Annotated in this window: 75 protein-coding genes, 1 tRNA gene and 1 pseudogene (2 of these 77 running past the window's edge); 61 read left to right on the top strand and 16 right to left on the bottom strand. The window is 41.5% G+C overall.

Annotation, left to right across the window (positions count from 1 at the left end):
• From ACGHVY_RS06910 to ACGHVY_RS07025, 24 genes are all read left to right on the top strand, one after another.
• Positions 1-214: the end of an Mfa1 family fimbria major subunit gene (locus ACGHVY_RS06910; protein WP_390598017.1), read on the top strand. 1,496 nt of this gene lie to the left of the window's left edge; 214 of the gene's 1,710 nt are visible here — the last part of the coding sequence; the start codon falls outside the window, past its left edge; it ends in the stop codon at positions 212-214.
• Positions 215-294: 80 nt separating this feature from the next.
• On the top strand, positions 295-1,302 hold the full coding sequence (locus ACGHVY_RS06915; protein WP_390598019.1) for a FimB/Mfa2 family fimbrial subunit: 1,008 nt from the start codon (positions 295-297) through the stop codon (positions 1,300-1,302).
• A 12-nt stretch (positions 1,303-1,314) separates the two neighbouring features.
• Positions 1,315-3,285, top strand: a complete 1,971-nt coding sequence (locus ACGHVY_RS06920) for a hypothetical protein (RefSeq protein ID WP_390598020.1) — start codon at positions 1,315-1,317, stop codon at positions 3,283-3,285.
• A 107-nt stretch (positions 3,286-3,392) separates the two neighbouring features.
• Entirely contained in the window at positions 3,393-4,919 is a 1,527-nt protein-coding gene (locus tag ACGHVY_RS06925; protein WP_390598022.1) for a fimbrial protein, read from the top strand.
• Between the two features lie 39 nt (positions 4,920-4,958).
• Positions 4,959-5,282, top strand: coding sequence for a hypothetical protein (locus ACGHVY_RS06930; RefSeq protein ID WP_390598024.1), 324 nt, complete (start codon positions 4,959-4,961; stop codon positions 5,280-5,282).
• A 39-nt stretch (positions 5,283-5,321) separates the two neighbouring features.
• Positions 5,322-6,257, top strand: a complete 936-nt coding sequence (locus tag ACGHVY_RS06935; RefSeq protein ID WP_390598026.1) for a DUF5106 domain-containing protein — start codon at positions 5,322-5,324, stop codon at positions 6,255-6,257.
• Between the two features lie 603 nt (positions 6,258-6,860).
• Complete coding sequence (locus tag ACGHVY_RS06940; RefSeq protein WP_390598027.1) at positions 6,861-7,259, top strand: hypothetical protein; 399 nt, start codon at positions 6,861-6,863, stop codon at positions 7,257-7,259.
• A gap of 152 nt (positions 7,260-7,411) precedes the next feature.
• Positions 7,412-8,140 (top strand): DUF5131 family protein, encoded by a 729-nt coding sequence (locus ACGHVY_RS06945; RefSeq protein ID WP_390598028.1) that lies wholly within the window; start codon positions 7,412-7,414, stop codon positions 8,138-8,140.
• A 72-nt stretch (positions 8,141-8,212) separates the two neighbouring features.
• Positions 8,213-10,309: a glycoside hydrolase family 127 protein gene (locus ACGHVY_RS06950; RefSeq protein ID WP_390598030.1), complete on the top strand. Its 2,097-nt coding sequence runs from the start codon at positions 8,213-8,215 to the stop codon at positions 10,307-10,309.
• 4 nt (positions 10,310-10,313) lie between these two features.
• Complete coding sequence (locus ACGHVY_RS06955) at positions 10,314-12,185, top strand: right-handed parallel beta-helix repeat-containing protein (RefSeq protein ID WP_390598032.1); 1,872 nt, start codon at positions 10,314-10,316, stop codon at positions 12,183-12,185.
• A 42-nt stretch (positions 12,186-12,227) separates the two neighbouring features.
• Positions 12,228-14,432 carry an MGH1-like glycoside hydrolase domain-containing protein gene (locus ACGHVY_RS06960; RefSeq protein ID WP_390598033.1) on the top strand — a complete coding sequence of 735 codons (2,205 nt, stop codon included), beginning with the start codon at positions 12,228-12,230 and terminating at the stop codon, positions 14,430-14,432.
• 196 nt (positions 14,433-14,628) lie between these two features.
• Positions 14,629-15,249, top strand: coding sequence for an RNA polymerase sigma factor (locus ACGHVY_RS06965; protein ID WP_390598035.1), 621 nt, complete (start codon positions 14,629-14,631; stop codon positions 15,247-15,249).
• Between the two features lie 5 nt (positions 15,250-15,254).
• The gene (locus tag ACGHVY_RS06970; protein WP_390598037.1) at positions 15,255-16,247 is read left to right on the top strand and encodes a FecR family protein; all 993 of its coding nucleotides are present in this window, start codon (positions 15,255-15,257) and stop codon (positions 16,245-16,247) included.
• A gap of 27 nt (positions 16,248-16,274) precedes the next feature.
• On the top strand, positions 16,275-17,030 hold the full coding sequence (locus ACGHVY_RS06975) for a creatininase family protein (protein WP_390598039.1): 756 nt from the start codon (positions 16,275-16,277) through the stop codon (positions 17,028-17,030).
• 374 nt (positions 17,031-17,404) lie between these two features.
• Positions 17,405-20,653 carry a TonB-dependent receptor gene (locus ACGHVY_RS06980; RefSeq protein WP_390598041.1) on the top strand — a complete coding sequence of 1,083 codons (3,249 nt, stop codon included), beginning with the start codon at positions 17,405-17,407 and terminating at the stop codon, positions 20,651-20,653.
• Between the two features lie 20 nt (positions 20,654-20,673).
• Entirely contained in the window at positions 20,674-22,422 is a 1,749-nt protein-coding gene (locus tag ACGHVY_RS06985; protein ID WP_390598043.1) for a RagB/SusD family nutrient uptake outer membrane protein, read from the top strand.
• A 16-nt stretch (positions 22,423-22,438) separates the two neighbouring features.
• Positions 22,439-24,121, top strand: a complete 1,683-nt coding sequence (locus ACGHVY_RS06990) for a hypothetical protein (protein ID WP_390598044.1) — start codon at positions 22,439-22,441, stop codon at positions 24,119-24,121.
• Between the two features lie 13 nt (positions 24,122-24,134).
• A complete protein-coding gene (locus ACGHVY_RS06995) occupies positions 24,135-25,850 on the top strand; it encodes a hypothetical protein (RefSeq protein ID WP_390598045.1) in 1,716 nt (571 codons plus the stop codon).
• A gap of 3 nt (positions 25,851-25,853) precedes the next feature.
• The gene (locus ACGHVY_RS07000) at positions 25,854-27,425 is read left to right on the top strand and encodes a PQQ-binding-like beta-propeller repeat protein (protein ID WP_390598047.1); all 1,572 of its coding nucleotides are present in this window, start codon (positions 25,854-25,856) and stop codon (positions 27,423-27,425) included.
• 22 nt (positions 27,426-27,447) lie between these two features.
• The gene (locus ACGHVY_RS07005; RefSeq protein ID WP_390598048.1) at positions 27,448-29,001 is read left to right on the top strand and encodes a hypothetical protein; all 1,554 of its coding nucleotides are present in this window, start codon (positions 27,448-27,450) and stop codon (positions 28,999-29,001) included.
• A gap of 30 nt (positions 29,002-29,031) precedes the next feature.
• Entirely contained in the window at positions 29,032-29,949 is a 918-nt protein-coding gene (locus tag ACGHVY_RS07010; RefSeq protein WP_390598050.1) for a dihydrodipicolinate synthase family protein, read from the top strand.
• A gap of 111 nt (positions 29,950-30,060) precedes the next feature.
• Positions 30,061-30,507, top strand: a complete 447-nt coding sequence (locus tag ACGHVY_RS07015) for a YhcH/YjgK/YiaL family protein (protein WP_390598052.1) — start codon at positions 30,061-30,063, stop codon at positions 30,505-30,507.
• A 36-nt stretch (positions 30,508-30,543) separates the two neighbouring features.
• A complete protein-coding gene (locus tag ACGHVY_RS07020) occupies positions 30,544-31,779 on the top strand; it encodes an MFS transporter (protein ID WP_390598054.1) in 1,236 nt (411 codons plus the stop codon).
• Positions 31,780-32,472: 693 nt separating this feature from the next.
• Complete coding sequence (locus ACGHVY_RS07025) at positions 32,473-34,209, top strand: tetratricopeptide repeat protein (RefSeq protein WP_390598056.1); 1,737 nt, start codon at positions 32,473-32,475, stop codon at positions 34,207-34,209.
• Positions 34,210-34,247: 38 nt separating this feature from the next.
• Here ACGHVY_RS07025 and ACGHVY_RS07030 read toward each other — a convergent pair whose 3' ends face one another.
• On the bottom strand, positions 34,248-34,796 hold the full coding sequence (locus tag ACGHVY_RS07030) for a GNAT family N-acetyltransferase (protein ID WP_390598058.1): 549 nt from the start codon (positions 34,794-34,796) through the stop codon (positions 34,248-34,250).
• A gap of 324 nt (positions 34,797-35,120) precedes the next feature.
• Here ACGHVY_RS07030 and ACGHVY_RS07035 point away from each other — a divergent pair, with 324 nt between their 5' ends.
• On the top strand, positions 35,121-37,820 hold the full coding sequence (locus ACGHVY_RS07035) for a hypothetical protein (RefSeq protein ID WP_390598060.1): 2,700 nt from the start codon (positions 35,121-35,123) through the stop codon (positions 37,818-37,820).
• Positions 37,821-37,829: 9 nt separating this feature from the next.
• The gene (locus tag ACGHVY_RS07040; protein ID WP_390598061.1) at positions 37,830-42,029 is read left to right on the top strand and encodes a malectin domain-containing carbohydrate-binding protein; all 4,200 of its coding nucleotides are present in this window, start codon (positions 37,830-37,832) and stop codon (positions 42,027-42,029) included.
• A gap of 144 nt (positions 42,030-42,173) precedes the next feature.
• On the opposite strand, the gene ACGHVY_RS07045 is transcribed toward ACGHVY_RS07040, so the two are convergent.
• Positions 42,174-43,697, bottom strand: a complete 1,524-nt coding sequence (locus ACGHVY_RS07045; protein WP_390598063.1) for a redoxin domain-containing protein — start codon at positions 43,695-43,697, stop codon at positions 42,174-42,176.
• Between the two features lie 149 nt (positions 43,698-43,846).
• Between ACGHVY_RS07045 and ACGHVY_RS07050 the strand changes: the two genes are divergently transcribed.
• A complete protein-coding gene (locus tag ACGHVY_RS07050) occupies positions 43,847-47,137 on the top strand; it encodes a glycoside hydrolase family 2 TIM barrel-domain containing protein (protein WP_390598065.1) in 3,291 nt (1,096 codons plus the stop codon).
• Between the two features lie 27 nt (positions 47,138-47,164).
• On the top strand, positions 47,165-50,017 hold the full coding sequence (locus tag ACGHVY_RS07055; RefSeq protein WP_390598067.1) for a glycoside hydrolase family 2 protein: 2,853 nt from the start codon (positions 47,165-47,167) through the stop codon (positions 50,015-50,017).
• 143 nt (positions 50,018-50,160) lie between these two features.
• On the opposite strand, the gene ACGHVY_RS07060 is transcribed toward ACGHVY_RS07055, so the two are convergent.
• Positions 50,161-50,559 carry an ACT domain-containing protein gene (locus ACGHVY_RS07060; RefSeq protein ID WP_390598069.1) on the bottom strand — a complete coding sequence of 133 codons (399 nt, stop codon included), beginning with the start codon at positions 50,557-50,559 and terminating at the stop codon, positions 50,161-50,163.
• A gap of 113 nt (positions 50,560-50,672) precedes the next feature.
• Here ACGHVY_RS07060 and ACGHVY_RS07065 point away from each other — a divergent pair, with 113 nt between their 5' ends.
• The 7 genes from ACGHVY_RS07065 to ACGHVY_RS07095 all read left to right on the top strand — a co-directional run bounded on the left by ACGHVY_RS07065 (position 50,673) and on the right by ACGHVY_RS07095 (position 63,986).
• Positions 50,673-52,196, top strand: a complete 1,524-nt coding sequence (locus ACGHVY_RS07065; RefSeq protein ID WP_390599658.1) for a TlpA family protein disulfide reductase — start codon at positions 50,673-50,675, stop codon at positions 52,194-52,196.
• Between the two features lie 350 nt (positions 52,197-52,546).
• Positions 52,547-53,710, top strand: coding sequence for an IS4 family transposase (locus ACGHVY_RS07070; protein WP_002561845.1), 1,164 nt, complete (start codon positions 52,547-52,549; stop codon positions 53,708-53,710).
• A 354-nt stretch (positions 53,711-54,064) separates the two neighbouring features.
• A complete protein-coding gene (locus ACGHVY_RS07075) occupies positions 54,065-55,636 on the top strand; it encodes a C10 family peptidase (RefSeq protein WP_390598070.1) in 1,572 nt (523 codons plus the stop codon).
• Complete coding sequence (locus ACGHVY_RS07080; protein WP_390598072.1) at positions 55,633-56,229, top strand: hypothetical protein; 597 nt, start codon at positions 55,633-55,635, stop codon at positions 56,227-56,229. The genes ACGHVY_RS07075 and ACGHVY_RS07080 overlap by 4 nt, the downstream gene beginning before the upstream one ends.
• Positions 56,230-56,788: 559 nt before the next feature.
• Positions 56,789-60,076, top strand: a complete 3,288-nt coding sequence (locus ACGHVY_RS07085) for a glycosyl hydrolase (protein ID WP_390599659.1) — start codon at positions 56,789-56,791, stop codon at positions 60,074-60,076.
• 126 nt (positions 60,077-60,202) lie between these two features.
• Positions 60,203-61,636, top strand: a complete 1,434-nt coding sequence (locus ACGHVY_RS07090) for a sialate O-acetylesterase (RefSeq protein WP_390598073.1) — start codon at positions 60,203-60,205, stop codon at positions 61,634-61,636.
• Between the two features lie 7 nt (positions 61,637-61,643).
• Positions 61,644-63,986: a DUF5703 domain-containing protein gene (locus tag ACGHVY_RS07095; protein ID WP_390598075.1), complete on the top strand. Its 2,343-nt coding sequence runs from the start codon at positions 61,644-61,646 to the stop codon at positions 63,984-63,986.
• Here the strand turns inward: ACGHVY_RS07095 and ACGHVY_RS07100 are convergent.
• Entirely contained in the window at positions 63,983-65,146 is a 1,164-nt protein-coding gene (locus ACGHVY_RS07100; protein WP_002561845.1) for an IS4 family transposase, read from the bottom strand. The genes ACGHVY_RS07095 and ACGHVY_RS07100 overlap by 4 nt on opposite strands.
• Positions 65,147-65,332: 186 nt before the next feature.
• On the opposite strand from ACGHVY_RS07100, the gene ACGHVY_RS07105 reads away from it, so the two are divergent.
• The 9 genes from ACGHVY_RS07105 (at position 65,333) to ACGHVY_RS07145 (ending at position 80,614) form a co-directional block, all read left to right on the top strand.
• Positions 65,333-67,972: a glycoside hydrolase family 2 protein gene (locus ACGHVY_RS07105; RefSeq protein WP_390598076.1), complete on the top strand. Its 2,640-nt coding sequence runs from the start codon at positions 65,333-65,335 to the stop codon at positions 67,970-67,972.
• Positions 67,973-68,063: 91 nt separating this feature from the next.
• Positions 68,064-72,494 carry a two-component regulator propeller domain-containing protein gene (locus ACGHVY_RS07110; protein WP_390598078.1) on the top strand — a complete coding sequence of 1,477 codons (4,431 nt, stop codon included), beginning with the start codon at positions 68,064-68,066 and terminating at the stop codon, positions 72,492-72,494.
• A gap of 58 nt (positions 72,495-72,552) precedes the next feature.
• Positions 72,553-74,235, top strand: coding sequence for a polysaccharide lyase (locus tag ACGHVY_RS07115; protein WP_308743759.1), 1,683 nt, complete (start codon positions 72,553-72,555; stop codon positions 74,233-74,235).
• A gap of 30 nt (positions 74,236-74,265) precedes the next feature.
• On the top strand, positions 74,266-77,361 hold the full coding sequence (locus ACGHVY_RS07120) for a DUF6298 domain-containing protein (protein WP_390598080.1): 3,096 nt from the start codon (positions 74,266-74,268) through the stop codon (positions 77,359-77,361).
• Positions 77,362-77,537: 176 nt separating this feature from the next.
• Complete coding sequence (locus tag ACGHVY_RS07125; RefSeq protein ID WP_308743757.1) at positions 77,538-78,089, top strand: sigma-70 family RNA polymerase sigma factor; 552 nt, start codon at positions 77,538-77,540, stop codon at positions 78,087-78,089.
• An 84-nt stretch (positions 78,090-78,173) separates the two neighbouring features.
• On the top strand, positions 78,174-78,425 hold the full coding sequence (locus ACGHVY_RS07130; protein WP_308743756.1) for a hypothetical protein: 252 nt from the start codon (positions 78,174-78,176) through the stop codon (positions 78,423-78,425).
• A gap of 195 nt (positions 78,426-78,620) precedes the next feature.
• Positions 78,621-79,388 (top strand): threonine/serine exporter family protein, encoded by a 768-nt coding sequence (locus tag ACGHVY_RS07135; protein WP_308743755.1) that lies wholly within the window; start codon positions 78,621-78,623, stop codon positions 79,386-79,388.
• A gap of 1 nt (position 79,389) precedes the next feature.
• Positions 79,390-79,875: a threonine/serine exporter family protein gene (locus tag ACGHVY_RS07140; RefSeq protein WP_308743754.1), complete on the top strand. Its 486-nt coding sequence runs from the start codon at positions 79,390-79,392 to the stop codon at positions 79,873-79,875.
• A gap of 10 nt (positions 79,876-79,885) precedes the next feature.
• Positions 79,886-80,614, top strand: coding sequence for a DUF6064 family protein (locus ACGHVY_RS07145; protein ID WP_390598083.1), 729 nt, complete (start codon positions 79,886-79,888; stop codon positions 80,612-80,614).
• 97 nt (positions 80,615-80,711) lie between these two features.
• Here ACGHVY_RS07145 and ACGHVY_RS07150 read toward each other — a convergent pair whose 3' ends face one another.
• Together ACGHVY_RS07150 and ACGHVY_RS07155 are read right to left on the bottom strand one after the other, a co-directional pair.
• Positions 80,712-81,521 carry an SDR family oxidoreductase gene (locus tag ACGHVY_RS07150; RefSeq protein WP_308743752.1) on the bottom strand — a complete coding sequence of 270 codons (810 nt, stop codon included), beginning with the start codon at positions 81,519-81,521 and terminating at the stop codon, positions 80,712-80,714.
• 37 nt (positions 81,522-81,558) lie between these two features.
• Complete coding sequence (locus tag ACGHVY_RS07155; RefSeq protein ID WP_308743751.1) at positions 81,559-82,179, bottom strand: HAD family phosphatase; 621 nt, start codon at positions 82,177-82,179, stop codon at positions 81,559-81,561.
• Between the two features lie 257 nt (positions 82,180-82,436).
• Here ACGHVY_RS07155 and ACGHVY_RS07160 point away from each other — a divergent pair, with 257 nt between their 5' ends.
• The 3 genes from ACGHVY_RS07160 to ACGHVY_RS07170 all read left to right on the top strand — a co-directional run bounded on the left by ACGHVY_RS07160 (position 82,437) and on the right by ACGHVY_RS07170 (position 87,068).
• Positions 82,437-83,525: a tetratricopeptide repeat protein gene (locus ACGHVY_RS07160; protein WP_308743750.1), complete on the top strand. Its 1,089-nt coding sequence runs from the start codon at positions 82,437-82,439 to the stop codon at positions 83,523-83,525.
• A 141-nt stretch (positions 83,526-83,666) separates the two neighbouring features.
• On the top strand, positions 83,667-86,792 hold the full coding sequence (locus ACGHVY_RS07165) for a protein O-mannosyl-transferase family (protein WP_390598086.1): 3,126 nt from the start codon (positions 83,667-83,669) through the stop codon (positions 86,790-86,792).
• A gap of 27 nt (positions 86,793-86,819) precedes the next feature.
• On the top strand, positions 86,820-87,068 hold the full coding sequence (locus ACGHVY_RS07170) for a DUF3098 domain-containing protein (RefSeq protein WP_390598087.1): 249 nt from the start codon (positions 86,820-86,822) through the stop codon (positions 87,066-87,068).
• Here the strand turns inward: ACGHVY_RS07170 and ACGHVY_RS07175 are convergent, their stop codons facing one another.
• On the bottom strand, positions 87,069-88,244 hold the full coding sequence (locus tag ACGHVY_RS07175) for a sugar MFS transporter (RefSeq protein WP_390598089.1): 1,176 nt from the start codon (positions 88,242-88,244) through the stop codon (positions 87,069-87,071). It abuts the gene before it with no gap.
• A 290-nt stretch (positions 88,245-88,534) separates the two neighbouring features.
• Here ACGHVY_RS07175 and ACGHVY_RS07180 point away from each other — a divergent pair.
• The 9 genes and pseudogenes from ACGHVY_RS07180 to ACGHVY_RS07220 all read left to right on the top strand — a co-directional run bounded on the left by ACGHVY_RS07180 (position 88,535) and on the right by ACGHVY_RS07220 (position 97,793).
• Positions 88,535-89,347 (top strand): annotated as a pseudogene (locus ACGHVY_RS07180) (MBL fold metallo-hydrolase).
• Between the two features lie 120 nt (positions 89,348-89,467).
• Positions 89,468-90,202, top strand: a complete 735-nt coding sequence (locus ACGHVY_RS07185) for a hypothetical protein (protein WP_390598091.1) — start codon at positions 89,468-89,470, stop codon at positions 90,200-90,202.
• Positions 90,202-90,627 (top strand): hypothetical protein, encoded by a 426-nt coding sequence (locus tag ACGHVY_RS07190; protein ID WP_390598093.1) that lies wholly within the window; start codon positions 90,202-90,204, stop codon positions 90,625-90,627. The genes ACGHVY_RS07185 and ACGHVY_RS07190 overlap by 1 nt, the downstream gene beginning before the upstream one ends.
• 183 nt (positions 90,628-90,810) lie before the next feature.
• Positions 90,811-91,962 carry an aldo/keto reductase gene (locus ACGHVY_RS07195; RefSeq protein ID WP_390598094.1) on the top strand — a complete coding sequence of 384 codons (1,152 nt, stop codon included), beginning with the start codon at positions 90,811-90,813 and terminating at the stop codon, positions 91,960-91,962.
• 35 nt (positions 91,963-91,997) lie between these two features.
• On the top strand, positions 91,998-93,506 hold the full coding sequence (locus ACGHVY_RS07200) for a 4Fe-4S dicluster domain-containing protein (protein ID WP_390598096.1): 1,509 nt from the start codon (positions 91,998-92,000) through the stop codon (positions 93,504-93,506).
• A 22-nt stretch (positions 93,507-93,528) separates the two neighbouring features.
• Positions 93,529-94,932 carry an aldo/keto reductase gene (locus ACGHVY_RS07205; RefSeq protein WP_390598098.1) on the top strand — a complete coding sequence of 468 codons (1,404 nt, stop codon included), beginning with the start codon at positions 93,529-93,531 and terminating at the stop codon, positions 94,930-94,932.
• Entirely contained in the window at positions 94,932-95,366 is a 435-nt protein-coding gene (locus ACGHVY_RS07210) for a DUF1893 domain-containing protein (RefSeq protein ID WP_308743741.1), read from the top strand. The genes ACGHVY_RS07205 and ACGHVY_RS07210 overlap by 1 nt, the downstream gene beginning before the upstream one ends.
• Before the next feature lie 12 nt (positions 95,367-95,378).
• Entirely contained in the window at positions 95,379-97,268 is a 1,890-nt protein-coding gene (locus ACGHVY_RS07215; protein ID WP_390598100.1) for a TonB-dependent receptor, read from the top strand.
• A 12-nt stretch (positions 97,269-97,280) separates the two neighbouring features.
• Positions 97,281-97,793 carry an ECF transporter S component gene (locus tag ACGHVY_RS07220; RefSeq protein ID WP_308743739.1) on the top strand — a complete coding sequence of 171 codons (513 nt, stop codon included), beginning with the start codon at positions 97,281-97,283 and terminating at the stop codon, positions 97,791-97,793.
• Here ACGHVY_RS07220 and ACGHVY_RS07225 read toward each other — a convergent pair whose 3' ends face one another.
• From ACGHVY_RS07225 to ACGHVY_RS07245, 5 genes are all read right to left on the bottom strand, one after another.
• On the bottom strand, positions 97,794-101,792 hold the full coding sequence (locus ACGHVY_RS07225) for a two-component regulator propeller domain-containing protein (protein WP_390598102.1): 3,999 nt from the start codon (positions 101,790-101,792) through the stop codon (positions 97,794-97,796).
• Between the two features lie 225 nt (positions 101,793-102,017).
• Positions 102,018-103,199 carry an ABC transporter permease gene (locus ACGHVY_RS07230; protein ID WP_390598103.1) on the bottom strand — a complete coding sequence of 394 codons (1,182 nt, stop codon included), beginning with the start codon at positions 103,197-103,199 and terminating at the stop codon, positions 102,018-102,020.
• Positions 103,183-104,367: an ABC transporter permease gene (locus ACGHVY_RS07235; RefSeq protein WP_308743735.1), complete on the bottom strand. Its 1,185-nt coding sequence runs from the start codon at positions 104,365-104,367 to the stop codon at positions 103,183-103,185. The genes ACGHVY_RS07230 and ACGHVY_RS07235 overlap by 17 nt, the downstream gene beginning before the upstream one ends.
• A gap of 25 nt (positions 104,368-104,392) precedes the next feature.
• The gene (locus tag ACGHVY_RS07240; RefSeq protein ID WP_390598104.1) at positions 104,393-105,379 is read right to left on the bottom strand and encodes an HlyD family secretion protein; all 987 of its coding nucleotides are present in this window, start codon (positions 105,377-105,379) and stop codon (positions 104,393-104,395) included.
• Between the two features lie 6 nt (positions 105,380-105,385).
• Positions 105,386-106,798: a TolC family protein gene (locus ACGHVY_RS07245; RefSeq protein ID WP_390598106.1), complete on the bottom strand. Its 1,413-nt coding sequence runs from the start codon at positions 106,796-106,798 to the stop codon at positions 105,386-105,388.
• A gap of 154 nt (positions 106,799-106,952) precedes the next feature.
• Between ACGHVY_RS07245 and ACGHVY_RS07250 the strand changes: the two genes are divergently transcribed.
• From ACGHVY_RS07250 to ACGHVY_RS07265, 4 genes are all read left to right on the top strand, one after another.
• Positions 106,953-107,025 (top strand) — tRNA-Gly (locus ACGHVY_RS07250).
• A 129-nt stretch (positions 107,026-107,154) separates the two neighbouring features.
• Positions 107,155-108,648 (top strand): proline--tRNA ligase, encoded by a 1,494-nt coding sequence (proS, locus tag ACGHVY_RS07255; RefSeq protein ID WP_390598107.1) that lies wholly within the window; start codon positions 107,155-107,157, stop codon positions 108,646-108,648.
• A 177-nt stretch (positions 108,649-108,825) separates the two neighbouring features.
• Positions 108,826-109,503 (top strand): response regulator transcription factor, encoded by a 678-nt coding sequence (locus ACGHVY_RS07260; protein WP_390598108.1) that lies wholly within the window; start codon positions 108,826-108,828, stop codon positions 109,501-109,503.
• A gap of 16 nt (positions 109,504-109,519) precedes the next feature.
• Positions 109,520-110,824, top strand: a complete 1,305-nt coding sequence (locus ACGHVY_RS07265; protein WP_308746435.1) for a HAMP domain-containing sensor histidine kinase — start codon at positions 109,520-109,522, stop codon at positions 110,822-110,824.
• 72 nt (positions 110,825-110,896) lie between these two features.
• Here ACGHVY_RS07265 and ACGHVY_RS07270 read toward each other — a convergent pair whose 3' ends face one another.
• Genes ACGHVY_RS07270 through ACGHVY_RS07280 form a run of 3 tightly spaced genes read right to left on the bottom strand, consistent with a single transcriptional unit; the run spans position 110,897 to position 113,744 of the window.
• Positions 110,897-111,853 carry an ABC transporter permease gene (locus ACGHVY_RS07270; RefSeq protein ID WP_390598110.1) on the bottom strand — a complete coding sequence of 319 codons (957 nt, stop codon included), beginning with the start codon at positions 111,851-111,853 and terminating at the stop codon, positions 110,897-110,899.
• Entirely contained in the window at positions 111,846-112,589 is a 744-nt protein-coding gene (locus ACGHVY_RS07275) for an ABC transporter ATP-binding protein (RefSeq protein ID WP_308746433.1), read from the bottom strand. The genes ACGHVY_RS07270 and ACGHVY_RS07275 overlap by 8 nt, the downstream gene beginning before the upstream one ends.
• Before the next feature lie 3 nt (positions 112,590-112,592).
• The gene (locus ACGHVY_RS07280; RefSeq protein ID WP_390598112.1) at positions 112,593-113,744 is read right to left on the bottom strand and encodes an NEW3 domain-containing protein; all 1,152 of its coding nucleotides are present in this window, start codon (positions 113,742-113,744) and stop codon (positions 112,593-112,595) included.
• A 318-nt stretch (positions 113,745-114,062) separates the two neighbouring features.
• On the opposite strand from ACGHVY_RS07280, the gene ACGHVY_RS07285 reads away from it, so the two are divergent.
• Complete coding sequence (locus ACGHVY_RS07285) at positions 114,063-114,500, top strand: PepSY-like domain-containing protein (protein ID WP_390598114.1); 438 nt, start codon at positions 114,063-114,065, stop codon at positions 114,498-114,500.
• 96 nt (positions 114,501-114,596) lie between these two features.
• Here the strand turns inward: ACGHVY_RS07285 and ACGHVY_RS07290 are convergent, their stop codons facing one another.
• Positions 114,597-115,343 carry the 3' portion of a hypothetical protein gene (locus tag ACGHVY_RS07290; protein ID WP_390598116.1) on the bottom strand. 153 nt of this gene lie beyond the right edge of the window, so 747 of the gene's 900 nt are visible here — the last part of the coding sequence; the start codon falls outside the window, past its right edge — the gene reads right to left on this strand; its stop codon occupies positions 114,597-114,599.

The raw sequence follows: 115,343 nt of genomic DNA on the forward strand, positions 1-115,343 counted from the left end.
TAATACATATCCGGAAAATCATAATTTATACTATTCTGTTACCCGTAATAATCTGTATAAAGTAAATGTGAAATCAATTTCAGGTATTGGTTATCCGGATGAAGGAGATGTTACAGTAGATCCTGATACTCCAATCAGCCAGAAAACTTATATGCAAGCGCATATTTCTGTTGAAGAATGGAAAGTTGTGGATCAGGATGCTGATTTGAACTAATAATAGAATATATAAAAAGTTTTTCTTCGGGCATTACTACCCGGAGAAAAACTTCTCAAAATTATAAATTAAGAAATAATATGCATTTCAAATTTTCAATATTGTATCGGTATGCCGGAATAGTTATACTCGCATGGGTATTGTCAGGGCTTGTTGCGGGATGTGTAAAAGAGGATTTCTCTGATTGCCCTACAGGTTCTTACTCTGTTGCATTTGAGTATGTAAATCATACCGGTGCAGAACATTACAATCGTTTCTGTACTGATGTATATAGAGTTGATTTATATGTGTTCGATTCAGCCGGATATTTTGTGAAATGCATAACCAATAACGGAGCTCCTTTTGCAGAGGACTTTCGTATTGAACCGGAACTTTCCGAAGGTAGCTATACGCTGGTAGCCTGGGGAAATATATCTGATGAAGTAATAATAAGGCCTGTTTTTGTGAGTGGAAAAACAACCATTGAAGAAGGGGTACTTTTACTAAAGGCTATTGAAAATCAAAGCGTAAATAAAAAGCTGACTTCTATTTTTCACGCAATTAAAGAAGTAACAGTAAATGGTTCCACTGATAAAACAGATATTCTTTCATTTACAAAAAACGAAAACCAGTTGAATCTTACAGTCAAGTGGTTTGAAAAAAGCGGAATACCATGTATTCATCGTTGTGCAGAAGGGGTTCGTACCCGTGTGGTTGACCCAAAGGGAGCAACCTATAAATTTGACAATTCTGTAGTTGCTTCAAGCAACGAACTGACATATTATCCATATCAGAGCGCTAATAATGATACACGAAACCAACTAGCGGATGTTTTTTCTTTGATGCGCTTGGTAGAAGGAGAAAAACTGATATTACTGATAGAACGTTTGATGCCGGATGGCACCATAAAGGAACTCTACCGTACTGATTTAATCGAACTGATTCGGATGCATCCATATGTTTATACTCAATCAGAACTTGATCGGCAGGATGTTTATGAGATTGAAATATCGCTTATAGATGATTTAGATGGTGATACGGATACTTATATGCAAACAGCTATTATTATAGCAGGGTGGAAAATTATATTGCAGGATACAGGAATGTAATACTTTAAATATATGAGATTAAATTTGATTTATAAATACAGTTTTATTATAACATTGTTATATCTAATCACTGCTTGTACCAATGGGATAGAGGAATCTTCCGTTGGAAACAGTCAGGAAGAAGGTAAGGAAATTCCCGTTAATATTATGCCGAAGCTTGTTGTGGGGGATGAAAATGAGGTATCACAATTGCGGGTTATCATTTTTTCGACACGTACTTCCAATCCTTATGCTTCTAGAGTTTTGATCAGTAATCAACTGATAGATCTAAATGAAGATTATACTGCCATTACCTACATAGGATACAATGATATTTATGTGATAGGAAATGAACCGATAGATCTTTCAAATGTGAAAAGGCCAGAAGAACTGAAAAATATTCAGATGAATACGGAGGGCAGTTTGAATGCCTCGAAGTTTGTGTTCTTCAAGAAATTGCTTAATGTAAATGTACGAAATAAAAATGAAATATATCTGGAGGGTGAATCCACACCAGTCTCAGAACTGGAAATAAAGTTACAGCGTGTGATTGCAAAATTGAGCGTTAATTTTGATCTCAGCACGGAGATTTATGAGGAACAAACTCCTACAGGGACGTATGTAAACTTTGAGTCGATGGAGTTAATCCGTATACCGAAATATAGTTATTTGATTCCTGAAACATATAAGAAGGAAGAAGGTTTTCTGGATAATCGTGTATTCTTATTGAAGAATAGCAGTACGGATCAGAATCATTTTACATGGTCATCGGGTGAAATATATTTGCCGGAATATATACTGGAGAATGATGATTATAAGGTCGAATTACGTATTAAAGGGACTTCAAAAGGAACCACTCATATTTATACTTTACCGATTGGAGATGCGATGAATGCTGTAGATTCACATTCTACGGATTGGAATATTACTCGTAACAGGCATTATAGGCTGACTATCAAAGCTATCACCGGATACGGAGAGGAATCTCTTGAAGTTAAAACCAGTGTTGCGGGATGGTCGGAAATAAATGTTCCAATAGATATTACAGGAACCAGTTTCTTGGCTGTAAACAAACGAACTATTGAAGTAAAATCTTTACGCTTTTATACATATGTACGGTTTGCATGTAGCAATCCGATTGAGGTGGAACTTCCTATTGGAGTATCAATAGATAATCAACTTGCTTTCACAATAGAATATGATGATGCATCCAGGAGAAGTGGGCGTATCGGCTTCCGACGAGGAAACTGGAATACAGGTCAGAATATTACATATGTGACGACACTGAAATCGGGCTCCTCATCTGTTCAGATTAATTTGCAATTATTTAAATCGGAGATCGTTGATAGAGGAAGCGCGCAAGGTACTTGGGCAGCAGCAATGGGATATCCGGCAGAGGCAAATAATAAAAAAGTTGGTTATTATAATGATGAGTTATATAAAAAGGCTACTACAGAAACAGGGTGTAGGGCATATTATCCTCAGGGGGTCGATCCGGATGATCCGATAAGAGGAAAGGGATGTTGGAGATTAGCGACTATACGTGAGAATTGGTCATTTCAGATAAAAATGACATGGGCTATAGAGGAGTTTAGCGCAACGGATGGATATTATACTACTGCACCGAATACTCTTATGAATGTTGCGAAATCGCAAAAACGCTACTATAACTGTGCACTTGATGTTCGTCCACCTGAACTTTCTGATTTTATTGCTTCAAGTAAGGATGTGCCTAAGGTCAGCAAAGAAAATGCAGAGTCTATTTGTACGAAATTAGGCGCTGGGTGGAGATTGCCTACAGGGGAAGAAATGAATTATGTGTTCTTAAATGCAGGAACCAACGGACTTCCTAATAATTTCTTTTCGGATAGTTATTGGGGAAAGAATGCGGATAATACATTCATAGTGGCCACTATGAGTGATCCTGATGGTAGTGCTACAACAGATGAGTTGAGAAAACAGTCACATACAGTACGTTGTGTAAAGTCACGTTATTCTAACTAAAAAAGGAGTTTAAAATGATTGTAAAATGGAAATATATTCGATTGCTTCTACTATTGCTGCCTTTTTTTCTAGTGGCTTGTGATAGTGAGATGTCAGATTCTAAGAGTATGGGAAATGAACAGGAACAATTGGTATTGAGGCTAAATGTAAAACAGGAATCCGTGGTGCAAACGCGGGGAACCGCTATGCCTGCTGAAGATGAGAAAATAGAGAATCTGGATTTTCTGATATTCGATCATGATGGAAATATTGTTTATCATCTGCATCCTACATTGGAATGGACAGGAACTGAATATAAAACCACAGTGACCGTGTTTTCGGCTACAGGCGAACATACATTGTATCTGATTGCCAATTATCCGATGGAGGAAGGTACGATACATAACTTGCAAGGATTGGAAAGCATGATATGTACGACTCCGGATGCATCTATAAAACCGCCTTTTGTAATGGCTACCAAACGTATAATACTTTCATCTCTCAATGCGACAGCTATTCGTAATGCTATGAACAGTGATAGTAATAATGGATTCAGTTTAAAACGGAATGTAGCGAAGTTCGACGTAGAAGTGTCTGCGGCTAATTTTAGCCTGAAGTCAGTGGAATGGATGGAATGTCCTACGTCGGCAACAGTATTGGCAGGAGTGAATTATACTAGTCCATATACTAAATCTGTCAGCAATACTACACCCCTGACAAATCCTGTCTACCTATATCAGATTCCCAATATGGGTTCAGATGCTCATAAAGGATTTCATGTGGTTGTACATGGAGAATATACTTCAGTAGACGGAACAAAAAGGGAGGGATATTATAAACTTCGTTTGAGTACGATGGGTATTTCGGGCGAGAAGGTTCCGTTGACTTCAATTATAGGAAATAATTATTATAAACTGAATATTCAGAGCGTTTCTGGATTCGGCTCCAATTCGTTAGAGAATGCCGAGAAAAATGGATTTACTAATGATATGGAAGCATTAACTATGTTGGACTATAACGGTTCGCATAATTATCAAGAGAAGTATTTACGGAACGGCTATCAAATGGGCTTTGAGAATTCTCACTGGATCATATACAGTGAGAAAATAATGAATTCTTTTGTACTAGGATATTTTTACCGAAGTATCCGGGATAAATCTTTGGTCGGATATACAACATTTGATCCGGATTATCCCAATCTTCAGCGTGGAGTTATCACAGTTGAAGCTAATGGTAAGATAGTGGAAAAGTCCATAGTTTGCAATGATGCTCCTGATACTCCTGTGGAAATGAAATTACTTTTCACTGATTTAAATAACACACTGGAGAGCGAAGGGTACACATTTACGAATATTATACAGTATGGTGTCCTACAGAAAACATTGACTATTGAACGCTATCCTTCTATCGGGCAGTCATATACAGTACTCACAATGCCAAATACAAACTATGGAGAAGTAGTTGGTTCGGCCAGTTGGGTGGGGATTGCTGAACAGCGTCATGAAGGAGCTACTATTTATCAACAGTTGGATTCGGAGAATGAATATATTTTTATTCATATATTGAGCAACAGTACAGGGAAAGAGCGTGAGGGAACAGTACGTTTATTTGGTAAGAATGGTTATTATGAACTTCGAATACATCAGAAAGGATAATTTAAGTGATAAAAATTTAGTGACAGGAAGGAATAGAAAATGAATACGTTGGAAGTTATCAAGGAGCAGGAACTCAGTAATGAAGGAGTTATTTATTTGTATTGCCAGGGGAATTCATGGCAGGCTTTCGAGCGTTCTGCTTTTTATCTGTCTTTGCTCTATCCGGAGCTTGAAATTGTGAAGGAGGGCAGCCAAAATACTACAAGGATTTTTGTGTGTATTCCAGATGATTATTTAATAGAGATCTTTGACGTGAATCAGATTTTTGTTGGGAATGAATATATAGAAATGAAGGTTCCGGAAAGGATTTACGGCAGAAACGACGAGTATATTCAATGGTATAACAAGCTATTGGATACTTAAGTGATAAGAGGATGATAGATATGAGAAAAATAAAAGAGAATGAAAGTTTTGTGTCTTTTAAGATTGGTAATAAGTTTGAAATATACGGTTATATTGCTTTTAGTAGGTTCTTTCTATTCATGTAACTGTACTGGCGGTTCTAGTAATTTTAATGTCACTGCGGTTCAAAGAAAGGAAAATATGTCGATAGATCACTTTTGGGATGAGTATGATTTTACGGATACTGTTCGGTTGAGTAGTTCTGGGGTTACTGAGAAGATGTTGGTTGATTATCTTATTCGGTTATCGGAACTAACAGAGGAGAGGGCTTGTGAAAGTATCAGGGAATTGGTTATGAAAACTAAAGTTAATGGTATGGTTTATCATTGGTTTTTGCAACGATTGGAACATCATTTGTATGAGTCGGATTCACCATTGCGAAATGATAATTATTATATCTCGGTACTGGAAGAGGCATTAGCTTCCGAATATCTGAGCGGGATGATGCGTGTACGCCCATTGCATCAACTAAAAATGCTTCAAAAGAACCGGATAGGAGCTAAAGCGGCTAATATTACTTTTATTCTTCCAACCGGTGAGATTCGAAATTTGTGGGATGTTCCGGCTAAATATACCTTATTATTATTTTATAGTCCAGACTGTATGCATTGCCGGAAGTATATACAAGAATTGTTCGAATCTCCAGTAATAAATGCTTTGTTGCAACATCGTGAAGGAAGTTTGCCTCGGTTGGCACTTGTAGCAGTGTGTGCAGAAGGAGACATGGATGTGTGGAAAGAATATCAAGGACATTTTCCCTCTACATGGGTAAGTGGTTATGATGAGAAAAAAGAACTTATTGAAAAGGAAGTTTATTTTTTACGCTTTTTTCCTTCGATATATTTGTTGGGAGATGATAAGCAAGTTTTATTGAAAGAACCTTATTCTATGAGTAGAGTTACTAATTGTTTGTTAAACGAGTGTGATAATATATAATAGTAGATTAGTAAAATTGTTTTAGGTAAAAGGAAATGTTTTTTCATGTTTTTGGGATATTTATATGAGGAATATTAAAAAACAGTTGCTGTGAAGCAACTCATTTCCCCGAAGGTTCATACCCCTTCCATTGTCTGAAAGTGTTTAGATAAATGGTTCATGAACCTGTTTACTGCCTGTGAAGGTAGACTATTGTTTGTTTTGTTTGTGCATCTTTTTTCCTGTGGGAGAAAAGATGCACTTTTTTAGTACATTATTGAGTGATTTTTATCTATAATACACATAAATGTAGTATCTTTGTAAAAACAATAAAGATAATTGGGATAAATTGTAATTATATATATTCCAATATCAGTGACCGGTAAAACTGGGGTAGTTGTTCTGCTTTGATCTTCAGATATACGTGCCCCAATTATGCAAATAACACAAAAGTGAACATCTTTGAATGAATAGATTGGTATATATCGAAACATGGTATTTGAAATTTGTGCTAATAGTCATATTCGCAGACAGTTCTTGTTTTTTTAGACATGAATACAATTTGCCATATTCGCAATTATACGGACATTTGCAAAGTGGAACTTACAAACAGTATTAGGGATAATGATTTTATATAACAGTCGTTTGGCGAAATGTTTTCTCGGTAAGAAGAAACATTCTTTTATGATTTTTGGTTTTTGCTTTACTCGCTATAGGTATTTGGAGATTTGGGAAGAAATGGAAGCCCGAATTCATTTGAGACAATATACGGAATGTTTTTTCCTCACATTGTTACCAGCTTTGGGATTGTCATTATGGCTATCGTGGTGGTTTATGTTAATACCTTTGTGTACATATCATTTTCTTTATTGGTGGGAGCGGATGATAAGACATCATTCTATCTTTGACTGGGAAGCGTTGAAGCATTGTGGAGATACGCTTTATTTGAGAAAAAGAAAATCGTATAGCTGGATGAAGCAATATTGTAAGAAGAAATTGCCCGCATCAAGATGGGCTGATTAAAGATATGGTCTTAACTGACCGGCTGCCTGTGAAGGTCGCTCTATTGTTTGTTTTGTTTGTGTTTTGTGCACCTTTTTCTTTCATAGAAAAAAGGTGCACTCTTTTTTATGGATATATGACAGATAAGATATACATTTGAAGAAAAAAAGAAAATGGGTGAAAAAGCTTCGATGTGGAATCTTTGGCATGGCTGTCATAAATTGAGTGAGGGCTGCCATCATTGTTATGTATATCGTACGGATGGCAAATACGGGAAAGACAGTTCAGTAGTGGCAAAGACAGAAAAGTTCGACCTGCCTCTGCAACAGAAAAAGAACGGGACGTATAAAATACCTTCAGGCAATTTAGTATACACTTGCTTTACTTCCGATTTTCTGATTGAGGATGCCGACGAGTGGCGTGCCGAAGCATGGGAAATGATGCGGATACGCCAAGACCTTCGTTTTCTTTTCATCACAAAACGGATAGACAGGTTGCAACAATGTTTGCCCTCTGATTGGGGAGACGGTTATGATAATGTGACGATTTGCTGCACAATGGAGAATCAGGACAGGGTGGATTATCGCCTGCCTATTTATAAGGCAGCTCCAATTAAACATAAAATTATTATCTGTGAGCCGCTTCTCAGCCGGATTGATTTCAAAGGAGAACTGGGAGATTGGGTGGAACAGGTTGTTGCCGGGGGAGAGTCGGGAAAAGAAGCCCGGGTATGCGATTACGAGTGGGTATTGGATATCCGCCGACAGTGTGTAGATGCAAATATTAGTTTTTGGTTCAAGCAGACAGGCAGCTATTTGCTGAAAGGAGGGCATGAATATAAGGTTGCCCGTCAGTTCCAACATTCGCAGGCACGGAAAGCGGAAATAAATTATACTCCCTGAATTTGAGTACAAAATGTGGATAATCACGTCTTTTCTTAAAGATATTGTGTAAATTTTAAATTATCCATATTAATGAAACAGATAAAGCTGTTACTTCTTTTAGCTTCCGCCACCGTTACGGGAGCACTCGCGCAGAGCAATGGATTGACGGATATGAGTCAGAGCCGTTTTGCTAAAATGGCAAATGCTGGAATTGATGCAGTACAATGGACAAACGGTTTTTGGGGAGACCGTTTTAATGTGTTTAGCCGGACTTCTTTGCAAAGTATGTGGAACACTTGGAACACACCGGAAATATCCCACGGTTTCCGTAATTTTGAGATTGCATCCGGTGTGTGTAAGGGTGAACATTGGGGACCGCCGTTCCACGACGGAGATATGTATAAGTGGATGGAAGGAGTCGCTTCTGTCTATGCTGTCAATAAAGACCCGGAACTGGACAAGTTAATGGATAACTTTATTGCTTGTGTTGTAAAAGCTCAACGTACTGATGGTTATATACATACGCCTGTCATCATTGAGGAATTGAATAAAGGGATTGACTCTCATGCTTTGAACGATGAACACAAGCAGACTGTGATTGGTACGAAAGTAGGTGCGGAAAATGAAAAAGGTGCTTTTGCCAACCGCCTGAATTTTGAAACTTATAATCTGGGACATCTGATGATGGCAGGTATCATTCATCGTCGTGCCACCGGAAAAACAACTCTTTTCGATGCCGCTGTGAAGGCGACGGACTTCCTTTGCCACTTTTATGAAACGGCTTCTGCCGAATTGGCTCGCAATGCCATTTGCCCTTCTCATTATATGGGGGTAGTCGAAATGTACCGTGCTACCGGAAATCCCCGTTATCTGGAACTTTCTAAGAATCTGATTGATATTCGCGGTATGGTGGAAAATGGTACGGATGACAATCAGGACCGCATTCCTTTCCGTGACCAATACCGGGCAATGGGACATGCCGTACGCGCCAACTATCTGTATGCCGGAGTAGCGGATGTATATGCGGAGACAGGCGAACAACAGTTGATGAAGAATCTGACTAGTATTTGGAATGACATTGTTACCCGCAAAATGTATGTGACCGGAGCTTGCGGAGCGCTTTACGACGGTACATCGCCTGATGGTACTTGTTATGAGCCGGATAGTATCCAGAAAGTGCACCAGAGTTATGGGCGTCCTTATCAGTTGCCCAATAGCACCGCACACAATGAAACATGTGCCAATATCGGCAATATGCTGTTCAACTGGCGTATGCTGGAAGTGACAGGAGACGCGAAATATGCTGAACTGGTAGAGACTTGCCTTTATAATAGTGTATTGAGCGGGATTAGTCTCGATGGTAAGAAGTATTTCTATACGAATCCGTTGCGTATCAGTGCCGATTTGCCTTATACACTTCGCTGGCCGAAAGAACGGACGGAATATATCAGTTGTTTCTGTTGTCCGCCGAATACATTGCGTACACTTTGCCAGGCACAGAATTATGCATATACATTGAGCCCGGAAGGTATTTACTGCAACTTATATGGCGCAAATACATTAACAACGGACTGGAAGGATAAAGGCGAAATTGCTTTGGTACAGGAGACGGATTATCCTTGGGATGGTAACGTACGTGTGACGTTGAATAAAGTTCCCCGTAAGGCGGGTGCTTTTTCTCTTTTCCTTCGTATCCCGGAATGGTGTGAAAAGGCTGCATTAAAAGTGAATGGTCAGCCGGTGCAAATGGATGCAAAAGCGAATACATATGCGGAAGTCAATCGCGTATGGAAAAAAGGAGATGTAGTGGAACTCGCAATGGATATGCCTGTCCGTCTGTTTGAAGCCCATCCGTTGGCAGAAGAAATCCGTAATCAGGTAGTGGTGAAACGCGGACCGTTGGTTTACTGCCTGGAAAGTATGGATATTGCAAACGGAGAGAAGATTGATAACGTATTGATTCCTGCCGATATTAAATTGACACCTAAAAAAATAACGATAGAAGGCAGTCCGATAGTGGCTCTTGAAGGGACAGCGCGTTTGGCGTCTCCCGCTTCTTGGGAAGGAGTGCTTTATCGTCCGGTGGTTCAGGCTGAAAGAACAGTGAATATTCGTCTGATTCCTTATTATGCTTGGGGTAACAGAGGAAAGGGAGAAATGACGGTATGGATGCCATTAACAAGATAAGACTATGATTGGAAAGAGTTTGAAAATAGCTTGTTCATTACTTGCCATAAGTTCCACGCTTATGGCAGGTGATATATGGGTTTCTCCGAAAGGGAATGATTTCAATGACGGCACGAAGCAATCGCCGAAAGCAACTCTGACTTCGGCATTGCGGCAAGCACGGGAATGGCGTCGTACAGGCGACAACCGTATCCAAGATGGAATCACTATTTATATGGAAGGCGGAACATATGCATTGCATGAACCTGTCTTTATTCGACCGGAAGATAGCGGAACAAAGGAATCTCCCACGGTAATTCGCTCTGTCTCCGGTGAAGAAGCGATATTAAGCGGAGGCGTGCGTATCCGTAACTGGAAAAAACAAGGGAAACTTTGGGTAGCGGACGTGCCGACATTCAATGGACGTCCGTTGGATTTCCGGCAATTATGGATAGATGGGAAAAAGACTGTCCGTGCCCGTGATGTGGAAGATTTCGAGAAGATGAACCGTATTTGCAGTGTGGACGAGAAGAATGAGATTCTTTATGTTCCTGCGACTGCTGTTCGCAAACTGATAGATAACAAAGGAACTTTGAAAGCTGAATATGCGGAAATGGTGCTTCATCAGATGTGGTGTGTAGCAAATCTGCGTATCCGTTCCGTAGAGATTCAAGGCGATAGTGCGGCAGTACGCTTTCATCAGCCGGAAAGCCGGATTCAGTTTGAACATCCCTGGCCGCGTCCGATGGTGACGACGAATGGACATAACTCCGCTTTCTATCTGACAAATGCACGAGAGTTGCTGGATGTTCAAGGAGAATGGTACCATGATATCAATGCCCGTAAAGTTTATTATTATCCCAGAGAGGGAGAGAAAATGCAGGATGCCGATACGGAAGCTATCATCCCTGCTGTTGAAACATTGGTGCAAGTGGAAGGTACACTAGACCGTCCTGTCTCTAATATCCGTTTTGAGAAAATCACATTCTCGTACACTACTTGGATGCGTCCTTCAGAAAAGGGGCATGTGCCGCTTCAGGCAGGTATGTATCTGACAGACGGCTATCGGATAGAACCGAAGATGCAGCGGAGTTATCTGAATCATCCGTTGGATAATCAAGGATGGCTGGGACGTCCGGCAGCGGCTGTCCGTGTGGCGGCTGCCAATCAGATTGACTTTGAACGTTGCCGATTCGAACATTTAGGTTCTACCGGATTGGATTATGAAGAAGCAACACAGGGCGGTGTAGTCCGCGGTTGTATTTTCCGTGATATTGCGGGGAATGGTTTGCTAACTGGTAGCTTCTCTCCGGCAGCTCATGAAACGCATTTACCTTATGACCCTGCCGACCGCCGGGAAGTATGCACACATCTGCAAATCAACAATTGCTATTTTACGGAAGTGGGTAATGAGGACTGGGGATGCCTTGCCATTGCTGCGGGATATGTGAGTGATATTAATATCGGGCATAATGAAATCTGTGAGGTTCCTTATAGTGGAATCAGCCTTGGGTGGGGATGGACGCAAACTGTGAACTGTATGCGTAATAACAAAGTTCATGCAAATCTGATTCATCATTATGCGAAGCATATGTACGATGTGGCAGGTATTTACACCCTCGGCTCACAGCCGAAAAGTTACGTGACGGAGAACTGCGTACATAGCATTTACAAACCAAGTTATGTGCACGACCCGAATCACTGGTTTTATCTATATACGGATGAAGGTTCTTCTTTTATTACTGTACGTGATAACTGGACGGAAGGGGAGAAATTCCTTCAAAATGCCAATGGCCCCGGAAATGTATGGGAAAATAATGGTCCGAAGGTAGATACCGCCATCCGTGAACGTGCCGGATTGGAGGCAGAATATAGGGATTTGCAGAATGTCCGATAGTGATATTTCTTATAACACAGTTGGTTAGCAATAGAAAGAATAATGAAAAAGAAATACATGATATTACTTGGTGCCTTGTCTTTGGCAAGCAGCACCTTTGCACAGACCTGGATATGGTATCCAGGAGATTACGAAATCTGGTTAGGCAACCAGATGAATAACCGCCGTACGGAACGTGGCGCTTTTTTTCCGCCTTTTTGGAAAACGGATAGCCATTATGTAGTCGTAGAATTCAGCAAGCAACTGAATCTTGCCGAACCGGAAGAAATATTGATTGCCGCCGAAGGAAAGTACAACGTCAAGCTGGACGGAAAACTTCAGTTCGGTATGCCGGAAACGATGCTACTTCCGGCAGGAAAACATAACTTGAACATCAAAGTCTGGAATCAGGCTACGCCGCCCACTATTTACGTGAAAGGAAAGACTGTGAATTCTGATTCTTCTTGGCGTGTGACGTACGAAGACAAGGAATGGATTGACGAAAGCGGCAAGGCTAGTGATACGTCCGCTACCGTTTATATGGATGCCGGATGCTGGAACTTTGACGGAGCTACCCAACGCCCTTCCCAATTCAGCCTGATGCGTGAACCGCAGCAACCTGTCGCTCAAACAGAGCAATCCGAAGGAGGGATTCTTTATGATTTTGGAAAAGAAACATTCGGGTTCATCACACTAAAGAATCTTTCCGGAAAAGGAAAGATAGAGATTTACTACGGTGAAAGCCCTGAAGAAGCAAAAGATAAGGCGTATTGCGAAACATTGGACAAACTGCTATTGGAACCGGGGCAAGTGACCGACCTTGCTATTCGCAGCACTTCTCCTTTGAACAGTTCCGATAATGAATATACATTGGAGAACAGTAAGGCTTTCCGCTATGTCTATATTACACGCGAGCCGGGTGTAAAGATTGGAGAAGTATCCATGCAATATGAATATCTTCCCGAAGAATATCGTGGAAGTTTCAAATGTAATGATGAGGAAGTGAACCGTATTTGGGAAGTAGGTGCATACACTATGCATCTTACTACCCGCGAATTCTTTATTGACGGCATCAAACGCGACCGTTGGGTATGGAGTGGCGATGCTATCCAAAGTTACCTGATGAATTATTATCTTTTCTTTGATAATGAATCCGTAAAACGTACTATCTGGTTGCTTCGCGGCAAAGACCCTGTGACGAGCCATAGTAATACTATCATGGATTATACTTTCTACTGGTTTCTTAGTGTATATGATTATTATATGTATAGCGGCGACCGCCACTTCGTGAATCAACTATATCCACGTATGCAAACAATGATGGACTACGTGTTGGGACGTACCAATAAGAAAGGTATGGTAGAAGGAATGACTGGCGACTGGGTATTTGTGGACTGGGCAGACGGCTATCTGGATAAGAAAGGAGAACTCTCTTTCGAGCAAGTCTTATTCTGTAGAAGTTTGGAAACCATGGCATTATGTGCTGAATTGGTCGGAGATGCAACCGACAAGCAGAAATATGAGAAACTGGCCGCTGCTTTGAAAGCAAAACTGGAACCTACATTCTGGAATAATCAGAAACAAGCCTTTGTGCATAACTGTGTGAATGGACAGCAAAGTGACGCAGTAACCCGCTATGCGAATATGTTTTCCGTATTCTTCCAATATCTGGATACAGACAAGCAGCAAGCCATTAAACATTCTGTTCTTTTGAATGACAGCATCTTGAAAATAACAACCCCCTATATGCGTTTCTACGAACTGGAAGCCCTTTGCGCTCTCGGCGAACAAGATGCTGTAATGAAGGAAATGAAAGCCTACTGGGGTGGAATGTTGAAAGAAGGAGCCACTTCATTTTGGGAGAAATATAATCCGGAAGAAAGCGGCACGCAGCATCTTGCCATGTACGGACGTCCATATGGAAAGAGTTTGTGTCATGCCTGGGGAGCAAGCCCCATTTATCTGTTGGGTAAATACTATCTGGGAGTAAAACCTGTAAAAGAAGGCTATAAAGAATTTGCTATTGCTCCGGCATTAGGCGGATTGAAATGGATGGAAGGCACTGTTCCTACTCCGAATGGCAATATCCATGTCTATATGGATAACAAGACAATAAAAGTAAAAGCAACGGAGGGCAAGGGATATCTGACAATCAAGAGCCGTCGCCAACCGAAAGCTAATATAGGAACTGTAGAGCAAGTCTCAGCAGACACATGGCGTCTTTGGATTGATTCGCTGGAAGAAAGAACGGTTACTTATCGTTTGTAATCTATTTGTTAATAAGTTAGTGGATTTAGTCCTTGATTGATAGTTCCTTTTTGGGAGAGAGGAATTGTTAATCAGGGACTTTTTTCGTAAATACCTCTAAGTTTTCTAGGGAATTTGCTACATTTGTTCTTCATAAAGATAGAAGCAAGTAATATACTTTTAGTTCTTTTGGAAACAAGTAAACAAAATCCGGAGAATGAAAAACAAGATTGACCGATATACTGATACAGATGATGAAAAACTCTTCGCCTTGATTGAACAAGGTGACGAAGGAGCTTTCACCCAAGCTTATGAAAGGTATCATAAACTATTATATGTATTAGCCTATCGTTATTTAATGAGTTCTGATATGGCAGAAGATGTAGTGCAGCACGTCTTTACCCGTTTGTGGGAATTCCGTTCAGAGCTACGTGTGGGAATCAGCTTGAAGAACTACCTCTTTACCATGACAAAAAATCATGTCCTGAACTTGATTCGTAATGAAAACAACGCAATTACTAAGAACTATGAGATGGCACAAGCTGCTTCACCTTACGAAGATAATTTGATAGAAAATTTGGAGAAGAAAGAGCTGATGTCCAGTTTTTATAAAGCTGTGGATATGCTTCCTGCGCACAAACGGGATATTTGCTTGATGAAAGTCGAAGAAGAACTAACAAATCAGGAAATTGCGGAACGAATGAATTTATCCGTAAACACTATCAAGACGCATTATTCGGAAGCATTGAAACTTCTCCGTATCCACTTGAACAAGATGTTAATAATTGTTGCGTTCACCACACTAATGACCTTTTTGAGTGTCCATTTAATAAAGTGATAAAAATGAATATACCTACTGATAAACAAATAGAAGAAGTATTGGCAGGAATTGCCAGTCCGGAAGATGCAAAATATGTGGCAGAGTGGTTTGCTACGGAAGAGGGGAGTGATTACCTGGAAGCCGCTATGACACGGGATTCGGAACTGATAAAAAATGAGTTCGCAGACTTGTATGTGAACCATGATATTCCTTCAAAGAAAATGCAAGAGCAGATACGGAAGAACATTCGTATGAAGAAGTTGAAACGTATCTGTTTCCGGGTTGCAGCCGTATTGATACCTGTTGTCTTGATTGTCGGACTTTATATACAACTAAATTCAAAAGTCGACCTGTTCGGTACTTCCGAATACGAAGAAGTCGTTGTAGATAAAGGCGAACGCATACAAATAATGTTTCAGGACGGGACAAAAGTATATATCAATTCTGACTCGAAATTAAGATATCCCAAAAAGTTTGCTCTAAACACCCGGGAAGTTTTTCTTGAAGGAGAAGCCTATTTCGTGGTGGCCAAGAATAAGAACCGTCCTTTTATTGTCAACCTAAACGGGCCGGCAATTCACGTACTGGGAACTTCTTTCAATGTACAGGATTACCCGGAAAACAAGGATATTGTAGTATGTCTGGATGAAGGAAATATTAATCTGACTCTTCCTACGGAAAAGAAATACCCGGTGCAACCCGGCGAAAGGTTAGTATATGACAAAGAGAACAAACAGTGCACCATATCCCAAATGAACGATATGCAACGCTTGTCGATGTGGAAACAGAATGTGATAGTATTTAAAGATACTCCGCTGCCGGAAGTCATCAAAGTATTAAACCGCTGGTATGATGTAGACTTTAAAGTAGAAGATGAACAAGCTTTGAAGTATGTCTATACATTGACTTCAGATAATACATTATTAGAAAAAGTATTGATGGATTTAGAGAAAATCGCCCCGGTGAAGTTTGAGTATAATGAAGATAAAAAAGAAGTGATAGTAAAAATGAAATAATATAATCATCAGAAATAAAGAAGGCATATGAATAAAGAAGTTGATTTATCCATATCTTGTTATGGAAAAGTAAAAGACAGGAAATATGATATTGTGGCATTGCCGTGGGGAGCTACCGAACCTCATAATCTGCATTTGCCATATATGACGGATTGTATTCTTTCCCATGATGTAGCGGTTGACGCTGCATTGATAGCTAAACAGGAATATGGTGTGAGCTGCATGGTTATGCCGCCCATCGGCATGGGTTCGCAAAATCCGGGACAACGGGAATTACCATTCTGTATCCATACGCGTTATGAAACGCAGAAAGCCATATTGACGGATATTGTTTCTTCCCTTTATATTCAAGGCATCCGAAAATTGGTTATTATCAACGGGCATGGCGGCAATACTTTTAAAAGTATGATTCGTGATTTGTCGGTAGACTATCCTGATTTTCTGATAGCATCAAGCGAATGGTACACCGTATTGAAAGCAAAAGACTATTTTGAAAATCCGGGTGACCATGCGGATGAAGTCGAAACGTCGGTAATGATGCACTATCATCCCGAACTGGTCAATCTTGAAGAAGCAGGGAATGGAGAATATAAAACCTTTGCCATACAGTCTTTGAATGAAAAGGTGGCGTGGATTCCCAGAAACTGGGGAAAAGTATCCAAAGATACCGGTGTGGGCGACCCGCGTGGAGCTTCTGCGGAAAAAGGTAAGAAGTTTGCAGAAGCAATCGCAGAAAAATATGCAAAGCTCTTTGACGAATTGGTGAATCAGGAACTTTACTAGATTGCAAAAAATATAGTGACGCTATCCTTGCGTGATAGTGACGGTATCCGGTAAGTATGGCGTCACTATGTGGACAGGATACCGTCACTATCCCAAAAGACTGTTTCTAACGAACTGCCAAGAAACCGAATCTATTGATATAAGTCCTTCTGAAAATAAAATCCGGAAGGACTTTTCTTTTTATATCCCATTTTCCTACAAATAAAAAACTAAGCCATATTTTTCTGAAAGCTAGTATATTATCACACGGATATTTATTGAAAATAAAAAAACTTCAGAAAAAAATGCTTTTTCCCTCACCCGCTTCTTAATCTCGTGTGTCCACTAAATACAAAGAGATTAAGAACCTATTTATAACTTTAAACAAACTAAGTATGAAGAACAGAGTATTGCTTGTATTGTTATTGAGTTTTGCTGTAAGTCTTACAGCATCGGCTCAGAAAATAACAATGAATCTTCAACAAGTCAAGTTGGAGAAAGTATTTTCGCTCATTACCAAACAGACGGGGCTTACGGTAGCATATAGCCGTACGATTGTCAATCCCGAACGGATTGTCTCTTTCCAGGCAAAAGACAAAGACCTCTCTAAAGTATTAGATGATTTATTCGCGGGTACGAATGTGGCTTATGAAATCGGAGAGAAGAAAATATACCTGAAAGCAAAAGAAGCTCCCGTTACATCACAAGGAAACCAACAAACAAAGAAAATAACGGGAACTGTGACAGATACCAAAGGCGAACCCGTGATTGGCGCCAGTGTATTGGTGAAAGGAGCGGGGACGGGCACTGTGACAGATGTAGATGGCAACTTTACATTGGATGCTCCGACAGACGCTCTTCTGGCAGTCAGCTATATTGGTTATAAAACACAGGAAGTAAAGGTAGGAAGTAAGAATTCATATTCTATCCAATTGCAGGATGATACGGAAATACTGGATGAAGTAGTAGTAGTCGGTTACGGCGTGCAGAAGAAATCAAGTCTGACGGGTGCTGTCGCTTCTATCTCTTCTCAAGATATTAGCAAACAGGTATCTTCCAATGTTGCTTCAACCTTACAGGGACGTACGCCGGGTGTAGACATCGTGCAGCAAGCCGGTGTTGCCGGAGCAGATGTAAATATCGTGATTCGCGGTGCCGCTTCTTTTGGTGCTACCGAACCTCTGTATGTCATCGACGGAGCGTTCAGTAATGCCGGATTAAGCTCATTAAATCCCAATGATATTGAATCTATCGAAGTACTGAAAGACGGTGCGGCAGCCGCTATCTACGGTTCACGTGCAGCCAATGGTGTCGTTTTGATTACTACCAAGAAAGGAAAGTCCGGCAAGCCCGTTATCCAGATAGACGGCTCATTCGCTTTCCAAAAGACGACTAATATTCCGGAGTTTCTCAATGCGTCGGAATGGAGAGAATTTGCCAATATGGTAGCAGATAACAGTGGCTTGCCTCATGCGCCGGAGAATGACAATCCCACCAATCCGAACCTGAATACCGACTGGTCAAAAGAATGGATACAGTTTGCCCCGGTATGGAATCTGAATGCCAGTATCGCAGGTGGTGGAGACAACTCTACTTTCAGCACAAGCCTTGGTTATCTTGACCAAACTGGAATGACAATTTATTCGGATTATAAACGTTATAACTTTCGCCTGAATACCTCTTATAAAAAAGGGCGTTTCTCATTTTCCGAAACACTAGGACTGACCCATAAGGATAAAACTCCTACAACAGCTTTCAACATAGCCTTGCCGACATTGCCTATTTATGATGAACAAGGACGGTTTACCTCGGGTGGCCCTGATTATTACATCAACCCCGAAGATGGCAAAGCGCAGAATAAGATAGCCCCGTTACACTACACAGACCAGTTCAATAAAGTGACGGATTTAATCGGCTCTTTGAACGCTCAACTGGATATTTGGGGCGGATTAAAATACAAGTTATCGTTAAGCGGAAATTATAGCAATAAGCATAATTATACCCATACTCCCGAGTATTACACAAAGTGGAACTCGGATGGAACTCCCGATAAAGATTACGGCAACACACGCAACAGCGTATCGGAAACAAGGGGTGAGGAATTTACTTATACCATTGATAACTTGCTGACTTACAATAAAACATTCAACCGTCACTCAATAGACGCTTTATTAGGAACAAGCTGGATGAGAGAGTACTATCGCTACATGACCAACTCTACCATTAACGATTTGGGTGGAACGGATATTACCGGATTCCAAAATGAAGATGGCAAGATTTCGGCAGGCGACAGTAATGCGGCATTGCTCTCTTTCTTCGCCCGCGTGAACTACGATTATGACAATAAATATCTGTTGTCCCTGAGCATCCGTCGGGATGAATCTTCCAAGTTCCATAAAGACAATAGGGTAGGTTACTTCCCCTCTGTCTCCGCCGGATGGAATGTACATCAGGAAAAATGGTTCCAAAATCCTGTAATGAGTAAATTGAAGATTAGGGCTAGCTACGGTGAGTTGGGCGCAAACTTCCTCAACCCCTATAATTTCGACGCGATAGCCTATGGACCTATTCCCTACACAGTAGGCGGAGAACGCTATGTGACAGGACGTGCAGCCTATCTGAAATCGAAAGACCTGAAATGGGAAACGGCAAAAACCACAGACATTGGTATCGAACTGGGCTTCTTCAACAACGACCTGACTTTATCATTAGACTATTTCGTGAAAAAGAACGTAGATTTGTTGGCACAGATAGACTTGAACCTGTCTTCCGGGCAAATCTTTGAAATCAACAGTTCACGTGAAAAACCGTACGTCAATACCGCTTCCGTAAAAAACACAGGATGGGAGTTTATGATGAATTACAGGAAACAATTGACGAAAGACTTCCATATCGATGCAACATTCAATATCGCAACATTGAAGAATAAGGTATTATCACTGGGAGAAAACGTGCAGCCGATTACTTCCGGCGCAATGTCCAGCTATTTTAATGATGCAGCTTCCATTACCATGCCGGGAGAAGCTATCGGTTCATTCTATGGCTATAAGATTGACGGTTTTGATGCGGAAGGAAATTTCATCTTCGCGGATACGGACAAGAATGGAGTAGTCAATGCAAATGACAAAGTCATTCTGGGCAGCCCTATTCCTGACTTCACATACGGCTTGAACATCAACATGGAATACAAAGACTTTGATTTGACAGTCTTTTTCCAGGGAGTACAGGGAAATGATATATTCAATCAGAAAAAGTACACCTATTATTTTGATTATTCCAACAATGTAGTCAAAGAGGCTATGAATGGATGGACGAAAACAAATAAGAATACAGGAATCCCTGTTATGAAAACCCAGAATACAAGTGGCGGAAACTCCCTGCCGAGTGAATTTTATGTTGAAGACGGTTCCTATTTACGTTTGAAGAACCTTCAGTTAGGCTATTCACTGCCTAAAAAATGGCTGGAAGCAATCCGGTTCAATAAACTGCGTATTTATGCAGGCGTACAAAATCTGTTTACATTGACCAAATACTCCGGTTATGACCCGGAAGTCAGTTCAAATGTATTGTTCTCACGTGGCATTGACATCAATTCATATCCTAATGCCCGGACGTTCACTTTTGGTTTTAACGCTTCATTCTGATAACTAAAAATATGATTAATATGAAAAACTATAAGAAAGTATATGCCGCATTTATCTTGGCGGGCGGCTTGATGTTACACGGATGCAACGGTATCTTTGATGACCTGGCCATTAATCCGAATCAGCCGAGTATGGGAGCTTATTTCACCAGTCCGTCCGCTGTAAATGACGCAGTGATGACCATGTACGGATATATGTCTACGCAACGCTGCCTGGGAGCTTCCGGCTCTAAGACGACGATAATCCGCTCCGACGAAGCATCATCCAATTCGGATTATGGAAAACCGGGTATGTTTGGTGCTGACTTGAATGCCAGTTATTACACTATCGAGCAACCTTATACATTGATGTACACCACCGCATCCCAAGCATCCTATATCATTGAAACCGCTCCGTCTGTCGATTTCAGCGGTAATGAGGAGCTACGGAACGCATACATGGGTGAAGCCTATTTCTGGAGAGCATTTGCGCACTATTACCTGTTGATTAATTTCCGGAATATATCTCCCATCAGGCAGATGCCACGCAATGGCGATGACTATGTCCGTCCCTTGGAAAAACCTGCTGCCGTATGGAATTTCATTCAGGAAGACCTGGCACACGCGAAAGAACTATTGCCCGTAAAGGGATATTGGGACAATAAGAATGCCGGTCGTGTGACAAAAGCTTCCGCAGCCGCCTTATTGGGAAAAGCTTACCTCTACCGTAGTGGAATCGAGCAATATTATGGCGAAGACAAGACCACATTTTACAGTGAAGCTGCCAAAGAATTTGCCGATATTATAGACGGAAAGTACGGGACTTATGACTTGACTAAAAATTATGCCGATAATTTTGATGTCGCTCATGAAAATAACGAAGAATCAATTCTTGAATTTCAATTCTTAGGCGATGTCGATAATGCAGGATTTAATCCAGGGCTTGCCACTTCCGGTTTGGCGTTCGATTCACGTGGATTGATGTTGCCGGGAGCGGGAGTAGGCTATGAAGGCGTAGTACATAACTGGCTTTATAACGCGTTTGTGAATTCGATAGACAAGGACGGCTATACGGATATCCGGATGTTCTCCACAATGATATTCAATGATTTGGACGCGAGCATTCATTTGAGAAATGACGCAGGCGGCAATCCGATACGTTTGAAAGGTCCCGGCGGCTATAAATGGGAAGAACTTTATCCGGCAAAGAATGGAAAAGAGGGATTCGCCACCGTATCCAATCCTTTGGCACATCCATTCAAAGCAGGTATCAGAAAAGGGATTGATTGTTCCATGCCTACACAAACGGAAGCGGACGGAACTCCTAAACTGGTCGGTGTAGGTGCAGGCGTCAAGGAGTATGTGTATAATCAACCCCGTGCCCATGGAGTGAACTGGCGGTATATCCGTTATGCCGATGTGTTGATGATGTATGCGGAAGCCGTTGTCAGTGGTGGTACGCAAGCATCGGACATGACTCCCTTGCAGGCAGTAAACAAAGTACGCGGACGTGCCAACATGAGCGAACTCCCTTCCGTAACCATGGCTGATATTCAAAATGAAAGAATCCTGGAATTTGCCCTGGAAGGGCATCGTTTCTATGATTTGCTTCGTTGGGGCAAGCTGGCCAGCCGCTTTACGGAGTTGCAGGAATCCGACCCTAACTTCAAGAAGTTCATATCGGCAGATGACTTTAAAGGATTCGTCACCAATAAGCACGAATGGTTGCCGATTCCTATCAATGAAGTGAATTCTAACCCTTATATCACAGAAAATAATCCGGGATATTAACTAAGAAAGAATTAATATGATAAATATGAAAAATATTGCGGTACTACTGTTCTGTTTGGTAGTACCGGGCATAACTATTGCCCAAACAGAAGTACTTTATAATGGCATACACCTGCCTGAACAATGGCCGCCCCGCTATGCGGAGCCACAAAAAGCACAAGATATGCCGATACCCTATCTTAAACAAAAGCCGGGAGTAATCCCGGTAAATGTAGGGCGGCAACTGTTTGTAGATTCCTTTCTGATTGCAGAAACCAATTTGGACAGAGTGATTCATACTCCCCGGTTTTACGAAGGAAATCCGGTACTCGGACCTGACAAGGAATGGGAAAAGACAACCGAAGGCGGACTCTACGCAGCACCTTTCAGTGACGGGATATGGTATGATGAAAAAGACCGGAAGTTCAAAATGTGGTATTTGGCAGGTGCTGGTGTCCTTCATAAAGGAGACAATCAGACCTTTTATACCGGATACGCAGAATCGGAAGACGGCAAGCACTGGACAAAACCTGTACTGGATATTTGGAACCAAACCAATATTGTAGATACCTGCAATCGTGACGCAGCTACGATTTGGCTGGACAAACAGGAGAAAGACCCGTCCAAGCGTTATAAAATGTTCAATGTCGAACGCCGCCCCACCGACCGCAGATGGCAATTTATCTTGAAATACTCGTCAGACGGGATTCATTGGGGAGAGGGAGTAGCCCAGTCCGGTGATTTATACGACCGTTCATCGGCATTCTACAATCCGTTCCGTAATGTTTGGGCATTGAGTATGCGTTACGGGACAAAAGTCTCTTCCCGTTCACGCAGCTATCTGGAAAATAAAGACCCCGAAGTGGCAGTAAGTTTCGCGCATCGTATCCGGAAAGGAGTGCCCGATAAGAATATGGTCTACTGGTTTACTCCGAGCGATAAAGAACCACGTCATCCGGAGTTTCCCGAAGTAGAACCGGGTATTTACAATTTTGATGCCATTGCTTATGAAAGTATCATGTTAGGACTGTATAGTGTATGGCAGGGGCCGGAAAATGGAGTCTGCGCTAAACTGGGTATTCAGAAAAAGAATGAAATTTTTCTAGGGTATAGCCGTGACGGCTTCCATTTCTACCGTCCATCTTTCAAGCCTTTCATGGCAGTGAATGAGACGGAAGGAGCATGGAACTGGGGAAATATGCAGTCTATCAACGGAGTGCCTTTAGTAGTAGGGGATTCACTTTATTTCTATTCCAGCGGGCGCCAAAAAAACAAGATTATGTGGGATAGCTACACATCTACCGGACTGGCTACTTTGCGCAGAGATGGTTTTGTCTCCATGCATGGAGATAAGGACGGCTATCTACTGACAGAGAAGATTAGCTTTAACGGCAAGCATCTTTTTATCAATGCGGATATAAAAGGTAGCCTAACCGTAGAAATCTTGGATGAAAATGGAAAGCCATTGGAAGGGTTTACACGGAAGGACTGTATGCCGATGAAGAAAACGGATAAGACAAAACAATTGGTTACCTGGAAGAAACACCAGGATATAGCATCACTCATCGGAAAAAACGTCCGTTTGAAGTTCTATCTGGATAACGCTGATATTTACGCATTTTGGATTTCTCCGTGGCAAACGGGTGAAAGCCGCGGATATACAAGCGGCGGTGGACCGGGACTGTCAGCCAGTGGTATAGATGTTCCTGCGAATCAATAAAAGATAAATGAGTATGAAACGTTTATTTTATACATTACTATTCTGCCTACCTTGCATGCTGATAGCTTGTGGTGGCAGTGGTGATAATATTTCGGGTGGAAATGACAATCCCCCGGCAGTGGTTCCGCCTGACGAAGAACCGGTAGATTCACGGTTACTATATAACGGGATTCGTTTACCCGAACAGTGGCCGCCGGTACGTTCATCTTCGTCAGAACTGGAAAAAGGAATGTCACCCTTTTATCTGTCGGATAAACCTTCTGTTATCAATATTTCGGTAGGACGCCAGTTATTTGTAGATAATTTCCTGATAGAATCCACTAATTTGAAACGTACTTTCTATTATCCTGAATATTATCCGGGCAATCCGATACTGACACCGGAACAGGATTGGGAGAAAACCGGAACAAAAGGTGCGGCATTTGCCGCTCCTTTCAGCGATGGAGTATGGTACGACGAAAAAGAAGGAAAATACAAAATGTGGTATATGGCAGGCGGTGGTTCTTATGCAACCAGTGGAGCAGGTGTAACTTGTTATGCGGAATCAACGGACGGCATTAACTGGACAAAACCAACTCTTTCCGTTGTAGCCGGAACAAATATCGTTGACTATAACTCAGAACGTGACGCGTCTGTTATTTGGGTGGATAAACAGGAAAGAAATGCTTCGAAAAGATACAAGATGTTTCTGGTTGCCCGTGAATCGGGGAAATGGAGATACCATTACAAGACTTCCCCGGATGGCAAGGTCTGGCGTGCCGCAGCCCAATCGGAGCCGATTGCCGACCGTTCAACAGTTTATAAAAATCCATTCAGAAACGTTTGGGTGTATAGTATGCGGCATAATGTCCGGGTAGATGCGAATAAATTGGTACGTGCGAGAGATTATAATGAAAATACCGACCCGGAAGCCGGAACAAAGAAAGCGGAAGCGTTATTGAGTGCATTCTGGTTCGGCCCATGGGCTAATGAGCAACGCCATACAGACTATCCGAATATAGCACCTGCGATATATAATCAGGATGCCACGCCTTATGAAAGCATTATGCTGGGATTCTTCTCCGTTTGGCAAGGACCGGAAAACGATGTTTGTGCTTCGGACAACGTAATCAAGAGAAATCAAGTCATGGTAGGATATAGCCGCGACGGTTACAGTTGGTTCCGTGAGGATATGAATCCTTTCCATGCCGTAAATACGACCACCTCGGACGCGTGGAATCAAGGTAACCTGCAATCCGTAGCCGGAGCACCGTTAATTGTCGGCGATAAACTCTATTTCTATCTGAGCGGTCGTCGTTTGAGAGGTACGCAGGAGATTACCACTACCGGACTGGCTATGCTTCGTCGTGACGGGTTTGCTTCCATGAAAGGAACGGGCGAACTGCAAACACCCTTACTGAAATTTGACGGTTCGTACCTCTTTGTCAATGCCAATGTCACAGGAGAAATGAAAGTGGAACTTTTAGATTCCAATAATAAAGTAATCGAAGGATTCTCAAAAGATGAATGTAAAGTCTTGAAAGGGGATAATGTAAAAGCGAAGATAGAATGGACAGGAAACGCTTCATTAGCCTCTCTGAAAGACAAACAACTGAAAGTAAAATTCTATATTGATAACGGTGAAATATTCGCTTTTTGGATTTCTCCTTCTGCGAATGGGGAGAGTATGGGATATACCGCTGGCGGAGGTCCCGGGCTGAATATTTCCGGAATAGATAAAACCAATTAAAAAATGAATACTATGAACAGATTAGCTTATTTATTATCATTGATTTGTATTCTTGCGTTTTCTTCTTGCGAAGAGGATAAGGTATATTATCACACTGCGGCAAAAGCAGATTTCACCATTGGTGAGAATATGTATGAACTGGGACAGACTGCTGTTTTTAAAGATGCTTCCATACCCGATGAAGGAAGCCGGATAGTAGCATGGTTATGGGAGTTTGGAGATACAAAAAAATCCGTCTCAACGGAACAGAATCCAACTTTCGTTTATCCGTCGGACGGCACATTTACCATTAAACTGACGGTGACTGATGATAACGGCTTGAGCGCCACAGCTAAGAAGGACCTTACCATCTTAGACCCGGCTAAAGCAATCAATGTAATGTGGCAGAAAGAAATGGGCGGACCTGTTGAAAGTACAGTCTCACCCGCATTGTCGGCTGACGGTAAAACGGTTTATATGATTACCGACCAAACTTCCACAGGAGCATTTGACATGAAACTTTATGCTTATGATACGGAAAATGGAACACTGAAATGGGCATTTGACGTAACCGCTAACATGAATGAACTGAATCCGGGCGGTGGGGCAAGCATGGTATATGCAAGTCCGGCAGTAGGACCGAATGGAGATGTATATATTGTGGTTCGTGATTTGAAGCCGGCTACTGCTGAACACCCCCGCGCATTATTCTTATTCGCCGTAGGAAGCAATGGTAGCAGAAAATGGGCATACAAAGCTGCCGACTCTAATTTATATGCTGTTACTCCGGCTATTGACGCATCCGGTAATATCTACTTCGGACATAGAGGAAAGAAACTAATCGTTTTAAGTCCGACCGGTGATGTAGTCAAAGAAATAGCTTTAGATGTGGAAGTGTTGTCCGGTATGTCTCTGTCGAAAGACGGAACTATCTATTTCGGCTCTTCTAAGAATACGGGATATTTCGGTTATGATTTTGCTACCGGTACTCAAAAGTTTGTTTATCAAAAAGATTTGGGTGGTACAGCATTGAAAGGAAACTCCTATACGGTAGGAGCGGATGGAACCATTTATACCGTAGCCGAACTGGCATCAGGTGGTGCCATTATAGCTTTAAATCCTGACGGAACGGAAAAATGGGTGTACAAGACTCCGGGAGCCATTGTCAACGGTGGTGTTGTGATTGGCACGGATGGAACGCTTTATGCCAATGGCGGAAATGCTGTTGCCGGTGAAGCTTCGGCAGGTATTTTTGCTTTGAATCCGGACGGTTCTTTAAAATGGCATTATGCTACGACAGATAACATAAACAACTGTGTGCCAATCGTCGATAACAGAGGATATATTCACATCATCTCGGACAAAGCTGTCTATTATATTGTGAAACAAGACGGTAGTTTGCTTGCATCCTCAGAATTGGGAGTAAAATGTACTTCCAGTCCGGTAATGGATTCAAGAGGATATTTATACGTCGGCATTGAAGCTGTCGCGGGTGCATCTGATATGGTATGTATTTCATCCGGTGCTACTTCCTATGCAGCTTCTGCATGGCCGATGAAAGGACAGAATCCGCAACGGACAGGTTTGCAAAAGTAAGTACCTTAAAAGGTCGGTAATTATGAAGAAATATTCTTTATTGACAGTTTTCTTATTATTAATCTGCAATGCTTCCGTATGCGGGCAAACAGGACGTATCCTTTTTGTTGATACGACATTAATTGAGAAAACAAATCTGCAACGAATACATCATTCGCCCGTCTATTATTCAGGCAATCCTGTTTTGAAAGCTGATAAAAAATGGGAATTGAATATAAATGGCGACCCTTATGCCGCTCCTTTCAGTGGTGGCGTATGGTATGATGAAGAAGAGTATAAATTCAAGATGTGGTATTCTGCCGGTGGCGGGAAGTTATTAGGACTCGTCACTTGCTATGCAGAGTCGTCCGACGGGAAAGTCTGGATAAAACCGGAGTTAGACGTTGTTCCGGGTACTAATATTGTAGATACATTAGAACATGATTGCGTTTCCGTATTGCTTGATAAATTTGAGAAAGACCGGACGAAGCGTTATAAAATGTTTGTTGTAGAATTTAATAATCGCTTCACGGTCAGTATGAAACTCAAATATTCTTCTGACGGAATCCATTGGAGTGCGCCGAAGGCTCTTTCGGGAGAGTTGTATGACCGTTGTGCGGCTTATTACGACCCGTTTCGCAAGAAATATGTCCTGTCATTGAAAACCATAAACGGAGTGTATAGGCGTTCACGCAATTATTTGGAACATGAAGACCCGGAAATGCTGGTTAGCCTGGCACATAGGATATATGACAACAAGAGCGATAAGTTTATCCAATATTGGTTTAATGCTGATGAGGATGACCCGCGTCATCCTCAATTTCCCGGACTGCGTCCGCAGATATACAATCATGAAGCAATGCCGTATGAAGGCTGTATGCTAGGCTACTTCACCGTTTGGCAGGGACCGGAGAACAATGTTTGCGACAGCCTGAATATTCAAAAAAGAAATGAAGTCCTGATAGGTTGGAGCAAAGACGGTTTTCATTGGAATCGGGAAAACAAGAAACCATTTCTTCCTGTCAGTGAGGACTTTCATGCATGGAATGCAGGTAATGTACAGTCTACTGGGGGGAACCCTCTGATAGTCGGAGACTCTCTTTACTTTTATGTCAGCGGACGCTATAACAGCAAGCCGAAACATGATTCCAACTTTGCCACAGGGCTTGCGATGCTTCGTCGTGACGGCTTTGTCTCTATGCGGGCAGGAAAAAAGGAAGGATATGTAGAAATTAAAACCCAGATTCCGGCAAACGGGAACTATTTGTTTGTAAATGCTGATGTGAAAGGGACTTTGGCAGTAGAAGTGCTGAATGATAACGGGCAACCCATAGAAGGATTCACAAAAAGAGACTGCATATTAATGAAGAAGTCGGATAAAACGAAACAGATGATTTCATGGAAAAAACATCTGGACGTAACATCACTGATTGGGAAAACAGTCAGGTTCAAGTTTTATCTGAATCAGGCGGATATCTATGCATTTTGGATTTCGGCATGGCAAACGGGCGAAAGCGGTGGATATACAGGCGGTGGAGGACCGGGACTATCCGGTAAAGGTATAGATACCCTTATGGATAAATTGAAAAATAACTAAATATAGTAAACTTAAAAAAGAAACAGTATTATGGAAAAGATTATAGGATTAATCAATGCTCCTTTTACTCCGTTTTATGAAAATGGAGAAGTAAATTATGAACCAATCGAAGCCTATGCGAAGCTACTTGTAAAAAATGGCTTGAAAGGTGTTTTCATCAATGGTTCTTCAGGGGAAGGGTATATGTTGACTGATGAAGAACGGATGAAGTTGGCGGAACGTTGGATGGAAGTTGCACCAGATGGTTTCAAAGTAATTGTTCACGTGGGAAGTTGCTGCGTAAAGTCGAGCCGGATGCTGGCGGAGCATGCGCAGAAAATCGGAACTTGGGGAATTGGCGCAATGGCTCCGCCTTTCCCGAAAATCGGACGAATAGAAGAACTGGTAAAGTATTGTGAGGAGATTGCTGCCGGAGCACCGGAACTGCCTTTCTATTATTATCACATTCCTGCATTCAATGGTGCATTCTTACCAATGCTTGCTTTCCTGAAAGCTGTTGAGAACCGTATCCCCAATTTTGCGGGAATCAAATACACCTTCGAAAGCCTGTATGAATACAATCAATGCCGTTTGTATAAAGATGGCAAGTTCGATATGCTTCACGGACAGGATGAAACCATTCTTCCATGTTTGGCAATGGGAGGAGCACAAGGCGGAATCGGCGGAACAACCAATTATAATGGTATAAATTTGGTCGGTATCATTGATGCCTGGAAAGCCGGTGACTTGGAGAAAGCCCGTGAATTGCAAAACTTCTCCCAGGAAGTGATTAACGTAATCTGCCATTTCCGTGGGAATATTGTTGGCGGTAAACGTATTATGAAGCTTATCGGACTTGATTTGGGTGGCAACCGTACTCCTTTCCAAAACATGACCGATGACGAAGAAAAACAGATGAAAGCGGAACTGGAAGAAATCCGGTTCTTTGAGCGTTGCAATAAATTCTGACAGGAGAAAAATATGAAGAATATAACTGACTATATTTTCATATTCCCCGCATGATGACAAAAGGATATATGCTTTGTGAGGAAATAATGTCTGAAATAGAAAAGAAATAAGATGATTGTATCCAATTTACAAAATAGCCAACGGGTGGAGAAACTTCACCCGTTGTTCAAGCAGCTTTTCCATTATGTGAAATCACATGACCTGCTGCACGAGGAACTGGGAACTATCAGACTGGATGGCGATAATTTATTTATCAATAATATCTATCCCGAATGTATTCCTGAAGGAAAGCGTTTATTAGAACTGCACCACGATTATATTGATGTGCACATATTGCTTGAAGGCAAAGAAACCATTGGTTGGAAAGCCTTGGAAGAATTAGAGATGGAAAGGCAAGCCTATGATAAAAAGAGTGATTGTGCCCTATATGGTGACGTTCCTACTACTCTCATCAATCTCTTACCCGGACAATTCGTTATTGTATATCCGGAAGCCCTCCATGCTCCAGCTATCGGTAAAGACTGGATATGCAAGCTGATAGCTAAAGTAAGAGTTTAGATAAACAGTCTCAGAAATCTTTTAAATACAACTACCATGAAAAATAAGAATATTTATCCATGGGTAGTAGTTGCGTTGCTTTGGGTAGTAGCGTTGCTCAACTACATGGATAGACAAATGCTTTCTACAATGCAGGAAGCAATGAAAATAGATATTGTAGAACTGACGAAAGCGGAAGCTTTCGGTGCTTTGATGGCGGTCTTTCTTTGGATTTACGGCTTTATGAGCCCGGTTGCCGGAATAATAGCGGACAGGCTTAGCCGGAAATGGCTAATTGTCGGGAGCTTGTTTGTTTGGTCGGCAGTAACATTCCTGATGGGATATGCCACGACATTTGAACAGTTATATGGTTTGCGTGCAGTGATGGGTATTAGTGAAGCATTGTATATCCCTTCCGCCTTATCCTTGATAGCAGATTGGCATCAGGACAAATCACGTTCGCTAGCTATTGGAGTTCACATGACCGGCTTGTATGTTGGTCAGGCAATCGGTGGATTTGGCGCTACGGCTGCGGCAGCCTTTTCCTGGCAGAGTACTTTTCACTGGTTCGGCATTGTGGGCATTGTTTATTCTGTAGTTCTTATCTTTTTCCTGCATGAGAATCCTGTTCGAATGAAAATAGAAAAGGTTGTCGCCAATGGCATTTATAAAGGAAATTCAATAGGAAAAGGGCTATTACTGTTATTTTCAAATATTTCTTTCTGGGTGATATTGTTTTATTTTGCGGCTCCTAGTTTGCCGGGTTGGGCTACAAAGAACTGGCTGCCAACGCTATTTGCGGAGAATCTGGATATCCCGATGGCACAAGCCGGACCAATATCAACAATTACTATCGCTTTATCTTCTTTTGTCGGTGTGATAATCGGGGGACTCTTGTCGGATAGATGGGTATTGAAAAATATTCGTGGACGTATATATACCGGAGCTATCGGGCTGGGTATGACAATCCCTGCACTGTTACTGCTAGGTTTCGGTCATGGTTTCATTAGCGTGATAGGTGCAGGGTTATTGTTCGGCATTGGTTTTGGTATTTTCGATGCTAATAATATGCCTATCCTGTGTCAGTTTGTATCGGCTAAATATCGGGGAACAGCGTATGGGATTATGAATATGACGGGAGTATTTGCCGGTGCGGCAGTAACTCAATTATTGGGAAAATGGACAGACGGTGGAAGTTTGGGTGAAGGATTTGCTATGCTTAGTATTATGGTGCTGATTGCACTGGGATTGCAGCTATACTTCTTGAAACCCAAAACGGATAATATGGAGTAACTCATACTATGGTTATTGCTGGGATTGTTATGCGCAATAAGTGAAAACGAAAATTAGTGTAAAGCTCATTTATTATCTCAAATGTATAGATATATTTGTAAATGTTACATTGATGCTATTCCTGCTCTTAAACTATTTTCTTTTTATTATACAAGATACTAATAAACTCATTTTGCGTTTTTAATAAATAATGAAACAGTTTATTATAAACGGGTCTTACGTTTATTATAAACGATATTCAGGGAAATTCAGCGAATAGTACTGAATATATTAAACAAAACGGGGTGTAATCTTTGCAGATTACACCCCGTTTCTATTCTTCCGGACACATCTCTAATGTCTCCAAATTATAGCTTTATGTCTTTATTTTTATATGTTTCATTTTTATTTTAGCTGATTTATTATGGCAAATATACAAAATAAAAAGAGGAAAGTCAATAGTTTCTTATTTTAAAAATAGTAAGTTTAATGAGTAAAGGGGGAAATATTTTATCAGACATTTGAAAAATAAAACATGGCAACTGCCGTGCTTTCATCGTTTTGTACTATTTTTGGCAAAAGAACATGCCTAATTTGAAATATTCGACCTTTCAGGATGGAATTAAGACATTATAAGATACATGGATTAGAATTGAGTGATATAATAAAATATAGTAAAAATTAGAGATTTAACACTATAAAAACAACAAACGTATGGAAAAGTTAGTCATTGTCATATTGCTTTCTGTATTTTCTTGTATGAGTTACGGACAGACAAATGGAAGTAACCGTAATAACACCTCTTATGATGGAGTTGCCGATAGTATTATATGGATTCTGTTAATTCAACCGGATTTAGTCTATTCTCCTGAAACAGTTTCCGACTCTGCCACTGCCTATTATGAAAAAGGAACTGAAAAATTCTATTCCAAAGATTATAAGGGAGCGATTAAAGATTACAGTAGAGCCATCGAAATTAATCCGAATTATATAGCAGCATATACCAACCGGGGAATTTCCAAAGCAGAGTCCGGTGATTATAAAGGAGCGATTATGGATTACAACAAGGTTATTAGTCTTGATCCTGATGACGCCTTTGTATATTGCTATCGCGGAGTAGTCAGGGCTAAATTAGGTGATATGGAAGGAGCAGTCGCAGATTTTGACAAATCTATTGCCATTGATTCCGAACAGACTATAGCATACAATAATCGGGGAACTATTAAATATGCTACCGGTGATTACGAAGGCGCACTTTCTGATTATTCAAAGGCGATTGAAATTCGTCCCAACGCACTTTTTTATCTCGTGCGTGCTGCGGTCAGACACAAAATAGGAGATTATAAAGGCGAGATAGCCGATTATCGTCAGTCTTTCATATACAGCACTCCCAATGCGGCACTATACAACCAACTTGGATATGCATTGTATGAACAGAAACAGTACGAGGAAGCACTAAAAGTATATGACGAAGGGATATCTGTTTATCCAAAGGATCATGATTTATATTATGGTCTTGAACTGGTTTGTAGCCAGTTAAATGACAAAAATAAGGCTATCGATATTGTTTCCGACACCATTACAATTAAAACGAAAGGTTTCCTTTCCCTTTTGGCTACACCGGGATTTGAATTTATTGTTTCAGATGGAAACAAAACGGAAAAAATTGTAGGGAAAGGATTTACTGCCGGAGACTCTATAAAATACAAATTATCATCGGACGAAGAAGGGACAGTAAGTATTATCGGTTCAGTTGGAAATTTATTATTCGCATCAGCCACAAATAAATCTTCTTATATGTATCACCTTCGGAAACAAGGGAGAAGGAAAACGATTGTTGTGTTTGTTGATAATTTGTTGCAACTCGATATTAGTAAAAATAAATCTTTGCGCCATGTGTTGTGTCGTGAATGTCAATTAACCGAATTGGATGTAACACACAATCAGGATTTGGAAGAGTTGGATTGTTCTCAAAATCGGTTGAAATCCCTCGATGTAAGTCAAAATAAAAATCTTCGCGTATTGTATTGTACTAAAAATAGCTTGACAAACATAGATGTAAGCCATAATCTAATGCTTGAAGAACTGATTTGCTTTGATAATGATAACTTATCCTTAGATGTAAGTGCAAATAAGAATTTGGAGTTTCTTAGTTGTGACGGACTGTTGAAAGAACTTGATGTTACTAACAATACGAGACTAAAACAATTAATATGCCGATGTAAATTAACCAAACTTGATTTGAGTAAAAATGAGAAGTTGAGAGAATTACAGATTGAAGAAAACAACTTATCTGCCGAAGCACTTAATTCTATTTTCAAAGTTCTTCCTACAATCGATTATTATAGGGATCATCCAAGAATCAATTTTTCTGATAATCCGGGCACTTCTGACTGTGACCGTTCTATTCTGGAAGAAAAAGGCTGGTTGCCATCCAATAACGATATGTAAGATAAAAACGACTGATGGTATTTAAGTCTTTTGAGTTATCATCTGGGGCATGTGCTGTATAGGATTATACGATATAATACGTGTCTGCACAACATATGTTCGTTAGGAACGAGTGGGTGATTAAATTCTTTCACACGTTCCATGCCTATTTTTTGCATTACACGCTCTGAACGGAGATTCGGCAAAGATGTAAACGAATACAGTTCTTTTATATCCAAATGTCTACGGGCATATTCCAGGCAAGCGTTTGCAGCTTCAGGAGCGTAGCCGTGTCCCCAATATTCATGTCCCAGTCGCCAGCCGATTTCTACGCCCGGCGCAAAGTCTACATCAAAGGTAATTTGGTGTAACCCGGTATATCCCATAAAAGCATGGTCTTCTTTACGCTCAACAGCATACAGTCCGAAACCGCAGGTTTGAAATTCCTTTTGAATGCGTTGGTAAAAAGCAAATGATTCTTCCGCGGTTAGCGGATTGAGAAAAAATTCCATTACATGAGGGTCGGCATTCATACGGGCGAATGCCGGAATATCTTCCTCTTTCCAATCACGGAGAATCAGGCGGGGTGTTTCTATATATGTTTGCATAATAATGATGATGTAATAATGGGCAAAGATACGATTTTTTCAGTTCAGTCCGCAGTGTGTGCCTGAAAGTATTTTTCAGAGTCATAATTTGATTGTTCTTTCATATTGTTTGCTTTTGTTTACTGTTTATTATTAGGGAAATCAGTCGGCAAATATAAGTATAACTTTTAAATTATGAGGGAGTTGCATACCCCTGTAAACTAAAAAGCGGAGATATGGTATCGGATAGTAGCATAATAGACAAATGAGTACAAACAGAGGATTATTTCGTCTTCTTCTTAGAGAAGAACTGAATTTATATAATTAATAACATATATCAGAAGAATGAAAAATACCAAATTATTCATGTTTGCGGCATGCGCACTGCTATTGACAGCGTGCGGCAAGCAAACCGTGAAAATTATGACTCCGCCGGATGCGTCGAACCGTGTCCTGTTCGGTGCGGAACAGTTACAGACTACCTTGGATAAAGCAGGCTATCAGGTAATGATGCAACAGGGGGACACCACATTCTCCGACCCGGAAATAAAGACAATTCTGCTGACAGAGGTAAATGATACCACTCTGAAAAAAGAGGGTTTTCATATTACGACTGCCGGCAATCTTACCAAAGTCTCCGGCAGAGACGGTAGCGGCGTAATCTACGGATGCCGTGAACTGATAGACCGTGTGAATGATTCGGAAGGGAAACTGGACTTCCCGGAAGAGTTGAAGGACGGACCGGAAATGGTACTTCGCGGCGCTTGTGTGGGTTTGCAGAAAATGACTTACCTGCCGGGACACGGCGTTTATGAATATCCCTATACTCCTGAGAGTTTCCCGTGGTTCTATGATAAGGAACAATGGATTAAATATCTGGATATGCTGGTTGCCAACCGCATGAACTCTTTGTATCTTTGGAACGGACACCCGTTTGCGTCATTGGTGAAACTGGAAGATTATCCGTTTGCACTGGAAGTAGACGAAGAGACATTCAAGAAAAATGAAGAGATGTTCTCTTTCCTTACGGAAGAAGCGGACAAGCGTGGTATTTTCGTTATTCAGATGTTCTATAATATCATTCTTTCGAAACCGTTTGCGGAGCATTACGGCTTGAAAACTCAGGACCGTAACCGTCCTATCATTCCTGTGATTGCGGATTATACGCGCAAGAGCATTGCTGCCTTTATCGAGAAGTATCCGAATGTGGGACTGCTGGTTTGCCTGGGTGAAGCGATGTGTACGGTAGAGGATGACGTGGAATGGTTTACCAAGACGATTATTCCGGGAGTAAAGGACGGACTACAGGCATTGGGACGCACGGATGAACCGCCTCTCTTGCTGCGTGCACATGATACGGACTGCAAACTGGTGATGGATGCTGCGTTGCCGCTATATAAGAATCTTTATACAATGCATAAGTACAACGGTGAGTCTCTGACAACGTATGAGCCACGTGGTCCCTGGTCGAAGATTCATACGGATTTGAGTTCTCTGGGTTCTATCCATATTAGCAATGTACATATCTTGGCAAACTTGGAACCGTTCCGTTGGGGTTCTCCTGATTTCGTCCAGAAAGCGGTGCAGGCAATGCACAATGTACATGGCGCCAATGCACTGCATCTTTATCCGCAGGCTTCATATTGGGACTGGCCTTATACTGCCGACAAACTGCCGAATGGCGGGCGTGAGTTCCAATTAGACCGTGACTGGATTTGGTATCAGACATGGGGACGCTATGCATGGAATTGTCATCGTGACCGTACGGACGAAGTCGGTTACTGGAACCAACAGTTAGGCAAGTTCTACGGAACATCGGACGAGAATGCAGGCAATATCCGCGTTGCTTATGAAGAAAGCGGGGAGATTGCTCCGAAACTGCTGCGCCGTTTTGGTATTACGGAAGGAAACCGTCAGACATTGTTGCTGGGTATGTTTATGAGCCAGCTTGTCAATCCTTATAAATACACTATTTATCCGGGATTCTATGAAAGCTGCGGACCGGAAGGTGAGAAGCTGATTGAATATGTAGAGAAAGAATGGAAAAAACAACCTCATACAGGTGAAATGCCTTTGGATATTATCGCCCAAGTGATAGAACATGGTGATAAGGCAGTGGCGGCAATTGATAAGGCAGCCGCTTCCGTATCTTCCAATAAGGATGAGTTTGCACGTTTGCAGAATGATATACATTGTTATCGTGAATTTGCGTATGCGTTCAACCTGAAAGTGAAAGCCGCGAAGTTGGTATTGGATTATCAATGGGGAAAAGATATTAAGAACTTGGAAGAGGCTATTCCTCTCATGGAGCAAAGTTTGGAACATTATCGCAAGTTGGTGGAATTGACCGATGAACATTATTTGTACGCAAACAGTATGCAGACCGCACAGCGCCGTATTCCTATCGGTGGGGATGACGGAAAGAATAAGACTTGGAAAGAATTGTTGGTGCATTATGAAAAGGAACTGGAGAATTTCAAGACCAATCTTGCCATGTTGAAAGAGAAACAGAATGGAAATGCGGTTGCCGAAACAGTAGAAATTGCTGCCTGGACTCCTGCCGACGTGAAACTAATATCCAACTATCCGACCGTGAAACTGGATGAAGGAATGTCATTATTTGCCGACCTTCCCGGTAAGGTAGAAGCGATAGCTCCCGAACTGAAAGGAATGAAAGCATTCCGCTTCAACGGAAATGAGCAGCGCGAAAAGGGGACGAGCATCACTTTTGAAACCGATGCTCCGGTGAAATTAATGGTGGCCTATTTCAAGGACGACCAGAAGAAATATGCGAAAGCTCCGAAATTGGAAATAGATGCTTCCGCTAATGATTATGGACAGGCGGAACCTGTATTGACGAACGCGGTTCGTATCAACGGAATGCCTTTGGCAAATGTACACGCATATAGTTTCCCGGCAGGAAAACATACGTTGATGTTACCAAAAGGCTATTTGCAAGTGCTGGGATTTACGGCTGCGGATACGAAAGCACGTAATGCCGGACTTGCCGGAGATGAGGAAACTATGGATTGGCTGTTCTATTAATATTGAACAATGAAAAGACTATTACTGACAATCTCCTGTATAGTAACTGCTCTGTCCGTTCTTGCGCAACATAAAGTTCCGCAAGAACGGATGGAACAGATTTATGAGGAAGTGAAAACACCGTACAAATACGGGCTTGCCGTGGCTCCGGCAGACAATTATCATAAGATTGACTGCCCCACCGTTTTTCGTCAGGGCGACAAGTGGCTGATGACTTATGTCGTTTACAACGGAAAGAGTGGTACGGATGGCCGTGGTTACGAGACATGGATAGCAGAAAGCGACAACCTGCTCGAATGGCGTACTTTGGGGCGTATCCTTTCTTATCGGGACGGTAAATGGGATTGTAACCAGCGCGGCGGCTTTCCTGCATTGCCGGATATGGAGTGGGGCGGCAGCTACGAACTTCAGACTTATAAGGGTCGTCACTGGATGACTTATATCGGCGGAGAGGGAACCGGCTACGAAGCTGTGAAAGCACCGCTCTATGTCGGACTGGCATGGACGAAAGGGGATATTTCCACAGCCCACGAGTGGGAATCTTTGGATAAGCCTGCTTTGAGTATCCATGATAAAGACGCCCAATGGTGGGAAAAATTAACCCAGTATAAGAGTACTGTCTACTGGGATAAGGATAAGACGCTGGGTGCTCCGTTTGTCATGTTCTATAACGCAGGCGGACGCCATCCCGAAACGGACTTGAAAGGGGAACGTGTAGGTATCGCCCTATCAAAAGATATGAAGTCATGGAAGAGGTATCCCGGAAACCCGGTCTTTGCTCACGAAGCGGACGGAACGATAACGGGAGATGCGCACATTCAGAAAATAGGAGACGTCTATGTGATGTTCTATTTCTCGGCTTTTGAACCTTCGCGCAAGTATAAGGCGTTTAATACATTTGCCGCAAGCTATGATTTAGTCAACTGGACGGATTGGCATGGAGCCGATTTGATTATTCCTTCCAAAAACTACGACGAACTGTTTGCACATAAAAGTTATGTAGTAAAACACGACGGGGTAGTTTATCATTTTTACTGTGCGGTAAATAATGCGGAACAACGTGGCATTGCCATTGCCACAAGCAAACCGATGGGACGCTCGGCTGTCCGTTTCCCGAAACCGGAGATAAAGACCCGCCGGATAATCACTGAATTAAATGACGGCTGGAAAACTTGGTTGACAGAAGCTACGCATCTGAAGGGTAATTTTATGATGCCTGCAAAGACAGTGAATATCCCTCATAATTGGGATGATTACTACGGATACCGCCAATTGACGCATGGAAATATGCATGGAACAGCCATGTATGTGAAAAACTTCACAATGGAAGTGAAAGCCGGAAAGCGATATTTTCTTCGTTTTGAGGGAGTGGGTACATACGCTACAATTAAACTGAACGGAAAGGATTTCGGACGGCATCCTGTCGGTCGTACTACACTGACACTGGATGTAACCGACGCGCTGAAACAAGGGACAAATGAACTGGAAGTAAAAGCTGAACATCCGGAGATGATAGCTGATATGCCTTGGGTATGTGGCGGATGCTCGTCGGAGTGGGGATTCAGTGAGGGTTCCCAACCGTTGGGTATTTTCCATCCTGTCGTATTGGAAGCAACGGACGAAGTTCGTATCGAACCATTCGGCGTACATATTTGGAATGATGATAAGGCAGCCAATGTATTTGTGGAGACAGAAGTCAAGAACTATGGCAAAACTGCGACGACAGTCGAACTGGTCAATAAATTGAGCAATGCCGACGGCAAACAAGTATTCCGCCTGGTAGAGAAAGTAACTCTGGCACCGGGAGAAATGAAAGTGGTTCGTCAGCAAGCACCCGTAGAGAATCCTGTATTATGGGATACGGAGAATCCATATCTTTATAAACTGGCAAGCATGATTAAGAGAGATACTAAAACGACGGATGAAATATCCACTCCGTTTGGTATCCGTACAATCAGTTGGCCGGTAAAGAGGAATGACGGAGACGGACGTTTCTATCTGAATGGAAAGCCTGTCTTTATTAATGGTGTATGCGAATACGAACATCAGTTCGGGCAAAGCCATGCGTTCAGTAAGGAACAGGTGGCTGCCAGGGTAAAGCAGATGCGTGCGGCTGGTTTCAACGCTTTCCGTGATGCTCATCAGCCACATCACCTCGATTATCAGAAGTATTGGGATGAAGAGGGTGTTTTGTTTTGGACGCAACTTTCCGCTCATGTGTGGTATGATACTCCGGAATTTCGTGAAAACTTCAAAAAGTTACTTCGTCAATGGGTAAAAGAACGTCGTAATTCTCCGTCGGTAGTGATGTGGGGATTGCAGAACGAAAGTACTTTGCCTCGTGAATTTGCACAGGAGTGCAGTGAGATTATTCGTGAAATGGACCCGACTGCACATACGATGCGTGTTATCACAACTTGTAATGGCGGTGAAGGTACAGACTGGAATGTAATTCAGAACTGGAGCGGTACGTATGGCGGAGATGTGACCAAATATGGTCGTGAACTCGCTCAATCCAACCAATTATTGAATGGAGAATACGGGGCATGGAGAAGCATAGATTTGCATACAGAGCCCGGAACGTTTGAAGTCAATGGAGTATGGAGCGAAAGCCGTATGTGCCAGTTGATGGAAACTAAGATTCGCTTGGCTGAACAGGCTAAGGATAGTGTCTGCGGACAGTTCCAGTGGATATACAGCAGCCATGACAATCCCGGACGCCGTCAGCCGGACGAAGCCTATCGGAAAATAGACAAAGTAGGACCGTTTAACTATAAGGGATTGGTGACTCCATGGGAAGAACCGCTGGACGTATATTATATGTATCGTGCAAACTATGTTCCTGCGGCCAAAGACCCGATGGTTTATCTGGTATCGCATACATGGGCGAACCGTTTTGAGAAAGGACGTCGCCGGACTACGATTGAAGCGTACAGTAATTGTGATTCCGTACTGCTCTATAATGATATGGCGGATGACAAAGTTACTTTCCTCGGACGTAAAAAGAATAATGGTGTAGGCACTCATTTTATGTGGGAGAACCGGGATATCCGTTATAATGTACTTCGCGCCGTAGGATACTACAAAGGTAAGCCGGTGACAGAAGACATAATTGTGCTTAACGGATTGGAACAAGCTCCTAATTTTGAATCCCTTTATCAGGATACAAAGCCGATATTGAAAGGAGAAGACGGATATTATTATATCTATCGCATCAACTGTGGCGGAGATGATTATACGGATAGTTTCGGGCAACTGTGGATGCAGGATAATACGAATTATTCCCGTTCGTGGGCAGAAAACTTTAAGGAACTGAATCCTTATCTTGCAAGCCAGCGTACCACTAATGACCCGATTCGGAGAACCCGTGACTGGAAGCTGTTCCAGCATTTCCGTTTCGGACGTCATCAACTGGAATATCGCTTCCCTGTATCGGACGGAACATACCGCATAGAGCTATATTTCACAGAACCTTGGCATGGTACAGGTAGCAGCGCTTCTACCGATTGTGAAGGGTTGCGTATCTTCGATGTTGCCGTAAATGATTCGTTGGTATTGAATGATTTGGACATTTGGGCGGAAAGTGGCCACGACGGGGCATGCAAGAAAGTGGTGTACGCCACAGTAAAAGGCGGAACGTTGAGAATACATTTCCCGGAAGTGAAAGCTGGGCAGGCTTTGCTGTCTGGCATTGCCATTGCTTCTACTAATTCGAATCTGAAACCGGCAATCTTTCCGGCATCTGACTGGAGTTGGGAAAAAGCCGATAAGGAAGTTATGGAGAAAACTCCGAAAGAACTGCTGCCTGAAGATAAAAATGCACGCGTCAGCGTGGCTTATGAAGCGGAAACGGCCATATTGAAAGGTAAATTCAAGAAGAAAGAACATCGTAAGCAAATGGGAGTATTCTTTAGTAAAGGAAAAGGCAGCAGTATCGAATGGAATGTCTCTACCGGCTTGGCGCAAGTCTATGCCCTTCGCTTCAAATACATGAATACGAGCGGAAAGCCAATTCCTGTGTTAATGAAGTTCATTGATGCGAAAGGAGTAGTATTGAAAGAAGATATCCTGACCTTCCCGGAAACACCGGACAAGTGGAAAATGATGAGTACCACTACCGGGACATTTATCAATGCCGGACATTATAAGGTGCTGCTTTCGGCAGAGAACATGGAAGGTTTGGCGTTTGACGCATTGGATATTCAATAGCTTTTCTAATGAATTAATCAGTAAATATAAGTAATGATAGAAGCGGGATACAAGGAAGTTCGAACAACTTCCCGTATCCCGCCTTTTATTTTCAAATAGTTTTCTTATTATAGAATATAGATGTTATTTTTTAAGATTCGATACTCATTCCGTAAGTTTTACTCCATTTATTTTCCAATCATTTTTGTCTGGTCCTTCTGCAAAACTGAACGATTTCATTTGGAGAGACAATGGTTCAAATGCCAGTGAAAATTCAGCTTCCCCACTTTCAGGTAGAAAGAAATGTTCACCGGGTGTAATACCGTTGGCGCTCTTTAAAGTATATGCCGTTCCTTTCTCGTCAATTAACTTGGCATTAGGGCTCACTTGTATCCAGTATTTAGGAATATAGTAGGCATAGAAGTGGATGATTGTTGCCGTATCTGTCAGCTCCACCTGCTTTATCTCAAGAATATCTGTATTGGTCGATTCTATAATCGGATGGTTTACTAATTTCGTGTTGCCGTTTTGGATGATACTCATCTCATGTTTCGCTGCATCCAAGTACCTGCGCATTTTTAGTTTCAGACTGCCTTTTCCATATCCCGACCACATCTTTATGATTTTACCTTCGGGAGAAATAAGAACATAATTGGGGATACCACGAACATCATACTTTGCATATAATCCTGCTGTTTGTTTCAGGTCACTTAAGTTCTGCCACGTCATCTCATGCTGTGCCGAAGCGGCTTTCCATCGGCTTTGGGTGTCTGAGCTAAGGCTAACGATAGTAAGACGCTCTTTATATTGTTCCTGAATCTCTTTCATTTCAGGCAAAGCCATAACACAAGGTCCGCAACCGCTACTCCAAAAATCGAGTAGGATATATTTCCCTTTGAAATCAGCCAAATGATGAATATTCCCGTCCAGGTCGAAAAGGTCGGTATCTGCCAAATCGTCTCCTTCTTTCACAATTGTAGGCGGAAAGAGGTTGACTGTAATTTCTTGTCCTAGATTAGATGCTTTTTGTTCTTCGTTCAATCTGTTATACAAAGCTAGTGTTTCCTCTTTATATGAGAACTTCGGATTATATTTTGCAGAAAGACTTAGTCTGTGTAATTTTTCCATCCAAACAGAAGAGATGGGAAGTTCCTGCATTAGCTTCAATTCACGGCTGCTGATTATAACAGATATACTGTCTTCCTTTGCCTGTATTGCTTTTCGGTCGGCTTCCGGTGCAGAACGCATTTTTCTTGCTTCAATGGATAGGCGCTGATACTCATCCCACAAATCACGTGATGCATTTACGAATTTGTTATATTCCTGTTGTTCCTTTACAGGACTGTCTACTTTCCAAGTGTAGATTAACGTGTTTGTACCGGTTACTTTAATTTTGACATTGGGAGTTGCATAGATTTTCAGTGACATAGAGGGGAAATCTGCGTCACGGGTACACATAAGAGATAATTGGTCTAAACCTTTTTCTCCGGCATTACGCTTAAAGAAGAAGTTTCCATTGCGTATGCTATCTGTGGCAACAGTACTTCCCACATTGCCGTCAAGTAAAAACAGAGAGACAAGAGTCCCGTCTTTTACTCCTTCTACATGTCCTTCAATCGTATATTCGTGTTGTGCTTGCGATGTGAGACAACTTAGTAAAAAGAAGCTGATAAATAGTAGTTTTCTCATAATAAAATTATTTAAGATAATAATAGTGCACAAGGTAGGGCTTTTCTTTGTAGAATGTTTTTCTTTTATTATTCTTTAATATTTCCGTGAGGGAAGGGGGTACAAAACAGCGTTTCATCCGTCTACTTGATATGAAGAAAAAAGAACGAATGAAAATATATACTTTACTGCTCGGGGCATTGATAGCTTGTCCGATGCACGCACAAACTATCAATGATTGGGAGAATCATCATGTTCTTCAAATCAACCGGGAGCCGGCACGGGCTGCGTTTATTCCTTTCTCTACACAGAAAGGAGATTGTTCAATGTGTTTGGATGGGATGTGGAAATTCAGATGGACTCCTGTTCCTGACCAACGAATCGTTGATTTTTATCAGACGAATTTTGATGATAAAGATTGGACTGATTTTCCGGTGCCTGCAAACTGGGAAATAAACGGATATGGTACCCCCATTTATGTATCGGCAGGTTATCCGTTCAAGATAGACCCGCCACGGGTAATGGGAGAGCCGAAAGCGGATTATACGACCTATAAAGAAAGAAATCCGGTAGGGCAGTATCGGCGCACCTTTGTTCTGCCTGCTGACTGGACAGCGAAAGGACAGACATTCCTTCGATTTGAAGGTGTAATGAGTGCTTTCTATGTTTGGATAAATGGTGAACGGGTAGGGTATAGCCAGGGAAGTATGGAACCGAGTGAGTTCAATATCACAAAGTATCTGCACTCCGGGGAAAATCAAATAGCACTGGAAGTTTATCGGTATAGCGACGGCTCTTATCTGGAAGACCAGGATTTTTGGCGTTTCGGTGGTATTCATCGGAGTATCCATCTGGTACATACACCGGATATTCGTATTCGTGATTATGCAGTGCGCACTCTTCCTGCATCTGTCGGTAATTATGAGGATTTTATTTTGCAGATTGACCCGCAGTTCAGCGTATATAGAGGTATGACCGGAAAAGGATATACTGTGCAAAGCGTGTTGAGAGACGCAACCAGGAAAGAAGTTGTTACATTAAAAGGAGAAGTTGAGGATATACTCGATTTGGAACATAAGGCAAGCCGGATGAATGAGTGGTATCCGCAACGTGGTCCTCGCAAGATGGGACGATTATCCACCGTCATTAAATCACCGGAAAGGTGGACTGCGGAAACGCCTTATCTCTATAAATTGCTCATTACTTTACAGGATGCGGAAGGAAAAGTAGTGGAACAAGTAGAGCAGCCGGTAGGTTTCCGTTCGGTGGAGATTAAGGAAGGACAGTTATTGGTTAATGGCAATCCGGTTCGTTTCCGTGGGGTAAACCGCCATGAACATGACCCTCGGACAGCACGGGTAATGAGCGAAAAACGAATGATTCAGGATATTCTTTTAATGAAACAAGCCAATATCAATGCTGTGCGCACCAGTCATTATCCCAATGTGAGCCGTTGGTACGAGCTTTGTGACAGTATCGGGCTTTATGTAATGGACGAAGCGGATATTGAAGAACACGGATTGCGGGGAACTTTAGCCAGTACCCCCGATTGGCATGCCGCATTTATGGACCGTGCAGTCCGCATGGCGGAACGTGATAAAAATTATCCGAGTATCGTAATGTGGAGCATGGGAAATGAAAGTGGTTATGGTCCTAACTTTGCGGCTATCTCGGCATGGCTGCATGATTTTGACCCCACGCGCCCTGTTCATTACGAAGGAGCACAGGGGGTAGACGGTACTCCTGACCCAAAAACTGTAGATGTAATCAGCCGTTTTTATACACGGGTGAAACAGGAATATTTGAATCCGGGTATTGCGGAAGGGGAAGACAAGGAACGGGCAGAAAATGCACGTTGGGAGCGGCTGTTGGAGATTGCGGAACGTACCAACGATAACCGTCCGGTAATGACAAGTGAATATGCCCATTCTATGGGAAATGCATTAGGCAATTTCAAGGAATATTGGGACGAAATATACAGTAATCCCCGTATGTTGGGCGGATTTATTTGGGATTGGGTAGACCAGGGTATTTATAAAACATTGCCCGACGGGCGTACTATGGTGGCTTATGGTGGAGACTTCGGTGATAAGCCTAATTTAAAAGCCTTTTGCTTTAACGGATTGTTGATGAGTGACCGTGAAACGACTCCCAAATATTGGGAAGTGAAGAAGGTATATGCTCCGGTACAATTAGGTATTGAGAACGGAGAATTAAAAGTGACTAACCGGAATCACCATATTGATTTATCATCTTATCGTTGTCTATGGACATTATTAGTAGATGGTAAGGAAAAAGAACGGGGAGAAATTGTACTACCCGAAGTTGCTCCGGGAAAAACAGGAACAATCACTTTGCCTGATTTTCGTTCATTATCAGATAAAAGCTCTTTCAACAGAAAAAATACAGGAAAAGATGCTTCAAAACTTGCTGCCGATTGCCAGCTTAAAGTGAGCATTGTCCTGAAGTCAGATGCTCTTTGGGCAAAAGCTGGGCATGAAGTCGTTTGGGAACAATTCTGTTTGCAGAAAGGAGATTTGTTATCTGCCGGTTTAGCCAATAAAGGACAATTGCAAATAAAAGAGGATGATAAAATTCTGCAAGTCAGTGGACGCGGCTTTTTCGTCCAATGGAAAAAGACAGTGAACGGAAGCATGACTTCCCTCGTTTATAATGGCAAAGAGATGTTGGCACACTCCGAAGATTTTCTAGTTCAACCTGTAACGCAAGCTTTTCGTGCTCCGACTGATAATGATAAGAGTTTCGGAAACTGGCTGGCGAAGGACTGGAAACTGCATAGTATGGATACCCCGCAGATTAGCTTGGAATCTTTCGACCATCAGTTACGTGCAGATGGAGCTGTGATTGTTCAAGTCCTGACTAATAATGTATATAAAGAAGGCAAGGTAAAAACGACATCAGTCTACACTGTCTTTTCTGATGGAACGATAGACTTGAAAACAACTTTCCTGCCACAAGGAGTACTCCCGGAATTACCCCGATTAGGAATTGCTTTCTGTCTTTCCCCGTCTTACAGCACATTTACATGGTATGGCAGAGGGCCGCAGGATAACTATCCTGACCGTAAAACTTCTGCTGCAACAGGACTTTGGAAAGGTACAGTGGATGAACAATATGTGCATTACCCTCGCCCGCAGGATAGTGGAAATAAAGAAGATGTACACTATCTGACACTGACGGACAAACAGGATAAAGGTATCCGTATAGACGCGGTGGAAGGCGTATTCTCTGCATCCGCCTTGCACTACACTGCACAAGACTTGTACAAAGAAACACATGATTGTAATTTAAAACCCCGTTCCGAAATCATTCTTAGTTTGGATGCCGCCGTGCTCGGATTAGGAAATAGCAGTTGTGGACCGGGTGTATTAAAGAAATATGCCATTGAAAAGAAGGAACATACCTTACATATACGTATAACCAAAAAAATGAAACATTAAATAACTAACACAATAATAAAAATAACAATGAAAAAAGTAACCACTTTATTATCAACCTTAGCGTTGGCAACTACCCTGGCTGCCCAGAATCCTCCGCAGACGGAGCGGCAATACCTTTCCGGTCACGGATGCGACGACATGGTAGAATGGGACTTCTTCTGTACTGACGGACGCAACTCCGGCAAGTGGACGAAGATTGGCGTTCCGTCCTGTTGGGAATTGCAAGGCTTTGGTACTTATCAGTACGGAATATCCTTTTACGGTAAGGCATTTCCCGAAGGAGTCGCCGACGAAAAAGGTATGTATAAGTATGAATTTGAGGTTCCCGAAAAGTTTCGCGGACAACAGGTGAATCTTGTCTTCGAAGCCTCCATGACAGATACGGAAGTGAAAGTAAACGGACGCAAAGTCGGCTCGAAACACCAGGGGGCTTTCTATCGTTTTTCATATAATGTCACAGATTTCCTTAAATACGGCAAAAAGAACCTGTTGGAAGTGACAGTAGCTAAAGAGAGTGAGAATGCAAGTGTAAACCTTGCTGAACGTCGTGCCGATTATTGGAACTTTGGCGGTATCTTCCGTCCCGTATTCCTGGAAGTGAAACCCGCCGTCAACTTGCGCCATATTGCTATTGATGCACAGATGGATGGTTCTTTCCGAGCGAATTGCTATACGAATATTTCCAATGACGGAATGAGTATCCGTGCGCAAATCAAAGATAATAAAGGTAAGAAACTTACCGAAGCAACTGTACCGGTAAAAGCCGGCGGAGACTGGACTTCTATCCAACTGAATGTCCCTAATCCTGCCCTATGGACAGCAGAAACACCGAATCTTTATAAGGCACAGTTCTCTTTACTAGACAAGAACGGCAAAGTATTGCACAACGAAACTGAAACATTCGGTTTCCGTACCATCGAAGTACGTGAAAGTGACGGGCTTTATGTAAATGGGGTACGTATCAATGTGCGTGGTGTCAACCGCCATAGCTTCCGTCCGGAAAGTGGACGTACATTGAGTAAAGCGAAGAATATCGAAGATGTTCTTTTGATAAAGAGTATGAATATGAATTCCGTCCGTTTAAGCCATTATCCGGCTGACCCGGAATTCTTGGAAGCGTGTGATTCTCTCGGATTGTATGTGATGGATGAACTGGGTGGCTGGCACGGCAAGTATGATACCCCGACCGGAGTGCGTCTGATTGAAGGTATGATAGAACGTGATGTGAATCATCCTTCTATTATCTGGTGGAGTAATGGTAATGAAAAAGGCTGGAACACGGAACTGGATGGAGAATTCCATAAATATGACCCGCAGAAACGGTCGGTTATCCATCCGCAAGGTAATTTCTCAGGTTTTGAAACCATGCATTACCGCTCGTATGGAGAAAGTCAAAACTATATGCGCCTGCCGGAAATCTTTATGCCGACAGAATTCCTTCATGGTTTGTATGATGGCGGTCACGGTGCCGGATTGTATGATTATTGGGAAATGATGCGTAAGCATCCCCGTTGTATCGGCGGTTTCCTTTGGGTATTGGCAGACGAAGGAGTGAAGCGTGTGGATATGGACGGCTTCATTGATAATCAAGGTAATTTTGGTGCTGACGGTATTGTAGGACCACATCATGAAAAGGAAGGTAGTTATTACACTATCAAGCAGTTATGGAGTCCGGTACAAATTATGGATACTCCCATTGACAGACAGTTCAATGGTAAACTCTCTGTGGAAAACCGTTATGATTATCTAAACTTGAACACCTGCCGTTTCCTTTGGAAGCAAGTAAAATTCCCTTCGGCAACAGACGCTTCCAATGCCGGCACTCAAGTTCTAAAACAAGGTGAAGTACAAGGCAATAATATCTCTGCTCATTCGGCAGGCATCCTGGATATTAAAACAACTATTCTTCCCGATGCGGACGCTCTCTTTGTGACAGCTATCGACAAATATGGACATGAACTTTGGCGTTGGACATTCCCGGTAGAGAAATTGAACCAGTCAAAAGAAGAACTTTCTCCGTTATCCAGCAAAGCAACTTACACCGAAACTGATAATGACCTTACAGTAAAAGCAAACAATCGTACTTTTGTCTTTTCAAAGAAAGACGGTCAACTGAAAGGTGTATCCGTAAACAACCGCAAGATTAGTTTTGCAAACGGTCCCCGCTTCATCGGTGCCCGTCGTGCCGACCGTTCATTAGACCAGTTCTATAACCACGATGATGAGAAAGCGAAAGAAAAAGACCGTACATACAGCGAATTCCCCGATGCGGCAGTATTTACGAAACTGGACGTAAAAGAAGACGGCGGCAATCTGATTGTTACCGCAAACTACAAATTAGGTAATTTGGATAAGACACAATGGACAATCAACCCGAGCGGAGTAATGACACTTGATTATACCTACAATTTCTCCGGTGTTGTCGATTTAATGGGAATCTGTTTTGATTATCCCGAAGAACAGGTTATCAGCAAACGCTGGCTGGGAGCAGGCCCGTACCGTGTATGGCAGAACCGTATTCATGGTACACAATACGATATTTGGGAGAATGATTACAATGACCCTATCCCGGGTGAAACCTTTACTTATCCTGAGTTCAAAGGTTACTTCGGCAGTGTTTCCTGGATGAATATTCGCACGAAAGAAGGTACTATCAGCCTGACAAATGAAACGCCCGATACTTACATCGGAGTATATCAACCCCGTGATGGTCGTGACCGTTTGCTTTATACGCTTCCCGAAAGTGGAATCTCTGTCTTGAATGTGATACCACCGGTACGTAACAAAGTAAACTCAACAGACCTGTGTGGTCCTTCTTCACAAGCCAAGTGGGTGAATGGTTCGCAAACAGGACGAATCGTTTTCCGGTTTATGGAATAAATAAAATAGCAGAAAGATAAGTTTTTTTGCCGATGCTTACAAAAAGAGCTTTCTTATTCAATGAGAAAGCTCTTTTTGTGTATTCTCTACTGGTGTCTATGAAAATTGAATAGGCATCACCTGATAGATTATTCAAAATGAAATTATTTCTGAAGTTCAAGAATAGCACTTAGTGCTTGTTCTGCTTTCCCCCTAGGCACAAAAATATGGTCGTGATAATACGCCGCCACAACATTTGCGCTTATATTTTTCTCTGCAAGTTTAGTTGAAAATGCTGCCGTCAGTCCTACCGCATCCAAGCTTGAATGGACATTCAGAGTAATAAGTTTATATACAGATTGATAATCAATATTTCTATTCACAGCATCTTCCTGGTCAATAATTAAAGTAATACCTTCTTTTTCATGGAAAATACCGATTGGGGCTAATTCGCTGATTTGCTCCCAATCTAAACTAGGGAAAGAGCAGAAAACAAAATCACGTTCATCCAATATCGGTTCTATATTGGATAATAATATATCTAAATCTTTAATACCTGCCATAATATTCATTTTTTTTAAACTAGGCAAATATAGTAAATCTAAAGAATAATCATTATTTTTGTTTCGATTTATATGTTCAAATAACTAAAACACAATAATAATACTCAAACATGATGAAACACTTTATTTCTTTTCTAGTAATAACTTCTTTGTTATTTATAAGCTGTCGCCCAAAAACACAAAGTAATTTTCAGTCTGAATCTTCTGAACAGACAGGAGAAAACTATTCTTTGCCGGAAGAATATGCTGAAGAAGTAATTGTTGTAGGTAAGGTGCTGAATCGGGAATTCTACCCTAAAGAAAAGGAGTTGACTCTTATCATTCCTTTTTTCCGGGAAATGGGAAATAAATACTGTGCACCGATTTTAGAAGATGACTCATTCTCTTTCCGCTTTCCCGTTTTTGCTAAACTCAGAGAGGTTTCTATTCGTAATTATGCCGAGCATTTGTATGTGCATCCGGGGGATAGTATATATTTAGAGATTGATTTTAAAGATATGTTTCATCCAAAAGTAACGGGTGATACCGAAAAATTGAATCAAGAAATATTGGCTTTTACTGAAAATGCTTATTACTATATACAAAATTATAGTATAAAATATGGTTTGGATTTTGATAATTTCGAAGCTGAACTAAAAAAGGAATATAACTTTCGTTTGGAGCGAAGAAATGAATATATACAGAAACATAAACCGATGCAAGATGTAATTTTATTCACGGAAGAATTACTAAAACAGGATTATTATTGTGCTATTTTGAGATATGTTTCAGACAGTCAGCAAAGAACGAGGAAAGAAATCAATCGTTATCATGCATTATTACCTGAAATCAATAAACTGTATAATAAAGGAATATTATCGGCACGTTTATACGATATAGCCGAAGAGGTTATACATTATATTTCTTATGGAGCCGCATTAAAGAATGGGAAATATCCTTCATTAGAAGATGTTATGTCCATAGTTGGAGAGAATGCATTGAATCTGTATTTGTGTGCAAATGCTGTGGCTAACAGTATGCAGGCAAATGATACGCTTGCTTTGGTTGAAAGACGTGCACAATATGATTCAATAGTGAAGATGCCACATTTGCGTGCACAGATTACCCAAATATATAATCAGACTAAGTCGTACTTGGAAAGCCCTCAACCGGTTTCTGACAATCTATTGTATGGGCAATTTCATGAAGATGCAAAACTGAAAACACCCATGCCATATATGGAACCTATTTATGAAATGCTTGAGAAAGATTGTGGAAAAGTGATTTATTTTGATTTTTGGGCAAGGTGGTGTCCCCCTTGTCTGGCAGAAATGGAACCGTTGAAGCAGTTACGTAGCAAGTACTCTACCGAGGATTTAGTCATATATTCGATATGTGGTAGCGAACCAAAGGAAGAATGGGAAGAGTGCCTGGACAAGTATTCATTGAGAAACCGGGGAATTGAATGTATTTATGCAAATGATTTTTTCGGAAAAGAAAATTATCAGAAGATTCGTAATCAATGGAAAATACATAGCCTGCCTTATTATATCTTGGTAAATAGAAAAGGGCAAATCATTGATTTTGGTAGTTCGGCGCGCCCGAGCAATCCAAAATTACGTTCTAGAATTGAGGAGGCAGTCAAAGAGACAAAATAGCTTTTAGGGACAAGGTTGATAACTGCCTTTCGCACAAATCCTTCACCTATATACCACTGTATAAACAATCTTTATACTTATGGAAAAACATTTTTGACGTCGTTATTATACTAATATCGAATCAATCATTTATTTATCAATGAATAAATATTAAAATATTTTCTACTAAACATTTGGTTTATACTAAATTATTTTCTATTTTTGGAAATATATAATTTCGCACATCATTACTGTCCCGTAAAAGTGGATAAATAGTTCTTTGAAATAATTGAAATATAGTCTATTAGATACTACTTTTTAGGCGCGACGATTTGAAATCATACCTTTGAGGTCAATTAAGGTGACCTCAAATGAACCAAGATAAATATGTTTTCGCTCAGTTAGTAGAATTCTTGAACAATGATAAGTTCAGAAGACTTGTAGACAAGTATGATGGCAATCGTTATGTGAAACATTTCACTTGCTGGAGTCAGTTACTTGCAATGATGTTCGGTCAACTCAGTAATCGTGAAAGTCTTCGTGACTTGATTGTAGCTTTGGAAGCACATCAAGGAAAGCGTTATCATTTGGGATTGGGTCGTGAGCCCATTGCCAAAACTACGCTTGCATCTGCCAATCAGAATCGGGATTACAGAATCTTCGAAGATTTTGCTTTCTATATGATGAAGGAAGCATGTGAAAAACGATCGACTCACATCTTGGATATTCCAGGAAGGAAGTATGCGTTTGATTCCACTACGATTCCTTTATGTTTGGCTACATTCCCTTGGGCGAAGTTCCGTAAGAAAAAAGGTGGAGTTAAGGCTCATGTCCTTTATGACATAGAAGCACAACTTCCAGCCTTTTATACAGTAACTACAGCATCCAGGCATGATTCAACAGAAATGTCCGCAATTAATTATGAGCCAAATGCTTATTATATATTTGACAGAGCGTATGACTCGTTTAAAGAACTTTATCGGATTCATCTTACAGGTTCTTTCTTTGTAGTCAGAGCGAAGTCTAATCTGAAATGCAAGTTCTGTAAATGGAAGCGTAGAATGCCGAAGAATATCCTTTCAGATGCGGAAGTGAAACTGATAGGGTACACTTCTGAAAAGAAGTATCCTGAATCATTCAGAGTCATCCGTTTCTATGATGAAGAGGATGATCGTGAATTCACATTCCTGACGAATGCCAAACACATATCTGCACTTGATGTTGCCAATCTTTATAAGAAAAGATGGTTCGTGGAACTTTTCTTCAAATGGCTGAAACAACACCTTAAGATAAAAAGGTTCTGGGGTACTACCGAGAATGCGGTTCGAATACAGATTAGTGTTGCTATCATCACCTATTGTTTAGTAGCTATTGTCCAATATGATATGCAACTGAATCGTTCAACTTATGAGGTCTTGCAGATTCTTAGCATCTCATTAACAGATAAAACGCCTTTACAAGAGCTGTTTAATAAGACTAATTTCAATGATGTCAAAGAACAATTTAATCCCCTTATTCCGGGATTATTTGATTAATTAATAACTCGTCCCGATTTTAACGGGACACTAGTGTTCGCACATCAAAACAGGAAGGAGGAAAAACAAACTGTATTATCTTTTTCTATGAATTAAAATAGTTCACTGAAATCATCTTGCAAAGATAATACTTTATGAAAAAAGTATATGGAGATAAATTCTCTTAACTCCGCATATGAAATGAAGAGCAGTGCATTGTACCAAATAGCAACTTTGTCTTTCCTCATCAACTATAATAATAACCTTCAGAATACTTTAAAAAAGAGTCTAGGTTCGGTTAATAAAAATACTTTTTGTGATAAGGTAAGATGATGCAGAACGAAAACGGACTATTCACTAATAAAACAATAAATTATGAAAAACCTTAGACTTTTACTTCTTGTACTGTCAGGCATGCTTCTAACATATTGCAATGACAACATTGACGAGCAATTAATTAATGTAGCTCAAAATTCAGAACAGAATTATGTAATTGAAGACAATTTCCTTAAAAATGAGAAACTGTCAGAGAATGAAGTGAAATTCATTGCTGAAACATTTACATCCAGCAATCTCCTCTCAACATTTGGGGCCTATACAAGAACAGCAAATAAAGTGATTATTGATAATGTTCTTCCCCTGCTATCCGACGATAATCAAACTTTAGCTTATGCTGTCAACTTCAAAGGCGGAGGATATAACATAGTAAGTGCCACTCAAAAATATAGTCCTATTATTGGTTTTTCAGAGAAAGGGAGTATCCAACAGGACTATAGAGAAGAAAATCCGGGGCTAGCATTTTGGCTGGATTTTTTAAAAGGAGACATTGTATATCAAATAAACAAAAATGATGATTCTGATTCTATTGCTATAATGAACAGAATGTTATGGAGAGAATATGAAGCCGTCGCTTTATTGGAAAAAAACACTTCAGTTACGACATCAATCAAAGATCATTGGTATTGGTACAACAAGAAGAGACTGGAAGCTATGGATGGTTCATTTACAAGCTCACTAAAACTGATGTCTGAAGATCTTCCACGCTTTCGTGAAATAGTGCAAACAGACTATGATAACCGTAATAATTTAAGTACCGGTGAAATGAACCATTTGATAAGTACTAATACGGCACTAAAGAGTGAATATTCCAGAGCTGGTTTATCACAACCAACAGCTTATTTTTGGACAGAATACTATAAAGGTAGTAATGATTATGATATAGGTAATTTAATTAAAACAAAATGGCGTCAAGACTATCCTTATAACATTTTAAACCCATTGAAAACAAATTCAGACACGGAACATCAACCTGCGGGCTGCGTTACGCTTGCTGTAGCACAGGTTCTAAACTTTTACAAACATCCTCAAACCCTATATCGTAAAAATGGGATATTTCTCTCTTCCCTTGATGTTGACTGGAATAAAACTGACATAACTTCTTTGAGCGATCCTAATTTGTTAGATATACCAACATTAATACGATTTGTTAATCAAGGTGTATTCACGGAAAATGGTGATAATGGTTCATCATCTAATATTGATGATGCCCAATCATTCTTTAATCGAAATCAATATACTACCCACAGATATGATGGACGGGATATCTCAAGAATGATATCAGAGATTAAAGCCGGCAGACCTGTATATGTACGTGGATCAAATAATAGCGGTGAAGGCCATGCCTTCATCTGCGATGGGTATAGAGCTATAAAAAGGCATCTATATATCGAATTAAGCACAACTAATGACACATATGTGAAAGACTATGTTACTAACCCTTATTTCATATATAAAACATCAGAGGGAAGCAGAATAACAAGCCAAGAATACTTGGGCTTCAACTGGGGATGGGGATATTCAAGTTGGGTAATCATACCGAGTAATAGCCCCATAGATTTCAATGGCTTCAACAACATCATTAAACTACTAACAATAGAGAAACAATGAGAATAGTTATAATAATAGTAATAATGATAGGTTTAAGTTCATGTTCCAAGTCACAGGTACCAGAAGATAATTCACGTCCATTCCCACGTGATAATAGCGTAGGGGTACGTTTTATTAATGAAGCGGGAGATGATGCGTCGGATATTATTAAAATGAAATTAACAAGAACCAATACTACTTTTCCAGACAATTCTTTGGAATACTACGAAATGGTTTCTGAAAATTACTCCTATCACTGTTTTATTGATGGAAATGAAGTTCCTCTCACCTTTAAAATAAACGGAGAAGGCACGCCTATAGAGTCTATTGTCAAAGTAGAAATCAGCAAAAGGAAGGCGGAAAAGTATAAAACCTTTTGGCTAGTCGTAAATAGCGTTTATATTATTCATAACGATATAAACTCTGACCGTTTATACGAGTTTGACTATAGATTTAGACTACCAAGCTTGTTTGGCGAGCAAGAGAATAGCTTGAAAGTGCTCACGAAAGCGAAAAATCTGGGAAAAAAGATATATGAAAAAGTATCTTTCAACGGAGAAGAGATATCGCATGACAATGGAAACACGTTTGATATTGCTATAAGCAAGATGTAAAGACATGATACCTTGCCACATTTTTGTATTTATTTTAAGTATTATACGGGGAAATACAAAAATGTGGCAAAGCTAGTAATCAGATTGTTAAGTCTGATATTGCTCGTCTTTTAAGATAAGTTCACAAAAAAACAATGGGATGATTTAGCCTTTTTCTGAAGAAAAACTGCACTTTTCTTTCAATTAGCTGTTTATCAATAATTTATCCTTATTTGTTTCTCTCTCAGAATCACTATTGATTTACAGTTGAGCAACTGGTAAAATGGACTTGTGCTACCAATGAACTGCACTTGTGTAACAAGTAAGTTGCTCAAGTGCAACCGAATAATATATGCAGACGATTTAATTAATATATGCGGAGAAATAATTAGTTAATGCAGAAGAAATAATTAATACTACCTTATGATTTACTAAAACAATACTATTGTTTGAATTATTGAAAAGGAAATTTTGAAAAAGGAATAACGGATAATGAGTACAAAACAGCCGGATTTTCGTCTTTACTTTAGTAAAAATAGATATTGAAATGAAAAGCCGACTGAAACAACGAATATTTGCCATTTCCCTATTGGCATGGATAGCTATAAGTCCTTCCGGTGCCCAACAAACACATTCGCTTCGCGAACAATACCTAAACCCGTCAGATGAAGCGAAGCCTTGGACATTTTGGTATTGGATGTACGGTGCCGTGTCTAAAGAAGGAATTACAGCAGATTTGGAAGCTATGAAACATGCCGGACTAGGCGGAACTTATCTGATGCCTATCAGAGGTATCGAAGAAGGGACACAATATAATGGGAAAGCGCAGCAGTTGACACCGGAGTGGTGGGATATGGTGCGTTTCAGCATGGAAGAGGCAGACCGTTTAGGGTTAAAACTTGGGATGCATATCTGTGACGGATTTGCCTTGGCAGGCGGTCCCTGGATTAGTCCGAAAGAATCAATGCAGAAAGTGGTCTGGAGTGATACAATCGTTGACGGGGGTAAGCTCAAGGCACTACGCTTGCCGCAGCCGGAAGCTTATGACAATTATTATGAAGATATAGCATTGTTTGCTCTTCCCGTAGATGGAGCGATGGATGAAATGCCGGCAAAGATTACCTGTGCCAATACAGCCACTGGAAATCATATTGATTCACAAAAGACAGTGAATATGGATGCTTCGGGAGTAATTCGTTCCTCATATCCTTGCTATATTCAGTATGAATATGAGATTCCTTTCACATGTCGTAATATCGAAATTATTTTGAGTGGCAATAATTATCAAGCACACCGGCTGAAAGTGATGGCGAGCGACGATGGTATAAATTATCGTTTTGTGAAGCAATTAATTCCTGCCCGCCAAGGGTGGCAGAATACGGATGAAAATTCCACTCATACTATTCCTGTAACAACAGCCCGTTATTTCCGTTTTTACTGGACACCGGAAGGAAGTGAACCCGGAAGTGAAGATATGGATGCTGCTAAATGGAAACCGAATCTGAAAATAAAGCAATTGCGCTTGCATCGTGAAGCCCGCCTGAATCAGTGGGAAGGAAAAGCCGGACTCGTATGGCGTGTATCTTCCGCTACCAAAGAGACAGAAGTAGGGAAAAAGGACTGCTATGCCCTTTCACAAGTTATCAACCTGAGCAATCAATTCAACAATAATTCAACAGGCGACTTTAAAGAGAAAACATTAACCGCTGTCCTGCCCAAAGGCAAATGGAAACTATTGCGCATGGGGCACACCGCTACCGGACATACCAATGCGACAGCCGGAGGCGGAAAGGGACTGGAATGTGACAAGTTTAATCCGGTTACTGTCCGCAAGCAATTCGACAATTGGTTTGCACAGGCATTTGTGAAGACAAATCCGGAAATAGCACGTCGCGTACTGAAATATATACATGTCGATAGTTGGGAATGTGGCAGCCAGAACTGGAGTGCAAATTTTGCTATTGAATTCAAGAAACGTCACGGATACGACCTGATGCCTTATTTACCACTACTAGCAGGTATCCCGATGGAAAGTGCGGAACGTAGCGAAAAGATTCTGCGTGATGTACGTACGACTATATCCGAATTGGTTGTCGATGTTTTCTACAAAGTATTGGCAGATTGTGCCAAAGAATATGACTGCCAATTCTCTGCGGAATGTGTAGCGCCTACTATGGTCAGTGACGGACTACTACATTATCAAAAAGTAGACCTTCCGATGGGAGAGTTTTGGTTGAACAGCCCGACGCATGATAAACCCAATGACATGCTCGACGCTATCAGCGGGGCACATATATATGGAAAGAATATTATCCAGGCTGAAGGATTCACAGAAGTGCGCGGCACGTGGGACGAGCATCCTGGAATGTTGAAAACATTGCTCGACCGTAATTATGCCTTGGGTATCAATCGTCTTTTCTACCACGTATATGTACACAACCCGTGGCTGAACCGCAAACCCGGAATGACTTTGGAAGGCATCGGACTTTTCTTCCAACGCGACCAGACTTGGTGGGACAAAGGCGCAAAAGCATTCTCCGATTATGCTACCCGTTGCCAAACATTGTTGCAATACGGGCATCCGGTGACGGATATCGCTGTGTTTACAGGAGAAGAAATCCCCCGGCGTTCTATATTACCGGAACGGTTGGTTCCCTCTTTGCCGGGTATATTTGGAGCAGAACGGGTAGAAAGTGAACGCATCCGGTTGGCAAATGAAGGACAGCCGTTACGTGTGCGTCCTGTCGGCGTAACACATTCTGCCAATATGGCCGACCCTGAAAAGTGGGTGAATCCGCTTCGGGGATATGCTTATGATAGTTTTAATAAAGATGCCCTATTACGATTGGCAAAAGCGGAAAATGGCAGAATGATATTGCCGGGTGGAGCCAGTTATAAAGTTCTGGTACTTCCGCTCGCCCGTCCGATGAATCCCGACCCGGTGGAACTTTCGCCGGAAGTGAAGCAGAAGATTAATGAGTTGAAAGAAGCAGGCGTATTGATTCCTGCTATACCTTATAAGGAAGACGATTTTTCAGCGTATGGTCTGGAACGTGATTTGATTGTGCCGGAAGATATTGCCTGGACACATCGTCGTGGTGACTTGGGAGATATTTATTTTATAGCCAATCAAAGGGAAGAGACACGTACATTTACTGCGAGTATGCGTATCAGCGGAAGCAAACCGGAATGTTGGAATCCCGTGACAGGAGAAATTGATACCAATCCTCTTTATGAGCTAAAAGATAACCGCACGGAAGTAACTCTGACATTAGCTCCCAATGAGTCCGTATTCGTTGTTTTTTCTACGGAAGGAATTAGTAAAAATAGCGGGGACGATTCACAAAAGCAAAAGCTATGGAAAGAGAAAAAGAATCTTGTTAAAGAAGTTCGGGAAGTTCCTTTGGATATGGAAGAGTACCAAATAAACTTCCTTAATACCGGAAAAGAGGTAATCCGGAAAACACTGTTCGACTGGAGTAAAGAAGAGGATGAACAGATTCGTTATTATTCGGGAACTGCCATTTATAAAACGACATTCCGCTGGAAAAACAAACAAAAGAAAGACGAACGAATTTATCTGAATTTTGGAAAGATATGTGATATAGCAACGGTTCGTTTGAATGGCGTAGAGTGTGGTACAATTTGGACGGCTCCTTATCGGGCTGATATAACGGCAGCTTTGAAAAAAGGAATAAACGAGCTTGAAATAGAAGTGACGAATACGTGGGCAAATGCACTGAAAGGAGCCGATGAAGGCAAAGCGCCATTTGATGGAATTTGGACGAACGCGAAATATCGCAGAGCGGAGAAGACTTTGATTCCGGCAGGATTACTGGGGCCTTTGAGCATTTCTGTCACAGAATAAAATAGATTTTTAAGGTACGGATTACACAGATTACGCTGTTGCTTTATGTAACATGATTCTTATAAACCGTGTAACCCGTGTAATCCGTGCCTAATTTATCATAGTACAGTACTTAAATATACTATAATGAAAAATTTAATGATTAAAACTGGTACAATATTAGCAAGTTTTCTGCTTGCTGCCTGCCTGTCGACACATGCGGAAGTAAAACTGCCTGCAATCTTTTCCGATGGAATGGTGATGCAGCAACAGACAAATGCCAATCTTTGGGGTACGGCAACTCCGAATAAGAAAGTTACTGTCACTACTGGTTGGAATGACAAACAATATGTGGTGACATCGGATAAGAACGGTGCATGGAAACTTACTGTCTCCACTCCGGAAGCAGGCGGTCCCTATGCGTTGACATTTGATGATGGAAGTAAGAAAACATTGAATAATATTCTGATAGGCGAACTTTGGCTCTGTTCCGGACAGAGTAATATGGAAATGCCGATGAAAGGATTCAAGAATCAGCCCGTAGAGAATGCCAATATGGATATTCTTCACAGTAAGAATCCAAGAATCCGTCTGTTTACAGTGAAACGTACTTCTACGTTCACTCCACAGAATGACGTCATCGGTTCGTGGAAAGAAGCGACCCCGGTCAGTGTCCGCGATTTCAGTGCAACAGCTTACTATTTCGGCAGACTGCTCAATGAGATAATGGACGTTCCGGTAGGATTGGTAGTAGCGGCATGGGGCGGTTCGGCATGCGAAGCATGGATGACAGCCGACTGGCTGAAAGCCTTTCCGGACGCTAAGATTCCTCAATCGGAAGCGGATATTAAATCAAAGAACCGTACTCCGACTGTGCTTTACAATGGTATGTTGCATCCCCTTATCGGCATGACGATGAAAGGAGTGATATGGTATCAGGGTGAAGACAACTGGAATCGCGCCCATACATACGCAGATATGTTTGCTACGTTGATTAACGGTTGGCGTGCCGAATGGAAACAAGGGGATTTTCCTTTTTACTATTGTCAGATAGCACCGTATGATTACGGAATCATTACGGAGAAAGGTAAAGAAGTCATAAATTCCGCCTATCTTCGGGAAGCGCAGTCGAAAGTTGAACACCGCGTAGCAAACAGCGGTATGGCTGTATTGCTGGATGCGGGAATGGAGAAGGGGATTCATCCGTCAAAAAAACGGGTTGCCGGAGAACGTCTGGCACTTCTTGCTCTGACCAAGACTTACGGAGTAGAAGGAGTAAATGGCGAAAGTCCTTATTATAAAAGCATTGAAATAAAGAATGACACGGTGGTCGTAAGCTTTGAACGTGCCGAAATGTGGATTAGCGGTAAGAACTGCTTCGAGTCGAAAAACTTTGAAGTGGCAGGCGAAGATAAAATATTCTATCCCGCAAAAGCCTGGATTGAACGTAGCAAGATGCTTGTGAAAAGTGATAAGGTTCCGCATCCGATAGCTGTCCGCTATGGATTTAAAAACTATGTGGAAGGAGACGTATATTGTGACGGATTGCCTTTAGGTTCTTTCCGTTCAGATAACTGGTGATTGAAATATGAAAAGATTTTATCTGATTATAACGATATTGTTTATTGGCGTGTCGGCTCTTTGGAGTCAACATGCCAATGTCGTTTGGAATACTCCTAGCCGTAATTCTTCCGAATCCATGCCTTGCGGTGGTGGGGATATCGGTATGAATATATGGGTGGAAGATGGCGACATCCTGTTTTATGTAAGCCGCAGTGGTACATTCGACGAAAATAACTGCCAACTGAAACAAGGTCGTTTCCGCCTTCGCCTGTCACCCAATCCTTTTAAAGATGCTACCGATTTCCGTCAGGAGCTAAAGTTGAAAGACGGGTATGTAGAAATCGAAGCCGGTGGTACGCAGATACAATTTTGGGCAGATGTTTTTCATCCGGTCATTCATGTTGAGATAGCGAATGCACAGCCTTTGCAAACAGAAGTTTCTTATGAAAACTGGCGTTATCAGGAACGTCTTATCCGAAAAGGAGAGGGGCAACAGTGTTCTTACAAATGGGCTCCCCCGAAAGGAACAATTACAAGTGCAGACTTCGTTTCTCCGAAAGAGAATGTGTCCGGCAGGAAGAACCGACTTTTATTTTACCATCGCAACCCAGAACAAACCGTTTTTGATGTTGTCGTAGCACAACAAGGAATGGACGGAGTGAAGTCTCAAATGATGAATCCTCTGAAAAACCTGACTTTCGGCGGAACTCTTTTCGGAGAGAATTTAGAGTTTACAAGCATTACGGACGGTATATATGCCGGAACGGACTATCGTGCCTGGAATTTTCGCTCATCCAAGGCTGCCCGCAAGGAACAGTTCTGTATCGTACTGCATACAGACCAGACAGAAACCGTAGCGCAATGGGAACAAGGTATGCAAGCCGCTTTACAGAGAATTGCCCCGAAAGGAAGAAACTCCGTAAAGACCATCGCGCAGGATAAGAAACAAACCCGTTCATGGTGGAATACCTTTTGGCAACGTAGTTTTATCGTAGCAGAAGGGGAGGCACAGAAAATCACCCGAAACTATACACTCTTCCGTTACATGCTGGGATGCAATGCCTATGGCGATGTTCCGACGAAATTTAACGGTGGATTATTTACCTTCGATCCTTGTCATGTAGATGAGAAACAATCGTTTACTCCCGACTACCGGAAATGGGGGGGCGGGACAATGACCGCACAAAACCAACGGCTGGTATATTGGCCGATGCTGAAAAGCGGTGATTACGACATGATGCATGCCCAATTTGATTTCTATAACCGGATGCTGAAAAATGCAGAACTGCGCAGCCGTGTTTATTGGCAACATAATGGGGCCTGCTTCAGTGAACAGATAGAGAATTTCGGTTTGCCTAATCCTGCGGAATATGGCTTCAAGCGTCCGGAGTGGTTCGACAAGGGATTGGAATATAATGCCTGGCTGGAATACGAATGGGATACGGTTCTTGAGTTCTGCCAAATGATACTGGAAACAAAGAACTATGCAGATGCCGATATCACCCCTTATCTTCCTTTGATTGAAAGCTCGCTTACATTTTTCGACGAGCACTATCGTATGCTTGCTTCCCGTCGCGGCAGGAAAGTACTGGATGCTGACGGACATCTGATTCTTTTTCCGGGTTCCGCCTGTGAAACTTATAAGATGACCAACAATGCCAGCAGTACCATAGCGGCCCTACGGACAGTGCTCGAAACTTATGGACAGAAAGAGGAAATGCTGAGAACAATTCCCTCGATTCCATTGCGGTACATAGAAGTAAAAGATTCTCTGAATCCTGCATCTGCTCCAGAATTGAAGCAAACGATTTCTCCTGCTGTAAGTTGGGAGCGCATCAATAATATAGAAACTCCGCAACTTTATCCTGTATTTCCGTGGCGCATCTACGGGATAGGCAGGGAAAATTTAGAATTGGCCCGTAATACATATTTCTATGATCCGGACGCAATCAAATTCCGCTCGCATACCGGATGGAAACAAGATAATATCTGGGCTGCCTGTTTGGGACTAACTGAAGAAGCTAAGAGACTATCTCTTACCAAACTTTCCGACGGACCGCATCGTTTTCCTGCTTTCTGGGGACCGGGCTATGACTGGACTCCCGATCATAACTGGGGTGGTAGTGGCATGATAGGGCTTCAGGAGATGCTCTTGCAGACCAATGGCAAGCAAATACTTCTTTTCCCGGCATGGCCGAAGGAATGGGATGTACATTTTAAACTGCATGCTCCGGACAAGACAACGGTGGAAGTTACGTTGAAAGGCGGAGAAGTGAAGGATTTGAAAGTTCTGCCGGAAAATAGAAAGAAAGACATTATTATAATGATCACTAGTGTCCCGTTAAAATCGGGACGAGTTATTAATTAATCAAATAATCCCGGAATAAGGGGATTAAATTGTTCTTTGACATCATTGAAATTAGTCTTATTAAACAGCTCTTGTAAAGGCGTTTTATCTGTTAATGAGATGCTAAGAATCTGCAAGACCTCATAAGTTGAACGATTCAGTTGCATATCATATTGGACAATAGCTACTAAACAATAGGTGATGATAGCAACACTAATCTGTATTCGAACCGCATTCTCGGTAGTACCCCAGAACCTTTTTATCTTAAGGTGTTGTTTCAGCCATTTGAAGAAAAGTTCCACGAACCATCTTTTCTTATAAAGATTGGCAACATCAAGTGCAGATATGTGTTTGGCATTCGTCAGGAATGTGAATTCACGATCATCCTCTTCATCATAGAAACGGATGACTCTGAATGATTCAGGATACTTCTTTTCAGAAGTGTACCCTATCAGTTTCACTTCCGCATCTGAAAGGATATTCTTCGGCATTCTACGCTTCCATTTACAGAACTTGCATTTCAGATTAGACTTCGCTCTGACTACAAAGAAAGAACCTGTAAGATGAATCCGATAAAGTTCTTTAAACGAGTCATACGCTCTGTCAAATATATAATAAGCATTTGGCTCATAATTAATTGCGGACATTTCTGTTGAATCATGCCTGGATGCTGTAGTTACTGTATAAAAGGCTGGAAGTTGTGCTTCTATGTCATAAAGGACATGAGCCTTAACTCCACCTTTTTTCTTACGGAACTTCGCCCAAGGGAATGTAGCCAAACATAAAGGAATCGTAGTGGAATCAAACGCATACTTCCTTCCTGGAATATCCAAGATGTGAGTCGATCGTTTTTCACATGCTTCCTTCATCATATAGAAAGCAAAATCTTCGAAGATTCTGTAATCCCGATTCTGATTGGCAGATGCAAGCGTAGTTTTGGCAATGGGCTCACGACCTAATCCCAAATGATAACGCTTTCCTTGATGTGCTTCCAAAGCTACAATCAAGTCACGAAGACTTTCACGATTACTGAGTTGACCGAACATCATTGCAAGTAACTGACTCCAGCAAGTGAAATGTTTCACATAACGATTGCCATCATACTTGTCTACAAGTCTTCTGAACTTATCATTGTTCAAGAATTCTACTAACTGAGCGAAAACATATTTATCTTGGTTCATTTGAGGTCACCTTAATTGACCTCAAAGGTATGATTTCAAATCGTCGCGCCTAAAAAGTAGTATCTAATAGACTATATTTCAATTATTTCAAAGAACTATTTATCCACTTTTACGGGACAGTAATGTATAATGATAGAAGAGTAAAATAATTCGTGCCTAAAAAGAAGCCGCAAAAATAAAAAAGTTATGAATAAAAGACCGTTTTTAATCTTATCAGCTTTTCTGTTATTGTTCTCATTAACAGGAAAAGGACAAGTAGCAGATACTTACCGTCCCGAGACATCGGTTGCCGGATTTATCCAGCTTCCCGGTAGCGGGCGGCAAGTGTATAATTTCAATCCGGGATGGCGATTCTTCAAAGGAGATATCCGTGGCGCGGAAGCCGTGAATTTTGACGACCGCTCCTGGGAAATAGTCTCCACCCCTCATACAGTGGAACTGATGCCTGCTGAAGCCAGCGGATGCCGTAATTATCAAGGCCCGGCCTGGTATCGCAAGCATTTCGTGGTTCCTGCTGAAACTAAAGGCCAACGGGTGTCAATTTACTTTGAAGCAGCCATGGGCAAGCAGGTTATCTACCTGAACGGGAAACGTATCCAAGAGCATATTGGCGGCTATCTGCCATTTACGTTAGACTTAACAGCCAATGGCGTACAAGCAGGAGACTCTTGCCTGCTTGCTGTCTTTACGGACAATAGTGATGATAAATCTTATCCCCCCGGCAAACGCCAATATACTCTGGATTTTGCTTATCACGGTGGCATCTACCGCGATGTATGGATGATTGCCAAATCTCCGGTAGCCATTACGGATGCTCTCGATTCGCAGACCGTTGCCGGTGGCGGAGTATTCGTTCATTTTGATAAAATCAGTGAGAAGAGTGCACAAGTTTATGTAAAGACAGAGTTACAGAATGATTCACAACGTCAGGAATCTGTTACCGTAGAAACAACACTGACCGATACAGACGGAAAAGTCATCAAGCGTACTTCCGGCAGGCTTTCTCTGAAACCCGGAGAAAAGAAATCCGTCCAACAACAAATGGAAGTGAAGAATCCGAGACTATGGTCACCGGATACACCTTATTTATATAGAGTACATTCACGGATAAAGAAAGGTAGTCAATCTATTGACGGTGGAATCACCCGTGTAGGTATCCGGCTTGCCGAATTCCGTGGGAAAGACGGCTTCTGGCTGAATGGAAAACCTTTTGGACAATTGGTCGGTGCCAACCGCCATCAAGATTTTGCCTATGTAGGCAACGCATTGCCCAACTCTCAGCAATGGCGTGATGCGAAGCGTCTGTGTGATGCAGGATGCACTATTATTCGTGTAGCTCACTATCCGCAAGACCCGTCCTTTATGGATGCCTGCGACGAACTGGGAATGTTTGTCATTGTAGCCACTCCGGGATGGCAATATTGGAATAAAGACCCTGAATTTGGAGAACAGGTTCATCAGAATACCCGTGAGATGATTCGTCGTGACCGCAATCATCCGTCCGTCCTGATGTGGGAGCCGATTTTGAATGAAACCCGCTATCCGCTTGACTTTGCCCTGAAAGCATTAGAGATAACTAAAGAAGAATATCCTTATCCGGGACGTCCCGTAGCTGCTGCCGATGTACATTCGGCAGGTGTGAAAGAGCATTATGACATAGTCTATGGCTGGCCGGGAGATGATGAAAAAGCAGATAGGCCGGAGCAATGTATCTTCACTCGTGAATTCGGAGAAAATGTGGACGATTGGTATGCTCACAATAACAACAACCGTGCAAGCCGCAGTTGGGGAGAACGCCCGCTACTTGTACAGGCACTATCTTTGGCAAAAAGCTATGATGAAATGTATCGCACTACGGGACTATTTATCGGTGGTGCGCAATGGCATCCGTTCGATCATCAGCGCGGTTACCATCCCGACCCTTACTGGGGTGGTATCTATGATGCTTTCCGTCAGAAGAAATACGCTTATGAAATGTTCCGCAGCCAGTCATCTGCCAGTCTCGAACATCCTTTGGCGGAATGCGGCCCGATGGTATTCATAGCTCATGAGATGTCACAATTCTCTGATAAGGACGTAGTAGTATTCAGTAATTGCGACTCAGTCCGTCTTTCTATCTACGACGGAATAAAGACATGGACGAAACCTGTGATTCACGCAAAGGGGCATATGCCTAATGCACCTGTCATTTTTGATGATGTATGGGATTTTTGGGAAGCACGCGGATACAGTTATACCCAGAAGAACTGGCAGAAAGTCAATATGGTTGCCGAAGGTATTATCAACGGGAAAGTGGTATGCACACAAAAGAAAATGCCTTCCCGCCGTTCTACCAAGCTGCGTATGTATGTAGACACTCAGAAAGTAAATCTGGTAGCAGACGGTTCCGATTTTATTGTAGTAGTTGCTGAAGTGACCGATGATAGCGGAAACGTGCGCCGTCTGGCAAAGGAGAATATCGTATTCACGGTAGAGGGCGAGGGAGAGATTATCGGAGATGCCACAATCAATGCCAATCCCCGTACTGTTGAATTCGGTTCGGCTCCTGTATTGATTCGTTCAACACGAAAAGCCGGAAAGATAAGAGTGAAAGCTCATGTCCAGTTTGAAGGGACACAGGCTCCGACAGCTACCGAACTGGAATTTGAAAGTATCCCGGCAGAATTTCCTTTCTGTTATGAAGAACAGACGATGGCTTCATCGACAATGAAAACTGGGTTGCCGAAAAGTAAATCCGAAGGAAAAATAAAGTTGACAGAAGAAGAACGTCAACGGGTGTTGGACGAAGTGGAACGCCAGCAAACGGAATTTGGAACTGAAAAATAGAAGAAGAAAATAGAAGAAGATAGTGATTTTGATCACTATCTTCAAAAAAAAGATTATCTTTGACTGCATTTAATTCCAATTATTACCATAAATGAGAAAACGGAGTATTCTAATACTATTACTATCGATGATAGGCGTCTGTGCTTTTGCCTATCCGAATATGATTGTAGAACACTACACAGCAGAACGCGGTTTGCCTAATAATATTGTCAATTGTACTTTAAAAGGAAAAGATGGATTTGTCTGGTTTGGTACATGGTATGGACTATGCAGTTTTGACGGAACCAAATTCCGTTCGTATGATAACCGCGACGGATTCTATTCCGCTGATATTCCCCCTCGTAAAATACAACGTATTGTAGAAGATAAAAACGGTTTTTTGTGGATTAAGACCATCGACCGTAAACTTTACTTGTTCGACAAGCGGCATGAAAGTTTCCATGCTGTCTATGATGACGTGAAGGAATATTCTGAAAACATTCAGATAATCAAAATTCAGACGACGGAAGACGGAGATGTCCTGTTGCTGACCAAAGACAAGAGTCTTCTGCGTGCCTACACCAATAAAGAAGGCAAGATTACGATGAAGCAGTTGCACGACTCACGCCCCAATGTGAACGTTTATGATATGCGGTTGAAACACAATGTCTTCTGCGAAACAGATGAATTCATCAACTGGATAGGCATGGATTATCAGATTCTGTCTCTCAGAAAGGGAGAAGCCTTGAAAGATAAACCGGGCGACTTCATACAGAAAAAGGTTTCTGCCGATTCCGAACAGTTTACTTGTGCTTCCTACAATTCTAAATTCCTGTGGCTGGGAGATAAAAACGGCCACATTTACAGCATTGACCCACAAAACGGAGTCGTGAACCGTTATGAGATACCGGAAATCAGCCAGGCTATCTCTAATATACTGGTTACTGAATCCGGCTTGATGTATATCACCACCAATGAAGGTACTTATGAATACAATATCGGTTACAAACAACTGACCAAACTCCCATTCATCATCTCCGGAAAAGATGGCGGTATTATATTCTATGATAAATATGACAAGATATGGTTTCAGGAAGGCAATCATGCTTTGACGTATTATGATCCATTGAACAGAAGTTATCATCGTTTTGCATTTCCTGATCATAATACTATCGGAAACTTCGAAATGCAGGATGCAGGCGAACAAGGTATGTTTTTCCTGACTCCGGGAGGTGAAATTCTTTTGTTTGACCGCGACAAACTGGAGATGACCCGCATCAATCAGATGAAACCTTTCTCCGATGACTTCCCCAATCAACTGTTCTTCCATCTTCTTTTGGATACAGACGGAATTCTCTGGTTAGCATCTACGGGTAGCGGAGTTTATAGAATAAACTTTCCTAAAAAACAATTCCATTTGCTGGCCGAAGTATCTCCCGTCCCTGTCACCACCGAGAAACTTACCTCTTGGAATCAGGGAATACGTGCCCTCTATCAGGCACAGAATGGAGATATTTGGGTAGGAACCCGCTGGCAGACTTTGTATCGCCTGGATCGTAACGGACAGGTGAAACAGATTTTCTCTGACAAGAACTATCTTCTCGGTGCCGTCTATCACATCATGGAAGACAAGGACGGGAATATGTGGTTCTCTACCAAAGGTAACGGACTTGTCAAAGCCGAACCGGACATGAATTCTCCTCATGGCCTGCGCTTTACCCGTTATAAGAATGACCCTAAAAATCCGAACTCTATCAGTAATAATGATGTGTACTTCACTTATCAGGACAGCCGGGGACGCATCTGGGTAGGGTTGTTGGGCGGCGGCTTGAACCTGATTTCCGAAGAAAACGGCGAGGTTGTCTTCAAGCATAAATACAACGGACTAAAGCAATATCCTCCTTATGGCCTCTATATGGAAGTGCGTACAATGACGGAAGATGAAGACGGGCGCATTTGGGTAGGGACAATGGATGGGCTGATGTCTTTTGACGGACACTTTACCGCACCCGAACAAATTCAGTTTGAAACTTATCGCCAGGTGAGCGAACATTCCAATGTAGCAGATAATGATATTTATGTGTTATATAAGGATACAGACTCGCAAATTTGGGTAAGTGTATTTGGCGGAGGACTGAACAGACTTGTTCGATACGACAAGAAAAAACGTGAGCCGATCTTCAAATCATACGGCATACGTGAGGGGATGAACAATGATGTAGTCAAATCAATAGTAGAAGATAAAAACGGTAATCTGTGGTTTACAACCGAAATAGGCTTGTCCTGTTTCAATAAAGCGACCGAACAGTTCCGTAACTACGATAAATATGACGGTTTTTTAAACGTGGAGATGGAAGAGGGCAGTGCACTCCGTACATTGAACGGTGACTTGTGGATTGGCACCCGGCAAGGAATCCTGGCATTCTCGCCGGATAAACTGGAAACACAGCATACGAACTATGACACGCGTATTGTTGATTTTAAAGTTTCCAACCGGGATTTGCGCAGTTTCGTAGATTGCCCGATTTTGAAAGAAGCCATCACATACACTGACGCAATCCGGCTGAACTACAATCAATCTATGTTCACGATAGAATTTGCCGCCTTGAATTTCTACAATCAGAACCGGGTGTCTTATCGCTATATACTCGAAGGATATGAGAAAGAATGGCACTATAATGGTAAGAACCGTATTGCTTCATATACCAACGTTCCTCCGGGCAAATATAAATTCCGGGTAGAAACGATGGACGAAGCTAACCCGGAGCTTGTTTCCAACTGCACTTTAGTTGTCACCATTCTTCCACCTTGGTGGTTAAGTTGGTGGGCTACGCTTATTTATGTAATTCTTGGGTTAGCGGCTCTTTATTTCGGTCTGCGCCTGGCTTTCTTCATGCTTAAAATGAAAAATGACATCTATATCGAGCAAAAGGTTTCGGAGATGAAAATCAAGTTCTTCACTAATATTTCCCATGAGCTTCGTACACCCTTGACATTGATTAAAGGCCCGATACAGGAATTGAAAGAACATGAGAAATTATCTTCGAAAGGATTGCAATATGTGGAATTAATGGAGAAGAATACTAATCAGATGTTGCAATTGGTAAATCAGATTCTCGATTTCAGGAAGATTCAGAATGGTAAGATGCGTCTGCATGTTTCTTTGATCAACTTTAATGAAATGATTGCCTCTTTCCAGAAAGAGTTCCGGGTACTTTCGGAAGAAAATGAAATCAGTTTTACTTTCCATTTGCCGGACGAATCGATTATGGTATGGGCGGACAAAGAGAAATTGAGTATTGTAGTACGGAATATCATATCGAATGCATTTAAGTTTACGCATTCCGGCGGAAGTATCTATGTCACAACCGGATTGACGGATGACGGAAAGCGCTGTTATGTGCGGGTAGAGGATAATGGCGAAGGTATTCCGCAAAACAAGCTGACCGAAATATTCGAACGCTTTGCGCAAGGGGAGAATACTAAGAATCCATATTATCAAGGTACGGGCATCGGTCTGGCACTTTCCAAAGAAATAGTCAACCTGCATCACGGATTGATTCATGCCGAAAGCCCTGAAGGACAGGGGGCTGTATTTACGGTGGAACTCCTAATGGACAAGGAACATTACCGCCCGTCGGAAGTAGATTTCTATGTCAGCGATACGGAGACAGTTCCGGTAGCTGCCGGAGAAGAGTCAACCGGGAATATTCCTTCTTCGGAAGGAGTGGAAGAAGAGCCGGAAATTGATGCTTCATTACCTACCCTTCTACTGGTAGAAGATAATAAAGACCTTTGTCAATTGATAAAACTTCAATTAGAAGATAAATTTAACATTCATATTGCTAATAATGGAGTGGAAGGCTTGAAGAAAGTACATCTGTATCATCCTGATATTGTGGTGACCGACCAAATGATGCCTGAAATGGACGGTTTGGAAATGTTGCAGGCTATCCGGAAAGACTTCCAGATCAGCCACATCCCGGTGATTATCCTGACTGCAAAGAACGATGAAGGTGCCAAGACGAAAGCGATTACGCTGGGAGCAAATGCCTACATTACGAAACCGTTCAGCAAAGAATATTTGCTGGCACGTATTGAACAGTTACTTGCCGAACGAAAAATATTCCGTGAGCGTATCCGTCTGCAAATGGAAAATCAGACAACGACAGAAGAGGACAGCTACGAACAATATTTGGTAAAGAAAGACGTACAATTCCTTGAAAAGATTCATCAGGTGATTGAGGAGAATATGGATGATAGTGATTTCAATATAGATACGATAGCTTCTGGCATCGGCTTGAGTCGTTCGGCATTCTTCAAGAAGTTGAAGAGTCTTACCGGACTGGCTCCCGTAGATCTGGTAAAAGAGATTCGCTTGAATAAATCCATAGAATTGATTAAAAATACGGATCTGAGTGTTTCTGAGGTTGCTTTTGCCGTCGGATTCAAAGATTCAGGCTATTACAGCAAGTGTTTCCGAAAGAAATATAACCAGACTCCCCGTGAATATATGAATGAATGGCGGAAAGGAGAGAGATAACCGATTACAAAATGCTTTCTTAATCGTCTTTTTAGAAAACCTATTAAGATTCGAAAGAATGAATAACATCAAGAAAGTATTATCAGCATGGATGTTGGTCGCCTGTGTACTACCTGCGGCAGCACAATATCCTGTGATTCCGGACTCGGTAAAGGCACGAGGAGCAAAACAGGAAGCAGAGTTCGAACGGAAATCAGATGCGGCATGGGAAAAAGCCTTGCCGACAGTTTTGCAAGAAGCACAAAATGGACGTCCCTACAAACCGTGGGCTTCCAAACCGGAAGATTTGATAAAGAGTAATATTCCCGCTTTTCCCGGTGCGGAAGGTGGAGGTATGTACACTCCCGGTGGCCGTGGAGGAAAGGTTATTGTAGTTACTTCCCTCGAAGATTCAGGTCCCGGAACACTTCGGGAAGCCTGTGAAACCGGTGGCGCGCGTATCATTGTTTTCAATGTGTCGGGGGTGATTCGCTTGAAAAGCCCGATTAGCGTGCGTGCTCCTTATGTGACAATTGCCGGTCAGACAGCACCCGGAGACGGTATATGTGTGACAGGTCAGTCTTTTCTGATTGATACGCATGATGTTGTCATCCGCCATATGCGTTTCCGTCGTGGTGCGCAAGATGTTGCTTTTCGTGATGATGCGTTAGGAGGAAATGCAGTAGGGAACATTATGATTGACCACTGTTCTGCAAGCTGGGGACTGGATGAGAACATGTCTATCTACCGTCATGTATATAATAGAGGAGCAGATGGATACGGATTGAAACTTCCGACGGTAAATATTACCATCCAGAATTCGGTGTTCTCTGAAGCATTGGATGCTTATAATCATGCGTTCGGTGCTACCATTGGCGGACATAATAGTATGTTCTGTCGCAATCTCTTTGCTTCCAATATCAGCCGTAACAGTTCGGTAGGTATGGATGGCGACTTTAACTTCGTCAACAATGTTGTTTTCAACTGGTGGAATCGTTCCGTAGACGGAGGAGATAACAAGAGTTTCTACAATATGATTAATAACTACTTCAAACCGGGGCCTATCACTCCGTTGGATAAACCGATTTCGTACCGTATTCTCAAACCAGAGGCTGGACGTGACAAAAGTAAGCCTTTGTCTTTCGGAAAAGCGTATGTAAACGGTAATATCGTTCATGGCAATGCTAAAGTTACGAAGAACAACTGGGACGGTGGCGTGCAACTGGCCAGTGAAGTAGATGCCGATAAATTCCTGCCACAAATAAAAGTGGATGAACCGTTCAAAATGTCTCCGGTCACCGTTATGGATACCAAAAAAGCTTTTAATTTTGTGATGGAGAATGTAGGGGCCAATTTCCCGAAACGTGATGCGGTAGACGCCCGTGTCATCAAGACTGTACAGACAGGAAAAGCCATTTATGTAAAAGATGCCCCTGAATTTGTCTCTCCTTATGTGAAGAGACGTTTACCCGCTGACTCTTATAAGCAGGGAATCATTACAGATATTCGTCAGGTAGGCGGACTTCCCGAATATAAAGGGGAACCGGTGACAGACTCTGATGGAGACGGTATGCCGGATGTATGGGAAATCGCTAACGGATTGAACCCGAACGACCCGACTGATGCTGTGAAAGATTGTAATGGTGACGGCTATACCAACATCGAAAAATATATCAATGGTATAGATACAAAGAAGAAAGTGGATTGGACGGATTTGAAGAATAATCACGATACACTGTCTAAGCGGAAAAGTTTATTTTAGCCAAATGAATAGATAATAAAGTTTTTTGTAATGAATATACAAATAAGAACTATCCTTTTGGGATTATTGAGCATCGGGTTTGCGCAGGGGCATGCGCAAACCTTTGCTTTGCAAGTAAAGGATGATCAAATCACTTATCTGACTGATGAGCGGGGCAACCGGATTCTTGATTTCTCGGTTTGCGGTTATCAGGCATCCGAACAGGATATCCCTTCTGTCCGGAATATGGTATTTGTACCTTGGATGGCAGGAGACAACACAGCACGGATTCAACGTGCCATCAACTACGTAGCTTCACTGACTCCCGATGCTGCCGGCTTTCGTGGAGCCGTATTATTAGACAAAGGAGAATTTTCCTTGTCCGGCAGCATCCGTATCACTGCATCCGGAATCGTATTGCGTGGAATGGATAAAGAGAAAACGGTATTGTTGAAACAAGGAGTAGACCGAGGTTCACTTATCTATGTGGAAGGAACGAACGACTTGAATATGCAAGATACATTGCAAGTGCTTTCTAAGTATGTTCCGGTAAATACAAGAACATTGGAAGTTGCTTTAGGAACTTCTCTGAAGAAAGGTGACCGGATAATGGTAACCCGTCCTTCCGGGAAAGAGTGGATTGCTTCTTTAGGTTGTGACATCTTTGGTGGTGGAATCAGTGCTTTGGGGTGGAAAGAGGGTGATATGGATTTGACTTGGGACAGGACTGTTACTGAAGTGAATGGTAATCAAATCACATTGGATGCTCCGTTAACCGTGGCCTTGGACACCCAAAACGGTGCTTCTATGATTATGACTTACCAATGGGACGGACGTATCAATCATTGTGGAGTAGAGAATATGACATTGGTTTCCGACTATGATAGACGTTATCCAAAAGACGAGGACCATTGCTGGACAGGCATCTCCATCGAAAATGCGGAAAACTGCTGGGTAAGACAGGTCAACTTCAAGCATTTTGCAGGAAGCGCCGTTATTGTTCAGCGTACAGGTTCCAGGATTACTGTCGAGGACTGTATTTCGAGAGAGCCCGTTTCTGAAATTGGCGGAATGCGTCGTTGCACTTTCCATACGTTGGGACAGCAGACCTTATTTCAACGTTGTTATTCGGAACAAGGCATTCATGATTTTGCTGCCGGATACTGTGCAGCCGGTCCCAATGCTTTCGTACAATGTGACTCATATGAATCTTTAGGCTTCAGTGGTTCCATTGATGCCTGGGCATGCGGATTACTGTTTGATGTAGTCAATATTGACGGACATAATCTTACTTTCAAGAATTTGGGACAAGACAAGAACGGAGCCGGATGGAATACGGCAAACAGCTTGTTCTGGCAGTGTACCGCCGCAGAAATCGAATGTTATGCTCCGGCAAAAGATGCAAAGAACCACGCATACGGTTGCTGGGCACAATTCTCCGGTGACGGTGAATGGGCACAGTCCAATAATCATGTACAACCACGCAGTATCTTTTATGCCCAATTAGCAGACCGGCTGCAAAAAGAATGTACCGAACGTGCCCGCATTCTGCCAAGAAATACGAGCGCAACCAGTAGCCCGACCGTAGAAATGGCTATGAAACTGGCAAAAGAAGCATATATCCCCCGTCTGACATTGGAACACTGGATTGAAGAAAATAAGTTTATTCCTTCAGTGGCATCAACCGGAGTGAAATCAATAGATGATATCAAAGAGAAAAAGACCTTTTCCAGCAACTTACCGGCACAACCGGAAGTAACTATTGCCAACGGACGTGTCCAAATGGACGGTGCTTTGTTAGTCGGTGGCAGCCATACTACTCCTTGGTGGAATGGAAGACTCAAAACCAGTTTCTTGAAAAAGGCGAGCCCCGCCATTACCCGTTTTGTTCCGGGACGTGAAGGATTGGGATTGACAGACCGTATCGACTCTGTCGTCAACTTTATGAAACAGAAGAACATTCTTGTCTTTGACCAAAACTACGGACTATGGTACGACCGTCGCCGGGACGACCATGAACGTGTTCGTCGCCGGGATGGAGATGTATGGGGACCTTTTTACGAACAACCTTTCGGACGTAGCGGTCAAGGGACAGCTTGGGAAGGGCTAAGTAAATATGACTTGAACCGCCCTAACGCATGGTATTGGGCACGATTGAAAGAATTTGCAGAAAAAGGAAGCGAAAACGGACTGCTTTTATTTCACGAAAACTACTTCCAGCATAATATCATAGAAGCTGGGGCACATTGGGTGGATAGTCCGTGGAGAAGCAGCAACAATATCAATCAGACCGGATTCCCGGAACCTGTTCCGTTTGCCGGTGACAAGCGAATCTTCGTAGCAGATATGTTTTATGATATAACTCATCCGGTACGTCGTGAGTTGCACAGACAATACATCCGTCAATGTCTGAATAACTTTGCCGATAATTCGAATGTCATTCAACTGACAAGTGCGGAATTTACAGGTCCGTTACACTTTGTACAATTTTGGTTGGATGTCATCGCCGAATGGGAAGCGGAAACCGGTAAAAAAGCCAAAGTAGCACTGAGTACAACCAAAGATGTGCAGGATGCTATTCTTGCGGATTCGAAACGGGCTGCGGTGGTAGACATTATTGATATCCGTTACTGGCATTATAAGACGGACGGTATCTTTGCACCGGAAGGTGGAAAGAATATGGCTCCCCGCCAGCATATGCGCAAGATGAAAGTAGGAAAGGTCACTTTCAATGAAGCATATAAAGCAGTAAATGAGTATCGTCAGAGATTTCCTCAGAAAGCAGTGACATTCTATGCACAGAATTATCCGGCTATGGGGTGGGCTGTATTCATGGCAGGCGGTTCATGTCCTGTAATTCCGTGCACAGATAAAGCATTCCTAAAGGATGCTGCGACTATGGTAGTGGAAGAAACAAATACTGATGAGTATAAGAAATTGGTAAAATCTGATATTGGAAGTATCATTTATTCCAAGTCTGGAACAGATATTCCTATTCAATTATCGTCCGGAAAATATGTATTAAAGTACATCCATCCTGGTTCTGGGGAAATGGAAATAATAAATAAATCGTTGAAAATAAAAGGATTATACAATCTAAAAGTGCCCGGCAAGAAAGAAGGTATTTATTGGTTCCACAAACTGTAAAACAGTAAATCCCATTGAAGGCAAATCAGTGGGATTTACTGTATCATCAGTAATTTCTAATAAAAGAGTGTTATAAAACATGATACTTGTTTTTTCAATCCACAAACCAGATTTTACCTAAGGGTGCGGTCGATACTGCTTAGTTTTGCAACATCAAATTCAATCGAAATAATGCTATGATGGAACAGACTAATAATTCAACCGAAAATTTATTCGCTTCTTTTCAAGCGGGAAATATGGCAGCTTTTTCTCAATTATATGATTTGCACATCAACGTCCTTTTTAATTATGGGTTAAAGCTGACTATTGATAAAGAGTTACTTCAGGATTGCGTTCATGATGTATTCGTAAAACTCTATACTAAAAGAGATGAATTAGGCACCATTGACAATGTAAAGTCATATTTGTTCATCTCATTAAAGAATAAGCTTTGCGACGAACTTCGCAGACGTATGTATATGTCCGACACATCCATCGAAGAGGTGAATCTGCCGACTCCCACAGATGTAGAAGACGATTATATGGAAAAAGAGCAACGCAAGAACGAGTTTTCATTGGTAAAGCGTTTACTGGACCAATTATCACCCCGTCAGCGTGAAGCACTCACATTATACTATATAGAAGAAAAGAAATATGAGGATATTTGTGAGATTATGAATATGAATTATCAGTCTGTACGCAATTTGATGCATCGCGGATTATCCAAGTTGCGTACATTGGCAAGTTAATATTAGTAAAAAGGTTATTTTATTGAGTACATATACAGGATAACGTCGTCCTATTTATGTAAAACGCTTAAAAAAGGATGCGATATGTGCTCTAAGGTAAAAGATTTTTTGACGGATGATGATTTCATCAACTATGTACTGGGTATAACTCCGCAATCAGCCTCCCAATGGGAGACTTATTTCAGAGAGCACCCAGAAGAAATGGCAGATGCAGAAGAAGCTAAAGCTATATTATTGGCTCCGGCGGACGTTGCTTGCGATTTCTCAATAGATGAAAATAAGATATTAAAAGATAGGATTGTTAGTAGTATAAAAGATTTTTCGGGTATTTTGTAGTTAGGTTAGATAAAGTTAGGTTAGTTAAGGCATTAAAGATTGACGCAGTCTTTCATAGTAACTCATTTTTTGAGGAACACTATGAAAGATTGTGTTTTTTGTTTTCGGATATTTAGTGAGAAAATATTCAGGAATAAGGCTTGCTCCTAGAACTCTTTTTTGTACTTTTGCGCCCGATTAAAAAATATCACATTCATGAAGACAAGCGAATCTTTATTATCCGTAGGTAAGTTTATTGCAGAATATTCAGCCCATTTAATGGGGGCCGGAGTACATACTTCACGAGTAGTGCGTAACTCCAAACGTATCGGAGAAGCTTTTGGTTTAGATGTAAAATTAGGTGTATTTCATAAAAATATCATTCTTACAATTATAGATAAGGAAACGAATGAGGCCTGTAATGAGGTAATAGATATCCCTGCACATCCTATCAGTTTTGAACATAACTCAGAGTTAAGTGCATTAAGTTGGGAAGCGTTAGATAACCATTTGTCGTTGGAAGAACTGACTGCGAAATACAAGAAGATTGTTTCCGCTCCGATGATACATCCTCTTTTCGTTTTACTATTAGTGGGATTTGCCAATGCATCATTCTGTAAATTGTTTGGCGGGGATTTAATCTCTATGGGAATTGTTTTCTCGGCCACTATTACGGGACTCTACCTAAAACAGCAGATGCAGAGAAAGAAAATGAATCATTATATTGTATTCATAGTCTCGGCATTCGTCGCTTCTCTTTGTGCTTCTACAGCTCTGATTTTCGACACGACATCCGAAATAGCAATGGCGACCAGTGTACTTTATCTTGTTCCCGGCGTCCCTTTGATTAATGGCGTGATTGATGTAGTCGAAGGATATGTTCTGACAGGGTTTGCCCGCCTGACGGAAGCTTCTTTACTGATTGTCAGCATTGCCATCGGACTTTCCTTCACATTATTAATGGTAAAAAACAGTTTAATTTAATATGATAGCACTTGACATTCTTACTGATGGATTTTTTGCAGCAGTAGCAGGTATAGGATTTGGGGCGATTTCCGATCCGCCCTTGCGCGCATTCAAAATGATTGCCATATTGGCGGCATTGGGACACGCCTGCCGTTTTTGTTTGATGACTTATTTAGGTGTGGATATTGCTACGGCTTCTTTATTTGCCGGATTGGTAATCGGTTTCGGTAGCTTGTGGTTAGGAAAAAAGGTATATTGCCCGATGACGGTACTTTACATTCCGGCATTGCTTCCCATGATTCCCGGTAAGTTCGCATACAACATGGTATTTTCACTCATCATGTGCTTACAGAATGTGAATGACCCGGAAAATCTGGATAAATTCATGTCAATATTCTTCTCTAACACAATGGTGGCAAGTACAGTTATTTTCATGTTGGCAGTAGGAGCCACATTCCCGATGTTCCTGTTCCCACATAGAGCTTTTTCATTAACAAGACATTAAAACAACTTTTATGGAGATTTTTTGGAGAACAATTGCATATTATAATTCAGCTACCTGGATTTTACAGATATTGATCATTTTGATTGGTATCGCATTGACCGGCTTGCTTATCAGCAAGCCACGTCCGTGGGTAAAGATGGCAATGAAGTTCTATATGATAGGGCTTTATGCATGGATTTCTATCGTTTACTATTATGTTTATTGCGAAGAACGCAGTTATAATGGAGTGATGGCAATGTTTTGGGGAGTCATGGCTATTATTTGGATATGGGATGCGATTACAGGATATACGACTTTTGAACGTACTCATAAATATGATATATTATCCTATATCCTGTTGGCGATGCCTTTCATATATCCTTTGGTATCATTGGCGCGCGGACTTTCTTTTCCGGAAATGACTTCTCCGGTCATGCCTTGCTCTGTGGTTGTATTTACTATCGGATTATTGTTGCTGTTTGCTCACAAGGTAAATATGTTTTTGGTACTTTTCCTTTGCCATTGGTCATTGATAGGATTATCAAAAACCTATTTCTTTCAAATTCCTGAGGATTTTCTGTTGGCCAGTGCAACGATTCCGGGGCTATACCTTTTCTTCAGAGAATATTTCCTGAATAATCTGCATGTCGATACGAAGCCGAAAGCAAAATATATTAATTGGCTGTTGATTACAGTCTGTGTCGGACTGGCTATATTATTGACTACAACGATGTTCTTGGAACTAGTTCCGAAGAACTAGTCAGGACAGAAAAAAGCTAAGGCACGGATTACGCGGATTTCACGTTTTTTGTTAATCAACAAATGATTAGCTATCGTGAAATCCGCGTAATTTGTACCTAATTAATAGCGTAAAAAATCCGAAGGGCATAGTGTATTACCGTATCGGGCAACCATCTTTTACTTTTTGCGAACAGGACTTGTACTAACGGCCCTACTTTGGTTCGGAAAGGCGGATTCTTGCGAGCCACTATTCTACAGATTGCAGCCGCCAACTTTCGTGGATGGCATCCATTACGTTCTTCCTTTTCTATAATGCCTAGCGATTTCAAGAAACTTTCTTTGTAATCAGCATCCGATCTTGTCAGTTCGGAAATATTCCGGTTATCCGTAAATCCGGTATTAAAATCTCCCGGCTCTACCAAACATACCTTAATATTAAACGGGTGCACTTCCAAGGCTAAAGCTTCACTATAACCTTCCACAGCAAACTTCGAAGCCGAATAAAAACCCTGATAGGGGATACCCATCACACCACCGATAGAACTTATATTGATAATTTTACCTTTCCGTGCTTTGCGCATGACAGGCAATACTTCCCTGCACATATTCACCACACCGAAGAAATTGGTATTCATCTGTTTGCTCACCTCATCTTCCGTAGCAAGTTCCAGTGCACCACTAATACCTATGCCGGCATTATTAATCAGTACATCTATCTGTCCTTGCTCCGATATAATCTGCTTTACTGCCTGACGAATAGAAAGAGGACTGGTGACATCAACGACAAGCATTTTTACATTGTTCATATTTTCGGAAGGCTTCCGGCTTGTTCCATAAACGATGTGTCCTTGTTCCGATAACATTTGAGCAGTGAACTTTCCGAATCCGGAAGATGCTCCCGTGATAAGTATGACTTGTGATTGCATATTCTCCTATTTGCGAATGTGATATGAACGGCAATAATTACCTATTTAATATGGTTGTCAGTTCTTCCCGCCAGTCTGTCCCATTTTCCGGTTGGAAGGTCTCGAATCCCAATTCTTTCCCCATGTGGATATTTGAGGCTCCATCATCTATAAATAAAGTTTCGGAAGGTATAATATTACAGTCGTTTATCATAAAATCGAAAATCTCCGGTGCAGGCTTTGTATGACCTATCTGATAAGACAAATACAACTTATCGCAATAATCGTTTAATGGGCGCTTTCTTGAAGAAAAATCCGGGCTACATGCCCATGACATGACAAAAGGATTAGTATTACTAAGAATATATATATGATAGGACTTCCGTAATTCCAAAATATAATCAAGCTTGCACAAATCCACTTCGTTGAAGAAGCCCAGCCATGCTTGCTTCGTTTCTTCCATAGTAAGTTCACGTCCACATAAATCTCCCAATTGCTTTCTGAATTCATCTGCACTAAGTTTTCCTTCTTCCAATTCCTGAAAGATTCCGGTTTGGTGATATTTATCCAAACGGGTATCCGCATCCTCCAATCCCAGTTTGATAAATGCTTGAACCGCTTTATCACGGCTAATGTCTACAATAACTCCACCAAAATCGAATACAATGTTCTTAATCATGATATATAAATTATTTCTTGTTTGCCACAAAGATACGGCTTATCTTCCTAATTAACTGCTTGCTGTTCCTTGATATTTATCAAAAAAAGTATAGAAAGTAAACTGGTATATTACACAAGCTTATTTCTCCATATGCAATTATTTTCATACCATATCAGGATTAGAGTTTGCTAAAAGAAGGAAGAAATATTCGCTACTCTAACAATAATCTTATAAATTTGTCGCATATTTGTATGTAGAGATTTAAAATTGAGACTATGAGTAATCTTCGAATTTTATTGTATGTTTTTGTCCTTTCTCTAGCTGCCTGTCATCCTGAGGGGACTAATGTGAAACAAGGATTAGACAAAGCTGCTCAATTAATAGAGCAAGACCCGGACACTGCATCCATTATCCTTGAGACTATTCAAATGAAGCAAATGAATGAAGCGCAGTTTGCAGAGTATAATCTGCTATGCACTCAATTGAACGAAGACAAAAATATTCCTCACTCATCTGATAGCCAAATCCGCCAAGCCGTATCATATTACGAACAATATGGAGATGAATATCAGAAATTGAGGGCTTATTATTATCTGGCATGTGTAGAAAGTGATTTGAATCAGGAAAAAGACGCTGAAATTCATTTCAAAGAAGCAATAAAACTTGCTGCACAAACAGAAGAATATGAACAGATGAGTAAAATCTGCAAAAGATGTAGCCTTTACTATCAGAAATATGGAAACTTTGACGAAGCGCTGGAAATGGAAAGAAAAGCGTACGCCAGCCAATTGATGTTGATTGATAGTAAAGACCGTTCTACCGTGGTTCTATCTTCCGCTTTAGGATTGTTCGGAGTCATGTCCCTCTTGCTTGGATTACTTTGGAGAAAACATCTGTCTGTACATTCGCAACTGGACACCATTAAAGAGGAAATGCAGAAGAAAGATGCCGAATCGGATAAACTGGCATTGCAATGTAACTATCTCGAAGAAAAATACCAATCTCTTCAACAGCATATCTATGAAGATTCTCCGGTTGTTTCAAAAGTCCGTCAGTTGAAGGCACGAACAGCCTTATCATCCAAAATACCTTCCTTTTCCGAGAAAGACTGGACAGAATTGTTACGACTTCAAGAAAGTGTTTACGGGCTTGTATCTAAATTGAAAGAGTTAAGTCCTAAACTTACGGAAGAAGATTTAAGAGTATGTGCCTTTTTAAGAGAAGGAGTTCAGCCTGCCTGCTTTGCCGATTTAATGAAACTGACTGTTGAAACTCTGACCCGAAGAATTTCCAGAATAAAAACAGAGAAACTAATGTTGGTAAACTCCAAAGAATCGCTGGAAGATATTGTAAAATCATTATAGTCTGTACTTGTCTGTAAATATCGCTGATGCGTGATTGAATATCAGCGAATTATGGATTTTCTCCGTCCGTATCCGTCCGGTAAAAAATGCCTTTTTTACATCTCTGTCCTATAACTTTGCAAACAAAAAAGTTATAGAACAATGAGCAACTTATTATTTAAGAAATGGAACGATTTTGGTGGGTGGATGGTCTTTCTGATAGCAGTTTTTGTATATGGAATGACGATTGAGCCTACTGCCAGTTTTTGGGATTGTCCCGAATTTATTTCGTGTGTAGAGAAGTTACAGGTAGGGCATCCTCCGGGTGCACCTTTTTATATGCTTATCGGAAATCTGTTCACTCAATTTGCTTCTGATGCTTCGCAGGTATCTTGGTTGGTCAATTTCCTGAACGCATTATTAAGTGCAGGTTGTATTTTATTTCTTTTTTGGAGTATCACCCGTTTAGTAAAGTCTTTGATAATAAATGATAAGCAGGACTTATCGACAACGGACGTTATCATCATTTTGGGTTCGGGGGCTGTCGGAGCTTTGGCATATACATTCAGTGACACATTCTGGTTCAGTGCGGTAGAAGGAGAGGTCTATGCTTTCTCTTCTTTTCTTACGGCACTCGTGTTTTGGATGATTCTTCGCTGGCAGGATGAATCGGATTCGGTGTATGGTGACCGGTGGCTTATCCTAATAGCTTATGTCATCGGACTTTCTATCGGAGTGCATTTGCTTAATCTGCTCTGCATTCCGGCTATTGTTCTGGTTTTCTATTATCAGAAGTATCGGGTAATATCACTTCAAGGAGTAATTGTCTCAATTGTCATATCAGGACTTCTTATCGTATTCATCCTTTTTGTTTATATCCCGGGCATGGCTGATATAGGAGGTTGGTTCGAACTGCTTTTTGTCAACGCGTTCGGATTTCCTTTCCACACAGGATTACTCATCTTTTTAGCTTTAACATTCTTCGTGCTGACAGGAGCCATTTACCGTTTTCGAAAGCGTGTAGTACATACTTCTTTATGGTGTTTGCTTATGCTTACCGTAGGTTATACCACTTATGCAGTGATACTGATTCGTGCCAATGCCAATACTCCGCTTAATGAAAATGCACCGGACAATATCTTTACACTCAAAAGTTATCTCAATCGTGAGCAATACGAAAGCGCTCCTCTGCTTTATGGTAAAACTTATGCTTCCGAATCGGAATATGTGCCCGAAGGTGACTATTACAGAGTAAAAACGACCAAGGGGAGTGCTGTATATCGCCCGGATAAAGAGGAAGGCAAATATAAAATAATCCGGTATAAAGAAGATGTATGTTATACTCAGAATATGTTGTTTCCCCGTATGTGGAATGAGCGGATGGCTTCTTCTTACAAAAATTGGACTGGAGGAAACGAAGCTGCTCCTACACAAAAAGAAAACCTGACTTATTTCATTACCTATCAGCTCAATTATATGTATTGGCGTTATTTCTTGTGGAATTTTGTAGGACGGCAAAATGATGTGCAGGGAAGTGGTGAACCGGAACATGGAAATTGGATAACGGGAATCTCCTGGCTGGATAATTTTAGATTAGGCGACCAAAGCTTGTTACCGGAGTCCCTGCGTCAGAATAAGGGACACAATGTATTCTACGGAATCCCCTTATTACTGGGATTGTTCGGAATCTATTGGCAATGGAACTGCAGCAAGAAAGGCAAACAGCAGTTTAGTGTACTATTCTTCCTTTTCTTTATGACAGGGCTGGCTATTGTGCTTTACTTGAACCAAACTCCCGGTCAGCCACGCGAACGGGACTATGCATACACCGGTTCATTCTATGCTTTCGCTATTTGGATAGGGATAGGCGCGGCAGGATTATGTAATGCACTTCGCCGAAAAACAACTTCGACAGTGCAAGTTGGCGTATCAATGACGATTTGTTTATTGGTTCCGGTGCAGATGGCAAGCCAGACGTGGGACGACCATGACCGGAGTGCCCGTTTTACCTGCCGCGACTTTGGGGCTAACTATCTGATGACTCTTCCCGATAAAGGAAATCCGATTATCTTTTGTAACGGGGATAATGATACTTTTCCACTATGGTATAATCAGGACACAGAAGAGGTGCGCAGGGATACCCGTGTCTGCAACCTGAGTTACGCGCAGACCGACTGGTATATTTATCAGCAGCAATGTCCGTTATATGATGCTCCCGGACTGCCTATAAGTTGGAATAAAAAACAGTATCAGGAAGGCAAAAACGAATATGTAGCCGTACGCCCGAAGTTGAAAAGACAGATAGAGGAACTGTACCGGAAGCATCCGGAAGAAGCCCGTAACAGTTTCGGAGAAGACCCGTTTGAAGTGAAAAACATCTTGAAATATTGGGTATTCTCAGAAAAAGAGGAATTTCATGTAATCCCTACGGATACGATAAATATCCGTGTAGACAAAGAAGCGGTACTCCGTTCGGGAATCATGCTTCCCAAAGCAATCCGTCATTTGAAAGATGAAGAACTAAGAGCGGCGATACCGGATAAACTTTGTATCCCTTTAAAGGATGTGCGTATGCTGACTAAAGTCGATTTACTTATGTTGGAAATGCTTGCCAACTGTAATTGGGAACGTCCGCTTTACCTTGCAATCTCCGTAGGGAGTATCAGTAAACTGAAGTTTGACAATTACTTCGTACAGGAAGGATTAGCGTTCCGCTTTACTCCTTTTGATTATAAGAAGTGGGGAGATGCCGATGAGAACAGGCCATATGCAGTAGATGTGGAGAAGCTTTATGACAATGTAATGAACAGATATAAATATGGTGGGCTGGATACTCCCGGACTTTATCTGGATGAAACAACTTTGCGTACATGCTGGTATCATCGCAGACTTTTCGCGCAACTCGCCAAAGAACTGATAATACAAGGAGACAAAGTGCGTGCAAAGAAAGTACTCGCCTATGCGGAACAGACTATTCCGGCATATAGTGTTCCCGAGACACATGAAAGCGGGTCATATGACATAGCATCAGCCTATGCCGCATTAGGTGAAAAAATAAAAGCGATAACCCTGGCAGAACATCTGATAGCCGAAGCGGAAGATTATATTAACTGGGCTTTCTCATTAAGAGGAAGCCGTATGGAAATGGTTCGCAATGATTGCCTCTATAAATTCTGGCAATGGAATCAATATAATGAACTCCTGAAAAAGATAGACGAAGAGAAATACAAAGGAAGTAGCCAACGGCTTGAAGATAAATACGCACTATTTACTCCTATTACAAATTAATTACAAAAACTAAAACGAAAGAAAAATATGAAATCAAAAATAATGAAACAAAAAGAGACAGAAACAGTATTCAGCAGAAGAAATTACATGATTCAGCTAATCGGTTCGGTGGTGATTATTGTAGGATATCTGCTCATGAGCGGCGGGGGGAGTACCCCTGCCGCCTACAACCCTGATATATTCAGCGGATTGCGTATAAAGGCAGCTCCCGTAGTATGTCTGGCAGGATATCTGATGAATATATTCGGTATCCTGTACCGGCCCAACCGGAGTTGATTATTTCAATGTTTTCCATGCGTACATCATCACCACAATGAATGAAAGTAGCGGAACAATGAATGCAAAAGACATTGAACTTTGATCGGCTACATATCCCATTAGCAAGGGGCCGACAGCCCCGCCAATGGGAGACATCATTAAATAGGAAGATGCACGCTTGGTATGATTACCTAGTCCCCGCAATGAAAGTGCAAAAATAGTAGGGAACATGATTGCCTCGAAAGCGTAACCCAAGAAAAGAGCTATCAGGGATATAATCCCCAGATTCAGTACTATCAAGGAACTTGTTACGACCGTGCCGACAGCACAAAAGAACAACACTTTCTCCGCCCGTATCTTCCGCATCACCCAGCTACCGGCAAATCGTCCGCACATAAATAATCCCAGACCACCAAATGAAAGGACTACGGAAGCGTCACGGGCATTCATCCAGCCGTCATCTACTACGTAATTAATAAAGAAACTATTGATAGAGATTTCCGCAATTTCATAACAGAATAAAGCCACGATACCGAAAATGAAAAGCTTATGCGACCATAACCCACGCGCTTGTCCTTGATTATCTGTATCTTCTTCATGGACAATCTCCGGCAGACGGACTTTAGAAAAGACTAAAGCGACTGTCAGGACAAGAATTCCCATTAATGTATATGGTAATGAGATATTCGAATTCCCTTCTTCCGAGAACAATAATAAACCGCCTACAAGCGGCCCGCAGATACAGCCTAATCCGTTAAATGATTGTGCAAGGTTTAATCGGCTGGCGGCAGTTTCCCGTTCACCCAATTCCGTCATATAAGGATTGGCGGCTGTCTCCAAAAATACCAGACCGCAGGCAATGACAAACAGGGAGAAAAGAAAGAACTGAAACGACATCCAATATTCGCCGGGAATAAAAAGCAGCGAACCGGCACCATAGAGCAACAAACCGAATACTACTCCTTTACGATAGCCATATTTATTGATAAACAGCCCGGCAGGAATAGCCATGACGAAATATCCCAAATAAAACATAACTTGCACCCATGCCGAATGAGTACGGCTTATATTCATCACATCTTGGAAATGCTTGTTCAACACATCTAAAATAGCATGTGCAAATCCCCATAGAAAGAAAAGGGAAGTGACCAGAATAAAAGGAATCTGATATTCCTTCTTAACTAATTTCTGCATAGTGAGTTTATTAAAAAAAGCATTCTTTGCTTCGGGGCACAAAGATAGACAAAATGATGATAAGATGTTCCTATCAGGATATTGCTTTTACAAAAAAAGAAGGAACAGGTCTGATTCCCAACATCAGCTACAAGATTTATTTCTAAACAACTATTCTTTGTACAAATAGGCTGGCACTAACATTCAACGCGTTTCAGTAATTATGGTATAATAATCTGTAATATATATACTACCCACTTTTCTAAATTCCTGTATATTTGCTGCGTGGAATAATTTAGCTACTTAATTATATGCGTATTATATTCAAGAAATTCAGAGCACGTATGATCTAGGATGTATATTAGTTATAATAGCGTTGTTGGCTATGTCAGTCTTTATTTTTATCAACCAGCCCAACTTTGGTCGGACGCCCCGTAGCGAACGGCTGGAAAGAGTACTAAAATCTCCCAATTACAGGAACGGAACATTTCAGAATCAGCATGAGACGAAATTAATGACTTCGGACAGAGGACGTTTCGAAGGTATTTGGGAATTTTTTTCAGAAAGATAGACGGGCTGCGCCCCGACCAGCCTGTCAAGGTAATAAAGACTGACTTACGGAAGATAGACCGTGATAAGAAAGTATTAGTTTGGTTCGGGCATTCTTCTTATCTCATTCAGACGAGCGGAAAGCGGGTATTGGTCGATCCCGTATTTTGCATGGCTTCTCCTGTTTCTTTCGTCAATAAGCCATTCAAAGGAACAGATGTTTACCAGCCGGAAGATATGCCGGATATTGATTATCTGATAATCAGCCACGACCATTGGGAACATTTGGATGACAACACAGTCAAGAAGTTAAAAGACCGGATTGGAATAGTGATTTGCCCGTTAGGTGTCGGCGAGCATTTCGAGTACTGGGAATTCGATAAAGAGCGTATCAGTATATGGCACAGGCTGCAAGGGATTTGAAGGCTAAAAGAGTTTTAACCGTACATCATTCTAAATATGCGTTGGCAAAACATCGTTGGGATGAGCCGTTGAAGAATGAGGAGGATATGAGAATCAAGGATTCCTTGGATGTGCTGACACCGGAGATTGGTGAAGTAGTAACTTTGCAATGAAAGAAAGTTAAATCTGACTTCATTACATATTATTTACACAGTAAATCGTTTATTTTCAGGGGAAAAGGATAAATTTGCGAAGGAATATTTTTCAATACAAATTCACTAAAACTTTTGATTATGAAACAATTTTATTCATTATTAGTTGTGTTGATAGCTTTGTGCCTACAAAGTTGCCAAAACAATCTGAACCTTCCATCACCAGCTAGCCGGAATTATCAGCAAGATGTTGCAGTCTTGAATGATTTTGTGGATATTAACAAGACTACTCACGAGTATTATGTCAATCCAAACAAGAAAAGTTCTGCACTTTCTTACTTGACTAATACGGATGCAGAAGAACTTAATGCTATAAATCCTGTAAATCTGAATAGTTTCAAACAGAATATCAATCAAATAAACAGTATGTCCGGACAATTGATATCTTCTCATGGCGTAGATTACATTGTTATGATTACTGAAAGTGATATTTTTATCAGCCAGATAAAAGTAAACTCACCTATCCAACTAAAGAGAAAATTATCTGATAATCGTATGAATCGTTCTATAATAGCAACATGTAACATAACGAACTATAAAGAACAGTTTTATGTCAATTCGAGTGATTGTATAGAGACAGCAATTGAATTATATCCCCAATCTTATAAAAATGCTGCGTGGGCATTTCTTGTCACTTGTAAGGTTGGATATAATGGCAATAAGGAATTGGCTAACGTATTGTTTTGTGGTGTAGGTTTTCACATTAGTCCAAGTTTTGAGTGGTCCGCAAATCAAGGAAACAATGTAGAGTGGCATTTTGAGGTGACAAATATAAATGGAGATACTCATATCGCAAACCTTAATTATCTACACTAATGAAAAAAAATATTTTTATAGTTTTGGTAACTCTGATTCTTGCATCCGGTTGCGTTGAGAAAACAGGATATTATTCTGATGGGGAGGAAGACACTATATCTTTGATATGTGATAATACATGGGCGAGTGAAAAAACAGTTGATGATGAAGAAATCACCCATCATGGCATATATAACTTTAAGAAAGACGGTACGTACTCTAGAAAGTTAATAGCAACTGATAAAGACGGGCAGGAGAAAGAAAACAGTATCACTGGCCGATGGACTTTTTATGACCCGAGTTCCAAAACAATATACTTTGGTGATGACCATTATTGGGATATAGAAGAACTTACTACAAAAAAGTTTGCAGTTTATGACCGATGGGGAGAATATGGCCAATTACATATGTCAAGGGAATATATGGAACTTACACCTTTAAAGTAGTCCTACAACAAGATAATTATTATAAAGCTGCCTGTCAACATCAACTAGTTGTATTGACAGGCAGCTTTATGTTAAAAAAATAGAATCTGTAATTTTGGTATAACATTCGGTAATATGTATACTTGATAACCAAATCAATCTACCTAAATTTGCATCGGTAAAAAAGTATAAAATTCAATTCTGATGGAGTATCGTATATTAGGACGGACAGGACTTTCGGTTAGTGTCATTGCACTGGGTTGCGAAGGGTTCATGAATAAAAGTGAGAAGCAAGTATGCAAAGAAATAGCATTTGCTATCAGCAAAGGAATCAACTTTATAGATATTTACTCTTCCAATCCGGATTTGCGCAGCAATATCGGAACAGCTTTAATAGGGCACCGCGAGCAGTTTATTATTCAGGGACATTTATGTTCTACGTGGGAGGACGGGCAGTATCTGCGTACTCGGGACGTAGACAAGACAATCGCTGCCTTTGATGACCAGCTTCTCCGGTTGAAAACGGATTATCTGGATATCGGTATGATTCATTATGTAGATAGTGAAAGTGATTTTAATGAAGTGTTCAAGGGTCCGATTTTACAACTGGCTCTTCGCTGGAAAGAAGAGGGAAAGATACGCCATATCGGGTTAAGCAGCCATAATCCTACCGTTGCCAGACTTGCTGCGGAAAGCGGAAAGATTGACGTATTGATGTTTTCCATCAATCCTTGTTATGATTTGCAGCCTGCAAGTGAAAATGTGGACGATCTATGGGCGGATGAAAACTATGCGCACTCCTTGCACAACATAGACCCGGAAAGGGAAAGGCTTTATGAACTTTGCGAACAGAACGGAATAGGAATCGATGTAATGAAAGTATATGGCGGCGGTGACTTGTTGAGCGAAGCCAATTCTCCTTTTGAAAAAGCGTTCACACCCATACAATGTATAGAATATGCACTGACACGTCCCGGAGTAGCGGCTGTCATGATAGGTTGCAAAACTTGTGAAGAAATGCAGGCTGCCTTGGATTGGTGTGACGCAACAAAAGAAGAAAAAGATTATACCTGTGTGATGACAGGTATGGAGAAGTTTACGTGGGAAGGCCACTGTATGTATTGCGGACACTGTGCCCCCTGTTCGGTAGGCATAGATATAGCCAGCGTCAATAAATACTATAATCTGACCGTCGCACAACAAGGCTTTGTGCCGGAAACTGTCCGCGAACATTATAAAGTTCTTACTCATCATGCTTCGGAATGCATTCGTTGTGGAAAATGTGAGAAAAACTGCCCATTCGGCGTAGACATCATAGGGCATATGCAAAAGGCTTCGGAAAGATTCGGATATTGAAATATAACTACTATAATTTGAAAATTAATAAGTTTATGTTGCGTACTATCAGACTTATAACCGCCATTGTGTGTTTTACGCTTATTACCCTGTTGTTTCTTGACTTTATGGGGATATTTCACACATGGTTCGGATGGCTGGCGAAAATTCAATTTCTGCCGGCCCTATTAGCCTTGAACATAGGTGTTGTCTTATTTTTAGTTGTGCTTACATTTCTTTTGGGACGTGTATATTGCTCTGTTATTTGTCCGTTGGGAGTATTTCAGGATATTATTTCCTGGGTGGCGGGCAAGCAAAAGAAGAATCGGTTCCTCTATTCGCCGACAAAGAAATGGTTGCGATATAGTGTTTTAGGAATATTCATCATTATGATGGTTGCAGGGCTGAATTCTTTGGCTATTCTGATAGCCCCTTATAGCGCATATGGGCGGATAGCTTCCAATCTCTTTGCACCGATTTGGCAATGGGGGAACAATTTGTTGGCATATTTTGCCGAGCGAATGGACAGTTATGCCCTTTATGAGGTAGATGTCTGGATAAAAAGTCTTTCTACGCTGATTATCGCTGTGGTCACTTTTATAGCCCTTGGTATTTTAGCATGGCGTAACGGACGTACATATTGCAATACTATTTGCCCCGTGGGGACTGTGTTGGGATTCATTTCTAAATATGCGATATTCAAGCCCGTGATTGATACCTCCAAATGCAATAGTTGTGGTTTATGTGCCCGCAATTGCAAAGCATCATGTATTAATTCAAAAGAACATGAGATTGATTACAGTAGGTGTGTAGCTTGCATGGATTGCCTGGATAAATGTAAGCATGGAGCTATCAAGTACACAAGAAGGACTTCGCTGAAGAATGTATCTGCAACAGAAGCAGTAAAAACACAGACCGTTACTGCCGAACAGGTAGACAATACCCGCCGTAATTTTCTTTCAGCATCGGCAATCTTTGCAACGGCTTCCGTCCTGAAAGCTCAAGAGAAGAAAGTGGACGGAGGATTGGCTGCCATTGAGGATAAGAAAACTCCCAATCGTGAAAATCCTGTTTATCCTCCAGGGGCACTGAGTGCCCGTAATTTCACCCAACATTGCACCGCTTGCCAGTTGTGTGTTTCCGTATGCCCTAATCAAGTGCTACGTCCTTCGGATAATCTGATGACTTTGATGCAACCAGAAATGTCTTATGAACGCGGATATTGCCGTCCCGAATGTACCAAATGTTCGGAAGTTTGTCCGGCCGGTGCCATTCACCCAATTACTACAGCCGACAAATCGGCGACTCAGATCGGCCATGCCATTTGGATAAAAGAAAACTGCGTACCATTGACAGATGGTGTGGAGTGTGGTAACTGTGCCCGTCATTGCCCGACAGGAGCCATTCAGATGGTGCCCTCCGAATCTGAAGAACCGGACTCACCAAAGATTCCGGTAGTAAACATTGAAAAATGTATCGGTTGTGGAGCTTGTGAGAATCTTTGTCCGTCCCGTCCGTTCAGTGCCATTTACGTGACCGGACATCAAATGCACCGAGTTATTTGATTTAATAAATCAGTATAAGATTATGGAAGAAAAGAATAAGAAAGACATAAGCAGAAGAGATTTTATTAAAATCGTAGGTATCAGCGCAGCTACATCAACCGGCTTACTGTACGGATGTTCTTCAAAAAGCAACTCAGCTTCAAGCAGTGCCACGGGAGAAAGAGAGATACCTACAGATAAAATGACTTACCGGACATCTCCGACTACCGGTGACCGCGTTTCACTTTTAGGATACGGCTGTATGCGTTGGCCGCTCAAACCTGCCCCGGACGGCAATGGTGAAGTGATTGACCAGGATGCTGTAAATGGATTGGTCGATTATGCTATTGCTCACGGAGTGAACTATTTCGATACATCTCCCGCTTATGTACAAGGCTTTTCTGAGAGAGCAACGGGCATTGCATTGAGCCGCCATCCCCGCGATAAATACTTCATCGCTACCAAACTGTCTAATTTTGCCCCGGATACATGGTCGCACGAAGCATCACTCCGAATGTATCATAAGTCATTCGCCGACCTTCAGGTCGACTACATCGACTATATGCTGCTTCATGGTATTGGTATGGGTGGAATGGATGCTCTTAAAGGACGGTATTTGGATAACGGCATGCTTGACTTCCTGATAAAAGAACGTGAAGCAGGACGTATCCGTAATCTCGGATTTTCTTATCACGGCGATATAGAAGTATATGATTATCTGCTCTCACGACATGATGAAATCAAATGGGACTTTGTGCAGATACAGCTCAACTATGTAGACTGGAAACATGCGAAAGAAACGAATGCACGAAATACGGATGCTGAATATCTATATGGTGAGCTGAACAAGAGAGGGATTCCCGCTATCATCATGGAACCACTTTTAGGCGGACGTTTATCCAAACTGAACGACAACCTGGTGGCACGGCTCAAACAACGTCGCCCCGAAAACAGCGTTGCTTCCTGGGCTTTCCGTTTTGCCGGCTCATTCCCGGATATACTGACAGTATTGAGCGGCATGACTTATATGGAGCATCTGCAAGATAATCTCCGTACCTATTCTCCATTGAAACCACTGACCGATGAAGAAATGGATTTCCTCGAAGAAACAGCACAGTTGATGCTAAAATATCCGACCATTCCTTGTAATGACTGCAAGTATTGCATGCCTTGCCCGTATGGACTGGATATTCCGGCAGTTCTCCTGCACTATAACCGTTGCGTCAACGAAGGTAATGTGCCCAGTAACGGGCAAGATGAAAATTATGCGAAAGCCCGCCGCGCATTTCTCGTTGGTTACGACCGCAGCGTGCCGAAACTTCGCCAGGCAAGCCATTGTATCGGATGCAACCAGTGTGTGTCGCATTGTCCGCAAAACATTGATATACCGAAAGAACTGCATAGAATTGACCAATTTGTCGAACAACTGAAACAAGGAACCTTATAATGGAAGAATTAATAGACTTATTGCATAGCGGCGGATATTCTTGCGTGATTGCCAACAAGGGAAAGATACGCACTTTCACCCAACGCGGAGTAGCTGACTTATACGATTTGCTGACTCAGGAGCCGGAATTTCTTAAAGGAGCCCTGATTGCTGATAAAGTGGTTGGGAAAGGAGCTGCTGCACTCATGATTTCAGGCGGTATAAAAGAGCTATATACAGATGTTGTCAGTTCAAACGCAATGAATCTGTTTCAGACATCAGACGTAAAGGTCAGCTTTGCACAGGAAGTACCCTTCATATGGAATCGCGACCATACAGGCTGGTGTCCCGTGGAAACCATGTGCAGTGAAGAGAAATCGGTTGAAGCTATTTTACCGCTGATTCGTGATTTTCTTGAAAGAATCAGAGGTAAGAAGCAAAAAAGAATGGATTAGAAACACGAAATAATGAGAAAGAATGTAACTTGTTTGTTTATGTTGACTAGCCTGCTCTCTGTCTCAGGGATGGCACAGGACAAAAAAGACAGTGCGCAAGTCCGGAGAGATTATGTTATTGACGAAGTTGTAGTCACAGGAACACGCAATGAGACAGATATACGCCATCTTCCGATGACCATTTCTGTTGTAGGAAGACAACAGATTGAGAAAAGGTATGAACCTTCTCTATTGCCGTTGTTGACGGAACAAGTTCCGGGATTGTTCACTACCAGCCGTGGCATTATGGGATATGGCGTATCAACCGGAGCAGCGGGCGGTATGAGTCTGCGTGGAATTGGTGGCAGCCCCACGGCAGGATTATTGGTTCTAATTGACGGGCATCCTCAATATATGGGATTAATGGGGCATCCGATAGCTGACGCATATCAATCCATGATGGCGGAAAAGGTAGAAGTTTTGCGCGGACCGGCATCTGTCCTTTATGGTTCGAATGCTATGGGAGGAGTTATCAATATCGTCACCCGCAAGCAACAGGAAGAAGGCGTCAAGACCAATATGCAAGTCGGATACGGCTCATACAACACATTGCAGACTGAATTTTCCAATCGTGTAAAGAAAGGGCGATTCAGTAGTATTATAACCGGCTCTTACAACCGGACGGACGGGCACCGACCCGATATGGAATTTGAACAATACGGTGGATATGCAAAGCTGGGATATGACGTAAGCTCTTTCTGGAAACTATGGGGAGATGTCAATGTCACTCATTTCAATGCTTCTAACCCGGGAACGATTCAAGTTCCGCTTATTGACAATGATTCACGTATTACCCGCGGAATGACTTCATTTGCACTGGAAAATCATTATAGTAATACTTCAGGAGCATTGAGCTTTTTCTATAATTGGGGACGACATAAGATAAATGACGGTCATCAGGCAGGAAGAGAACCGCAGGCAGCACATTTTAATTCCAAAGACAAGATGCTGGGGGTATCGTGGTATCAGAGTGCGACTTTCTTTGCCGGCAATCGTATTACGGCCGGATTTGATTATCAGCATTTCGGCGGTGAATCGTGGAATAAGGTTCTGGCTACGGGCGAACGTAGACCGGGAGTTGATAAGCAATTAGATGAATTTGCCGGATATATTGATTTCCGACAAGATATAAATAACTGGTTCTCATTGGATGCAGGTATTCGGGTAGACCATCATTCCCACGTGGGCACAGAATGGATACCACAAGGTGGATTAGCCTTTCATCTGCCGAAAAGTGCGGAACTCAAAGCAATGGTCAGCAAAGGATATCGTAATCCTACCATTCGTGAGATGTATATGTTTACTCCTGCCAATCCTGAGTTGGAACCTGAGAAACTGGTTAGTTATGAACTCTCATACTCCCAACACCTGCTAGAGGGATCATTGTCCTATGGAGTAAACCTTTATTATATCAGTGGTAATAATGTTATTATGAGCAATGGATTGATACCGCCTTTAAATATCAATTCAGGAAAAATAAAAAACTGGGGTATTGAAAGTAACATCAGCTATCATATTAATTCTCATTGGAACATCAATGCTAATTATAGTTGGTTACATATGGAAAATCCGGTTTTGGCCGCTCCCGAACATAAACTATATACAGGTGCGGACTATAAATCCGGTCGTTGGAGCATTTCAACAGGATTACAATATGTGAAAGGACTTTATTCTTCTGTTATTAAGGGACGTGAGAAACAAGAAAGTTTTGTCCTATGGAATCTCCGGGGCAATTATCGCGTGTGCCGTTTCGCTGACATCTTTATCAAAGGGGAGAACCTGCTGGCACAACGTTATGAAATAAATATAGGCTACCCTATGCCGAAAGCTACATTTATGGGTGGCATTAACGTGAATTTTTAAAACAATAAAAATATGGAAACAACAACAGTAAAACTCTATTCGCTGGGTTACAGCAATACGAAAACCTATTTGGCAGCCTCGTTATTCGTTATTGGTAACATCCTTTTTCCCCAACTCTTTCATCTCATCCCACAAGGAGGGATAACCTGGCTGCCAATCTACTTCTTTACTTTGGTCGGAGCTTATAAATATGGCTGGAAAGTCGGTCTGCTGACTGCAATCCTTTCGCCTGTTATAAACTCTTTGCTTTTCGGAATGCCAATGCCGGTTGCATTGCCCGCCATCTTATTGAAATCCGTGTTGCTAGCTATTGCTGCCGGATGGGCCGCACAACGTTCGGGACATATTTCCATCCCTCTTTTGGCAGGCGTAGTATTTACATACCAAGCCATAGGAACATTAGGAGAATGGGCATATATTGGCAGCTTCTATAAGGCTGTTCAAGATTTCCGTATCGGTATTCCCGGAATGTGCCTACAAGTATTCGGTGGTTACTTGTTTATTAAATATCTGATTCGTAAATAACTAACCAACCGCCTCTTCGTCCTCAGATTCATCCTCTCCTATAATAGGAGAGGTGCTTCCCCCTTCTTTAGCATACTTGGTCGGACTCATTTTATAGTATTTCTTGAATACTTCCCGAAAATATTTGCTATCGGAGAAACCGGTCATATCAGATATTTCGCTGACATTATGTTTACCTTCCTTTAAAAGTTCCGCAGCACGTTTCAAACGAATGTTCCGAATAAAAGCCGTAGGATATAGCCCTGTCAATGCTTTCAGTTTACCATAGAAACTCGTCCGGCTCATATTATGCAATTCACAAAGCACATCGACAGTCAGACCTGAATTATCGAGATTATTCTCTATGCTTTTTCTTACATCCGATATAAATTTCCAATCTAGACTATTAGTACCTTTAGCTGATGGTACCATTGTATCTACTTCCAGATTGGCATATCTGCTACGCAGCAATGCCCGGTTATTCAATAAATTCTTGATGCTTTCTCTCAATATTGTCACATTGAAAGGTTTAATAATATATTCGTCCGCACCAATTGCCAACCCTTCAAGGATATTCTTCTCTTCTCCTAATGCCGTAAGCAGTAATATTGGGATATGTGAAGTCTCAATATCGTTCTTAATAGCGATGCATAGCTCATCGCCCCGCATTTCGGGCATCATGACATCAGAAAGAATAAGTTCCGGCCAGAATTCCTTCACGATAATCAGTGCTTCCTTACCATTGCCGCAGGCTTGTACATTATACGATGGAGAAAGCAGGCTGATCAAGTAAGAACGTAACTCATCATTATCCTCTACGATGAGGATACGCTGTAAGTCCGCGTTATTAGCCGCATTCACAACATACTTAAATGTTCCCGGAGCAGTCAGTTCCGGTGTTTCTATTTTTGATTCAGAAGACGGTTTCAGTCCTGAACTCTGAAGATTCTTATTGTTTATAGGGAAAACGATTTTCACAGTTGTACCTTGATGCTCAACACTCTCCACATTAATTTTGCCACCATGAAGACTAACTAACTTGCCTACTAGCATCAATCCTATGCCACTACCTGTAACCTTTGAGTTAATGGCGTTGCTGGCACGGAAATGGAGTTTGAACAACTTTCCTTGTTCAGTGGAAGGAATACCGATACCCGTATCGTTTATCACCACTTTCCAGGAATCATTCGTATTAGAGACAGAAATGCTGACCTTCCCGTTTTCCGGAGTATATTTCAAAGAGTTCGATATTATATTTTTCAAGATAGAGTCCATTTTATCTTTATCGAACCATACATTCAAAAAATTGAAAGTGCTTTCGTATGTAAAATCTATATGTTTAATGCTGGCATAATTCATAAATGCATCACGCACTTCTTTCATATATGTATTCAACTCATATTCCGAGACACACAACTTGGAAGAATATACATCGGCACGTTGGAAATTGATAAGATTGGACGATAATCGCAAAAGAGAATCGACATTTCTTAACGCGGTCTGTGTACGGATGATGCCAATTTCAGAGAGAGTCTCTTCTTCCATCAGTTCTTCTAAAGGCGCCTTTATCAAAGTAAGCGGAGTACGTATATCATGGGCCGTATTGATAAAAAACTGTGTTTTTTCATCCGATATTTTCTTTTGCTTTCTCAGGTTTATTACACGTATGATAAAAGAAAATCCCCATATTACCAATAAAATATAAAATAGAATAGCCCACCAACTAGACCAGAAGGGCTGTGTGATAATGATTTTCATTGTACGTTCCTCGAAGACGACATCGTGTTCTTCTTTGGATAAGGCACGTATATGAAGCGTATATTTTCCCGGAGGCAAATTGGTGAAACGTATCAGATTATTTACTCCCGGTTGAGTCCATTTTTCATAGAATCCGGCCAGTTTCCAGGAGTAAAGCGTATTCTCGGGAGAATCATAATTAATAGTGGAAACATTGAAAGAGAAAGTATTCTGGTTATGTTTTAGTTTCAATACCTCTGTTCTGTCTATACAATCCTGCAAAGGAGAATCTTTTCCATCCGGAAAAACAGGCTGATAAGATATATGAAAATCACTGAATATCATTCTTGAGAATTTATAATCAGGAAACCTCACGTTCTTCGGAATTTCAATAGCTCCGTCCGTACTGCCAAATACAAAGCTTTTATCTTTGCGCAATGTACCCGAAGCGGCATTAAAATAAGCAGGTAACAATCCTTCTCCTCTAGTCCAGTTATGAAACACTTTTTCTTTTGTAAAAAAGCAAGTGACTCCATTTTCCGTACTCATCATGATGCGTCCGTCCACTTCCGGCAATATCGTAAATATCCTGTTTGAGACCAGCGCGGAATTATCCGTGTAATAATGCTCTAAAGTTTGATTCTTTATATTATAAACAAGTACTCCTGTGCCATTCGTACCAACATAGAGCGATCCGTTTTTTGCTTGATAAAGCGAATTGACATATACTGTTCCTATCCCTGTCTCAATATATTGATATTTACCGGAATTTATATCTAGCAAATACAATCCGGCAGCCGTTCCAATCCACATATGGTCTTTATCGTGTTCCATAATTGAAGTAATAGAAGACACGCCAGGATATAAACGGACATTATTGGTTTCCAAGTCAAAACATTTCAGATTATAGTATCCACCCGACCATATATTTCCCTTTGAATCTTTAATCATATCACGGATATATTTATCCGGACGCATATTAACAGAGGTAATCAGATAAGGGGAGAAGTATTCAACCGACAGGGTATGTTTGTTTATCTTATAAATTCCGGAAGTGTACCCACCTGCCCAGATTACACCGGGAGATACCTCACACAAGGTAATAAATATATGATTTTTATCTTTCAACTGTTTATCAAAGGAACTCAGAAATGAATGCCACTGACCTGTTCGGGAATTAAGAAGACTAATGCCATTACTGGTTCCAAACCATAGGTCGCCATCACTGTCCTCAATTATAGCTTGTACCTGATCATTGATTAATGACTGTTTGTTGCCCATTGAATGTTTTATCCAATGATAGTTCTCATAACGATAATCTATCACTGTGATGCCGGTAGGATAGTTGGCCAGCCATATTCGCTTTTCCTCATCAACAAAAACATAATTGATATTATTGCCATTCATTTCATTATGGCTGTTATAGTTAGCTACAATATAATATTCTATCTTACAGGTGTTTATATCTATTTTACATACTCCCATTCCTTCTGTCGACACTAATAGCTGCGACTCGTCCAACGGGGTGATACAGGTTATATTCACATCACTCAAATCTGCTTCGGGTTTTATTATTTCCTGGGTATTCATGTCATATACAAATATACCTCTCTCGAATGAACCTATATACAGTCTCTTTAATGCCTGATGATAATATAACTCACTGACTTGCACATGAAAATAATCAAGCGTTTCAATAGGAATGATTTCCAGAACACCGTTTTCCAGTTTGGTGTATCGGACACCTGTTTCCGTTGCTATAAAGAAATGATGCTCATCCACTTGTTCTATTGATGTGATATTGCTATGCAACGCATTGGAAAATTGGTGAATCTGGGCATCCTTGATGTTATAAAGCAATATAGAATGTTTGCGGCACAACCAGACGTTATCGTTACGATCCATATAACCATAACTAATAGTCTCCAGGCTATTCGGCATCTTATATACCATTTTGAAATCATCATATTTTGTTTCATACTGGAAGATACGACCTTGTTTGCCTATGACCCACGTTCCTATCTGAGATCCTGTATATACCCATCCCAAGTTAATGGGGGAATCAAACGTATTGTCATCCTTATTTAATTTGTAATGCTTTATATCTTTACCGTTATAACGATCCATCCCTTCATTGGTAAGAAACCACATATATCCCTGAGCATCCTTCTGAATACTGAATATCCTGCGATTACTCAAACCGTTTTCAGTCCCTATATATTTGTATGTTTGTGCAGTAACCCAAATAGGAAAAAAGAAGAGAATATAGATAATGTATTTCATATCAACATTTGTTTTAACTACCTCTAACGATAATCGGGAATAATAGTCAACGAAAATATACAAAATCAATGAAAAAAGCAAAGAAATAGAAGATATTTTCTCTGAAAACTTCCATTTAGAAAGCCTTTTGTACCCAAAGTTGACTATTTATCTAAGGAAGTTGTTTTATCTGAGAAATATTTTTCCATCGTATGCTGAACTACCTTTTTTATTTGTTTGGTTAACTTAATCAGGTTTTGCGCCTAACTTCTTTTTATATACCCATATGCTTAGTATAAAATAAATAGCTGCCTGAATCCATAGAGTAATATATTCCGGTTTTATATCTGCCATACTGGCTCCCATTGAATTCAATTTTACAAAGGCAAGCGTACCAGGAGCAGCCGGCAAAATGTAATGTGCAATTTTCCAATACCAGGGCATTAACTCCATCGGATAAGAAACCCCGGAAAGGAAAATCAAACCGACTGAGAAAAAGGCAATCATAAGTAACGGTGCTTCCGAGTCTGTAAAATACCGGGAAGCTGCCAGTCCTAGAAAGGAAGTAGCTATCAGATAAGGAATCAACAATAATACAATGTACAATCCATTTCCTATATTAGGGATACTGAAGAAGTAGGGGAGTAGCCCCAGCAGAAAGAAAGAAAAAACGGCATAAAGGGCACAATATACGAACGTTTTTCCTGCTACAATACGAACTGCGATTCCCCACCCCAGCCCAAAAGGAGTGTAAGCGCGAATCCCCCTATCGGAATATTCATCTCCGGTCAACATGCCGATGACCATCAGTAAAGTCTGGAAAATGATAATCATCATAACTGCCGGAATCAGATAAGAGCCGTATCCTTCCGTATAATTATAGAGTGCAGTCCCTGCTACATTCACGGGTTTTGCCATAGCCACGGCCAGTAATCCCTGAGGCGGAAGAAACACGGCGCCGTCCGGCCGGTATTTATCATTGATAGCCAGCATGACACGTGAGGAAGCCTCTTGCAGAGCTTCAAAATACAGAAAAGCATCGGTCGTTGCATAAAGAGAGAATACAGCTTCATCTCCTCGAAATACCCGTTCTTCAAAATCGTGCGGCAGATAAAGTATTCCTTGTACTTTGTTTTTTTTCATCCATTCTTTTGCTTCGTGATAGTCTATTGCCTGGTTGTAAATTTCCGCCTGAGGTGTAGCATCCAGCCAACGAATAAAATTACGGCTCAATTCACTGTGCGAGTTATCTACTACGGCAACCGGAACATCCGTTACAATATTGGGGGCATACATATAATTATAAAGTAATCCGTACATGAAAATTCCGCCCATCAATACTAACAGAACAGCATAACTGGTACTGATGGCGAGAAATTCCCGCCGGATAATGAACGATAGCTGTTGGAATTTATTTAATGTTCTCATATTTATGACTTTCTATTGCTCGTTTTAAATGGGGAAGCAGCGACAAAGCCAGTAGCGGGAAAATACAAAGTACCACCGCTGACGGCCAAAGATGGGTGAATCCGCCACCTTCATAGAGCATTGTTTGTATGATTTCCGTAAAGTGACGTACTGGAAAAAGATAAGAAGCATCTCTTACCAGCGGATACATATTGGTTATCGGAAAAGTAACTCCTGACAAGGTCGCTCCTAAAGAACCGACCATGGAGACGACACTTATAACCAATGATACTGCCGGAAACAATGAGAATATGAACAATCCCAAAGCCTGCGTCGCGATAATAAAGAGAGCAGTCATCATATTCATAAACAGCCAACTCCCTTGAAAGGGAATATGCAGGATACCGAACATGACATAATTACCCAACCATCCTATCAGAATATATATAATGGTATAAGGAAGCAGTTTACCTAAAATGGCAGTTACCATATTACCTTTAGCAGTAGCCACCCAATTTGTCGCTGTACGAAACTTGATTTCAATGCCGACTGTATACACGGTAGTCAGCAGAATCAACACCTGAAACAAGACAAAGAAAAAGGGGTGGCTCAGATAAACTGAATAATCCAGGCTTGGATTGTATATCGGATGATTACTGGCCTGTATTGGCAGCAGGAATGTGGTAATCTGTTGCTGTTCTACCCCCAAAGATACAGCTTCCATCACAATAGGCGAAAGAGACACGGGAGCTAATGACGTTTCGAACGCTGCCATCAGTTCACCACCTACCGATAGCAAAGCATAATGATAATAATAGGAGAGGGTAGCGTTCTTTCCGGTGATGGCATCCTGCTCAAATTTCGGGGGGATGGAAAGATAGCCATATATTTCTTTCTTTTGTACGGCTTCACGGGCAGCCGCCTCATTCACATAATGTTTCGTTACTTTAAAAGTCGGTACAGCAGAGATATTCCGGATAATAGTCCGGGAAGTAGCAGTATTATCCAGATCGACAATACCGATAGGGATATTCTCCATCTGTCCGTTACCAAAGATTGTAGCCATAAAGAAGAGAGTAAACAAAGGCAAAATGATACAGACGCCAAAGTAAAGTCGCCGTGAAGTCATTCGCCGCCACTCCCTGAGCAGTACGGAACGAAAAGGTGAATATGTTTGTGATGAATCCATTCTATGATTAATTTTGAAACATCAATTAATTGAGTGTCAATAATACAGACATGCCGGGACGCAAATCGTCTACCTTTTGAGTAGGACGTGCATGAATTTCAAAGGTACGCAAGTCATAACTTCCGGTCTGTTTGGTTGATTTCCAAGTGGCAAAGCTACCTAATGGACTGATATAGTAGATTTTAAATTCAACATTCTTTTTGCCGATGGCAGGTACATCCGCAACAAATGTTTCTCCCATCTTAAATTGCGGCATCAAGTCCTCGCGCACATTGAGGACGACATGTACATCATCCATCACTACCAGGCTCATAATAGGAGTTCCCGGTGCAACCAATTCTCCACGTTTAGGGAAGATAGTTGCGATTTGTCCGTCTTCGGGAGCTGTCAGCCGGGCATCGACCAGTAAAGCGGAGATTTCATCCACCGTACTTCGGGCAGCATCCACCATACTGGCGGCCGATGCTTTATCTTCCTGTTGCGCACCATCCACAGCCATCTGATATTGTTCATAAGCAGCACGTTCGGCTGCGACAGCCGCTTTGTACATCGCCTCCACTTCGTCTTTTCTCTGAGAAGTGATCACGCTATCCTCATATAAAGTAAGGATACGGTTATAGGTTGTTTTTGCAAGACCGAGGTCACTTTTTGTTTTATTCCATAGCTGCAATGCGGTAGCTACAATCTGACGACGTGTTCCTGCATCTATTTTCTTGTTTTGTTGCACGGCTACTTGCTCCAAGGCATTTACTTGTTGATACTTGGCATGTACTTCAGGGCTGTTGATTACGACAAGCGTATCTCCTTGATGCACCCAGTCGCCTTCCTGAACGAAGAATGTATCTATACGTCCGGGAAGTTTTCCGCTAATACGGATTTCTGTTGCTTCCGCTTGCCCTTGGAGGACCATCGGTTGTTTATGCATCAATATGATTCCAAGAGCTGTGAAGATAGCTACAGCTAACATAATAATCACAAAAGCCCATGAAAGGGTTCTACTGGCTAGTTTCATTGTTTGTTACGGTTTAGGTTGATAGTTTGCAAATTGTTCCGGTGTGCCACAAAGTGAAAGCAGATTCATTAGTGCCACATCATATTCGTAGTATGCTGCCAGACGGGCCACTTTTACATTGGCAAGCATCGTTTCAGCATCAATAACTTCGGTAGAGGTTGCCATTCCTTCCGCGAAAGATTTCTTTCGGATACGTACAAGTTCTTCACTTAAAGCAATCGTGGCGTTCAGGGCTTTTACATTGTCCTGTGCTTTTTGCAGTTGCGTATAGAGTTTGTCCACCCCTACAGCAAGGTCATCACGGGCTTTCATCTGTCCCAAAGCCAATGTCTGTTGGGTTAACTTCGACTGCCGTATCCTCTTCTCACGGTCTAACCCATCGAAAAGATTCCATGTAAAACCGATGCCTATCATGGTACGTGGCAATAGATTGCTCTGAATACCATGCGAATATAGGGTTTGTTTTCCAAAAAGGGCTATATTCGGCAGATAACCGCTTTGAGCGATCCGCACTTCTTGTTTGGCAATATGCTCTTGCAGTTGCAACTGGTTAAGCGTATAGTTTCCACTACTAACGGATAGGTCGAAAAGCATTTTCGGCGGTAAGGAATCATTCATGAACAGGGGAGAGGTAGGGACGATATTTTCATCCGTATCCTTTTTGTTCAATAATACTTTTAATGCGGCTTGTACCACAGTTTCATCTTTCCGTGCTGCTTCCAGCATCCGTTTGGCTTCGTCCATATTTACTTGGGCAAAAAGTCGTCCCGCTTTGTCTATCATTCCGACAGCTTCCAGCTTCAGAGCGTTCTCATAATGCTTTTGCAGTCCTTTATAAGTTTCCTCTCGAACCGCTACGATTTGCTGTGCCAGACGTAAACCATAATAACTTTCCGCCAATAGGTTTTGTTGAGTTGCGGCAGTCTGCGCACGGCTTTCACGAGCTAGGTCTACCATTGTTCTTCCTATATGAGTTGCACGAAACCGCTTTCCACCGGAAAAGAGTACCCATTCTGCAGATAAATCGACAGTGGTCAGATTGCGTGGAGTGAGAGGAAAAACCAAAGTATTTGCCCCTATCTGGTCCAGAATCGAGGAAATAACCTGATCGTCCGGAATAATAGAATGTACAAAATCCTTTGCCGGGTCTGTAAATTGCGATAATGGCTGTTTCACCTCAATTTTCTCTGACATATGTACAAATGCGCCCGAAGATTGAAGACTGGGATACCAAAATGCATTTAATTTGTCACGCTCCGCCTTAGCTATCTCTATTCCTTTATCTGCTATTTTCAAGCTTTGGTTTCCCTTATTCAACAGATGCAACGATTCCTCAAAACTCAATGGAGTCTGTGCGTCTACCCCAATAGTAGGAAACCACAAAGCTAACAATACAAAAAGTGATTTATTTTTTTTCATGCTGGTGAGGTTAAATCTAAATTAGAGACTTTCTAACAGATAAAGAGACAAGTTTGTTCATATAAAAATTCCCGAATTTTATTTGAGATATAAAAATTATATTTACCTTTGCAATGCAAATTAAAAAAACTCTTTTAGAAGAGAGTATGGTAATGCGGTAATAGCTCAGTTGGTAGAGCACTAGCTTCCCAAGCTGGGGGTCGCGAGTTCGAGCCTCGTTTACCGCTCTTAAAGAATCAGGTAGTTATCGCAAGATTTTTACCTGATTTTTGTTTGTAGAATAGGGCAGTTCATGCATTTTTCGTATTTTTGCACCCAATTTTGACACTTAAAGAAACTTTAAATAAAAAAATATAATGGCAAAAGAACTGAAAGACCTTACCAAACGTAGCGAGAACTACTCGCAATGGTATAACGATTTGGTGGTAAAAGCTGATTTGGCAGAACAGTCTGCCGTACGCGGATGTATGGTGATTAAGCCTTACGGATACGCAATTTGGGAGAAAATGCAGCGTCAACTGGACGATATGTTTAAAGAGACAGGACACGTAAATGCATATTTTCCGTTATTAATCCCCAAATCATTCCTGAGCCGTGAAGCTGAACATGTGGAAGGCTTTGCTAAAGAATGTGCCGTAGTAACACATTATCGTTTGAAAAATGCAGAAGACGGTTCGGGCGTAGTAGTAGACCCTGCTGCTAAATTGGAAGAAGAATTGATTATTCGTCCGACCTCAGAGACAATTATCTGGAATACATATAAAAACTGGATTCAGTCCTATCGTGACCTACCCATCCTTTGCAACCAATGGGCAAACGTTTTCCGTTGGGAAATGCGTACCCGTTTGTTCTTGCGTACCGCTGAGTTCTTGTGGCAGGAAGGACATACCGCTCATGCTACTCGTGAAGAAGCAGAAGAAGAAGCGGTAAGAATGCTGAATGTATACAGTGAATTTGCAGAAAAATACATGGCTGTTCCGGTTGTGAAAGGCGTCAAATCCGCTAATGAACGTTTTGCCGGCGCACTTGACACTTACACCATCGAAGCTATGATGCAGGATGGAAAAGCATTGCAAAGCGGTACTTCCCACTTCTTGGGACAGAACTTTGCAAAAGCTTTCGATGTTCAGTTTGTTAATAAAGAAAACAAGTTGGAGTATGTTTGGGCTACTTCATGGGGTGTTTCCACTCGTTTGATGGGCGCATTGATTATGACTCACTCTGACGATAACGGTTTGGTACTGCCGCCACATTTGGCTCCGATTCAGGTAATTATCGTTCCTATCTACAAGAACGATGAACAACTGAAACAAATCGACGCTAAAGTAGAAGGGATTGTTGCCAAGTTAAAAGCATTGGGTATTTCAGTGAAATATGACAATGCAGATAACAAACGCCCGGGTTTCAAATTCGCGGATTATGAATTGAAGGGTGTCCCTGTTCGTTTGGTAATGGGTGGACGTGACCTCGAAAATAACACAATGGAAGTAATGCGCCGCGATACACTGGAAAAAGAAACGATTACTTGCGACGGTATCGAGACATATGTTCAGAACCTGCTTGAAGAAATGCAGGCAAATATCTACAAGAAGGCACTAGACTATCGCAACTCTAAGATTACGGCAGTAGATACCTACGATGAATTTAAAGAAAAAATCGAAGAAGGTGGCTTTATTCTTGCTCACTGGGACGGAACTACTGAAACGGAAGAAAAGATTAAAGAAGAGACAAAAGCTACTATCCGTTGTATCCCGTTCGACTCATTTGTTCCGGGCGACAAAGAACCGGGCAAATGTATGGTTACAGGTAAACCGTCTGCTTGCCGTGTGATATTTGCACGTTCATATTAAAATCTGCAGCGATTAAATTGCTGAAAGAAAAGTCTATCATTCGATATAAGATAATGATTTCTCATAAGAGAGTCCGAAATTCAATCATAAATTTCGGACTCTTTTTTCATCCATTTCAGTTTTTTTTCAGAAATATCCCTTTTCTTTGTATCATATAAAAAGAAAGGAGAAGATTTTATGAAGATATTAATTGTAGAAGACGAACCCTCTTTAAGAGAACTTATCCAGCGTTCACTGGAGAAAGAACGTTATGTCGTAGAGACAGCAAGTGACTTCCACTCAGCTTTGCGCAAGGTTGAAGATTATGACTATGATTGTATCTTACTGGATATTATGTTACCGGACGGAAGCGGGCTTGATCTTCTCGAACGGCTGAAAGCCTTGCATAAACGGGAGAACGTGATTATCATTTCTGCCAAAGACTCTTTGGAAGACAAAGTTCTGGGATTAGAATTGGGTGCGGATGATTATCTGCCGAAACCTTTTCATCTTGCCGAACTAAACGCTCGGATAAAAAGTGTAATTCGCCGTAACCAACATGATGGAGAAATTGATATCCGCCAGGGAAATGTACGGATAGAACCGGATAAATACCGTGTTTTTGTCAATGACAGGGAATTGGAATTGAATAGAAAGGAATATGATATCTTGCTATATTTCATAAACCGTCCCGGGCGCCTGGTTAATAAAAACACATTGGCAGAATCTGTGTGGGGGGATCATATTGACCAAGTAGATAACTTCGACTTCATATATGCCCAGATCAAGAATCTACGCAAAAAGTTAAAAGATTCAGGCGCAAGCCTTGAAATAAAAGCCGTCTATGGATTCGGATATAAATTGATTATTGAATAAAAAGAGGCTATTGTTCATGAAACTGATATATTACATCATTCTTCGCATCACGTTAGCTCTAACACTTATTCTGACAGTCTGGGCGGTATTCTTTTATGTCACGATGATTGATGAGGTTAATGATGAAGTCGATGATTCGCTCGAAGACTACTCGGAGACAATCATCATCCGGGCATTGGCAGGAGAGGAGTTGCCTTCCGAAAACAATGGTTCAAATAATCAGTACTATCTGACCGAAGTAAGTAAAGAATATGCGGAAAATCATGATGATATCCAGTATAGGGACTCTATGGTCTATATCGTAGAAAAGGGAGAAACAGAACCTGCACGTATCCTGACGACCATCTTTAAGAATGACGAAGGACGCTATTATGAGTTAACGGTATCTACCCCCAGCATCGAAAAGGACGATTTGAGAGACGCTATCCAAGTATGGGTTATCTTCTTGTACCTAGCCTTGTTACTCTGTATCATCACTATATCTGTATGGGTATTCTACCGGAATATGCGTCCATTGTACATACTCCTTCATTGGATGGACAGTTATCAGACGGGAAAGAAAAACGAACCATTGAAGAATAACACCCGAATCACGGAATTCAGGAAACTGAACGATGCAGCTACCCGATATACCGGACGCATGGAGCAAATATTCGAACAACAGAAACAATTTATCGGAAACGCCTCGCATGAGATACAAACACCGCTGGCTATCTGCCGTAATCGGTTGGAAATGTTAATGGAAGACGATTCATTATCAGAAAACCAACTTGAGGAATTGATGAAAACGCATCAGACATTGGAGTATATTACCAAACTGAATAAGTCTTTATTATTACTCACCAAAATAGACAACGGGCAGTTTACCGATACGAAATCTTTGGATTTGAATATGCTTCTCAAGCAATATTTGGAAGATTACAGAGAGGTTTATGATTATCGCAATATAGAGGTAAAGGTTATAGAACAAGATACTTTTCATGTCACAATGAATGAGTCTTTGGCTGTCGCCCTATTGACGAATCTTCTGAAAAATGCATTTGTTCATAATATTGACAAAGGACATATCCGTATCATTATCACTCAAAACGGTATCACCTTCCGGAATACCGGCGTAGGATACTCCTTGGATAAGGAACATATTTTCGAGCGTTTCTATCAAGGCAATAAAAAAGAAGGATCGACCGGACTGGGACTGGCAATAGCTGATTCAATCTGCCGATTGCAACATCTGAATATAGGTTATTATTTCGAGCAGGGTGAACATTGTTTTGAAATTTCTTTACCACAGAGGACACAGAGTACACGAAAGGAAGAATAAGAATGAGCATTTCTGTTGTCGAATGCTTAAACTATTTCCCTATATCTTCCGTGTCCTCTGTGGTGCAAGTTTCTATCGGGATCGAATTTCTCTCCTCATAAACATGATGTAAGAGATAGCAAAACAGATGACGGTTGCCGCAATTAACCCCGTAAGTTGCGGCCATACTACCAAAAGGCTTTGCCCTAATGGAAGCGGGCTCGGAATCGCTCCCTGTACCTGCTCCATTGTAAGCGGCCCAAGACTTCTGACGGAAGGCATTAATAGCGTTGTAGTGGCCTCATTAAACAATTCACTGGGTGCCAGACGCATTAATCCGAGAATGAATTTTTGGTAACTGATAATCTGATGGGGCGATGCCATCTGTGAAGGGCTCAATCCCTTTGCTACCAGATTCACAATCATTGTGTAGAATACGCTGAAAAACAGCCATACTGCTACGGACGCCAATGCCGATGTAGCTGCCTGACGGAAACGCAACGAGAACAAGATTGCCAGATTCAGCCAAAAGGCTACATAGAAAATACTCGTTATAATGAAGAATACAATCCGCCAAAACTCTTCCGCCGTAGGAGGAATACCAATAGCAATCAGACCGAATCCCATCACCAGGAAACCAAGTACGAACAACATGACACCTATCACTATCAAAGCAGCCATAAACTTCGCATTAATAATGCAGTCGCGATGAATAGGCTGGGACAGCATACGGCTCAATGTTCCCTTATTTTGCTCTGAGTTGACAGCGTCAAATCCTAAAGCAATACCCAACAAAGGCCCGAGGAAGTTGATAAACAGTACAAAAGAGGGGAGAGTCCCGTCCGAAGCCGTAAACAATTTCAAAAAAAGGAACGAACCGTCCGGGTCATTCGGTTTGATTGCCGCACCGATATTAGTCAGGGCAGTATATAGCGACCCCATACAAGTCAGCGCGATGATACCAATCAAAATAATAAAGCGCCAACTCTTGACATGGTCGGATATTTCCTTGTTGACGATAACCCAAAAAGGATGATTGGTCTTATTCATGTCGTTCACCCCCTTTCTCAAAATAATGATTATAGATGTCAGACAATTCCTGTTTCTTATCTTTCAGTTCTGCCATATCAATCAGCGAGAGTAGTTTCCCCCTACTGAATAAACCCACGCGGTCGCATACTTTCTGCACCTGGTCCAAATGATGGGAAGAAAAGAGAACAGTCAATCCTTTCTCCTTGCTTAACCAACGGATCAGTTCGATAAATTCCTGAACACCAGCAGGGTCAATGCCCGAAGTCGGCTCATCCAAAATAATAATTTCCGGATTCTTGATAAGCACATCCGCCAATCCCAGCCGTTGCCTCATACCACGCGAATACTTTCCTGCTTTCTTTTTCAGTTGCTCTTCAAGTCCTATACGCTTCATCAACTCCAGAGCTTTCTCTTTCGCTTCCTTATCAGGAATACCATTTAATCGTGCCGTGTATATCAGATTCTCCAACCCCGTCATATCATCATAGAATCCTACATCTTCGGGCAAATAGCCGATTTTCCTTTTTACTTCAATAGGATGTGTGGTCGAATTAATACCACAGATTTCTACAGAACCCGATGTCGGCTCTGTCAATCCCAACATCATTAAAATGGTAGTCGACTTCCCGGCTCCATTAGGACCCAGCAATCCGAAGATTTCTCCTTTTTGGATATCCAGGCGAATATGATCTACAGCAGTAAAATTACCGTATTGTTTCGTCAAATCGGTAAGTACGATCACTTGTTCGCCCATGTTTTACCTCCTTCCATATTTACGGAACAGATAGTAAACCACACCGATAGCGGCGGCAATAATCAAAACGCCTATCCAGCCCCATATCATCGGAGTTTTTACTGCGATTCTGAACTGCGCGTCAGCGTTTACTTCAGGAGTTTTTGCCATCATAGTAGTCACATAGTCACCCGGAAGCGCCTTTTTAGAGGCTTTTAATGTAGCGGTGACTGTTGATGTCTCACCCGCTTTCAACGCGTCAATCTTGGCAGGCTCGAAAGTAACTTCCCAATCTGCCGGCTTATTGGCAGATAACTGAACATCTTTCAGCAACGAAGAACCAGTGTTTTTTACTTCCAACTCTATCCGTTTTACATCTCCGGCAGTAACATCGGCACTCAATAATCCTCTCGGAGTGGTTAATTCCATCTGATAAGAACCGGTGACAACAACTTCCAGTTCCAGTTCAGCCGAAGTAGTTCCCGTAGCGGCACGCACTGGTATTTTATAGCTTCCGGCTTCCACATTGGCAGGCGGAGTGATATCTACACTTACATTCTGGCTACTATTAGGTTCCACCTGTGCGGAGGTAGCTTGCTTGTAATTAGGTTTAAAAACGACATTCCAGCCTCTTGGCGCATTCGCCATCAAGGCATATAGCTGTTGGTCGGCAGTCTGATTCTTTAAAGTGGTGCTAAATGTGAATGTTGACTTGGAATTGCCTTCCATATTAGGCTGGTCGGTAGTAAATTCTGTCTGGTAAGTACCTTTTTGGGCAACTATGACATCCAGGGGAAGTTTTGCATTTCCGGCATACACTACAAAGTGATAGTTACCTTTATTTACCTTCAATGGGACTTCGACTTTCAGATTAAAAGTCTTTTTCTCTTTTGGAAGTACGGATAATTGGCTGAGATTCCATCCGCCGGATTTCATTTCATGTTTCCAGCTACTGCCCAATCCACTGACAGAAAGGTTTGCATTTGTCAATTCATCCGTATTGTTGATGAGATCAATACTGTAATCAATTGACGCTCCCGGTGATACGGAAATTTTCGTGTAAGGTGTGTACAAAATCACGCTTTTAGGAATTGAATCATTTGCGCGTGTGTAATTCATGGGAATCAGTCCCAATAGAATAGCTACTAATAAAATACAATTTGTTCTCATAGTCATACAAAAGTTCTTATGGTTGTTTAATATGAATACTGTCAAATTTGTGCTTGCAAAAATAAGATATGGATCTATTACTTGTTTTAAAAGAATTCTAAAATTTCTAATTCGATGGCGAAATTATAGTGACGCTATCCTCGTGGGATAGTGACGGTATCTTATAGATATAGTGACGCCATACCGTCCTCATAGCGTCACTATATTTTCATACGAATTATTTTTTCGAAAATTCTCAAAATTCCCAATTTTTTTCAGATTCTCCCCTCATCTTTGCAGTATAAATTGAATGATAATAGTAAAACCAATTAAAAAACAACAATTATGAAAAAGTTAGTATTCTTACTAGTGTGCTTATTTACTTTGCAAACAGTAGCGTATGCAGATGACGACAAACCAATTCAGGTTACTCAAATGCCACAACCGGCACAACAGTTCATCAAGCAACATTTCGCTGACAGTAAAGTAGCCTTGGCAAAGATGGAAAGTGATTTCTTCTATAAAAGTTATGAGGTGATTTTCACGAATGGTAATAAAGTGGAATTTGACAAGAAGGGAAATTGGGAAGAGGTGAATTGCAAATTTACTTCTGTACCCGCAGCCATCATTCCCGCAGCCATCCAAAAATATGTGACAACTAATTATCCTGATGTTAAAGTGTTAAAAATAGAGCGCGATAAAAAGGAGTATGAAGTGAAACTCTCCAACCGCGTGGAATTAAAGTTCGATCTGAAATTCAACTTGATTGATATTGATAACTAAAACTCTAAAGAATTAAAATATCATGTACAATAAAACGATGACATGATTCCTGGCGGATGATGTCATCGTTTATTTACCTTATTTATATATTATAGTTTAACTCTCTTCAAGTTCGACTTCTGCTCTTCCAGATTTCATTTCCATACCCAATAAAATCTGGTTCCAACCTTGAAATACAAACCATAAAGAGAGTAATGAGAGTATTTTTTCGACCATTCCTAAGCCAGGAATAAAACCAATAACAGTAGCAATTAAAAGAATAATCATACTTGTACGTAACTTTCCTGCACCCATCTGTCCTTCGTTACCGATAGCATTTGAGCTTTTTAATAGTCCATATCCCATAAATTCAAATACAAAAGCCAATATAGCAAGGATACCGCCTATGATACCACCAATTAATGGAATCCATCCGATTACTACTCCTACTAATCCCAATATGACGGCAATTTTCAATTTAGATACTCCTTGCTCGCCAATAGAATCTAAAGCTGTTCTAATTCGTCCGAGCCCCATCCAGTAGATAATTAAGCCGATTAGAGCTGCTACGCCTGTTATCATAGTGTCACCAATACCATTATATACATGTAACAAGATTGCCAGCAATATAAAATAAGCTCCTTGCGATCCTCTGTTTTTCCATTCTACACCTAAGCTGTTCTTGCAAAGGTAAATTGCAACAAGCAAAGCTATAAGTGAAATATAATCCAACCAAGAAGGTACTCCCGGAATCATAGCCAATAGGATAAGAGCCATACCACTTATGGCAGTAGCTAAAAACGGAATAGGGAGTTGTTGGGATTTTGATTGTGCTTCTTTGTAGAAATAATAAAAAGCCATACC

Source organism: Bacteroides sp. f07 (assembly GCF_042854785.1).
Classification (GTDB): domain Bacteria; phylum Bacteroidota; class Bacteroidia; order Bacteroidales; family Bacteroidaceae; genus Bacteroides.

What these genes read in the sequence shown, in the direction of transcription:
- ACGHVY_RS07235 (WP_308743735.1), bottom strand. Translation starts at nt 104,367, where the DNA reads ATGGATTCATCACAAACATATTCACCTTTTCGTTCCGTACTGCTCAGG.
- ACGHVY_RS07115 (WP_308743759.1), top strand. Translation starts at nt 72,553, where the DNA reads ATGAATAACATCAAGAAAGTATTATCAGCATGGATGTTGGTCGCCTGT.
- ACGHVY_RS07125 (WP_308743757.1), top strand. Translation starts at nt 77,538, where the DNA reads ATGATGGAACAGACTAATAATTCAACCGAAAATTTATTCGCTTCTTTT.
- ACGHVY_RS07120 (WP_390598080.1), top strand. Translation starts at nt 74,266, where the DNA reads ATGAATATACAAATAAGAACTATCCTTTTGGGATTATTGAGCATCGGG.
- ACGHVY_RS07175 (WP_390598089.1), bottom strand. Translation starts at nt 88,244, where the DNA reads ATGCAGAAATTAGTTAAGAAGGAATATCAGATTCCTTTTATTCTGGTC.
- ACGHVY_RS07005 (WP_390598048.1), top strand. Translation starts at nt 27,448, where the DNA reads ATGAAGAAATATTCTTTATTGACAGTTTTCTTATTATTAATCTGCAAT.
- ACGHVY_RS07145 (WP_390598083.1), top strand. Translation starts at nt 79,886, where the DNA reads ATGGAGATTTTTTGGAGAACAATTGCATATTATAATTCAGCTACCTGG.
- ACGHVY_RS07210 (WP_308743741.1), top strand. Translation starts at nt 94,932, where the DNA reads ATGGAAGAATTAATAGACTTATTGCATAGCGGCGGATATTCTTGCGTG.
- ACGHVY_RS07055 (WP_390598067.1), top strand. Translation starts at nt 47,165, where the DNA reads ATGAAAAAAGTAACCACTTTATTATCAACCTTAGCGTTGGCAACTACC.
- ACGHVY_RS06990 (WP_390598044.1), top strand. Translation starts at nt 22,439, where the DNA reads ATGATAAATATGAAAAATATTGCGGTACTACTGTTCTGTTTGGTAGTA.
- ACGHVY_RS07095 (WP_390598075.1), top strand. Translation starts at nt 61,644, where the DNA reads ATGAAAAGATTTTATCTGATTATAACGATATTGTTTATTGGCGTGTCG.
- ACGHVY_RS07035 (WP_390598060.1), top strand. Translation starts at nt 35,121, where the DNA reads ATGAAAAATACCAAATTATTCATGTTTGCGGCATGCGCACTGCTATTG.
- ACGHVY_RS07225 (WP_390598102.1), bottom strand. Translation starts at nt 101,792, where the DNA reads ATGAAATACATTATCTATATTCTCTTCTTTTTTCCTATTTGGGTTACT.
- ACGHVY_RS06960 (WP_390598033.1), top strand. Translation starts at nt 12,228, where the DNA reads ATGAAAAAGAAATACATGATATTACTTGGTGCCTTGTCTTTGGCAAGC.
- ACGHVY_RS07220 (WP_308743739.1), top strand. Translation starts at nt 97,281, where the DNA reads ATGGAAACAACAACAGTAAAACTCTATTCGCTGGGTTACAGCAATACG.
- ACGHVY_RS07060 (WP_390598069.1), bottom strand. Translation starts at nt 50,559, where the DNA reads ATGGCAGGTATTAAAGATTTAGATATATTATTATCCAATATAGAACCG.
- ACGHVY_RS07020 (WP_390598054.1), top strand. Translation starts at nt 30,544, where the DNA reads ATGAAAAATAAGAATATTTATCCATGGGTAGTAGTTGCGTTGCTTTGG.
- ACGHVY_RS07130 (WP_308743756.1), top strand. Translation starts at nt 78,174, where the DNA reads ATGTGCTCTAAGGTAAAAGATTTTTTGACGGATGATGATTTCATCAAC.
- ACGHVY_RS07030 (WP_390598058.1), bottom strand. Translation starts at nt 34,796, where the DNA reads ATGCAAACATATATAGAAACACCCCGCCTGATTCTCCGTGATTGGAAA.
- ACGHVY_RS06930 (WP_390598024.1), top strand. Translation starts at nt 4,959, where the DNA reads ATGAATACGTTGGAAGTTATCAAGGAGCAGGAACTCAGTAATGAAGGA.
- ACGHVY_RS07270 (WP_390598110.1), bottom strand. Translation starts at nt 111,853, where the DNA reads ATGAATAAGACCAATCATCCTTTTTGGGTTATCGTCAACAAGGAAATA.
- ACGHVY_RS07215 (WP_390598100.1), top strand. Translation starts at nt 95,379, where the DNA reads ATGAGAAAGAATGTAACTTGTTTGTTTATGTTGACTAGCCTGCTCTCT.
- ACGHVY_RS06915 (WP_390598019.1), top strand. Translation starts at nt 295, where the DNA reads ATGCATTTCAAATTTTCAATATTGTATCGGTATGCCGGAATAGTTATA.
- ACGHVY_RS07155 (WP_308743751.1), bottom strand. Translation starts at nt 82,179, where the DNA reads ATGATTAAGAACATTGTATTCGATTTTGGTGGAGTTATTGTAGACATT.
- ACGHVY_RS07015 (WP_390598052.1), top strand. Translation starts at nt 30,061, where the DNA reads ATGATTGTATCCAATTTACAAAATAGCCAACGGGTGGAGAAACTTCAC.
- ACGHVY_RS06975 (WP_390598039.1), top strand. Translation starts at nt 16,275, where the DNA reads ATGAATAAAGAAGTTGATTTATCCATATCTTGTTATGGAAAAGTAAAA.
- ACGHVY_RS07185 (WP_390598091.1), top strand. Translation starts at nt 89,468, where the DNA reads ATGAAACAATTTTATTCATTATTAGTTGTGTTGATAGCTTTGTGCCTA.
- ACGHVY_RS06950 (WP_390598030.1), top strand. Translation starts at nt 8,213, where the DNA reads ATGAAACAGATAAAGCTGTTACTTCTTTTAGCTTCCGCCACCGTTACG.
- ACGHVY_RS06940 (WP_390598027.1), top strand. Translation starts at nt 6,861, where the DNA reads ATGATTTTATATAACAGTCGTTTGGCGAAATGTTTTCTCGGTAAGAAG.
- ACGHVY_RS07230 (WP_390598103.1), bottom strand. Translation starts at nt 103,199, where the DNA reads ATGAGAACATTAAATAAATTCCAACAGCTATCGTTCATTATCCGGCGG.
- ACGHVY_RS06995 (WP_390598045.1), top strand. Translation starts at nt 24,135, where the DNA reads ATGAAACGTTTATTTTATACATTACTATTCTGCCTACCTTGCATGCTG.
- ACGHVY_RS07040 (WP_390598061.1), top strand. Translation starts at nt 37,830, where the DNA reads ATGAAAAGACTATTACTGACAATCTCCTGTATAGTAACTGCTCTGTCC.
- ACGHVY_RS06970 (WP_390598037.1), top strand. Translation starts at nt 15,255, where the DNA reads ATGAATATACCTACTGATAAACAAATAGAAGAAGTATTGGCAGGAATT.
- ACGHVY_RS07150 (WP_308743752.1), bottom strand. Translation starts at nt 81,521, where the DNA reads ATGCAATCACAAGTCATACTTATCACGGGAGCATCTTCCGGATTCGGA.
- ACGHVY_RS07070 (WP_002561845.1), top strand. Translation starts at nt 52,547, where the DNA reads ATGAACCAAGATAAATATGTTTTCGCTCAGTTAGTAGAATTCTTGAAC.
- ACGHVY_RS07205 (WP_390598098.1), top strand. Translation starts at nt 93,529, where the DNA reads ATGGAAGAAAAGAATAAGAAAGACATAAGCAGAAGAGATTTTATTAAA.
- ACGHVY_RS06920 (WP_390598020.1), top strand. Translation starts at nt 1,315, where the DNA reads ATGAGATTAAATTTGATTTATAAATACAGTTTTATTATAACATTGTTA.
- ACGHVY_RS06935 (WP_390598026.1), top strand. Translation starts at nt 5,322, where the DNA reads ATGAAAGTTTTGTGTCTTTTAAGATTGGTAATAAGTTTGAAATATACG.
- ACGHVY_RS07140 (WP_308743754.1), top strand. Translation starts at nt 79,390, where the DNA reads ATGATAGCACTTGACATTCTTACTGATGGATTTTTTGCAGCAGTAGCA.
- ACGHVY_RS07100 (WP_002561845.1), bottom strand. Translation starts at nt 65,146, where the DNA reads ATGAACCAAGATAAATATGTTTTCGCTCAGTTAGTAGAATTCTTGAAC.
- ACGHVY_RS06925 (WP_390598022.1), top strand. Translation starts at nt 3,393, where the DNA reads ATGGGAAATGAACAGGAACAATTGGTATTGAGGCTAAATGTAAAACAG.
- ACGHVY_RS07275 (WP_308746433.1), bottom strand. Translation starts at nt 112,589, where the DNA reads ATGGGCGAACAAGTGATCGTACTTACCGATTTGACGAAACAATACGGT.
- ACGHVY_RS07080 (WP_390598072.1), top strand. Translation starts at nt 55,633, where the DNA reads ATGAGAATAGTTATAATAATAGTAATAATGATAGGTTTAAGTTCATGT.
- ACGHVY_RS07000 (WP_390598047.1), top strand. Translation starts at nt 25,854, where the DNA reads ATGAATACTATGAACAGATTAGCTTATTTATTATCATTGATTTGTATT.
- ACGHVY_RS07200 (WP_390598096.1), top strand. Translation starts at nt 91,998, where the DNA reads ATGTTGCGTACTATCAGACTTATAACCGCCATTGTGTGTTTTACGCTT.
- ACGHVY_RS07160 (WP_308743750.1), top strand. Translation starts at nt 82,437, where the DNA reads ATGAGTAATCTTCGAATTTTATTGTATGTTTTTGTCCTTTCTCTAGCT.
- ACGHVY_RS07240 (WP_390598104.1), bottom strand. Translation starts at nt 105,379, where the DNA reads ATGAAACTAGCCAGTAGAACCCTTTCATGGGCTTTTGTGATTATTATG.
- ACGHVY_RS06955 (WP_390598032.1), top strand. Translation starts at nt 10,314, where the DNA reads ATGATTGGAAAGAGTTTGAAAATAGCTTGTTCATTACTTGCCATAAGT.
- ACGHVY_RS07260 (WP_390598108.1), top strand. Translation starts at nt 108,826, where the DNA reads ATGAAGATATTAATTGTAGAAGACGAACCCTCTTTAAGAGAACTTATC.
- ACGHVY_RS06945 (WP_390598028.1), top strand. Translation starts at nt 7,412, where the DNA reads ATGGGTGAAAAAGCTTCGATGTGGAATCTTTGGCATGGCTGTCATAAA.
- ACGHVY_RS07135 (WP_308743755.1), top strand. Translation starts at nt 78,621, where the DNA reads ATGAAGACAAGCGAATCTTTATTATCCGTAGGTAAGTTTATTGCAGAA.
- ACGHVY_RS07025 (WP_390598056.1), top strand. Translation starts at nt 32,473, where the DNA reads ATGGAAAAGTTAGTCATTGTCATATTGCTTTCTGTATTTTCTTGTATG.
- ACGHVY_RS07050 (WP_390598065.1), top strand. Translation starts at nt 43,847, where the DNA reads ATGAAAATATATACTTTACTGCTCGGGGCATTGATAGCTTGTCCGATG.
- ACGHVY_RS07065 (WP_390599658.1), top strand. Translation starts at nt 50,673, where the DNA reads ATGAAACACTTTATTTCTTTTCTAGTAATAACTTCTTTGTTATTTATA.
- ACGHVY_RS07165 (WP_390598086.1), top strand. Translation starts at nt 83,667, where the DNA reads ATGAGCAACTTATTATTTAAGAAATGGAACGATTTTGGTGGGTGGATG.
- ACGHVY_RS07010 (WP_390598050.1), top strand. Translation starts at nt 29,032, where the DNA reads ATGGAAAAGATTATAGGATTAATCAATGCTCCTTTTACTCCGTTTTAT.
- ACGHVY_RS06965 (WP_390598035.1), top strand. Translation starts at nt 14,629, where the DNA reads ATGAAAAACAAGATTGACCGATATACTGATACAGATGATGAAAAACTC.
- ACGHVY_RS07090 (WP_390598073.1), top strand. Translation starts at nt 60,203, where the DNA reads ATGAAAAATTTAATGATTAAAACTGGTACAATATTAGCAAGTTTTCTG.
- ACGHVY_RS07280 (WP_390598112.1), bottom strand. Translation starts at nt 113,744, where the DNA reads ATGACTATGAGAACAAATTGTATTTTATTAGTAGCTATTCTATTGGGA.
- ACGHVY_RS07105 (WP_390598076.1), top strand. Translation starts at nt 65,333, where the DNA reads ATGAATAAAAGACCGTTTTTAATCTTATCAGCTTTTCTGTTATTGTTC.
- ACGHVY_RS06985 (WP_390598043.1), top strand. Translation starts at nt 20,674, where the DNA reads ATGAAAAACTATAAGAAAGTATATGCCGCATTTATCTTGGCGGGCGGC.
- ACGHVY_RS07045 (WP_390598063.1), bottom strand. Translation starts at nt 43,697, where the DNA reads ATGAGAAAACTACTATTTATCAGCTTCTTTTTACTAAGTTGTCTCACA.
- ACGHVY_RS07075 (WP_390598070.1), top strand. Translation starts at nt 54,065, where the DNA reads ATGAAAAACCTTAGACTTTTACTTCTTGTACTGTCAGGCATGCTTCTA.
- proS (WP_390598107.1), top strand. Translation starts at nt 107,155, where the DNA reads ATGGCAAAAGAACTGAAAGACCTTACCAAACGTAGCGAGAACTACTCG.
- ACGHVY_RS07245 (WP_390598106.1), bottom strand. Translation starts at nt 106,798, where the DNA reads ATGAAAAAAAATAAATCACTTTTTGTATTGTTAGCTTTGTGGTTTCCT.
- ACGHVY_RS07265 (WP_308746435.1), top strand. Translation starts at nt 109,520, where the DNA reads ATGAAACTGATATATTACATCATTCTTCGCATCACGTTAGCTCTAACA.
- ACGHVY_RS07285 (WP_390598114.1), top strand. Translation starts at nt 114,063, where the DNA reads ATGAAAAAGTTAGTATTCTTACTAGTGTGCTTATTTACTTTGCAAACA.
- ACGHVY_RS07170 (WP_390598087.1), top strand. Translation starts at nt 86,820, where the DNA reads ATGAAATCAAAAATAATGAAACAAAAAGAGACAGAAACAGTATTCAGC.
- ACGHVY_RS07195 (WP_390598094.1), top strand. Translation starts at nt 90,811, where the DNA reads ATGGAGTATCGTATATTAGGACGGACAGGACTTTCGGTTAGTGTCATT.
- ACGHVY_RS07190 (WP_390598093.1), top strand. Translation starts at nt 90,202, where the DNA reads ATGAAAAAAAATATTTTTATAGTTTTGGTAACTCTGATTCTTGCATCC.
- ACGHVY_RS07110 (WP_390598078.1), top strand. Translation starts at nt 68,064, where the DNA reads ATGAGAAAACGGAGTATTCTAATACTATTACTATCGATGATAGGCGTC.
- ACGHVY_RS06980 (WP_390598041.1), top strand. Translation starts at nt 17,405, where the DNA reads ATGAAGAACAGAGTATTGCTTGTATTGTTATTGAGTTTTGCTGTAAGT.